Source organism: Nostocoides sp. F2B08 (genome assembly GCF_009184895.1).
Lineage (GTDB): Bacteria > Actinomycetota > Actinomycetes > Actinomycetales > Dermatophilaceae > F2B08.
Map to the genome: position 1 here is coordinate 57672 of NZ_WESE01000007.1, position 113513 is coordinate 171184.

Sequence of the window (113513 nt, forward strand, 5' to 3'; positions counted from 1 at the left end):
CCGAGACCGAGGTGCCGAGCTCCCGGCAGATCCGGTCGGCGAGGGTCCGGTGGGCCGAGCCGGAGAACACGACGATGTCTCGCACGTCGTCCACTCTAGACGCGGGCACCCAGGTGGCGGCTCATCTCGGCGACGATCTCGGCGCGGTGTTGTCGACCGATGAGGGTGGCCCCCGGAACCGAGGCGAACCCGTGGGGGACGCCGAGGTAGTTCGTCAGGCGCACCTCGACGCCGGCTGCACGCAGAGCCTCCGCATAGCGGATCCCGTCGTCGCGGATCGGATCGAGATCGGCCGTCTGGACCAACGTCGATGGCAGGCCCTCGAGGTCGCCGAACAACGGGGAGACAAGAGGGTCGCACCGCTTGGTCACGTCCGGGACGTAGTGGTCCGCGAAGCAGTCCATCGAGCGCTTCGTGAGGATGGGCGCATCGGCGTGTTCGACGATCGAGGGCGAGGACATCGTCAGGTCCGTGACCGGGTAGATCAGCGCCTGGTGCCGGATGGCGTCGAGACCGTCGTCCCGGAAACACTGGGCCGCGACGGCGGCGAGGTTTCCGCCGGCGCTGTCACCGCATACAGCCAGACGAGTCGGGTCCGCGCCGATCTGCGCGCCGTTCCCGACGACCCAGCGTGCGGCGTCGATGCAGTCGTGAGCCGCAACCGGCGCCGGATGCTCCGGCGCCATTCGGTAGTCGACCGACAGCACGAGCGCGTCGAGCTCGTCGCAGAGGTAGGTGCACAGGGAGTCGTAGTTGACGACGTTGCCGAACACCCAGCCGCCACCGTGGAAGTACATGACGACCGGAAGAGGTCCCCGGCCGCGCGCACCGTGCGGGCGATAGGTTCGGATCGGGATCTCGTAGCCGTCCCGCGCCGGCGCCGTGGCGTAGCCGATCCCGACGTCCGTTCGGATCTCACCGAGAATGCCGGTCAGCAGCCGTGTCCTGGGATAGACCGCCGTGCGGGCTTCGCGGATGTCGTCCTCGGTCATCGACCAGACGGGCTTGCGGGCGAACTTGTCCACGAGGGTGGCGATGACAGCGGTGCGCAGGGACATCCCGCGGAGTGTGAGTGCCATGCGCATAGGCTGCCATCATGACGACGCGACGGGTCATGGGGATCGTTTTTTCCCGCTCCCCGTGCGGGAGGTGCGGGAGATGACTGTCAGGCGGGTCATGGGGATCGTTCTCTCCCGCTCCCCGTGCGGGAGGTGCGGGAGATGACTGTCAGGCGGGTCATGGGGATCGAGACCGAGTACGGGATCTCCGTGCCGGGAGATCCCGGCGCCAACCCGATGGTGCTCTCGGGGCACGTGGTTCACGCCTACGCGTCACACCAGGGCCTTCCGGCGGCCAGGGCGGGCTGGGACTACGCGGACGAGGCACCCTTGCGCGATGCCCGGGGCTGGGAGATGGGGCGCGGGACGGCACACCCCAGCCAGCTGACCGATGTCGAGGATCCGACGATGGCCAACGTCGTGCTGAGCAACGGGGCCCGCCTATACGTCGACCATGCCCATCCCGAGTACAGCTCCCCGGAGGTCACCAGCCCGCGAGCCGCGGTCACCTGGGACCGCGCCGGCGAGCTGGTCATGCGGGAGGCCGCCGAACGTCTGCGGAACCTGCCGGCCGCCATGGGCGTGCCGGTCAACCTGTACAAGAACAACACCGACGGCAAGGGCGCCTCCTACGGCACCCACGAGAACTACCTCATGCGCAGGGAGACGCCGTTCCAGCGCATCATCGCCCAGCTGACGCCGTTCTTCGTCGTGCGTCAGGTGATGTGCGGCAGCGGCCGGGTCGGGATCGGCATGGAGTCGCGCACGCCCGGATACCAGATCGCTCAGCGGAGTGACTTCTTCGAGGCCGAGGTCGGCCTCGAGACCACGTTGAAGCGACCGATCATCAACACTCGCGACGAGCCCCACGCCGTCGCAGACCTGTACCGACGGCTCCACGTGATCATCGGCGACGCGAACCACTGCGACGTCGCGCAGCTCCTCAAGATGGGCACGACGTCGCTCGTGCTCGGCATGATCGAGGAGGGAGCCATCACGCGTGACCTCGCGATCCGGGGACCCGTCCCGACCCTGCATGCCGTCTCACGCGATGTCGACCTGCGGTCCACAGTCGAACTCATGTCCGGCGAGCGCATCCGTCCCGTCGAGGTTCTCTGGGCCTACTTCGAGATGGTGCGCGACTACCTCGACGAGCGAGGCGGGACGCCGGACGAGGACACCGACGAGGTGATGACCTGGTGGGAGCGGGTCCTGAACCTGCTCGAGACGGATCGTGACGCAGCGGCTCCGTACGTCGACTGGGTCGGCAAGCTCGCGGTCCTCGAGCGCTACCGGGACCGGGACGCGCTGACGTGGGAGTCGCCTCAGCTGAGGGCGATCGACATCCAATGGTCGGACGTGCGGCTGGAGAAGGGCATCTTCCACCGGATGGCGGCAGCCGGGCGCTTCCACGAGCTCGTGCCGCAGGAACAGGTCCGCGCCGCGGTGACCATGCCCCCCGAGGACACCCGCGCATACTTCCGTGGTCGGTGCGTCTCGCTGTTCCCGGACAGTGTCGTCGCGGCCTCCTGGGACTCGGTCATCTTCGACGTCCCCGACAGCCGGGCCCTCCAGCGGGTGCCGATGCTGGAGCCGCTGCGCGGCACCCGAGAGGCGGTCGGTGCACTGCTGGACGACAGCCCCGACGCGGGCACGATGCTGCGTCGGCTCGGCGCGGCGTCCGTCGGGGGTGGCACGGGATAGGTTGGTGCCATGGCTGGACAAGAGCAGACCCGTCCGCAACGCAAGGACGACGGGCCGGACGACCTTCCCGAGCCGGTGCCGACCGCTCCGACGGCCGAGAAGGCCGCACTCGACTCCGACATCGACTCGGTGCTGGACGAGATCGACACCGTCCTCGAGTCCAACGCCGAGGAGTTCGTCCGCGGATTCGTGCAGAAGGGCGGCCAGTGACCGGTCGGTTGGACCGGGCCTTCCACACCTCGGGGGGCTCGTCCTTCACCGAGTTCCTTGCCTCCTATGACCCGACGCTGATCCCCAGCGGGCGCACCCTGCCGCCGGCTTCCGTCGAGGCACCCCACGCGACGACGATCGTCGCGCTCGTCTCCGCGGACGGCGTCGTGATGGCCGGAGACCGCCGGGCGACGATGGGCAACCTCATCGCGAACCGGGACATGGAGAAGGTGTTCGTCACCGACGAGTACTCCGTGGCCGGTATCGCGGGCACCGCCGGGCTGGCCATCGAGCTGGTCCGGCTGTTCCAGGTCGAGCTCGAGCACTACGAGAAGATCGAGGGCACCCTGATGTCCCTCGAGGGCAAGGCGAACCGGCTGGCGTCGATGATCCGCGGCAACCTCGCGATGGCGATGCGCGGCCTCGCGGTCATCCCCATGTTCGCCGGTTTCGACACCGAGGTCGGTCTGGGGAGGATCTTCTCCTACGACGTGACCGGCGGCTGCTACGAGGAGCGCGACCACCACTGCGTCGGCTCCGGGTCACTCTTCGCCCGTGGCGCGTTGAAGAAGCTCTGGCGTCCGGGCCTTGATCGGGACGGAGCGATCCGCATCGCGGTCGAGGCGCTCTACGACGCGGCGGACGATGACTCCGCGACCGGTGGCCCGGACGTCTCGCGCCGGATCTGGCCGACGATCGCCACCGTCGACGTCGACGGCGCACACTTCGTTCCCGGCGACCGGGTCGGCGACATCGTGCGGGCGGTCGTCGAGGCACGCTCCGGCAACCCAGGAGGTGCCCGATGACCCAGATGCCGTTCTACGTCTCGCCCGAGCAGCTGATGAAGGACCGGGCGGACTTCGCTCGCAAGGGCATCGCACGGGGACGTTCCGTCATCGTCCTCAGCTATGACACCGGCATCCTGTTCGTCGCGGAGAACCACTCGCGGGCGCTGCACAAGATCTCCGAGATCTACGACCGCATCGGTTTCGCGGCCGTCGGCAAGTACAACGAGTTCGAGAACCTTCGTGTCGCGGGCATCCGGTACGCCGACCTGCGCGGCTACTCCTACGACCGCAGCGACGTCAGCGCGCGAGGACTGGCCAACGCCTATGCCCAGACCCTCGGGACGGTCTTCACCCAGGAGTCCAAGCCCTACGAGGTCGAGATCGTGGTGGCCGAGGTGGGGGAGTCGCCGCGGAGCGACCAGATCTACCGGCTGACATACGACGGATCCGTCGCCGACGAGCACGGTTTCGTGGCGATGGGCGGTGCCACCGAGCCCATCGAGGCCGCCCTCACCGAGCGGTACACCCCCGACCTCACGCTCGCCCAGGCACTGACCCTGGCCGTGAGCGTGCTCGGGGGCGACGCCGTGACGGGGGAGACGCGCCAGTTGGACGGGGACCAGCTGGAGGTCGCGGTCCTGGACAGAGGACGCCCGAGGCGAACGTTCCGCAGGATCGTCGGCACGCCCCTGGAGCACCTGCTCGCCGGATCCGACGAGCGTCTGGACGAGGTCCGACCCGGGCCCCATGATCGTGACACGGGCTCGAGCGGAGAATCGGCCCGTCATGAGTCCACGAACCCGCAGACACAACGCGAGCGCGCGGAGCCACACGAGTCCGGGGACCCGCCCGAGGGGGATACCGACCGCTGACGTCGGGCTGACCGCCGCGGCGATGATCGCTGCCGTGATCTACTCGGCTGCGTCAGGGCCGTCCGCGCGGTCGTCATCGGACTGCTCGCCGTTCCCCTCACCGCGACCTTCTCCCGAGGGCTCGTCGAGACTGGGCTCTCCGGGCACATCCATCTGCGCAGGGGTCTCGGCGTGGGTCTCGGCGTCGTCGGCGGCGGTGGCCTCCTCGCCGGCGTCATCGGCTGGCTGCTGCCCACCGTCGTCCATCGCCGCGGCCATGAGCGAGCCTCCGAGAACGGAGCCGCCGCCGACGGTCGCCAGCATGGTGCGCACGTTGCCGAGCTGGGCGGTGATGGCGTCGCGCTGGGCCGTGACGGCGGCGAGCTCACGCTCCGAGTCGCGACGGATCCGATCAGCCTGGTCACGGGCAGCCGCCAGAAGCTCCTCGGCCTCCGATCGGGCGTGGGCGAGGAGCCCTTCGGACTCCTCGCGGGCCCGCCGCCGATCCGCTTCCGCGTCGGCGACCAGGCTCGCCGAGCGGGCCTGTGCCTCGTCGAGTGTGCGCTGCTGCTCCTCCATGAGGGTCGCGAACTCAGCGCTCGCCTTCTCTCGGCGCTCACCGAGCGTCGCCTCGAAGTCGGCCGCCGCGGCGGAGGCCCGGGCACGTTGGTTCTCGAATAAGGCCTCGGCCTCCTCCCGTCGGGCCGCGGCTTCACGGGCTGCGTCATCGAGGATCGAGTCGGCCTGCTGACGGGCCTTCTCGACGATGCGCACCGCCTCGGTGTCGGCGGCCGACCGAGTCTCCGCGGCATACTCCTCGGCCGCGACGCGAACCTCCTCGGCCTCGCGCTTGGCGCCGTCCCGGAGCAGGAGCGCGTCGCTGTCCGCTGACTCACGCAACGCCGTGGCCTCCTCATCGGCCAGCGACAGCATTGCGCCGATCCGCTCACCGAGGGCCTCGAAGGTCGGGGAGCCCACCTTCTTCGTCTCATCCTCGAGCGCAGCGATCCGGGCCTTGTGGGCCCGGATCTCGTCGCCGAGCCGCTCGTGGGAGGCCTGCAGCTGAGAGACCTCCACGGTCCGGTCGGCTGCCTCGCTCCGGGCCTCCTCCAGAGCCTGGCGCCACTCCTGGATGCGGCGGTCCACCTCGGTGGGGTCGTATCCGCGCAGGACCGTGCGGAAGCCGTTCTCCTGGGTCATCATCGTCCTTCTCGTCCGGGGTCGGTGCTGGTGGTCTGGGTGGGCTGGTGCGGCGTGCCCGCGGGGTCCGGTCCGGCGCCGGCGCCGGCGTTCGGCTGGTCGGCCCCGGACCCCGGGACCGCCAAGGCATCGATGACGCCCGAGAGCGCTCCGAGCTGGGTCGTGATGTCCGACCTCCGGCGCGCGAGGGCGTCGACCTCCGTTCGGGCCCGCTCGAGCATCTCGGCGGCCTCCTGTCGGACGCGGTCCGCGTCGGCGCGCGCTTCGTCCGTGAGCGCGACCAGCTCTGCCCGCTGGTGCCGGTGACGTTCGAGACTCTCCCGATGGAGCCGCTCCAACTCGGCGGTCGTGCTCTCTCGGAGCAGCTCGGCGCCCTCGCGAGCCTCAGCCAGTCGCCGCTCGGCCCGCTCCACGATCTCCGCCGCCTCCTCCCGTGCTGCGGTCAGGGTCCGGCCGGCCTCCTCCTCGGCCCGGCTCACGGTGCGGGCCGCTGCCTGCTCGGCGGATGCGAGGACGGCAGTGGCCAGACCCCGCACGCGATCGCTCTCAGCGGTCGCGTCGCGTACCTGGGTCGTCACCTTGTGCCGCGCGCGGCCGAGGATGTCGGCCAGGGCTCGCCGGCGCGCGCGGACGTGCCTTGTGAGGGCCTGGTGCGCCTGTCTGCGCTCGGACTCCGACTGATGCCGCGCCTGAGCGAGCATCGACTCGGCGGTGGCGTGGCTCCAGTCGAGATGCTCGCGAGCCTCCTGCAGGAGTTTGGCCACGTCCTCGTCCGCCGTGGCCCGCTGAGCCTCGATGTCCTGACGGGCGACCTCCCGGATCCCTGTTGCGTGCTCGCGGGCCTGTTCGACGACCCGCTCGGCCTGGGCCCGCAGCTCGGCGGACTCCTCCTCCGCAGCAGCCCTCATGTGGGCGGCCTCCGCATCAGCGGCCGCGAGCCTGTTCTGGAGACGATCCTCGTGTTCGGCCTCGGACCTGGCCAGTCGGTCGGCCGCATCGCGCACCCACGCCTCGTTGGCGGCGTCTCGCTCGGCTGTCTCAGCGGCCAGACGAGCTCTGCCTTCGGCCAGCTCCGTCTCTGCCTGAGCGCGAATCCGGGCGGCATCCTCGGCGGCCGATGCGGCCCGTGCCCGGGCCTGCTCGAGTGCCTCGGCGAGGGCGATGTCGGCCTGCTCGGTCGCGCGCGTCGTGATCGCCGCAGCCTGGGCAGCCGCCGCCGACAACAGCTCCCGGGCGTCGGACTCGGCGCGTTCGACGACCTCGGTCGCCCGCCGGTGTCTCGGCTCGATCTCGGCACGCATCCGGTCGGCGTCGTCGTGGAGTGCCTGTGCCTCGGACCGGAGTCGTTGCGCAGCCGTCCGGGCCTCGGCCAGGACGCGCTCCGCCTCTGCCCGCGTGGCGTCGGCGTAGGCCTGCGCTCGTTCGAGGATCGAGGCCGTGTGCCGAGCGGTGCCGTCGCTCTGCGGGGTCACGGTCTCGGACATGGCCCCATCGTCGCATGTCCCAGCAGTGGGTCGCACGGCCCGCCGCCCGCCTCGGGACGGCCGGCACGGTGCCGTAGGGTCGACCTCATGGACCGCCGGATCTTCGGGATCGAGACCGAGTACGGCATCACCTGCGTCGCCGACGGGCAGCGGACGTTGACCCCCGACGAGGTCGCCCGCTACCTGTTCCGCAAGGTCGTCTCCTGGGGACGCTCGAGCAACGTCTTCCTGCAGAACGGCTCCCGTCTCTATCTCGACGTCGGCTCGCACCCCGAGTACGCCACGCCGGAGTGCGACGACGTCGCCGAGCTCGTCGTGCACGACAAGGCCGGTGAGCGAATCGTCGGAGACCTGGTTCGTGACGCCCAGGAGCGCCTGGCCCAGGAGGGCCTCTCCGGCACCATCTACGTGTTCAAGAACAACACGGACTCTGCCGGCAACTCCTACGGGTGTCACGAGAACTATCTGCTCGAGCGGACCGGGAGCTTCCAGGACGTCTCCGACACGCTCCTTCCCTTCCTTGTCTCCCGACAGCTGATCTGCGGCGCCGGGAAGGTGGTGGCGACCAGCCGCGGGGCGCGGTATGCGGTGAGCCAGCGGGCGGAGCACATCTGGGAGGGCGTGTCGTCCGCTACGACGAGAAGCCGTCCGATCATCAATACGAGGGACGAGCCGCACGCGGACGCCGAACGGTACCGCCGGCTGCATGTCATCGTCGGCGACTCCAACATGAGCGAGACGACGACGCTGCTCAAGGTCGGCTCCGCCGACCTCGTGCTCCGGATGATCGAGGCCGGAGTGGTGATCCGCGACCTGACGCTCGAGAACCCGATCCGGTCGATCCGCGAGATGAGCTACGACATCACCGGCCGACGCACCGTCCGCCTGGCCAACGGCCGAGAGCTCTCGGCTCTCGACCTGCAGCGCACCTACGTCGACGCCGCGCACTCGTTCGCCGAGCGTGAGGGCCTGCTCGGACATCCCGTGCACGGTCGCGTCCTCGACCTGTGGCGCCGGACCGTCGCGGCCGTAGAGAGCGGTGACTTCACCGCGGTCGAGACCGAGATCGACTGGGTCATCAAGCGGCGACTCCTGCTCCGTTATGCGGAGAAGCACGGCCTGGGCCTGGACGACCCCCGGATCGCCCAGCTCGATTTGGCGTACCACGACATCGACCCGGCACGGGGGCTGTTCTACGCCGCCCAGCGCAGCGGTCTGGCGGCGCGCAGCACAGACGATCCCGCCGTGGCGACCGCCATGACAACGCCACCGCAGACGACCCGGGCCAGGCTGCGGGGAGAGTTCGTGCGTGCGGCGCAGGAGCACCGACGGGACTTCACCGTCGACTGGGTCCACCTCAAGCTCAACGACCAGGCGCAGCGAACCGTCCTGTGCAAGAACCCGTTCACGGCCGTGGACGCGAGAGTCGAGCGTCTCATCGACGGGATGCGAACCGCACCGGGGAACGCACCCTCCGGGACGCCCGTTTAGACTGGAGTCTTTGTCTGGCCGCATCGGCCCGAACACCCACGTCCCCGACCGGAAGATCACCCGTGCCCAAGCCCCGCTCACCCCGCCTCGTGGCCACCGTCCTGGCGGCCGCCATCAGCCTGGCCGCCTGCGGCTCGGACGCGCCCGAGACGGACACCTCGTCCGGTGTCCTCGATGACGTGACCGTCTCGGAGGCGGCCGACGACGAGACCACACCCGAGGTGACCTTCGAGCCGGGCTCGGTGGCCGTGGAGGAGACCGAGTCCCGGGTCGTCACCGAGGGCGATGGCTCCGAGCTGACCGGCTCCGAGCTGATCAGCTTCGACTTCGCCATCTTCTCCGGCGAGACGGCCGAGGAGCTGAGCAGCAGCTACCCGCAGACCCCCGTCGGCCTCGACCTCGCCGACGAGAACGTCCTGCCCGGGCTGACGGCGTCGATCACGGGCCAGAACGTCGGTTCCAGGCTCCTGGTCGCACTCCCGCCGGCCGAGGCGTTCGGCGAGCAGGGCAACCCACAGCTCGGCATCGAGGCAGGGGATACGGTGCTGTTCCTCGTGGACATTCTCGCGGCGGTGACGCCACTGGACGAGGCGACGGGCGCTGCGGTCGAGCCCGTCGACGGTCTCCCGACTGTCGAGGTGACGCCGGGGGAGCCGGCCACGATCACGATCCCTGAGGATTTCAAGGACCCCGACGAGACGGTTGTCCAGCCGCTCATCACCGGGGAGGGCCCCGAGGTGACCGCCGGCCAGACGGTGCGGGTCGCATACACCGGCGTGACCGCGCGCGACGGCAACGTGTTCGACTCGTCGGCGAACGCCGCGACCGGCTACGCCGAGTTCCCGATCGGGGTCGGGTCCGTCATCCAGGGCTGGGACACGGGACTGGTCGGACAGACCGTCGGCAGCAGGGTCCTCCTCGTCATCCCGGCAGAGGAGGGCTACGGCGAGCAGGGGAGCCCTCCGGACATCCAGGGCGGCGACACGCTGGTCTTCGTCGTCGACATCCTCGCCGCCTACTGAGCGGACCGGACCGACCCACCCCGCATCCAAGGAGTGACCGTGAGCCCCCAGCACGACAAGCCCGAGATCGACTTTCCCGGCGAGGAGCCGCCGACCGACCTCGTGGTCGAGGACATCGTCGTCGGCGACGGTGAGGTGGCCGTGGCGGGCAGCACTGTCTGCGCGCACTACGTGGGGGTGGCCCACTCGACCGGGGAGGAGTTCGACGCGTCGTGGAACCGCGGCACACCGCTGGACTTCCGGCTGGGCGTCGGTCAGGTGATCAAGGGGTGGGACCAGGGGATCGTGGGAATGCGGGTCGGTGGTCGACGCCGGCTCGTCATCCCACCGCACCTGGCCTACGGTGACCGCGGTGCCGGCTCGGCCATCGCGCCCGGCGAGACGCTCATCTTCGTCGTCGACCTCGTCGACGTTCGCTAGACGGAGGGTCCGGCCGGCCGCGCGTCGACCTCCGCGGTGAGCCTCGCCGCATGCCGGCCGGCCGCAGCGGCGGACAGGAAGGCGGCCGGGTCCTCGTCGTACCCCCGACCCATCGTCGAGAGGCGCACCGGGCTCGACCGCAGCGTGGCCTCGAGCCCGTCCGTCGCGACCCTCACGACGCGGTGAGGAGCACGAGACTCCGCTGCGAGCCGGTGCGCGGCCTCGATGAGGTCGGGTCGGTCGTCGGGGACGGGCAGGTCTGCGGGTCGCAGCGCGACTGTGCCGTATGCGGTGGTGCTGTGGTGCGAGATGCCGCGGTGCCGGGGTCGCGGGTCCGCATCGGAGACGCGGAGCGCGGCCACCGGCCGCCCGGAGAGGACGGCGACTGCGTTGACCGCCTCTCCCGCGGCGACGCCCGAGTAGCCCCATCGGGTGCCGGTTCCGACGTTGCCCGGTCCCTGGATCACGACCGTGACATCGGCGTCGAGGACGTGGCGAGCAGCGAGGAGGCCGGTGTGCACGGTGACGGCCTCGAGGTCTCCGCCGAACGCCTGTCCGACCGTGACCGATCCGACCAGCCATTCGGCGTCACGGAGCGCTGCGACGGTCCGGGAGAAGGCGAGGGGGAGGGCACCCCCGTCGGTCATCACATAGGCGACACGGAGGCGGGGATCCTCCCGACGGACACCGGCGATGACGGCCGGAAGCGCCGAGTGCAGGTCGGCGACCACGACCGGCATGCCGCCGACGTCGTCGGCTGCGGCGAGGACTGCGTGGTGGACGCTGTCCTGCTCGTCGACCGCGAGAAGCATTTGCTGGAGAGGCGTGTAGCGGGCCTTGACGATGTGTCCGGGGGCGGCCGTATCCGGAGGCAGCGTCTCCCGGGTCACGACGAAGGCGAGGCCCCCGGTGCCGAGACCCCGAAGCAGCGCTCCCACGTTGAGGACGACCCGCTCGCCGATCTCGGGCTCTCCGTGCAGTCCCGTGTAGGCGAGGGCGGTCACCGTCTCGGCGGGCGAACCGGGTCCGCGCAGCTCCTCCACCTCGACGGACAGCTCGATCGCACCGGGCCAGTCGCGCCGTCGGGCGGTCACCCGACCCACGCGCCACTGGACACCTCTGAGGTCGATGTGCGTCGTCACGGCCCCAACCGTAGCCGTCGGGTAGCGTGCCAGGGTGGCACCCGCACCGTCGGCCAAGACCGAGCGTCTGATGAACCTCGTCATGACCCTCTTGTCGACGCGCCGCCCGCTGACGCGTCACGAGCTGAGGCGCACTGTCGAGCAGTACCGCCTCGCGCCGAGCGACGACGCGTTCGAGCGCATGTTCGAGCGCGACAAGGACGAGCTCCGGGCGCTGGGGGTCCCGCTGCAGACCGTCGACGCCGACCCGTTCTTCGGCGACGAGGTGGGCTACCGCATCCGCGCCGACGAGTACGTCCTGCCGGAGATCGAGTTCGAGGCCGACGAGCTGGTCGTCCTCGGACTCGCCGCACGCACCTGGTCGCACGGCACGCTCGGGGGGGCGGCGGCCCAGGCGCTGCGCAAGCTCCAGGCGACCCAGTCCGAGCACCGCCAGAGCGCCGAGGCGTGGGTCGAGCCCCGGCTCGGAACCTCCGAACCGACTTTCCCGGACATCCTGAGGGCCGTCCAGGAGCTCCGCGAGATCCGGTTCGCCTACCGCCGACCCGGTTCCGAGGAAGCGTCCGCCCGACGCGTACAGCCCTGGCATCTGACCTTCGTCCGCGGACACTGGTACCTCACCGGACTCGATCTCGACCGGGACGATCGTCGCGTCTTCCGGTTGAGCCGCATCGTCGGCCAGGTCACCCGGCACGGCACCCCCGGCGCCTACGCCGTGCCGGAGGACTCCCGAGGCACCGAGATCGAGGTGGATCCCGGCCCGGCGGACCCCACGCCCGTCATCGAGCTCGACGTCGAGCGGGGGGCGGGAGCAGGACTGCGAAGGTCGGCCACCGTCCTCGCAGAGGGCACCGACTGGGATCGCGTCGTGGTGGCCGGGATGGACCGCGACCATGCGGTTGCGGAGATCGCGGCCCTACTGGAACAAGCACGGGGAGTCACCCCGCGGGCCGTCCGGGACCGGGTCGTGTCGCATCTCGGCGCCGTTCTCGCGGCTCATCGACGAGCGGACCTGGACCAGTTGCGTGAGGCGGTTGACCGGGTGCTCGCAGACGGGCGGGCCGTGGCTCCACGGCGGCACGGGTCTACGGAACCGGCGACCGAGCGACTGGCGCGCCTGTTGTCCATGGTCCCCTGGCTCGTTCACCGCCAGGGCATCGACATGGCGGAGGCCGCACGTGGTCTTGGAGTGGAAGAGGACCAGCTGCGGGCCGACCTCGACCTGCTCTTCCTCTGCGGCACCGGATCGATGCCGGATGAGCTCATCGAGGTCGACGCCGACGGCGGGCGGATCTTCATCCGCAATGCCGAGACCATCTCCCGCCCGCTTCGCCTCGGGTGGGACGAGGCGGTGACCCTCATCGTGGGTCTGCGCGCCCTGGCGGCCGTCCCCGGACTGCACGACGACGACGCCGTGCAGCGTGCTCTCGCGAAGCTGGAGCGAGCCTCCGGGGACCTCGCGGCCTCTGCCGACCGAGTTCGGGCCAGGCTGGCCGAGGATGTCGACCCCCGGTTGCTCTCGACCCTGCGTGGTGCCCTCTCGGACCGCCGTCGGGTGCGCATCGTGTACGAGTCGGCGGGCACCGACAGCGTCTCCGAGCGGGATGTCGACATCATGCGGGTGGCCAGCGCGGACGGGCGGTGGTACATCGAGGGGTGGTGCCACCGAGCAGTGGCGACGAGGCTCTTCCGGCTGGACCGGATCCGGTCGGCGACGGTCCTCGAGGTCGACGGCACACCGCCCGAGGAGGCCAGCGCACGAGACCTGAACGCGGGAACCTACCTGCCCGCGCCGGACGCCCTCGTCGCGACGGTGCTGCTCAGTCCCTCAGCACGCTGGGTCTCCGACTACTACCCCGTGGAGGAGCAGGCGGTCGTCACCTCCGCGGCGGGGGAGACGTTCGACGCGGTCACCCTCCGAGTCTCCCGGCCCGAGTGGCTCATCCGCCTCGCCGTCCGCCTTGGCGGGGACTGTCTCGTCCTCGCGCCGGAGGCCTTGCGGATGCGGATGCTCGAGCGCGTGATGGCCTCGCGCGACCAGCACGCCGCCACGGCCTGAAGCGCGTCGACCCGCAGCGACCGGGGACCGCGGAATCCCTCACGTAGACTGGACGACGACCGGTGTCATCACGGGCACGAGTCACCATCGAAAGGGCGGATCCTCATGGGTGGTCTTCGCGGCCAAGAGATCCTCATCATCGTCATCCTGCTCATCCTTGTCTTCGGCTGGAAGCGTCTGCCCGACGCCGCTCGCAGCCTGGGCCGTTCGGCCCGCGTGTTCAAGAGCGAGGTCGAGGAGATGAAGAAGGACGGCAAGTCGGACGCCTCCGATGAGACCGTGACCGGTCAGTCGTCCGAGACCCGGCAGTCCCCGCAGGTGGCCCCACCGCCGCCGAACCCGACCCAGCCGGGCCCGGCCCAGTCAGGCTATGGACAGCCGCACTACGAGCAGCCCGCGCAGCCGCAGTACCAGCAGCCTCAGGCGAGCCCGAGTCAACAGCAGCCTCCGGACGACCCCACGCGCCCGGTCGCCTGACCCCGCGGCTCACCCGACGACCGACAGGTGGCCCTGCGACGCACCCCCCGGGATCCCGAGGGGAGGATGACCCTCGCCGAGCACTTCCGCGAGTTCCGGCGACGTCTCGTCGTCTCCGCCATCGCCGTGGCGGTCGCCTCCATCGCGATCGGAGTCCTCTACTTCGAGGAGGTGTACGCACTCCTCTCGGCTCCCTTCAACGCCTACAAGGACGCCAACCCCGACTCGCTCATCACCTTGAACCTCGGCGAGGCCACCTCTCCGCTGAGTCTGACCATCAGCCTGTCGTTGTTCGCAGGGATCATCGTGTCGAGCCCGGTGTGGCTCTACCAGATCTGGGCCTTCATCGTGCCGGGGCTGACCCGCAAGGAGAAGCGCCTGTCGCTGGCGTTCATCGGGGCCGTCGTTCCGCTGTTCCTGGCCGGGGTCTTCGTCGCCTACTCCGTCCTGCCCACCGCCTTGATGGTGCTGTACGGATTCACCCCCGAGGGAACCTCGAACATCCAGGACAACGCGAAGTATTTCGCCTTCGTCACCCGGTTCCTCCTGGTCTTCGGCATCGCCTTCCTCCTGCCGGTGTTCATGGTGGCGCTCAACCTGCTCGGGCTGCTCGCTTCGGACTTCGTCTTCAAGCACTGGCGCGTCGCGACGCTGCTGATCATGGTCTTCTCAGCCGTGGCTACCCCGACAGGCGATGCCTTCACGATGCTGCTCCTCGGTGGTCCCCTGCTCCTGCTCTACCTCGCGGCCGGCGGCGTCATGCGACTGATCGAGGCCCGACGGGCGAAGAACCGGCCCGAGTGGGCCACCGATCTCGCTGACGACCAGGCCTCGGCGCTCTGACGTGTTCCGGAGCTTCGGCCGCGTCGGACTCGTGGTCAACCCCACCGCCGGGGGACGACGCGCAGCGCAGATCGGCCACGAGGTCGCACGGGGACTTCGGGAGCGCGAGATCCCCTACGTCGACCTGAGCGGGCCGACCGGGTCGGCGGCGGTGGAGCAGGCTCGGGCGGCCGTCCTGGCGGGCGCGGTCGACCGGCTCGTCGTGGTGGGCGGGGACGGAATGGTCAACCTGGCCGTGCACGCTCTCGCGGGGTCGGGGGTCCCGTTGGTCATCGTGCCGGCCGGCACGGGCAACGACACCGCGATGGCACTCGGCGTCCCGGTCGGTGACCCGGGAGCCGCTCTCGACCTGATGTTGACGGGGGCGACGCATACCGTCGATGCCGCTCGGGTGCGCGGCTCACGTGGTGAGGAGCGCTGGTTCGTCGGTGTGCTGGCCGCCGGGTTCGACGCGGTCGTCAACGAGCGCGCGAACATGATGACGTGGCCCCGGGGCAGGGCCAAGTACACCATCGCCGCCCTGCGTGAGCTCCCCGTGTTCCGTCCCATCCCGTTCCAGGTCGTGATCGACGGGGTGCTCCACGACCAGCGGGCCATGCTCGTCGCGGTCGCGAACACGACGTCCTACGGGGGCGGGATGAAGGTTGTGCCGACGGCGGTCCTCGACGACGGCGAACTCGACGTCCTGCTGCTCGGCGAGGTCTCGACGGCCACCTTCCTGAGAGTCTTCCCCCGGGTCTTCTCCGGGCGGCACGTGGACCACCCGGCCGTCCGCATCATCCGAGGCAGCCGGATCGAGCTCCGGGCGACCGGCATCGTCGCCTACGCCGACGGCGAGCGCCTCGGGCCATTGCCGCGGACCGTCGAGGTTGTTCCGGCGGCCATGCGCATCGTGGGAGCACGGATGCGTCCGGGACCTCCTGAGCGGTGATCCGCTCCGGGGCCGCGCCCCGTCCGGTCACGTAGGCTGGCCGTCATGAGCAGCCCGGCGCAGCGGTACGCCGCCTCACGGGCCCGGGCCCGCCACCCGCACCTGGAGGAGTTCCGCGGGGGACTGGAGTTCCCGCTGGACGAGTTCCAGAGCGAGGCCTGCGCCCACGTCGAGGACGGCAAGGGTGTGCTCGTGGCCGCGCCCACCGGCGCCGGCAAGACGGTCGTCGGGGAGTTCGCCGTGCACCTCGCCCTCGCGACGGGTCGCAAGGCGTTCTACACGACGCCGATCAAGGCACTGTCCAACCAGAAGTACCACGATCTCGTGCACCGCCACGGGGCCGACCGCGTCGGGCTGCTGACCGGGGACTCCTCGATCAACGGCGAGGCCCCGGTCGTCGTCATGACGACCGAGGTGCTGCGCAACATGATGTATGCGGCGTCGAGCACGCTGGACGGGCTCGGCTTCGTCGTCATGGACGAGGTGCACTACCTGGCCGACCGGTTCCGCGGCGCGGTGTGGGAAGAGGTCATCATCCACCTGCCGCAGGCCGTCCAGGTCGTCTCGCTCTCGGCGACCGTGAGCAACGCGGAGGAGTTCGGCGCCTGGCTCGCGGAGGTCCGCGGTGAGCACGAGATCGTCGTGTCGGAGCATCGGCCGGTGCCGCTGTGGCAACACCTGATCGTCGGGGAGCGGCTGCTCGACCTCTTCGACGGTGAACGGGTCCACCCGGAGGTCATCACCGCGATCCGCAACGCCGAGCACAAGGGGGCGTGGGTCGAGCAGGCCTCGACGGGCCCCGGCTCGCGCGGTGGACGGGGGCAGGGTCGGGCGCGCCGGGACGGCGGGCCACGCCGCTCGGGGCCGCGGCCGGAGGGTCGCGCGCGCGGCGGCGCGCCGAGCCGGGTCGAGGTGATCCGACGCCTCGAGCGTGACGGGCTCCTGCCGGCCATCACCTTCGTCTTCAGCCGGGTCGGCTGCGACGCGGCCGTGGGCCAGCTCCTCGCCTCCGGCGTGCGCCTCGTGCCCGAGGGGCAGGGGGAGCGGATCAGGAGGCGGGTCGAGGAGAAGATGGCCGCTCTGGCCGACGAGGACCTGTCCGTCCTGGGCTACTGGGACTTCGTCGAGGGACTCACCCGAGGTTTCGCGGCCCACCACGCCGGCATGCTGCCGCTCTTCCGGGAGATCGTCGAAGAGCTGTTCACCTCCGCCGACATCCGCGCGGTGTTCGCCACCGAGACCCTCGCGCTCGGCATCAACATGCCGGCCCGGACGGTCGTCATCGAGAAGCTCACCAAGTTCAACGGGGAGACCCACGCCGAGCTGACCCCTGCCGAGTACACCCAGCTCACCGGGAGGGCCGGGCGTCGCGGCATCGACGTCGAGGGACATGCGGTCGTGCTGTGGCACCGGGGCATGGACCCGCTCGTCGTGGCCGGGCTCGCCTCGACCCGCACCTATCCGCTGCGGTCCAGCTTCCGGCCGACATACAACATGGCGGTCAACCTCGTCGCGACAGTCGGTCGCGAGACGGCGGCGGAGATCCTCGAGACCTCCTTCGCCCAGTTCCAGGCCGACCGCGCGGTGGTCGGGCTGGCGGGCACGGTGCGCCGGAACGCCGAGGCCCTCGATGCCTACGCCGAGGCGATGCAGTGCCACCTCGGCGACTTCGCCGAGTACGCCTCGATCCGGCACCGGATCTCGCAGGCGCAGAAGGAAGGCAGCAAGGCGCGCGCGGCGGCCCTGCGCGCCGCCGCGGAGGTGAGTCTGACCGAGCTGCGCATCGGCGACGTCTTCCGGATCCCCACGGGTCGGCGGGCGGGATGGGCCGTCGTGGTCACCCCGGCCCGCACCTACCGCGGCCAGACCGAGCTGCCGACGGTGCTGACCGAGGAGCGTCAGATCCGACGCCTGACCCTGGTCGACGTGCCCCGCCCGGTCGAGGCGGTCGCCCGGATCAAGGTGCCCTCTCGCTTCAATCCCAAGAACCCCAAGGCACGCCGCGATCTCGCGACGTCGCTGCGCATCGCCGTGCCGCACGAAGCGCCGGTCCGGGAGCGGGCCGCGGATGCCGCCGGAGGAGAGGACCGACGCATCGCCGAGTTGCGGGAGCGTCTGCGTGCGCACCCGTGTCATCAGTGCCCCGACCGGGAGGAGCACGCGCGGTGGGCCGAGCGGTGGTGGCGGCTCAAGCGGGAGACGACTGCGGTACAACGCAAGGTGGACAGCCGGACCACCTCGGTGGCCAAGACGTTCGAGCGGATCTGCGACGTCCTGTCCGACCTGGGCTACCTCGATGCCGGCGGGTCGTCGACCACCGAGCTCGGGGAGCGTCTGCGGCGTCTGTACACCGAGCGTGACCTCCTCGCGGCCGAGTGCCTGCGCCTGGGCATCTGGGCGCGTCTCGACCCGCCGTCTCTCGCGGCCGCGGTGAGCGCTCTGATCCACGAGCCGCGTCATGACGACGCGGACCCGTCGCCGCGCATGCCGTCGGACGAGGTCGCGGACGCGATCCGCGACATGGCGGTCCTGTGGTCGCAGATCACGGATCGCGAGGCGGATGCGGCACTCCCGCAGACCGGGGCGCCGGACGGCGGGATGGCGTGGATGGTCCACCGCTGGGCGAGCGGCCAATCCCTTGACCTCGTGCTCCGCGGTGGTGAGATGGCCGCGGGAGACTTCGTGCGACGCTGCAAGCAGCTCGTCGACCTACTCGGCCAGGTCGCCGACGCGGCGCCGACCCCGCAGCTGCGGGGCGCGGCTCGCCGCGCGGTCGACGCGGTCCTCAGAGGGGTCGTGGCCGCCGACCGGCTCGACTGAGCCCGCACCGGCGCGCGGACGATCAGGCCAGGCGCAGCGCCGTGAGCAGCCGGCGCACCGGCGAGCCGAGCCCGTAGGTGCTCACGAGGTCCTCGAGCAGCGCCGGGTCGGCGATCTCGGTCGGCAGGGCGTACGACTGCGGGGGCAGGGGGATGTCGCGCGCCACGGCCACGACCCGTTCCGCGGCGTCGAGGTATGCGGTGGCCGCCTCGAGATTGGTGCGCCGCGCTCCCTTCAGGCGCGTATCGCCGTCCGCCACCGCTGCCCGGAGCGCCGCGAGCGAGCCGAACTCGGCGATGAGCGCAGCCGCGGTCTTGTCGCCGATGCCCTTGACGCCGGGGAGGCCGTCGCTGGTGTCGCCGCGCAGGATGGACATCTCGAGGTACGCGCGGCCGGTGGGCACCGCATACCGCCCCTGGAGGTAGTCCTGCGTCGCGATGTCCGGGTCGCGCACGCCGCCCTTCCCGGTGTACAGCACCCGGACCGAGCGCTCGTCGTCGACGAGCTGGAGCAGGTCCCGGTCGCCGGTCACCACGTCGACCGCCATGGCACCCCCGTGGCGGTGGGCCAGGGTGCCGATGACGTCGTCCGCCTCGTAGCCGGCCGCCCCGACCCGTGCGATGCCAACCGCGGTGAGCAGGTCGCGGATCACCGGGACCTGGGGGGTGAGCTCGTCCGGCGACTCCTCGACGGTCGCGCTGCCCTCGACGAGCCGGTGGGTCTTGTAGGTCGGGATGAGGTCGACGCGCCACTGCGGGCGCCAGTCGTCGTCCCACGCGGCCACGAGATGGCTCGGGCCGTGGGCGGTGACCAGCGTCGCGATCATGTCGGTGAATCCGCGCACCGCGTTGGTTGGCGTGCCTGACGGGCTTCGGCCCTGCTCCGGCACGCCGAAGAAGGCGCGGAAGTACAGAGAGGCGGAGTCGAGGAGCAGCAGGCGGTCCACGGGGCCAGCCTGCCATGTCCCGGGCGACGACTACGCTGGCGCTGTGGAACCCACGGACCGACGGATCGTCGACCTGCTGCGCCAGGACGGCCGGCTGAGCTTCACCGACCTCGGCAAGCAGCTCGGCCTGTCGACCTCGGCCGCCCATCAGCGGGTCCGACGGCTCGAGGAGCGCGGGGTCATCACCGGCTATTCCGCTCGGATCGACGCCGCCAAGGTGGGGCTCCCCATCACCGCGTTCATCTCGGTGACTCCGGTGGACCCGGCTGCAGCGGACGACATCCCGGACCGGCTGCGGGGGTTGAGCGAGATCGAGGCGTGCTACTCGGTCGCCGGCGACGAGAACTACATCCTCAAGGTGCGGGTGGCCGGACCCGGGGGTCTGGAGGATCTCATCGCCCGGATCCGGGCGGCGGCGGCTGTCTCGACCCGCACCACGGTCGTGCTCTCGACGCCCTGGGAGTGACCGTCAGCGTCCGATGGGCGCGAACCGGGCTCGGGTGACCCGCGCCAGATCGTCGGGTGCCAGTTCGATCTCGAAGCCACGTCGTCCGCCGGAGACGAAGACCGAGGTGTATGCACGAGCCGAGTCGTCGATGACGGTCGGCAGGGCCCGGCGCTGCCCGACCGGCGAGATGCCCCCGACGACGTACCCGGTGCTCCGCTCGGCAGCCGCGGGCTCGGCCATCGTGACCCTTTTGACGCCGAGAGCAGCAGCGACGGCCTTGAGGTCGAGCGATCCGGACACCGGGACGACCCCAACGGCCAGGCCGTGGCCGGTGTCGACGAGGAGGGTCTTGAAGATCCGCTCGGCCGGGACGCCGGTGGCGGCCGCCGCCTCGTCACCGTAGGAGTCGACCGACTGGTCGTGGCGGTAGGTGTGGGTGCGGAAGGCAACACCGGCGCGCGTCAGGGCCGCGGTCGCCGGAGTGCTCACCCCAGCGAGGCTACTCGGCTTGACTCGGCCGAGACGAGGGCGGCGGCGTGGGCCGCGTCGACGTCGGTGTTCTCCCGCCACCACCGCTGTCCCGGCTCGGGGAGGGTGTAGATCGGGTCGTAGTAGACGTACTCACGCGAGAGCGCCTGCTCGTCACCGGCCTCGATCGAGGTTCGGTAGTTCTTCCGCCAGAACGACATGCCCTTCTCGGTGTCGTAGCTCTCGACCTGGTGCACCCACCGCTTGCCGACGAACGGCACGTCGCAGACGATTCGCGGCGTCGCGAAGCCGGGAAGGTAGCCCATGATCGCGTGCTGGAGGTGCTGCGCCTCACGCAGGGAGAGCCGCCAGTGCTCCGAGAACGGGATCATGTCGCACATGTAGAAGTAGTACGGCGTGATCGACGCCTCGTCCTGGAGCGCGAAGCACAGGTCCAGCAGCGCGGCGGGGGAGTCGTTGACTCCCCGCATGAGGACACCCTGGTTACGGACATCCCGGACCCCGGCGTCGAGCATGGCGCGGGCCGCGTCGGCAACGAGCGGCGTGACGGACTGGGCGTTGTTCACGTGGGTGTGGATCGCCAGCGACACCCCGCGGCTGCGGGCTGTGGCGGCGACGCGGCCGACTCCCTCGACGACGTCCGGTTGCAGCCAGTGCTGGGGCAGTCCCATGAGCGCCTTCGTCGCCAGGCGGACGTCGCGGATCGTGTCGATCTCGAGGAGCCGGTCGAGGAAGGCCTCGAGGTTCTTCCACGGCATGTTCGCGACGTCCCCACCGGAGACGACAACGTCACGCACACCCGGGGTGCGCTGCAGGTAGTCGAGCATCGCCGCGTAGCGGTCGACCGGCTTGCCCTGGAGCTTGAGCTTGAGCACCTGCGGGGTCGAGTTGCCGACGAGGTCCATCCGGGTGCAGTGGCCGCAGTACTGCGGGCACGTGGGCAGCATCTCGGCCAGCACCTTGGTCGGGTAGCGGTGGGTCAGTCCCTCGACGGCCCACATGTCGTGCTCGTGGAGACTGTCGCGGGTCGCGAACGGGTGACTCGGCCAGTCGGTCCGGCGGTCCGAGAACACCGGGAGCATGTATGCGCGGACCGGGTCGGCGTAGAACGCGTCGGTGAACGCGGCACCGGCCCGGGGCATCCGACCGTCCGGCCACACCGACTCGGGCACCATCGTGTTCATCATCTGCGGGGTGACGAGCATCGACATGGTGGCCCGCTCCTGCTGGTCCCGCTCGAGATCGGCGTAGAACCGCTCCTCGAGCAGGTCGCCCATCAGAGCGCGAAGCTGAGCGACGTTCTTCACGCACGAGACCCGCTGCCACTGGGCATCGGCCCACTGGCCGGGGGTGATGTCACGCCAGCCCGGAAAACGGGTCCAGTCCGGCTCGACGAGCTGTCGACGCGCATACACATAGGGCTGCTCAAGAGCGCTCATAGATGGCAGGATAGTGGAGAAACTCTGGAAACAGCGTCTTCAGACCACAATCCTTGTGCTTGACTTCGCATCAGACGGGAGAATCTTCGTGCGCAGTGAGTCGCCGGTCGGACTGCACCGGGTCCTGGATCCGCTCGACGACACGGGGTCACCCACCGTGCTGCCGCAGGCGGCGCGGCGACTGGACACCCGATCCGAGCTGTGGCCCGGGGAAGTGCGGATCGACGTCGAGATGCTCAACCTCGACGCGGCGTCGTACCGGCAGCTCCACGACAAGCATGGCGGCGACGGGGCCGCCATCCGGGCCGAGGTGCTCGACATCATCCGGACGCGGGGGAAGATGCAGAACCCCGCAACCGGATCCGGGGGGATGCTCATCGGCACGGTCGCGGAGACGGGCCCCGAGTCCGAGCTCGGGCTCACGGTGGGCCAGCGCGTGGCCACCCTTGTCTCGCTCAGTCTGACCCCGCTCGTCGTCACCGACGAGCTCCGTCGGTGGGACGGACTGGGGGAGCGAGTGCCGGCCGAGGGTCACGCGGTCCTGTTCCGCAGGTCGATCGCCGCCGCCATCCCCGATGACATCCCGTCCCGGCTGGCCCTGATGGTCATGGATGTGTGCGGCGCGCCGGCCCTCGTCGACCGCGTCGTGCGTGAGTACACGGCCCGAGGGATCGCACCGACGGTGTGCGTCCTCGGTGGAGCGGGCAAGTCGGGCTCCCTGTCCCTCGCTGCAGCAGAGACCGCGGGCGCCGGAGGGCGCATCGCGGTCGTGAGAGACGACGCTGAAGCCGACTCCCTCGGTGGTGCCGGGCTCGCCGACCGGGTGGTCGTCGCCGACGCCCGGTCACCGCTCGGGCTCTCGGCCGCGGTGGCGTCAGCGGGCGGTCCCGCCGACATCACCGTCGTCTGCGTCGATGTCCCAGGGTGCGAGCAGCCTGCGGTCCTGGCCACCGCCGAGGGCGGCACCGTCATCTTCTTCTCGATGGCGACGAGCTTCGCGGCCGCCGCGCTGGGCGCGGAGGGCCTCGCCGCCGATGTGCGGATGCTCATCGGGAACGGCTACGTCCCGGGCCATGCCGCATACGCACTCGACCTGGTGCGCGCGAACGAGGAGGTGCGCCGACTCTTCGAGTCCCGGGCGTGACACACGACTAGTTTGGAGGTCGTGACGAGCCTCTACATCAGTGCCACGGACGCAGCGTCCGGCAAGTCCGCCGTCGCTCTCGGCATCCTCCACCAGCTCGCCCGCCGACACGGCCGCATCGGGGTCTATCGGCCCGTTGCGAGTCCTCACGACGAGCTCGTCGAGCTGCTGCTCCGCCAGCTCACGGTTCTCGGCATGGAGGAGGCCGCTCAGGACCCGGAGTCGGCAGTCGGCGTGACCTACGAGGAGGTCCATGCCGGTTCCGACGCGGCGATGAACCGGATCGTCGACCGCTTCCATGCCGTCGCCGACCACTTCGACACCGTCCTGGTCATCGGCTCTGACTTCGCGGATGTCACCGCACCGAGCGAGTTCGCGTTCAACGCTCGCGTCGCGGCCAATCTCGGCGCCCCGATGCTCCTGGTCATCCCTGGAGGGTCCCGCGGGCCGGCCTCGACGGCGACGGCCGCACGGTTGGCCATCGCCGCCGCTGGGGACAACCACGCGACGGTGGTCGGCGTCGTCGCCAACCAGGTGCGACCCGATCGCATCGAACGCACCCGCGAGCAGCTCACCGCCACCGTCCACGGCATGACGCTCTCGGTCGTCGGCGACGTACCCCTCCTGCGTGCTCCGACGATGCAGGACTATCTGGACGCGACCGGCGGGACGCTCGTGCATGGTGACTCCGCCCGGCTCGACCGTGAGTGTCACAGCGTCGTCGTGGCCGCGATGACGATGCCGCACGTCCTCGACCGGCTCGAGGAGGGCTGCGTCGTCGTCGTCCCGGGGGACCGTGAGGAGATCGTGGTCGGAGCCCTTCTGGCACATCGGTCGACGACGTTCCCGGCGCTCAGCGGCATCATCCTCAACGGCGGGTTCCCGCTCTCGCCCCAGGTGTCACGGCTGGTCGACGGGGTGGACGTCACCCTGCCGATCGTCGGCGTCGAGACCGGCACCATGGAGACCGCGACGACGCTGCTGCGGACGGCGGGGCGGATCACCGCGTCCTCGCAGCGGAAGATCGACGCTGCGGTCTCCGCCATCGCCAACACCATCGACGCGAGCGAGCTGCTCACCGTCGTCGAGCGCCCGAGGCCGGTCCGGGTCATCACCCCGCTGATGTTCGAGCACGAGCTCGTCGACGGCGCTCGACGGGCGGAAGCGCACATCGTGCTTCCTGAAGGCACGGAGCCGCGCATCCTCGAGGCGGCGGCGATCTGTCGCGAGCGCGGGATCGCTCGGCTGACGTTGCTGGGCGACCCCGACGCGGTCAACGCGGTCGCCAAGGACCGCGGGATCGACCTCGACGGTATGGCGGTCGTCGACCCGGAAGGCAGCGGGTGGCGCTCGGACTTCGCGGAGGAGTACGCCCGGTTGCGAGCGCACAAGGGCATCACGGTCGACCAGGCGTCCGACATCGTGACCGACCGCTCCTATTTCGGGACGCTCATGGTGCACACCGGGCTCGCCGACGGCATGGTCTCCGGGTCCATCACGACGACGGCCGCAACGGTCCGGCCGGCTCTCGAGATCGTGCGAACCGAGCCCGGCGTGTCCGTCGTCTCGAGCGTCTTCTTCATGTGTCTGCCGGACCGGGTGCTCGTATACGGCGACTGCGCGATCAACCCCGACCCCTCCGCACCGCAGCTGGCCGATATCGCCATCTCGTCGGCTCGCACAGCCGCTCAGTTCGGTATCGAGCCTCGGGTGGCGATGCTGTCGTACTCGACCGGCTCCTCCGGCACCGGTGCCGATGTCGAGAAGGTCCGCGAGGCGACCCATATCGTGCGGGAACGCCAACCCGACCTGCTCGTCGAGGGACCGATCCAGTACGACGCTGCCGTCGATCCCGCTGTCGCCGCCACGAAGCTCGAAGGCAGCCCCGTCGCCGGGGCCGCGACCGTGCTGATCTTCCCGGACCTCAACACCGGCAACAACACCTACAAGGCGGTCCAACGCAGCGCCTCGGCGGTGGCCATCGGACCGGTGCTCCAAGGACTGAACAAGCCGGTCAACGACCTCTCCCGCGGCGCCCTGGTCCGCGACATCGTCAACACGGTTGCGATCACGGCGATCCAGGCCGGTGCATGATGCTCACCATGCAGGGTCGGTACCGGGCGGAAGCGATCACCGCGATCCAAGCGGGTGCATGATGTCCTCGACACTCGTCCTCGTGGTCAACTCGGGGTCCTCCTCGCTGAAGTACCAGCTCATCGACCCCGACTCCGGAGAGGTCCACGCCAAGGGTCTCGTGGAGCGCATCGGAGAAGCGGGCAGCGAGGTGCCCGACCATGCGAGGGCGCTCGAACGGGCGCTGTCGGGGATGGGCGACCGGCTCGATCCCGCTCACCTGCTCGCCGTGGGGCACCGCGTCGTGCACGGCGGCGCCCACTTCTCCGGCCCGACCGTGATCGACGGGTCGGTCCGGTCCGCCATCGCCGAGCTCGCGCCCTTGGCGCCGCTGCACAACCCCGCCAACCTGCAGGGCATCGAAGCCACCATCGAGCTCTTCCCCGACACGCCCCAGGTGGCCGTCTTCGACACCGCGTTCCACCAGACCATCCCGCCCGCCGCCTACACCTACGCCGTGCCGCGCGAGTGGCGAGACGACCTGCGCGTCCGGCGCTACGGGTTCCACGGCACGTCCCACGCCTACGTCTCGAGGCGGGCCGCGGAGCTACTCGGGCTGGCAGTGGAGGACGCCGCGTTTGTCGTGCTGCACCTCGGCAACGGCTGCAGCGCCACCGCGGTTCTGGCCGGGGAGAGCGTGGAGACCTCGATGGGTCTGACCCCCCTCGAAGGGCTCGTGATGGGCACCCGCTCGGGCGACGTGGATCCGTCGCTGGGGGCCTACCTCGCCCGGATGACCGGCATGGACGCCGAGGCAGTGGACCAGGCGCTCAACAAGCGCAGTGGTCTGCTGGGGTTGACCGGCGACAACGACTGCCGGGCGGTCAGTGAGCGGGCGTCGGCCGGCGATGCCGATGCTCGGCTCGCGCTCGATGTCATGGTTCACCGACTCGTGAAGTACACCGGGGCGTATGCGGCCGTGCTCGGGCGCATCGACGCGGTGGTGCTCACCGGAGGCATCGGCGAGCATGCCGAGGACGTGCGCGCGTTGCTGGCCGGTCGGCTGGGCCTTCTCGGCGTCGAGCTCGACGCCGAGGCCAACGAGACCGGTGGAGGAGCACGACGGATCACGACTGCCTCCAGCCGGACCGCCATGCTCGTCGTCCCGACCAACGAGGAGTTGGAGATCGCCCTGCAAGCGGCAGCGCTCGTGCGTGAACGCACCGCCATCTAAGAAGATCCTCCACCTGCACCCTCCGATCGCCGGAAATCCTGTCGTCCGCTGCTAGATTCGGAGCGTGTCTTCTCGTCACGTTCTCGAGCTCGACCGTGCGATGGTGCGGAGGGCGCGATCCCTCGCGCGTCGTGCCGGCCGACCCGTGGTCGACCTGGCGCGCAGCCACACAACCGTCAGTGTCGAGCGCGCCACGCTACGACTGGCCGGGCTCGGCGGCGCCGACCACGAGAACATCCCGTGGGTGAACCATCTCGTCGACGCCGTTCGCGACGGCGTAGGGCTTGAGCACGGGGTCGCTCTCCCGGTGTGGGACGCCCTGGGACGCGACGTTGCGCCCGACCTGACGACGCTGGCGCAGAAGGCCGCCGCGGGGGGAGTGGACTTCCGGGTCCCGGAGGGTGCGGCCAGGACGCGAGCGGGGAGGAGCAGTCGCTCTGCCGTCGCGCGAGGGATCCGGGCGATCGACTCGCAGCGGCGGCGGCGGGACCGGCTCATCACGCGCCACGGTGACCCGGCCGCGACGCCGTGGATCTACCTCATCGTCGCGACGGGTGACATCTACGAGGACATCCCACAGGCGCAGGCCGCAGCGCGCGAGGGCGCCGACGTGATCGCGGTGATCCGTTCGACCGGCCAGTCGCTCCTCGACTTCGTGCCGGAGGGAGCCACCCGGGAGGGCTACGCCGGCACCTACGCCACGCAGGAGAACTTCCGTCTCATGCGGGCCGCTCTCGACGAGACGAGCAAGGAGCTGGGCCGGTACATCCGACTGACCAACTACGCGAGCGGACTGTGCATGCCCGAGATCGCCACCCTTGCCGGGCTGGAACGACTCGACATGATGCTCAACGACAGCATGTACGGCATCCTCTTCCGGGACATCAACCCGATCCGGACCTTCGTCGACCAGCGGTTCTCCCGCCAGATCCATGCGAGAGCGGGAATCATCATCAACACGGGAGAGGACAACTACCTGACGACGGCGGACGCAGTGGAGGCTGCGCATACGGTCACGGTCAGCCAGCTCCTGAACGAGTACTTCGCGAAGGAGGCCGGGCTCGAGGACTGGCAGCTCGGTCTGGGGCACGCGTTCGAGATCGACCCGAGCATCCCGGACAGCTTCCGCCTCGAGCTGGCCCACGCCCTGCTCGCTCGGGAGCTGTTCCCCGAGGCCCCCCTGAAATGGATGCCCCCGACGAAGCACATGACCGGGGACATCTTCCGGGGGTACCTGCTCGACGGGTTCTTCAACCTCGTGGGCGCGATGACCGGCCAGGGGATCCTCCTCGTGGGGATGATGACCGAGGCCGTGGTCACCCCGTGGCTCTCGGACCGTGATCTGGCGCTGCAGAACGTCCGGTACGTCCTCAATGCCGCCGGAGGCCTGGCCGAGGACTTCCACCCGCCCCGTGACGGGATGATCCAGACCCGGGCCCGCCACGTGCTCGCCGAGGCGGTCGACCTGCTCGAGACGATCCTGGCCGACACCGACGGTGCCGGTGACCCGCCCCTGCTGGCCGCGATCGCCGACGGCACCTTCGGCGCGATGCGCCGCCCCCCAACCAAGGGCAAGGGTCTGGACGGGGTCGTCCGGCGAGCCGCCGGCTACGTCAACCCGGCGATCGACCTGCTCGAGAGCGGAGCCACCCGATGAGCGCCGTCCGCGCGCACGAGGCCCGCCGGCGCCGGGAGAACCCCGAGCCGGGGGAGCTCAGCCTTGCCGAGAGCTCCACACCCGAGCCCGGCCCGCTGATCCGACCGTACGGCGATACGACGGGTGACGGCATGGTGCAGGTCTCGTTCACGCTGCCGCTGCCGCACGACAAGCGCGCCGAGGGTGCCGCGGTGCGGATGGCTCAGGCCATGGGCATGGATCCGGCCCTGCTCGTGCACGCCAAGGCGATGGGACCGCACTTCACCTTCTTCGTGGTCTACGGCCCGGTCCGGCACCTCGTCGACATCCGCGAGATCGAGATCGTCGAGCGGGAGTTCGAGCTGCTGTCCTCCAAGGAGGTCAACCAGGCCATCAGGAAGCACCTGCGCCGCAAGCTCGTGGTCGTCGGGGCCTGCATCGGCACCGACGCACACACCGTGGGGATCGACGCCATCCTCAACATCAAGGGCTTCGCCGGCGAGAAGGGCCTGGAGTACTACCGCGAGATGACCGTGCACAATCTCGGCGCCCAGGTGCTCATCCCGGATCTCGTGGAGAGCGCGCGAGAGGTGCGCGCCGACGCCGTGCTCGTATCCCAGGTGGTCACCCAGCGCGAGGCCCATCTGCACAACACGCGGGCGATGTCGGCGGCCTTCCGGGAGGCCTTCCCGGCCGGCCGCGTGCCACACCTCATCGTCGGGGGTCCTCGGTTCGAGGAGGGGTCGGCCGCAGACCTCGGTGTAGACCGCATCTTCGGTCGGGGTACGACCCCCGGTGAGGTGGCGTCCTACCTCGTGCACGCCCTGGTCCGACCGACGGACACCCATCCGCACACCCGCTCACGGTCCTCCCGATCCGCGTGAGCCCGCCCGAGAAGGAGATCTCGTGAGCAACGACCACCTCGTCGGTCTCAGCGTGGTCCATCGCCGGTACGTTCCCTACAGCCACGCTCACTACGCAGGCAACCTCGTCGACGGCGCCTACAGCCTGGCGGCGTTCGGGGACGTGGCCACCGAGCTCTGCATCCGTAGCGATGGTGACGAGGGGCTGTTCGCGAGCTACTCGGACGTCCAGTTCCGCGCGCCGGTGCGGGCGGGTGACTGCCTCGAGATCGAGGCGCGGATCGTTCGGGCCGGCTCCCGGAGCCGGGAGATGGAGTTCGAGGCGCGGGTCGTCACACGGGGCAACCCCGGTCGTGGCGCGTCGGCCGCGGACGTCCTGGACCCGCCGATCGTCGCGACGACGGCTCGCGGGGTCGTCGTCGTCCCCTGAGCGCGGTCGTGTCGCGACCGGCCGCGCCGATGCGGCGGCGGGGCGGCCAGGAATGTGACATAGGCTGACGCGGTGCCGCCGCTGATCCGCCTGCTGCTCGCCGCGGCCTCCGGCGGAGTGCTGTATACGGCGTTCCCGACGCTCGATCTGTGGTTTCTGGCCCCGGTCGGCGTGGCCCTCCTCACGGGGGCGGTCGATGGCGCGCGGCCTCCGTTCGGTGCTCTCCTGGGTTTCGTCGCGGGGCTCGCATTCTTCATCCCCACCCTCGAGTGGTCCGGCATCTACGTCGGGGTGCTGCCGTGGATGGCGCTCGCTGTCCTGCAGTCGCTCTACATCGCCGTGATCGGGCTGCTGCTCACCCTGAGCAGGTACGTCGTCCTCATGACCCCACTCGCATGGGTGGTGTCCGAGCTTCTGCGCAGCACGACCCCGTTCGGCGGATTCCCGTGGGTGCGCCTGGCCTTCAGCCAGGCCGACGGTCCACTCGCGACATGGGCCTCGGTCGCCGGCGCGCCGGGGGTCACCTTCGCGGTGGCGACCGTCGGCGCCGCCCTGTATGCGGTCGCTCGGGCCGCGTTCCGTCGAACCGACGTCTCGGCGCGCGCGACGGCGATCGCCGTCGGTGTCGCGACCGCGCTGGTCATCGGTGGTGTGGTCGTGCCCCGTCCGACGGACGGTGTGCCCGTCCCGGTCGCCATGGTCCAGGGCAACGTCCCTCGCCCGGGGCTGGACTTCAACGCCGAGCGGCGGGCGGTGCTGGACAACCACGCGGCCGGGACCGCAGCCGTGGCTCGGGCGGTCGGACAGCGACGCCCCGAGGACCTCTCGCTCGTGATCTGGCCGGAGAACTCCTCCGACATCGACCCGTTCCGCAACGACGACGCCATGGACGTCATCCAGCAGGCGGTGGACGACGTGCGGGCCCCGATCCTCGTCGGGGCGGTCGTCGAGCGGAGCGAGAGCACGGTGGCCAACGTCTCGCCCCTGTTCCGGCCCGGCGGCCCGACGACGGAGGACGAGGTCGAGCAGTACGTCAAGCAGCACCCCGTTCCCTTCGCCGAGTACATCCCGTACCGCGACTTCTTCCGGATCTTCAGCGACCAGGTGGACCTCGTGAGGAGGGACTTCGTCGCGGGCGACGCACCCGTCGTCTTCGAGATCGACGCGGGAGGGGGGCAGACATACACGGCGGTCCCCACGATCTGCTTCGAGGTCGCCTACGACGAGCTCATGCGTGACGTGCTCGCCGAGGCGGGCGGCTCGCCCTCGCTCCTCATCGTCCAGACGAACAACGCCACCTTCGGCTACTCGGCCGAGGCGGCGCAGCAGTTCGCGATCTCCCGGATCAGGGCGATCGAGCATGGTCGGTCGGTGGCACACGTGTCCACTGTGGGTGTCAGCGGCTTCATCGCACCGGATGGCTCGACCGGGGAGGTGAGCGAGCTCTTCACCGCCCGGCAGCTGGTCGACAGTCCGGTGGTCCGCGACGGAGTGACACTCAGCGACCGGCTCGGACGGACACCCGAGGTGCTCGTGACCCTCGCCGTCCTGGGACTGCTCGTCGCCGGACGGGTGCGGCGGGGGAGGAGGGGTATCGTGCTCGCACCACGTTCCGATGTCCGCGACCGAAAGGGTGCCCGTGTCACGTGACGTGACCAGCCGCGAGGCGCGTCCCACCAACGAACGCGTGGTCGTGCTCATTCCGACCTACAACGAGCGCGAGGCGCTGCCGGGTACTCTCGACCGGTTGCGTGCCGAGGTGCCGACCGTGGACATCGTCGTCCTGGACGACAACAGTCCGGACGGAACGGGGGCGGTGGCCGACGCATACGCGGCCAGGGACCCGCAGATCCACGTCCTGCATCGTGAGGGCAAGGAGGGACTCGGGCGCGCATACCTCCATGGGTTCGCGTGGGCGCTCGCCCAGGGCTACGACGTTCTCGTCGAGATGGACGCTGACGGCTCCCACCAACCCACGCACCTGCCCGACATCCTGGCAGCACTGTCAGATGCGGACGTCGTCATCGGAAGTCGCTGGGTGCGCGGGGGAGCGGTCCGCAACTGGCCACTCCACCGCAAGGCCCTCTCGGTGGGGGGAAACCTGTACACCAGGGTCATGCTCGGGATGCCGGTCCACGATGCCACAGCCGGCTACCGCGCGTACCGCGCCGACGCGCTCGTGGCGATCGGGCTGGACGACGTGGCATCGGAAGGGTACTGCTTCCAGGTCGACCTCACTCGCCGTGCCGTCCGGGCCGGACTGACGGTGCGGGAGGTCCCGATCACGTTCGTCGAGCGCGAGCTCGGTTCATCCAAGATGAGTCCCGACGTCGCCCGCGAGTCTTTGCGGAGGATCACCAGGTGGGGTCTCGGCTACCGGGGTGGCCAGGTGCGCGACCTCGTGGGTCGTCGCGGGCGCTGGCACGACCTCGCGGACTGAGGCGTTGCACGACACATGAGTCCGACCGTCCCGCCCCGCCCCCGATCGTCCCGGCGACTGCTCATGCTGATCGCCGTACTGCTCTTCGTCATGCCACTGATCGAGATCACGGCCGTGATCGCCGTGGGTCAGCTGATCGGCGTGTGGCCGACGATCACCCTCCTCGTCCTCGAGTCGGCGCTGGGAGCCTGGATCGTCCGCCGTGAGGGCGGCAGGGCGTGGGAAGCGCTGGTCACCGCCCTCCAGACCGGGCGGATGCCCAGCCGGGAACTCTCGGACGCCGCGCTGATCCTCGTCGGCGGCGTGTTGCTGCTCACACCGGGTTTCGTGACGGACCTCGTCGGCTTCGTCGTGGTGCTGCCGATGACCCGTCCGGTCGCACGTCGCCTTCTCGAGCGCGTCGTCGCGCAGCGCCTACTCGGTGGCATCGTGCCCCAGGCCGACCCCGCCACATGGCGCGGCCCCGGTGAACCTCATGGTTCGACCGGGGCCGGTGACACCATCCGGGGGGATGTGATCGACTGAGCGCCTCTGGGCTGTCGCCTCGAGACTTCCCTTCTGGGCAGTCTCCGCAGGACTTCTGGGCTGCGTCTCTCAGGCGCTGCGCTTCTTGGGCTTCTCGCCGCGAGAGGCGCGCAACAGCTCGAGACGTTCCTCGAGGAGCTCCTCCAGCTCGGGGATGGAGCGGCGCTCGAGCAGCATGTCCCAGTGCGTGCGGGCGGGCTTGACCGGCTTGAGTTCGGGGGCCTCGCCCCCCTGGAGCAGGGCGTTCTCGCCGCAGCGGCACTCCCAGGTGGGAGGGATCTCGGCCTCGACCGAGAAGGGCAGCTCGATCTTGTGACCGTTGCTGCAGATGTACGTCGTGATCTGGCGCTCGCTGGGAACGACGTTCTCTTCGCTCTCCATGCTGAAAGCACCGAGTCTGGTGCCGCGCAAGGCTCGCTCTGCCATGGCTTCATCTCCCTAGGATTCGGGGTCTCGATTCAGGACAACGGCGGCGAGAAGAGTGTTGTTCCATGATGTGGACCACCGTCTCGTGGGGGTGTTCGCCGCTGGGCGCCGTTCGGATGGGTGAGGCGCCCCGGTCCACCTAAAGCCTCTAAGTTACCGGTGCGGCAACTAACTTGTCACATCGGCGCTATCGGCATGTGAGCACCGGCGCAGCTGACGTGTGGGGTCGAGGCGGGGGACCGCGCGGCGCATGACACGATCGTCCGAATCGTCGTGACTCCTGCCACGTCGGGTTTCGAGTCGATAGCGTCTACGACTGTGGCGATGATCTCGGACCCCGCTGACCTGACCGGACCGACCGCGCTCGAGGGCAATGCGGACTCCTCGAAGCGCCGCGTCATCGCGTGGGGCATGTGGGACTGGGGAGCACAGCCGTTCAACACGGTGATCACGACCTTCGTCTTCTCCGTCTACCTCACCAGCAGTGCGTTCGGTGCGACGAACTTCACATCCATGGCGCTGGCCGTCTCGACAGGTGTCGCTGGCCTCTTCGTCGCCCTGCTCGCACCGGTTCTCGGTCAGAACTCCGACCGTTCGGGCAAGACGGTGCGCAACCTCAAGATCCAGACGTGGGTCCTGGCCGTTCTCTCGGCCGCGCTCTTCTTCGTGCAGCCGGAGCCCGCATTCCTCATCCTGGGACTCGTGCTCCTCGGAGCCGGCTCCGTCATCTCCGAGATCGCGGGGGTCAACTACAACGCGACGATCGACCAGGTGGCCACGCCACGGACGGTCGGCCGGGTCTCCGGCTTCGGGTGGGGGATGGGATATCTCGGCGGCATCCTCGTCCTCCTGCTCATCTTCTTCCTTTTCATCCAGCCCGAGGTCGGCCCGTTCGGGGTGACGGACGACGGCGCGCTGGACATCCGGGTGTCGATGCTCGTCTGCGGGCTGTGGATCGCTCTCTTCACCATTCCGGCCTTCCGCGTCCTGCGCGACCGGCCGCGGCCACTCGCTCCGCGGGTCGGCGTCGCGGACTCCTATCGCCTTGTATGGCGCTCCATCCGTGGTCTGTGGTCGACCTCCCGGCACACCGTGTACTTCCTGCTGGCCTCCGCGCTGTTCCGCGACGGCCTCGCGGGTGTCTTCGCCTTCGGAGCCATCCTGGCCGCCGGCACGTTCGGCCTGTCGGCCGGGGAGGTGATCATCTTCGGGGCGGCCGCGAACATCGTCGCCGGGCTGGCCACCATGGCCTTCGGCACGCTCGACGACTGGATCGGTCCGAAGAAGGTCATCCTCATCTGCCTTGCGGCGCTGGTCACCCTCGGCCTCCTGATCTTCATCCTGCACGACGGGGGCAAGACCGTCTTCTGGGTCCTCGGACTGCTGCTCACAGTGTTCGTCGGCCCGGCCCAGGCTGCCTCCCGCAGCTTCCTGGCCCGTCTCATCCCGCAGGGCAAGAGCGGCGAGATCTTCGGCCTCTATGCCACGACCGGGCGCGTCGTGTCGTTCCTCTCACCGCTGGCCTTCGGCGCCTTCATCGCGCTGGGTGCGGCTATCACCGGCCAGGACAACACGCAGTACTGGGGCATCCTCGGCATCGTCCTCATCCTCGCCGCGGGCTTCGCCGTCATGATCCCCGTTCGCGAGCACGGCGAGCACACGATGGGTCAGGTCGGCTCGAGCTGAGCGGTCGGCGCAGCCGTGCAGATGAGCCCGTAGTCCCGGGGGTCACGCCTGCGGCTGCGGACGCGGGCCTGTTCAGCCGGCGTACTCCCAGTGCCAGGGCTCGGGCTTGCGTCCGTCTGCGGCAGCCCAACTCGGGTGGAACCACCCGAAGAGCGGGGCGTTCTGCTTCATCCACAGGTGCTCGATCGTTCCGAAGTTGTTGATGCCACCGCACAGGTCGAGGGCCTTGCCGAGGCCGTGGTTGCTCGTCCCGGGCGGTGCGGCCCAGAATCCGCGCGTCGCCTTGACCGCGACCTGCTGGCTGAACGAACGGTAGGAGTCGGTCACGCAGATGGGCCGTCCGAAGTCCTCGGCGAAGCGCTGGCTGAGGGCGTTGAAGGCGACTGCCGCGCTGGGGATGGCGAACTCGGCCTCGGCCATCCAGAGCGGGCAGAGAGCGCTCGCCGGCAGCTGGCCATTGGGGTAGACGCCCTCGTCGTCGCTGCACGGCTGGTCGATCTCCGGGAGCTCGATGTTGTTCTCGGTGAGCTCCTTGAGCAGCGCCTCGCCGCGTGCCTTGGCCTCGGGCGAGGACATGCCGAGCAGGACCGCGGCGAGAGGTGCGGCCTCGCGCAGGGTCGATGCGTGCTCCTCCTGGGCCTCCGCCACGGCGGTTCGCTGTGCCTCGAGCGCCTCCTCGGCCTCAACGGTGGCACGAGCGGCTTCGGCCGCCGCCTCCTGGGCGGCGGCGCTCTCGTCCTGGGCGCGTTCGGCGGCCTCCGCCTGACGCTCGGTGAGATCACGGATGTCGTCGAAGAGCCGGATGCGTTCGTCGGTCAGGTAGGCCAGGTCGCCGACCGGGTTGCCCGCTTCGGCCGGGTCGTTGATGAGCGCGTCGAACACCGACACCATCTCGGCGGTCGATCCTCCGTCGCTGTAGGCGCTGAAGGCCCAGTCGCGCAGCTGCTGGTGCTTGCGGGCCAACTGCTCGGCCAGCCGCACGGCGGTGGCGCGTGAGCTCGCGGCGCGAGCAAGGCTCAGGCGTGCGGTCTCGTTGGCGGCGGCCTTGGCCTCGAGGGCGTCGTTCGCGTCCTTCGTGACAGCCTGGAGCTTGGCGAGCAGGGCCGCCATCTCGGCGTTGCCGCGGGTGAGCGAGGCGATCAGGGCGTCGGCCTCGGCGAGCTGCGCGGAGACGTCCCGAGGGGTCAGCGGCGTGTCGTCGTGGTGGTCGTACGTGGCATCGTCGGGGGAGGCGGTCCAGGGGCTCGGTGGCGGCGTGTAGACCTCGCTTGGAGCCGGCCGACTCGTCGTCGGCGACGTGGTCCGCGGAACGGTCGGCGTTGTCGACGTCGTCGGCTTCGGCTTCGGCGCCGATGGGCTCGAGGTCGTCGGCGCCGGCGTGGTAGGTGCCGGGGGAGGAGTCGTCGTCGGCGGTGGCGGCGGTGGGGCGGTCGTCGGCGGCGGGTCGCTCGTGGGGGGCGGCGGTGGCGGCTCGGGGACGGGGTCCGACGTGGGCGCCGGTTCTGGCGCCGGCTCGGTCGTCGCCGTGACCGTCGCGGACAGGGTGGCCGTGGCGGTCACGGTCGCGTCCGGCACCGGCTCGGCGTGGGCCAGCGGGGCGGCGACGAGCATGGCGAGGCTCATCCCGATGATCGGGACGACTCGCGAACGCCTCATGTCCCCAGACTCCGAACACGTCGATACAACACGTCGATGGAAGATCCACCCACTACTCGTCCTCACACTAAACCTCAGGGGTGACCTGTGGGGAGTATCTGAGAAGAACAACACCGTACGGACGACCCCCGAGCCGCCCGACCTCCTCGAAACCCATCGCAGCGTGAAAGGCCAGGGACGTGGCGTTCGGTGGCTCGAAGTTCACCTCCGCGACCAGCGGCCGGCTCGGATGGCGCTCCATCAGCACCCGGTAGACCCTCCGGGCCAGCCCGCGCCCCCGGTGAGCGGGGTCGATGACGATCCGGTCGACGTAGTGGAACTCGGGCTCGCGCTCGCTGAACCACCGATAGTTCGGCGAGTCGTACGCGCTCCCCTCGATGAAGGTGATGACGAAGCCGGCGCGCGAGTCGTCGACCTCGATCACGTCGACTGCGTGAGCGTGACGCCGCAGAAAGGCCAGACGCGAGGCGTCCATCGGTGCGAGGAAGTGCACATCCGCCTCGTTCCAGGCCAGGATCGCGCCGTCGTCCTCCGGTGTCGACGCCCTCAGGATCATCGGACCAGTCTGCCTGCTCCGGCCGCGCTCTCCGCAGCCGCCCACAGCGCCTGTTCAGGTCGGGAGTGTCGTCCCCACTCTTCGTCCTGCCCCTGTCGGCGACGTGCGGGGCCAGGGGAGGGTCGCCCCATGAGATCCGACGATGAAGACCCTCAGCAGCAGCGCACTCGACAGAGACGGGGCGCCGACGCCGCGCACTCCCCGTCCGATATCGGCGACGGTGAGAACACGGTCGTCCTGGTCGGACGGGTGAGCGCCGCACCCGAGGTGCGTGAGCTGCCGAGCGGGGACGCACTCGTGACGTTCCGGCTCGTCGTGCCACGCCCGGGGCGCCGTCGCGACGCCGGTGCCACGAAGCGCTCCGCGACCGAGCGAACCACCGTGGACGTGATCGACGTGGCGTGCTGGACAGCGCGGACCCGGCGCAGTGCGCTCCGGCTCGAGGCGGGGGATCGGGCCCGGGTGGAGGGCTCTTTGCGCCGGCGCTTCTTCCGCGCCGGCGGCGCGACCGCGAGCCGGTACGAGGTCGAGGCCACCTCGGTGCGGGCCAGTCGGCCCACGGGGCGAAGCACGGGGTCGGGGTCGGAGCTCAGCTCGGGGGTGACATGAGCAACCAGTACTCGGTGGGGCCTCGGGCGCCGACGAAACCAGTCCAGGCCGTTCCGTCGGCGTTCCCGGACATCTGACGTCGGATCCGCTCGTTCGTCGGTTCAGCGATGAGAACGGTTCCCATCGGCTCGGTGCCGGTGATCTCGACCGAGTGCGCCGGTGTGTTGACCGGGAAGTCGCCGAAGGAGTAGCGCGCGTCGGCGACCGATGACGGCTCATGCCGTGACGTGCCCTCGTAGACGATGACCGAGACCGAGTCGTCCTGGACCGGGGTGCATGCTGCGGCCTCCACGTCGCTCCAGGACGACTGTGCGTCGAGGGGTGTCGCACAGGACCGCAGCTCGTAGGTGACCGTGTCGAACGCCATGAACCGCTGGTAGGTCAGGACGATCAGCACGGCGATCGCCGCCACGATGAGGACGATGACCCACGGACGGCTGCGTTGCCGTCCGTTGACGATCCACTCGGATGTGTCCCTGGTCTTCGTGCGCATGAGAGGAATTATCGCTGCTCAGGCCGTCGGGAACACCCTGATTACCGAATGCCGATAATCGACATTATGTCACTTTACTCGGCGACCTCGAACTCCACTCTCCCCCTCGTGCCGCTGCGGCATGCTGGGACGATGACCGACCCCATCCGCGCCGCACAGTCGTCCGCCGGCACGCCGGGGGTCGTGTGGGTCGTGGCCGGTGCGCCGGGTGCGGGCAAGTCCACCGTCGCCGACGAGCTTCGTCGCCGGGTCCATCCCGCCCCGGCCCTGCTCGACAAAGACACGCTCTTCGCCGGGTTCGTCGACGAGGTCCGGCGGGCCCACGGCCGCTCCGAGGGTGAGCGTGAGGGTTCGTGGTACGACGCCCACGTCAAGGTCCACGAGTACGCCGGGATGACGGCGTCGGCTGCCCAGATCCGCGCCGGGGGCTGTCCGGTGCTCCTCGTCGCGCCGTTCACCACCCAGATTCGCGACCTGCGATCGTGGACGAACTGGGTGGCCGCGCTGGGTGGAGACCCGGTCCGGCTGGTCTGGGTGTCGCTGGGCCCCGAGGCGCTCCGGAGCAGGCTGACGCAGCGCGGTTCCGGGCTCGATACCGGAAAGCTCGGGCAGTGGGAGGCCTTCGTGCGGCGGACGCGCCCCGACACCCCTCCCCCGGTGCCGCACTCGGTGGTGGACAACGAGGGGTCACTGGAGGCGACCCGACGTCAGGTGGATGCACTCGTCGCCTCGTTCGACACGGATCAGGAGCCACCGACCCGGACCAGGCCACTCTCGTAGGCCAGCACGGCGACCTGAACCCGATCCCGCAGCTGCAGCTTCGCGAGGATCCGGGAGACATACGTCTTGACCGTTGCCTCGGAGAGGAAGAGCTGCCCGCCGACCTCGGCGTTGGACAGCCCTCGGGCGACGAGTCTGGCCACCTCGAGCTCCCGCTCCGTCAGCCCCGACCACACCGGGGGCAGGGCCCCCGGTGCCGGGGAGCGACTGAACCGCTCGAGGAGCCGGGCGATGACGGCCGGGGCCACCATCGCCTCCCCTCGGGCGACCACCCGCACCGCGTGGATGAGATCGTCGGGTGCCACGTCCTTGAGCAGGAATCCCGAGGCCCCGGCGACGACCGCCTGGTAGACGTACTCGTCGAGGTCGAACGTCGTAAGCACCAGAACCCTCGTGCGGCCACTCCCCGAGCTCGCGATCCGACGCGTGGCCTCCACGCCGTCCATCCGCGGCATCCGGATGTCCATGAGGACGACGTCCGGGGCGAGATCCCGCACCACCTCAACGGCCTGGAGGCCATCTGCCGCCTCCCCCACCACCGTCATCCCGGCCCGCTCGAGAATGAGGCGGAACCCGGCGCGGACGAGCTCCTGGTCGTCCACCAGGACCACGCTCAGCGGTCGGTGCGCAGACCCATCGGACGTCCCACTCACGACTCCTCCAGGGGCATGACCGCGCGGACGCCGAAGCCCGCCCCGCGTGGCCCGGCCTCCAGACGCCCGCCGTACAGGGCAGCCCGCTCCCGCATTCCGATGAGGCCGTGTCCGGTCCCCTCACCACCCTGGAGCCGCCGTGCCGGGCCGGGATCGTCCACCTCGATCCTCACCTCATCCGCGGCGAGGGCGAGCCGGACGCGCGCCCGGGTCGCACTCGAGTGCCGGCGGATGTTGGTCAGCGCCTCCTGGATGATCCGGTACGCCGCGAGGTCGAGCCCTGCGGGAAGTGGCCGGTCGCCGCCCTCGACCTTCAGGTCGACCTCGAGCCCTGTTCCGCGTGCTCGGTCCACGAGCTCCGAGAGCGACTGCAGCCCTGGTTGGGGCGCGAGCTCGATGTCGGACTCCGGTTCCCGGAGAACGCTCACGAGCCGACGCATCTCCACCAGGGCCGAGGAGCCGGTGGAGCGGATCGTTCCCAAGGCGGTCCGCGCATACTCCGGGTCCTCCTCCACGACCTGCTCGGCGGCACCGGCCTGCACGACCATGACTCCGACGGCGTGAGCGACCATGTCGTGCAGCTCCCGGGCTATGCGCGCGCGCTCCTCGGCGACCGCCGCCAGCGCCCTCTCGCGCGCCTGTATCTCGGCGACATGCGCTCGCACGGCCTGCTCACGCGCTCGCGCCTCGAAGACCCGCAGGGCGTTGCCGAGCACGAACGACAGCGTGATCGACGCCCAGTGGAAGATGAGCTCACTCGGGTCGCGCAACAGAGGGATGAACAGGTCGGCCAGTGTCACGAAGGCGATGCCGCAGATGGCGGCGCTCCACCGAACCGGTCGGTCACCGTGCCGGGCGAGGGAGTACACGAGCACCATGACCGGCACGAGCTGTCCGAAGAACAGCACCTGCATCCGGCCGTCCTGTGCCAGCCCCAGGATCGGCCAGACGAGCAACCCGGCGAGAGCGATCCAGGGCCGGGCCCGACGCTGGGTCAGGTGCAGAGCGAACCACAGCACCCCGATCGAGCTGACGACCGGCGAGCCGTCACCCATGACGGACTCCATGGGCAGCCAGATCTCGATCAGGCCCAGGACCGCGAGGAGCCCCGCCAGCGCCAGGTCGAGCGTCCACCGAGAGCGCATCACCGAGGCCACAACACAAATCTAGACGGGATGGACGCCGGTGCCGTCCATCTGAAGTCGACCCTCGATCATCCGACGTCGCAGCCGGACCGGCACAACGCGCGACGTGCGATGTGTCGGTGTCACGCCCGCGGCCGATCCGCACCGACGGGGTCGATCCCTAGCGTCGATGTACGCCGGACCGAAGAGTCCGGCCCCGACCCAGGAGGAACCATGGATCTCGCCCGACTCACCCGGACGACGGTGGCCGGCTCGCTGCTCGCAGCCGCCGTCCTCACCATCGCCAGCATCTCGACCATGCCCGACTTCGCGGGAGACCACGTCTCCAGACTCGAGGCCATCGCCGGCTCGTCGCTGGCCACCTTCTCCGCTCTCGCCTGGGTCGTGTCGCAGGTCTTCATCCTCATCGGGGTCGTCGGCGTAGCACACCTCACCCGGCACCGGGCGCCGGTGCTGTCGACCGTGGCAGCCGTCCTCGTGGGCCTGAGCTGTTTCGGCCACTGCGTCTACGGTGGCGTCAACCTCACGATGCTCTCCATGGCGGACGACCGCGCGGGGATCGCGACGCACGCCGCGGTTCTCGACCGCCTCGAGGCGGGCATCGGCATCCCGTTCATGGCGGCCGGCATGCTCGGGCTCGTCCTGGGCTTCGCCGCCCTCGCCGTCGCGCTGTGGCGCTCAGGAGTCGGACCCCGCTGGGCCGGACCCGCCCTGGTGGCCTGGCTGGTCCTCGAGTTCGTCGGCTCCTCCCTGTCCGAGTGGGCCTTCTACGGATCGGGGCTGCTGTACCTCGTCATTTTCGGCGCCCTCGCGGTTGCCGTCCGGTCCTCCTCGACGTCGCACTGGCGAACGGAGGCCGAGGCCGCAGCGAGGACGACCGACCCGGCAACTGCGCTGGTCTGAGAGCTCTTCGTCCCGAGGGCGTCGTGGCAGGTGGGCACCCGCCGCGACGCCCTAGAGCGTCGCATCGCGCTACGGTGGCCGGACAGCACCCGACGGCGTCTGGGGCGCCACCGGGTCCGCGACACCGAGGAGGACGCCATGGACGACCCCGGCTGGATCTCGATCCTTCCCCCGATCGTGGCCATCACCCTGGTCATCCTGACCCGCAAGGTCGTGCTGAGCCTCGGCGCCGGAGTCCTGTCGGCAGCGGCGATCGTCGCGGGCTTCAACCCGATCGAGACGCTCCGGTTGACCTGGGAGGCCTTCCTCCAGATCTTCTGGGACGAGGGGGCCCTCAACACGTACTACATCTACATACTCGTCTTCACCCTGACCCTCGGGATGATCACGGCCCTGATCCTCATGTCCGGCGGCAGCCAGGCCTTCTCGGACTGGGCCATGACGAAGATCAAGACCCGCCGCGGGGCACAGGGCCTCGGCGCCGGACTCGGCATGGCGATCTTCATCGACGACTACTTCAACGCCCTGGCCGTCGGTCAGGTCACCCGGCCGGTGACCGACCGGCACCGGGTTGCCCGCGCCAAGCTGGCCTATCTCATCGACTCCACGTCGGCCCCGGTGGCGGTGCTGGCACCCTTCTCGAGCTGGGGTGCCTCGATCATCGGCATCATGTCGCCGGTCATCGCGGCCTCGGCCCTGGCGGTCAGCGACGTCGAGGCCTTCCTCGGGGCGGCCGCCACCAACTACTACGCCATGGCCGCGATCCTCACGATCATCCTCGTCGTCGCGCTCCAGGTGGACTTCGGCCCGATGCGGACCGAGGAACGCCGGGCCATCGAAGACGGTCACCCCTACGAGCCCGGCCAGGAGATCCCCGGGGAGCTGACGGAGGACCTGCCGGTGCACGAACCCGGCGCCAAACGCTCACTCATCGTTCCGTTCGTGGCGCTGGTCCTCGGGGTTCTCGGCGGAATCATCTGGACCGGCTACTCCGGAGGTGACCCGCGGAGCTGGGCACCGCTCGACATCCTCGCCAACACCGACGTCACCGAGGCCCTGCTGTACGGCGGCGCACTCGGGTTCGGGACCGCCCTCTACTACTACGCGCGCTACACCAGCGAGAATCCCAAGTTCGGATGGGGAACGCTCGGCAAGGGGCTGCTCGAGGGCCTGAAGTCGATGCTCCCCGCGGTCTACATCCTTCTCCTGGCCTGGGCCCTGGGCTCGCTCATCTCCCAGCTCGGCACCGGCGAGTTCCTCGGCGGACTGGTCGAGGATGCCGGGATATCGCCGCAGTGGCTGGTCCCGGTGATGTTCATCGTCGCCGCTGTGATGGCCTTCTCCACCGGCACGTCGTGGGGCTCGTTCGGCATCCTCATCCCGATTGCCGGAGACATCATGAACTCCCTCGGGGCGACCGAGCAGCTGCTGCCGGCCCTCGGGGCCGTCCTCGCGGGCGCCGTGTTCGGCGACCACTGCTCGCCCATCTCCGACACGACGATCCTGTCCTCGACGGGGGCGGCGTGCAACGTCATCACCCACGTCACCACGCAGTTGCCCTACGCACTCATCGGCGCTCTCGCCGCACTCCTTGCCTACTGCGCGCTGGCGGTCACCGGCAGCGTGCTCGTCGGGTTCCTCACGCTCGTCGTCGTCGTCGCGATCGTGCTCGTCGTCATCCGACGCATGTCCCCCGCGCTCACCGACGAGCGGGTCGCCGCGCGCACTGGCGGCTGACCGCGGCGCTAGGGTCGGCGGATGACCGAATCCACGTCCTCCCGTCTCCTCGCCGCGGACGTCGCCCGCTGTCGACTCACGCACCGACCGGATCCACGGGTCGTCCACGGAACGCCGACCACGGCCAACCGCGTCCTCGGGATGGTGGGCGATGTCGAGGTGGGCGTCTGGGAGATCACCGAAGGAGCGGTCCGCGACACCGAGGTCGATGAGATCTTCGTCGTTCTCTCCGGGACCGGTCGCGTCGAGTTCGAGAACGGCGAGGCAGTAGACCTGGCCCCCGGGGTCGTCGTCCGCCTCCACGCCGGCGAGCAGACGACGTGGACCATCACGAACACCCTTCGCAAGATCTGGGTGGCCTGACCTGTCACGTCGCGCGGGCTCACTCCGCTTCGCGCAGCCCCTGGTTCCACAGCTCACGGGTCTGGATCACCCAGAACGCCGCGAAGAGCGCGATGAGCAGGATTTCGACGACGAGCAGCGCATTGGTCCAGCCGCCCAGGTGGCCGACGACGGCCAGGACGAGGGTGGCGAGCATGGCGACGGCGATACTCCGGTAGGCCATGCTGTATCGGCCTCGGACGGCGCGCAGCGCAGGATGCGTCTCGATGGTCTCCTGCACGTCGCGGGCGTTGACCCAGACGGCCGCCACGATGGCGAGGAACATGGGGACGGCCGCGACGTTGTGGGCGTGGGCCACGAACCCGTCCCGGTCGAGGTAGAACCAGAGCGCTCCCCCGGCCGTGGCCGCGAAACCGAGGAACAGGCCGACCCGGTCCCAGGTGCTGAGGCGACGAGTGCGCCCCCGCTCCCCTCGGGCGATGACGAGCGCGACGACGACGGCGACCGCACCGAGGACGAACAGCGCCTGCATATTGTTGGAGATCGACGCCGTGTCCTGCCCGGTGCCGGCCGGCGATGACGAACAGGCCGAGTATGCGGTGGTCGGGACGAACGCAACTCCCGGAGCGAGGATGCCCGCCAGGTTGAGCAGCACGTCCTCGGCTTCGTCGTTGCCCTTCAGGGCGATCAGGCAGATCCCCATCGTGACGAGGACCCCGACGAGGACGGCGCGCCCGGGCGTGTGCCAGTACGCGGAGATCGTGGGCTGCACGCACTCCCGGTCGACCGCGAGCCACTCGATCGCCAACGCGGCGAAGAGCAGCACGACGAGACCGACGAGGGCCAGTCGGAGGTACCGGTAGGTCTTGATCGCGGCCAGAGCCGGAGTCTCCCTCATGCGTCCTCGTCTCGAAGTCCTCGGACCATGCGGACCTCGACGAGTCCGTCGAAGTCCGCGTCCACGCGCTCGTCACCGTCGGGCTCGAAGCCGTTCCGGGTGTAGAAGACGCGGGCCCGGAGGTTGTCCCGAGCCACCCAGAGCTCGGCCGTTCGTGCGTCGAGGACCGTGTCGAGGAGGGCCTGCCCCACTCCCCTGCCGTGCCAGGCGGCGAGGACGTACAGGATGAAGAGCTGTTCGGGCGCCCGTCGCGAGAACCCGGGCGGCGGACGAGTGGGCCCCGTCAGGGCGAGCCCGACGATGCCGTCAGGAGTGCGGGCGACCGCTGCGGGGTAGTCAGGACCGGCCGACGTGAGCACTCGGGTCCAGAACTGTGTGCGCCACTGCAGCGCGGTGGCTCCGTAGAAGCGGTCGGCAAGGATGTCCCCGTACGTCTCGCGCCAGGTGCGCACATGGACCCGCGCGACCTCCGGCGCCTCGGCGGGTGCCGGGGTGTCGATCCAGAAGGCCTGCCCCACGCGGGCCACGATACTGAGGCGGACGGACACCCGTCTCCGCGAGCGGCCCGGCATGTCGGCCTCACTACTCTTGGACGGTGACCGTCCCCTCCCCCGAGCTGCTCGACTGTGAGTACTGGCGGGCTGGCCGTTGCCGGTCGTGCACGTTCATCGAGACGCCGTACGAGCGTCAGCTTCGGCAGAAGGCCCGAGATGTCCGCGGGGCGCTCAGGGAGGTCGTCCCGGCCGGGGTCTGGGTTCCGCCACGAGCGAGCCGGCCGGCGCACTTCCGGAACAAGGCCAAGCTCGTCGCCGGTGGTCGCCCCGGGGCGGTGCGTCTCGGCATCCTGGACGGGAACCGGCGCGGTGTGGACCTGCGGGACTGCCCACTCCACGAGCCGGGTCTGCGCGACACCATCCACGCGGTGGCCGGAGTCGTCGACGACCTACGCCTCCTGCCCTACGACGTGCCGCAACGGCGCGGAGAGCTGAAGTACGTCCTGCTCACCCACTCCCCGGACGGCGAGACGATGCTGCGCCTGGTGCTGCGGACCCGGCACCACCTCGAGAAGATCACCGACCGGCTCGACATCATCCTCCGGCGGGTGCCGTCCGCGCGGGTGGTCTCGGTCAACCTCCATCCCGAGCACAAGGCGGTCCTCGAGGGCGCGGAGGAGATCGTCCTCACGGAGCAGTCCACACTGCCCATGCGGGTCAACGACGTCACCCTGCACCTGGGGGTCCGCAGCTTCTTCCAGACCAACACCGACGTGGCCGCCTCCCTCTACCGGACGGCACGCCGATGGGTCGCCGACCTCGACGAGGACGCCGGGCCGGTCGGCTCGGTCGCCGACCTCTACTGCGGCGTCGGCGGGTTCGCCCACCACCTCACCGCCCCGGGTCGACCCGTCACCGGGGTAGAGATCTCCGAGGAGGCCGTCGCGGCCGCCCGCCTCACCGGCACCACTCCCCCGCCGCACTTCCGCGCGGGCGACGCCACCGCATACCTGCGGGACACCCCGGCGCCGGACCTCGTCGTGGTCAACCCGCCGCGGCGCGGCATCACCGGACTCGCGGGTGACCTCGAGCGCAGCGACGTCCGGCACGTCCTGTACTCCAGCTGCAACCCCGACAGCCTGGCCGCCGACCTGGCGGCGATGCCGTCATTGCGGCCCGTGCGCGGCAGGGTCTTCGACATGTTCCCCCAGACCGGGCACAGTGAGGTCCTCGTTCTCCTCTCGCGGCCCTGAGACATCCGCTTGGATGATCGGTATGCGTTGGGTCTCCGCGGCGGTCGTCACCGCTGTCGTGTTCGGTCTCCTCGACGCGATCTGGCTGGGACGGATCGGGCGGCCGATCTACACCGACCGGCTCGGCGAGCTCCTCGCCCCGAGGGTCGACATGACGGCGGCGCTGCTCTTCTACGCGATCTACGTGCTCGGGATCACCTACCTCGTCACGGTGCCGGCGCTGGAGCGCGACTCCCCGCTCTCGGCAGCCGTCGGTGGCGCCGTCCTCGGACTCGTCGCCTACGCCACGTGGAACCTGACCAACCTCGCCGTGCTCCGTGGCTTCCCCGCCTCGATCGTACCCATCGACATGGCCTGGGGAGCCGTCGCCACCGCAGTCACCGCCCTTGTCACCGTCCTCGTCGTCCGCGCCCTGCCCTGGGTGTCGTCATGACCCATGTCGACCTGTCCGGTCTCCTCATCGGCGCGGCGACTGCCGCGGTGCAGATCGAGGGCGGTGACACCGGCAACCAGTGGCACGAGTTCGCGCAGGTGCCCGGGCGCATCGTCGACGGCAGCACGCCGACGCCGGCGACCGACCACTGGACCCGGTGGCGGGAGGACACCGACCTGCTCGCCGAGCTGAACCTGGGGATCTACCGCCTGGGCCTGGAGTGGTCGCGCATCGAGCCCGAGCCGGGCCGCGTCGACCAGTCGGCCGTGGATCGCTATCGCGAGGAGCTCACCGAGCTCGGCCGTCGCGGCATCCGTCCGCTCGTGACGATCCACCACTTCAGTCACCCGACCTGGTTCGAGGACCGCGGGGGGTGGACCGCTCCCGACGCCGTCGAGACCTTCCTGGCCCACGTCGAGCGTGTCGTCACCCGCTTCGGCGACCTGGTCTCCGAGTGGGTGACGATCAACGAGCCCAACGTGTATGCGTCGAGCGGGTTCCTTTTCGGAGAGTTCCCTCCAGGGCACACGGGTGGGTGGACCGAGATCCGCCGCGTCCTCAACGCGATGGCACGAGGGCACTGCCGCGCCTACCACCTCATCCACGACCTGCAGCCGGATGCCAAGGTCGGCATCGCCCACCACCTGCGCGTCTTCGCCCCGCTGAACGGGCGCAACCCGGTCCACCGCCTGCTGGCCCGCACGAACGCCTACCTGTTCCAGGAGGCCATCACCGATGCGATGCTCGGCGGTCGGTTCCCTCGCGTGCTCGGCGCCCAGCCCGCCGACGTGACCCCCGGGACCCACTACGACTACCTCGGCATCAACTACTACTCGCGCAGCGCCGTCAGCCGACTCGCGGACGGCCGCTTCGACGGGGTCTCCGTCAACGACCTGGGCTGGGAGATCCATCCGCAGGGCCTGGTCGAGGTGGCGCGGTGGCTGCACGGACGCTTTCCCGGCCCGATCTGGGTGACCGAGAACGGCACCGCCGACCGGGACGACGCCTTCCGCGCCCGGTTCATCGCCGACCACCTGACCGCGATGGTCTCGAGCGGACTCCCGTTCGAGCGCTACTACCACTGGTGCCTCGTCGACAACTGGGAGTGGGCCCAGGGATACACCGCGCGGTTCGGGCTCGTCGAGCTCGACGTCGACACGATGGAGCGCCGGGTGCGGCCCTCGGGGCGGTTCCTCGCCCGCGCCGTAGCCGCCGGGGGCATCGGCGACGCCTTATACGAGGAGTTCGTCGCGGGGCACGACTACCCGACGACACCCTGACCGTCGGGGCGGTCGACGATCCACCAGGCCGAGAGCGGAGGGAGCCACACCAGACCGTCCTCGCCCGGGGCGATCCCGTGGTCCCCGAGTGCGTTCCACGGTGAGCCGATCCCCATGCCGGCGACCACCGCATACGCGAAGGGCCGCCAGCTCTCGGTGACGTTGTAGACCGTGACCATCGGCCCGCTCGGGTGCTCCCGGATCGCCGCGAGGATCCCGTTGTCGGTGTCGCGGACGACGCGCGAGGGCGCTTGGGCGTGCAGCTGCGGCAGCGACGTGCGCACGTGCGCCAGATGGCTCAGTGCCGCGAACGCCCGGCCCTCGACCGTGCGCCGGTCATGGCGGCGTTCCGCCGCGGTCCAGTCCAGCCGGGGTCGGTGCGCCCAGCGGTTGTCGTCCTCGTGGCCGGGCTCGTCGGCCCAGTTCGGGTCGTTCGGCGTCGCGAGCTCGTCGCCCGACCAGATGACCGGTAGTCCGCCCCAGCCGTAGATCATGGCGTGCGCCAGGACGTACCGGGAGAGCGCTGTGTCCAGCCGCTCCCCCGTGGCCCCTCCCATGCCGAGCAGCGACGCTGTCGTCCCACTCGTACGCATGTCGCCGGTCTGCTCGTTGACCTGGAACAGCATCCCGTCGGCCCAGGAGCCGGGGAAGCTGCCGTCGTACCAGCGCGCCAGAAAGCGCCGGTGCTCGAAGCCGGAGACCCCGACCTCGCCCGCGTCCCGGTCGTCGATGGCCCAGCCGATGTCGTCGTGGCAGCGGACATAGGTGATCCACGTGCCGAGCGGCGGTGTGGCCGGCAGCGAGGTGAGGGCGTGCCGGGCGAGGAAGGTCTCCTGGCTCGCGAGCATCGACCAGATCTGGACCATCAGTGAGTTGTGGTACGCGAGGTCGCTGACCCGGCCCACGTGCCGCCCCACCCCGAGGTACGGCACGAGGTCGCGCGGCCCGACGATCGCCTCGGCCTTGAACACGACAGCAGAGGCCGCGATCCGCGCCACGGTCCGTAGGACCTGGGTCAGGTCGTGGACCTCGGGCTCGTTCTGGCAGGTGGTGCCCATCCGCTTCCACGTGAAGGCGATCGCGTCGAGACGCAAGACCTCGACGCCGAGGTTGGCGAGGAACAGGATGATGTCGACGTACTCGGTGAGGACGTCCGGGTTGGCCCAGTTGACGTCCCACTGCCACTCGTTGAAGGTCGTCCACACCCACCCCTGCAGGTCCTCGTCCCACGTGAAGTTGCCGGGCGCGAAGTCGGGGAAGACCTCGGGCAGGGTCCGCTCGTAGGCGTCCGGAACGGTGCGGTCCGGGAAGATGTGGAAGTAGTCGCGGTAGCGCTGCTCACCGGACCTGGCCCGCTCGGCCCACTCGTGCTCTCGGGCGACGTGGTTGAGGACGAGGTCCATGACGAGCGAGATCCCGTGACCGCGCAGGGTGGTCGCGAGGTGGCGCAGGTCGTCCGTCGTCCCGAGGTCGGGTCGGATGGTCCGGTAGTCGGCGATCGCGTAGCCGCCGTCGTTGTCCCCGTCGCGAGGTTTGAGCGCAGGCATGAGGTGGAGGTAGGTGACACCGAGCTCGCTCAGGTAGTCGACCTTCTCGGTCAGGCCCATCAGCGTCCCGGCGAAGCGGTCGGCGTAGCAGGCGTACCCCACCTGGCCGGGCTGTTGCAGCCAGTCCGGCGTCAGCGCCCGCTTGTAGTCCAGCAGGTGCAGGTCGTCGGTTCGTTCGAGGTATGCGCGGGTCGCCCGCTCGACGAGGTCCGCCGCGACGGCCCCGGGGTCGCCGTCGGGGTAGAGCCGCTCGAGCGGTTGGAGGAGATCGTCCCAGAACCGGTCGATGCGCACGAGCAGCGCGCGGCCGTGCTCCGCGGTGCACCGGGACTCGCGCAGGTGGGCGGCGGTGGTCCGTCGAACCTGCTCCGGCGCGCGCATCATGGGCAGTATTCAACACCACACGAAAACGCTTTCGCAGCGTCGTGGCCCCACGGGATCGACAACGCACCCGACTCCACCCACCGTGCGGGCGGGCGACCCGCAGCGAGCGGCGGGTGGCTAGGCTCCCTCGACGAACAACGATGCGTCCCCGGCTCCCTGCCGGGCGATGACGGGCGTCCCGTCGGAGAAGTCCACGACGGTGGTGGGTTCGAGTCCGCACTCCCCCTCGATGATGGCGTCGACGAGGTGGCCGATCTCGTCCCCGACGACCCACCCCTCGGTCAGCGGCTCGTCGTGATCCGGCAGGATCAGCGTCGACGACAGCAGCGGCTCCCCCACCTCGGCGAGGAGGGCCGAGACGAGGCGGTGGTGCGGAAGGCGCACACCGACCGTCTTCTTCTTGGGATGCATGAGGCGGCGGGGCACCTCCTTGGTGGCCGGGAGGATGAAGGTGTACGGCCCAGGCGTCGCCGCCTTGATCGCCCGGAACACCGAGTTGTCGATGAGAACGAACTGGCCGAGCTGGGCGAAGGATGAGCAGACCAGCGTGTAGTGGTGCCGTTCGTCCAGCCGCCGAATCCGGGCGATACGCTCCTTGCCCTCCTGGTTGCCGAGCGCGCACCCCAGGGCGTAGCCACTGTCGGTCGGGTAGGCGATGAGACCCCCGTCAGCGAGGATGGCGGCCGCCTGGGCGATCAGGCGCGGCTGCGGGTCGTGGGGGTGGATGTCGAGATATCGGGCCACGGCTCACTCCACCTTCATCTCGACCGGAGTCCCGAGCTGCACGGTCCTGGACACGGTGCACAACCTGTCGTGCGACATGGCCACCGCACGAGGGAGCATCTCGCGCGCCCGATCGCCGTCGGCCCCGGCGGGGAACCGCACCGTGAAGGTGACCTCGAGGTCGGTCATGTGGTTACCGTTCTCCGGGTCCGTCGCCTTGACCCCCGTCGACGTCGCCGCGAACGCGGTGGGCTCGGCCCGACGGCTGGTCACGATGTCGACGTCGACAGCCGAGCAGCCCGCTATGGCGGCCAGGAGCAGCTCGACCGGCGTGAAGTCCGCGGTTCTGCCGTTGCCGAGCCTGATGCTCCCGCCCCGCTCGTTGGTGACCTCGTACACACCCTGGGCCACCCTGCTGAGAGCGACACTCCGACGGCCCAGTCCGGTTCCGCCGGTCGGTTCGGTGCTTTCGCCCATCGTCGATTCCCTCACTCTCGCCGAGACTCCCACAGGCACACTAGAACAGAATGAGCCGCATGCACCCCCAAGCCGCGCGTCCAGCCCGCCATGACCGGGGCCGCCTGGTCCTCGTCCGCCACGGGAAAACCGAGTGGTCCGAGAACGGCCGGCACACCGGCACGACCGACCTGCCGCTCCTCCCCCAGGGCGAAGCCGATGCCCGGGGACTGGCCGAGCGGCTGGCTGCGTTCGACGTCGGACTGGCACTGTGCTCACCGCTGCGCCGGGCTCGCCGAACAGCGGAGCTGGCCGGCTTCCCCGACGCGGTCGTCGACGACGACCTCCGCGAGTGGGACTACGGCGGATATGAGGGACGCACGACCCCGGACATCCGCGAGGAGCTCGGCTACGCGTGGACCGTCTTCGATGACGGCGTCGTGCCCGGGGACAGCCCGGGCGAGACCGTCGAGGAGGTCGCGGCGCGCGCCTCCCGGGTCCTCGACCGCGTCAGTCCGGTCCTCGCCGAACGCGACGTCGTCCTGTTCGGGCACGGTCACGCGTTGCGGGTCCTCGCGGCGACCTATCTGCGTCAGCAGCCGCGGTTCGGTGCCCACCTGCTGCTCGACGCCGGATCCCTGTGTGTGCTCGAGGTCGAGCGCGGGCAGCCGGCGGTCAAGCGCTGGAACGCGTAGAAGAGGGAACCTGCCACGTGTGCACCGCCTCGTTGGTGTGCATGTTCTCGACGTAGCGCTCGAGCATGCCGCGCAGGGCGCTCGCGCGATCCTGGCCCTGGTCCTCGAGCGCCCGGACCGTGTCGGTCTGCCACGTCGCTCCGTTGGCGCCGGTGGTGGCCCGACCCTCGATCACCGTGAGGTACCGGTCCGTGACCGAGCTCGCCACGCCCCAGTCCGCCAGCCCTTCATGGGCCATCGGCAGCAAATGGCGCAGGACGAGCTCGTCGACGCCGACCTCCCCGAAGCCCGGCCAGTACACCCGCGACTCGATCCCGCGTCGGGCGCATTCCTTGAAGTTCTGCTCGGCGGCGGCGAAGCTCATCTGGGTCCAGACCGGACGGTCCTCCTGGGAGAGGGTCCGGACGAGCCCGTAGTAGAACGCCGCGTTCGCCATGACGTCGCAGATCGTCGGCCCGGCCGGTAGCACGCGGTTCTCGACGCGCAGGTGCGGCTTGCCGTCGACGGTGTCGTAGATCGGGCGGTTCCACCGGTAGACCGTCCCGTTGTGGAGTCGGAGCTCGGCCAGCTGGGGCGCGCGGCCGCTCGCGAGGACGGCCACCGGATCCTCGTCGCTGCACTCGGGAAGGAGGGCAGGGAAGTAGCGCACGTTCTCCTCGAAGAGGTCGAAGATCGAGGTCACCCACCGCTCACCGAACCAGACCCGGGGACGCACGCCCTGGTTGCGCAGCTCGATCGGTCGGGTGTCGGTCGCCTGCGCGAAGAGCTCGATGCGGGTCTCCGCGTGCAGGCGGCGGCCGAAGAAGAACGGCGAGTTGGCGGCGAGGGCGAGCTGCGGTCCGGCGATCGACTGCGCGGCGTTCCAGTAGTTGGCGAACTCGGTGGGGGCGACCTGGATGTGCAGCTGGACGGAGGTGCAGGCCGATTCCGGTGCGATGGAGTCCGAGTAGGTCGCCAGCCGCTCCCCCGTCGGCCCGTCGATGTCGAGGTAGATGTCCTCACCCCTGGCCACGAAGATCGAGTCGTTCAGAGCGGTGTAGCGGTTGTTGTCGCTGATCCACTCGCCCGCGAAGTGCTCGGGCATGATCGTCGGGAGGATGCCGATCGGCACGATCCTGGCCCCGACCTCCTGGGCCCGTCGCTCTGCCTCGTTGAGCGAGTCCCGCAGCTCCTGCTCCAGGCCGAGGGCCTCCTCCCCCGGCAGGGGCCGAGGATCGACGTTGAGCTCGATGTTGTACTGGGCGAGCTCGGTCTGGTAGTCCGGGTTCGCGATGTGTTCGAGGACCTCGGCGTTGCCGAAGCGTGGTTGGTAGGCGTCATCGACGAGGTTGAGCTCGATCTCGAGGCCGGTGAGCGGTTTGTCGAACTCGAACTGGCTCGTGGCGAGCATCTGCTCGAACACGTCGAGGTTCTGACGGACCTTCTCGCGGTACCGCTGCCGCTCCTCGCGGGAGAAGCTTTGTGCACTGACTTCGGCTCCCATGACCCGATCCAACCAGAGTGTGGGCGCGCGCGGCAGGCTATCGGGATCCCTCGTGGCCCATCGCCCTGCGCAACACGCGGACGAACCGCGGGGCCGACCCTCCCGGGCGCTGTCGGTGCGCTCTCCTAGCCTGCTGGTATGCGGTTCCTCCACACCTCGGACTGGCACCTGGGCCGGGCCTTCCACCAGGTCGGTCTGCTCGATGCGCAGCGGGGCTATGTCGAGCACCTCATCGAGGTCGTCCGGACCGAGCACGTCGACGCGGTGCTCATCGCCGGAGACGTCTACGACCGGGCCATGCCCTCCCCGGACACGGTGGAGCTGTTCAGCGAGACCCTCGTGCGGCTCGTCGACGCCGGTGCCCAGGTCATCGTCTCGAGCGGCAACCACGACTCGGCCGTCCGCCTGGGGTTCGCCTCGGGTCTGCTCGAGCGGGCGGGCGTCCACGTGCGCACCGGGCTGGGGGACGTGGCTCGACCGGTCGTCGTGCGGGACACAGCCGTCTATCCCATTCCCTACCTCGAGCCCCGCCTCGTCGCACCGATACTGCACTGCTCGCCCACGCATACCGACGTTCTCACGACCGTCCTCGCCATGCTCCCCCCCGCCGGACTCGTGCGCGGCGCCACGACGTCGGTCGTCATGGCCCATACGTTCGTGACCGGGTGCGCGACCACCGACTCCGAACGGGACATCCTGTCCGGGGGGTTGGGCGCCGTCCATCCGGACGTCTTCGCCGGCTACTCCTACGTCGCCCTCGGGCACCTCCACGGTCGCCAGCAGGTTGCGGAGACCACCCGGTACAGCGGATCTCCGGTCGCGATGTCCTTCAGCGAGGTCGGCCACACCAAGGGCAGCCTGCTCGTCGACCTCGACCCGTCGGGTGCTCGTGTCCAGACCGTCGAGGCTCCCGTGCACCGCCGGATCGCCACCTTGCGAGGCGAGCTCGACGAGCTCCTGACCTCGCGCGCTCACGCCCACGCCGAGACCGCCTGGTGTCAGATCACGCTCACCGACGCGCATCGTCCGCTGGGCGCGATGGACCGCCTGCGCTCCCGGTTCCCACACACCCTCGAGCTCCGCTTCGAGCCCAGTGGCGGGTCTTCGCAGCACTCGACCTACACCGCCCGGGTCGCCGCCCGCACGTCGTTGGACGTGTGTTGTGACTTCCTGTCGCACGTCCGTGGCGGAACACCGACCACGAGCGACGAGACCGGCCTCTTCGAAGAGGCCCTCGGACGCTCACGGGAGACCCGGGCGGCGACGCGCGACGAGGGGCAGGTCGGCGCCGCATGAGGCTCCACGCCCTGCGTGTCGCCGGGTTCGGCCCCTTCCCTGACCCGGTCGAGGTCGACTTCGACGCGGTGTGTGCGGCCGGCCTCTTCCTCATCCACGGTGCAACCGGGGCGGGCAAGACGAGCCTGCTCGACGCCGTCTGCTTCGCGATCTTCGCGGATGTCCCCGGCTCCCGGACTCGACGCGGCCTCGTGAGCGACCACGCGCCCGAGGGCACCCGTCCTGTCGTCACCCTCGAGTTCACCTCGGGCGGCCGGAGGTTCCGGATCGAACGGAGTCCCGACTACTCTCGCCCGAAACGCCGCGGCTCGGGCACGACCCGGGTCCCGGCCTCGGTGGTTCTCGCGGAGCGGACCGGGATGGGTTGGCGGCCGCTCTCCACACGGCACGACGAGGTGGCCGACCTGCTAGACCAGGTGCTGGGGATGGGGTTGGCGCAGTTCGCCAAGGTGGTCGTGCTCCCGCAGGGCGACGTCTCGGCGTTCCTCCGCGCCTCGCCCGAAGACCGCCGGGCGCTGCTCGAGCGGCTGTTCGACATCTCCACCTACATCGACGTCGAGGAGTGGCTCGTCCAGGAGCGTCGGCGCACCGCTGCCGTCGTCGAAGAGCTCGCGGCGGCCCTGAGCCGCGAGATCGACCGCCTCGACGACCACGCCCCGGATGCCGGGGAGCAGCCCTGGGGCGAAACGCCCTCGGATCGTCTGCCCGAGCTGCTCGCGACCCTTATCGGTGATCTCGAACGCGAGGTCGGTGATCTGCTCGCCGCCGCCGATGCGGCGACCGGGACTCTCTCCGCAACCGCTCGGGCCGCCGAGGTGGGCAGGACCCTCGCCGCTCACCGCGAGCGCGGTGAGCGTGCCCAGGCGCGGCGCACCGCGGAGCTGGCCCGCTGCGCCCGGATCGAGGAGCTGCGCGTCCAGGTCGCCCGCGCGCTCGCCGCGGACGGTCTCGCAGGCCACCTCGACGGCCTGGAGCACGCCGTGCGTGACGAGGACTCCCACCTCGCCGAGCTCGGCGGGGCAGCCGCGGGGCTCGGTCTGACACCGGAGACGGTTGACGACGGGCTGGTGGCGGAGCTTGTCGACGGCGTGCGCGATGGTGACGCCGTGGTGTCGGAGCTGGCCCACCTCGCCGACGAGCTCGCCCGGGCCGAGGCGCTCCTCGACCGCGCGAGGACGACGGCGACGTCCGCGCTCGCCGTCCTTGACTCCGCGGTGGACCGCGCCGAGCACGCGCAGGCCGAGGTCGTCGGCGTCGGGCAGCGGCTCACCGACCTCGGCGGTATCTCGACGCGGTTGACCTCGGCCACCCAGGAGCGGGCAGCCGTGGGTGAGCGGCTCGGACTGCTCGAGGAGCTGACGTCGCTACGGCGGGCTCGGTCCGAGACGACGTCCACCCTCACTGATGCGCGTGAGCGACTCCTCGGGGCGCAGCAGACCGTCATCGACCTGCGACAGAGGCGACTCGAAGGGATGGCGGGCGAGCTCGCGATGGGCCTGGAGCCCGGTCAGCCGTGCGCCGTCTGCGGAAGCACGGCGCACCCCGATCCGGCATCCGGCGCGTCGGTCGTCGACGCCGAGGAGGTCCTCGCCTGGGAGGCCCGACTGGAGGGCTTCCGCACCGAGGTCGCAGAGCTGGACCGTCGTGCCGCCGCACAACTGGCGCGCGAGGAGTCGCTGCGGGACCGCCTCGGCCCGGAGTCCGAGGCCGATCCGGCGGACCTGCGCCGGCGCAGGGACGAGCTCGCGGCGACGATCGAGGAGGCCGGCCGGGGCATGGACGAGATCGCCACGCTCGAGGAGCGTCTCGACGCCGCCCGCACCGCCGCCGCGGCTGCATCGGCGCGAGTGGCGGAGTCCTCCACCGCCGCGGCCGCCGCCTCCTCCTCGCTGCGCTCGGCGACGACGGCGCGCGACGACCTCGTCGACCGAATCTCGTCGCGAGCAACCGCTCACGACGACTGCCCCTGCGGCGGAGGCGCCGCGGACCACGACGACGTCAAGGCCGTCGTCACCCGGCACCGCTTGTTCGCCGCTGCGGTCGACCGCCTTCGCGTCTGCCACGGCGCCCTCGCGGATGCCCAGGCCCGACGGGCCGATCGGGAGGCGGCCGCCCGCCACGCCGCCGCCGAGCGAGGATTCGACGGCCTGGACGCGGCGCGGACCGCCCGATGGCCCCCCGCGACCCTCGACGGTCACCGGGCCGTGATCGCCGAACACGAGCAGACCCTGGCGGTCACCGAGGCCACACTGACCGACCCGCCCGTCAGCGTCGCTCTCACGGTCGACCCACCCGATCTGGACGCCCTCGAGCGGGCCGAAACACGGGCCCGGCGACTCGTGCGCGAAGCCCAGGCCGCGCATACGGCGGCCGAGACCCGGCTCGGCGTCCTGCGCTCGATTCTGGGTCCTCTCGCGGTGCTCACCGACCGGCTGAACTCGGCCCGCACCCGGGCCGCCGAGGTCAAGGACCTGGCGGATGCCGTATCGGGTGTCGGCGGCGGAAACACCTTGCGGATGCGGCTCTCGTCGTACGTCCTGGCGGCTCGGCTCGAGAAGGTCGTCGCGCTGGCCAACGAGCGCCTGATCCGCATGGATGCCGGGCGCTATCTCCTCGAGCACAGTGACGACCGGGTCGCGGGCTCCGGCCGGAGCGGTCTGGATCTTCGGGTGCTCGACCAGTGGACCGGACGGGCCCGTGCCACGTCGTCGTTGTCGGGGGGCGAGTCCTTCATGGTCTCGCTCGCGCTCGCGCTGGGACTGGCCGATGCCGTGCGCGAGGAGAGCGGTGGTGTCGACCTCGGCACGCTCTTCGTCGACGAGGGGTTCGGCAGCCTCGACGACGAGTCGCTCGAGCAGGTCCTCGGCGTGCTCGACGGACTACGCGAGGGAGGCCGCGCCGTCGGCGTGGTCTCACACGTGGGCGACCTTCGCTCCCGCATCACCCATCAGGTGGTGGTGACCAAAACCGCCACGGGCTCCGCGGTCGAGGTGCGCGCCGGGGCGTGATTCGTCTGCCGTGCGGTCGATCGCGGTCGACGTGGCGGGTGTCAGTCCTCGAAGGCTTCCGGGGACGGGCAGGAGCAGACCAGGTGCCGGTCGCCGTAGGCGCCGTCGATGCGTCCGACGGGCGGCCAGTACTTGTCCGTGCTGGAGACCCCGGCCGGGAAGGCCGCCGACCCTCGGTCGTAGGGATGCTCCCACTCGCCGGCGAGGCTCGCGCTCGTGTGCGGCGCATGGCGCAGCACGCTGTCGGCGACCGCGACCTCACCGCGCTCCACCGCCGCGATCTCTGCGCGGATCGCGATCATGGCGTCGCAGAAGCGATCCAGCTCACCGAGGTCCTCGCTCTCGGTCGGCTCCACCATCAGCGTGCCCGCGACCGGGAAGGACATGGTGGGGGCGTGGAACCCGTAGTCGATGAGCCGCTTGGCGATGTCGTCGACGGTCACGCCGCTCGCCTTCGTGAGAGGCCGGACATCGAGGATGCACTCGTGGGCGACGAGCCCGTGGGCCCCGGTGTACAGGATCGGGTAGGCGTCGGCCAGTCGCGTCGCGATGTAGTTGGCGCCGAGAACAGCGACCTGGCTCGCCTTGCGCAGACCGTCGGCACCCATGAGGCGGATGTAGGTCCACGAGATGGGCAGGATGCTCGCCGAACCGAACGGAGCCGCGGCGACCGGACCCACTCCGGATGATGGGCCGTCGCCGGTGAGCGGATGGTTGGGAAGGAACGGGGCGAGGTGCTCACGCACGCCGACCGGCCCGACGCCGGGTCCTCCGCCTCCGTGAGGGATGCAGAACGTCTTGTGCAGATTCAGGTGCGAGACGTCCGCGCCGAACCGACCGGGACGCGCCAGCCCGACCAGCGCGTTGAGGTTGGCACCGTCCACGTAGACCTGGCCGCCGGCGGAGTGCACCTTCTCGCAGAGCTCGGTGATGGTGTCCTCGAAGACGCCATGGGTCGACGGATACGTCACCATGATCGCGGCAAGCCGATCCCCGTGGGTCTCGATCTTCGCTTCCAGATCGGCGAGGTCGATGTCACCGCCGGGTCCGGTCGCGACGACGACGACGCGGAGGCCGGCCATGACGGCACTGGCCGCGTTCGTCCCGTGTGCACTGGCGGGGATGAGGCAGACGTCGCGCCCGTCGTCACCGTTGGCTCGGTGATATGCACGGATGGCCATCAGTCCGGCAAGCTCGCCCTGGCTGCCCGCGTTGGGCTGCAGACTGACGGCGTCGTAGCCGGTGATCTCGCAGAGCCACGCCTCGAGCTCGGCGATGAGGCGTCGGATGCCGGCGCTGTGCTCGCGTGGGGCGAACGGGTGGAGGTGGGCGAACTCCGGCCACGTGATCGGGATCATCTCGGTGGTCGCGTTGAGCTTCATCGTGCACGAGCCGAGCGGGATCATGCCGCGGTCGAGGGCGAAGTCGCGGTCGCAGAGGCGCCGCAGGTACCGCAGCATCGCGGTCTCGCTCCGGTACGAGTGGAAGGTGGGGTGGGTGAGATAGTCACCCACCCGGGCCAGGGGTCCCCCCATGGCGACAGGAGCAGCCTCGGGCTCGGCGTCCACCCCGAAGGCCTGAGCCACCGACCTCAGGTGCTCGTCGGTCGTTGTCTCGTCCACGCTGAGCCGGATCTCGTCGGCATCTGCGCGCCAGACGGTGATCCCCCGCTCGAGGGCGGCGGCCACGATGTCGTCCGCCCGTCCGGGGACGCTGACCGTGAGGGTGTCGAAGAACGACCCCTCCCTCACGGCCTGTCCGCCCCTCCGCAGCGAGTCGGCCAGCGCCTCCGCCTTGCCGTGAACCGTCTCGGCGATGTGCCGCAGCCCGTCGGGTCCGTGATACACCGCATACATGGCGGCGATCACGGCGAGGAGGACCTGTGCGGTGCAGATGTTCGACGTGGCCCGCTCCCGCCTGATGTGCTGCTCACGGGTCTGCAGGGCGAGTCGATAGGCGGGCGCGCCGGCGCTGTCCACCGAGACGCCGACCAGGCGCCCCGGCATCGTGCGCTCCAGACCGGCGCGGACGCTCATGTACCCCGCGTGTGGACCACCGAAGCCCATGGGCACACCGAACCGTTGGGTACTGCCCACGGCGACGTCCGCCCCCCACTCCCCCGGCGGCGTCAGGAGCGTCAGGGCGAGCAGGTCGCATGCGGCCGTGACGAGGGCGCCTGCCGCGTGTGCCGCACCCGCCAGCGCGGACCAGTCATGGATCAGCCCGTCGGCCGAGGGGTACTGCACGATCAGACCGAAGACGTCGTGCCCGTCGGCTGCCGACCGCAGCGCGGCCTCGTCGCCCACCGTCGAGAGGTCGGCCACCAGGACAGTCAACCCGAGCGCCCTGGCGCGGGTCTCGATGACGGCTCGCGTCTGCGGGAACAGCTCGGCGTCGAGCAGGAGGACCGCCTCGTCGGCCAGCTTGCTCCCGCGGCGCATGAGCGTCATCGCCTCCGCCGCCGCCGTGCCCTCATCGAGGAGGGATGCTCCGGCGGTCGGCAGTCCCGTGAGATCCGAGACGACGGTCTGGAAGTTCAGGAGCGCTTCGAGACGGCCTTGGGAGATCTCAGGCTGGTATGGGGTGTAGGCGGTGTACCAGCCCGGGCTCTCGAGGACGTTGCGTTGGATGACCGGCGGCAGGATCGTCCCGTAGTACCCCATCCCGATCATCGAGGTCGTGATCCGGGTCTCCCGCGCGAACGAGCGCAGCTCGTCGAGCACCGCATGCTCCGACCGTGCCGCCTCGATCGTCAGATGCGGTTCATCGGCGATCCGGGCAGGAACTGCGGCGTCGGTCAGGGCGTCGAGGGTCGGGAAGCCGACGCGCTCGAGCATGACCGCGAGGTCGGCGTCCCGAGGTCCGATATGCCGGTCGGCGAATGCGGGCACGGGACGGTCGGTCGCTGCGGAGGTGGTCACAGAGGCACTCCTGCTGTCGCAAGGCGCTCGGCGAGCGCGCGGGGGTATGCCTCCCCATCTGTCACCCGTCGGTGGACTCCAGAGGTGCCTGACCCGTGCGGTCCCTTGCGCCTGAGAGGTTCCGGGGAGGTTTGCCCCTTCGGCGCCCCGGTCATGACCGAGGTCTCTCCCACACGGTGTGAGCAGCGGGCATCAGGGTACCGCACGTCCTGTCCCGCCGTCGGTCGGTCGTGGGCACGTCGTCCGGTGCACGGCGCGCCGTGGCATGACAAGACCGGTCTCAGGCGAGCCTGGCCGCCCGCCGCGCGCTGAGCTCGTCCCCCGGGTGCGCTGGAGGCGCATCGTCCTCGGGGCGCTCGCTGGGGAGCTCGGCGAGCTCCCCCTCGACCTCGCGCCACACCTTGCCGAGAGCGATCCCGAAGACTCCCTGTCCCCCTGCAAGAAGGTCGACGATCTCGTCCGCGGAGGTGCATTCGTAGACCGTCGCGCCGTCACTCATGAGGGTGATGCCCGACAGTTCCTCGACTCCCGCCTGACGGAGTGAGGTGATGGCCAGCCGGATCTGTTGGAGCGACACCCCGGTGTCGAGGAGCCGCTTGACGACCTTGAGGACCAGGATGTCGCGGAAGCCGTACAACCGCTGGCTTCCCGACCCCTTCGCCGACCGGACACTCGGCTCGACCAGCCCGGTGCGGGCCCAGTAGTCGAGCTGTCGGTAGGTGATCCCCGCGGCCTTGCAGGCCGCCGGGCCCCGGTAGCCGGTCTCCTCGCTGAGCTCGGTGCCGCCGGCATCGAAGAGGACGCCCTGGGAGCCCACCGGAACCGTGGTAGGACGTGTCGGCTGCTCTGCCGTGCTCATCGGGGCTCCTCATCGGTCACACATGTCACACCTGTCACAGTGCTGTCTGTCCCAGACGGTACGGCCAGCCTCGCCATGGCGTCAATCATCCACGCGGAGCGTCGTCGGACTCACTGCCGGGCTGGTCCTCGTCCCCCGCATGCTCGACGAAGTCCTCAGGAGTCACCGACTCGAGGAAGTCCTTGAACGCCTCGACGTCGTCCTCCTGCTCCTCGGGCATGTGAACCCCGGCGTCGTCGAGGACGGACTGGCTGCCGAGGACCGGCGCACCGACGCGTAGTGCGATCGCAATCGCATCCGATGGGCGCGCGGAGATCTCGACCCCTCCGTCGATGACCAACGTCGCGAAGAAGACCCCGTCGACGAGGTCGTCGATGCGCACCGCCGACACCTCGTGTCCGAGCTCGGCGAGGACGTTGACGATCAGGTCGTGCGTCAACGGTCGGGGCGGTTCCACACCCTGCTGGACGTACGCGATCGCCGTGGCCTCCGCCGCGCCGATCCAGATGGGCAGGTACCTGTCGCCGTCACGCTCGCGCAGCAGGACGATCGGTTGGTTCGTCGGCATCTCCACGCGGACGCCCATGACCTCCAACGGCTTCATCCCTCCACGGTACTCCCCTCCTGCCCCGTGGAGAGCACGCCGCCGAGGCCCTTGCTCACGAGAGCGGCATGGATGGTCTGTAGGTGGCGGGCGATCTGTCCGGCCCGCGCCTGGCGGCCCCCTCGGCCGCTCGGCGCGAGCATCTGCTCGATGAGACCGACCTCCCGGTCCGCGGTCGCTTTGAACGGCCGTAGGTGCCGCGGCTCGAGCCCGAACTGCTGCAGCCACACGACCGCCTCGAGGATCTGGAGGTCCTCAGCCGTGAATCGTCCGCTCACGTCGCCCCCGAGGACACCCATATCCACGAGCGACGCCACAAGGGAGGCATCGGCATCGGCGGCGTCGGCCAGATCGTCGGCGGTCAGACGCAGCGGCCGGGGCGGCGGCACCGGGGTCGCGGTCGACTCACCACGGTCCAGCGTCTCAAGGGCCTCCCGAATCACCCGCAGGGGCCAGAAATGGTCGCGCTGCGCTGCGAGGATGTAGCGGAGCCGTTCGACGTCGCGGTCCGAGTAGGTCCGGTAGCCGGAGCCCGTCCGGGTGGGTGTGAGGAGTCCCTCCGCCTCGAGGAAGCGGACCTTGGACACCGAGAGGTCCGGGAACTCCGGACTCAGGCGGGCGATGACCTTCCCGATGGTCAGTCGCGTCGTCGACGCGGCCCGAGCGGGTCTAGGAGTCGGCCCGGCCGGCATAGAAGACCAGGCGGAACTTGCCGATCTGGACCTCGTCGCCGGTGTGCAGGACGGCCTCGTCGATGCGCTCGCGGTTGACGTAGGTGCCGTTGAGGGAGCCGACGTCCCGAACGGAGAACGAGTCCCCCTCCCGGGTGAAGACCGCGTGCTTGCGCGAGACCGTCACGTCGTCGAGGAAGATGTCGGAGTCCGGGTGGCGTCCGGAGGACACCGAGGCGTCGTCGAGAAGGAACCGCGCGCCGGTGTTCGGGCCCCGCAACACGACGAGCAGCGCGGTGCCCGGTCGCAACGCGTCGACGGTGGCCTGGTCGGCCCGGGTCAGGACGTGGTCCGACTCCGTCGCCTCGATGTCTGCTCCCCCCACACTCGGGAACCGCATCGTCGTCGACTCGCGCGACTCGGTCATCGGGCTGTCCTCAGCCCCGGGCTTATCACTCATCTCGTCCTCCACTGAAGCATCGTAGACGTTGACCTGGACATTCGGCTCGTTAGTCGAGAATCGCCGAGTAACCCTCGGCGTCGAGCATCGCCGCTGGGGCGGCTCCGTCCGAGAGTCGCAGGTCGTACATCCATCCCTCACCGTACGGGTCCGTGTTCACCGACTCCGGGGTCGAGTCGAGTGTCTCGTTGACGGCGACGATCTCGCCGTCTGCCGGGGCGTAGAGGTCGCTCACGGACTTCGTCGACTCGACCTCCCCACACGCCTCGCCGGCGCTGACCCTCGCACCGACGGCCGGGAGGCTGACGAAGACGACGTCGCCGAGCGCCTCGGCGGCGTAGGCGGTGATTCCCACGCGCACGACACCGTCGCCCTGCTCCTTGACCCATTCGTGCTCAGCCGTGTATCGCAGGTCGGCGGGGATCTCACTCATCACTGCTCCTTGCTGTCGAGGGTGCCATGCGCATGCGGGCGGGGATGACTCACGAGCGCGCCCGCGAGGTGGCGGTCGGCTGCATGGTCACGACGTGGGGCTCGGGACGGGCCGAGCGTACTGAGGGGTGGTGGGGCTGTGCAACGAGGTGATGTCGAGGCTATCGCGCTGGTCGATGGTGGCGTCGGCGTTCAGTCGTCGAACCGACTCGCGAACACCGCCCGGGATGTCCATCGCCGCTGCCATGGTGGGCGGGTCTCCGATCGCGCGGATGACGTATGGGGGGCGGATCGGCTGTCCGGAGACAGTGACTCCGTCGTCGAGATCGGTGAAGTACGTCGATGCGACGACCCGGACACCGTTGATCTCGACGGCCTCGGCGCCGGCATCGCGAAGCTCCTGCAGGGTGTCGAGCAGGAGTGCGGCGCTGACCTGGCGCTCGGGATCGGTGACGGTGAGGACGATCCCGGGACCCGTGGCGGCGACCGTTCCGGAGAGCACTTGAATGGAGTCCAGACGCGCCTGTGCCGCAGCGCGAGCCTCCTCGGATGTGGCACCGGCCGCGAGCTGACTGCGGGTCTGCTCAAGCTCACGGATCTCCCCGGACAGGCGGGAGTTCTCCTGCGTCACGTTGTCGAGGATGCGGACCAGCTCCTCCTCGCGGAGGTTGGCCAGGCCTTCGAGGTCGGTCTGCCGGACCTGTGCCGCGATCGCGAAGCCGAGGGCGAGGGCCAGGAGACCGACGATCACATTCGCCCGCGTCGCACGCGGACGGCCCATCAGCCCGAGGCGCCGCCAGGCCGCCCACCCGGTCACCGACCCACGCACCGGGGTCTCACCGTCACCCGGCTCAGAAGAAGGGGGGGACACGGCGCCGTCGGGGTCGGCGTCGGTTCTGTCCCTGCGGGTGTCGCTGTCGCCGCCGGGCCCTTCTGCGTCGGGCAGCTCGTCAGGCATGGGGTCGTCGGGCATGGGGTCGTCAGGCATGGAGTCGTCAGGCATGGAACAGATGACGTCGGATCGACGCGACGTTGGAGAAGATCCGGATTCCGAGCACGACAACGACCCCGGTCGACAGCTGCGAGCCGACGCCGAGCTGGTCACCGATGAAGACGATCAAGGCGGCCACCACGACATTGGAGAGGAAGCTGATGACGAAGACCTTGTCGTCGAAGATGCCGTCGAGGACGGCGCGAATGGCTCCGAAGACGGCGTCGAGGGCTGCGATCACGGCGATGGGCAGGTACGGCTGCATCCACACCGGCACGCTCGGGTCGAGGACCAGCCCGATGATCAGCCCGACGATCAGGGCGATGGCAGGGATCACTGCTCGGCTCCCGCAGGCCGGGGTGCGGCGTTCTCCACCCGCAGCGCGGACGCGCTGTCCATCGTGATCTCCTCCTCGGTGAGCACATTCGCCCTGATGCCGAAATTGTCGCTCAGCGCCTTCAGGTACGCGCCACCGTCGCCGGCGGTGAACTGTGATTCCAGCCGGTCGGGGTCGCCGATGGCCCTGATGACATACGGCCGGGGCAGTGGCCGGTAGTTGACGAGGATGGCCTCGCCGGCGAACCGGATGGCCGAACGGCTCGTCAGCCGTTGGCCATTGACATCGATCGCTTCTGCGCCCGCCGCCCAGAGGGCGTTGACGACGATCTGGAGGTCGCGGGAGAGCACGCGCCCCTCATTGCGAGCAGCCGGGTCGGTCGACTCGTCGAACGGTGCGTCGTCGACCGTGATGACCAGGCCCGGGCCCTGGACCGGAACAGCGCCGACGGTCGAGAGCAGATCTGAGGTGATGCCCGCGGCGGCCGGCCCGGCCGTGTCGCGCAGGATCTGTTCCTGGGCGAGAGCGACCTCCGACTGCAGTTCGCTGACGCGGGCGGCGTTCGCGTCAGCACGGTCCTGTCGCGCCTCGATCTGCTCGATCAGATCGGCTCGCGCCGCACTGCGCTCGGTCTCACGTGCACCGAGCGTGCGCGCCGAGACGCCGAAGACGAGTCCGATCACGAGCAGGGTGACGACGACGAGACCGCTCGACGGACGAGGTGCGGTGGAGGCGCCCTCCCGAGCACGCCGTTGAGCGGCGGCCGCGTACCCCGGGTCGATCGGGCGCTCGAGGAGCTCGTTGATGAGCGACATCGACGCGTCGCGTGGTCTTTTCCCGGTGCCGACGCTCATGCCGCATGCCCCGCTGCCGCCGCCCGCGCTCGGTACTCTCGCAGGTCGCGGAGCTGGAGCACGTAGATGTATGCGGCGAGCCAGTACAGCGCGGTCCCCCACCAGACGAACGCCCACCCGAGCGGCTCGGCCCAGGCCTGGAGCGGCTCGCTCACCTGCGCCAGCAACAGCACGGGGAAGGCATAGAGCAGGTTGAAGGTCGCTGCCTTCCCGACGAAGTGGACCGGAAGCCCGATCTGCCCCAACGACCGCACGCGGAGCACGACCACCGCCATGAAGACCTCGCGCGCGACGAGGATGGCCACCAACCACCACGGGATGATGTCGCGCCACGCGAGCCCGAGAATGGTCGTGAGGATGTAGAGCCGGTCTGCGATCGGGTCGAGGAGCTGGCCGAGCCGGGACTCCAGGCCCATGGACCTCGCGATCTTGCCGTCGAGGTAGTCGGTCGCCCCCGAGAGGGCCAGCACGACCAGGGCCAGCACATCGCGTTCGCTGAGGATGGCCCAGAGGAAGACGGGGACCCCGATCAGGCGCACCACGCTGAGCACATTGGGCACGGTCAGGACGCGGTCGGAGACCAGCCCCGCCGCACCGTGCTCCCCGGTCTCGCGTGCCACCACGCCATCACTGTATGCGAGAGGCACCCGGGGCAGCGGCTCGCACGCCGCGGACGCCCGATACCCTCCTCCGATATGCGGATCCTCGGCGCCGACCTCGCGACCAACCGCCTCCGCACCAGCGTGAAGTGGCGGGCCTTCCCACGCGATGTCCTCCCCCTGTGGGTGGCCGAGATGGATGCGGTGCTCGCTCCCCCGGTCGTCGCGGAGGTCACTGCACTGATCGCGCGCGGCGACACCGGGTACGCCTGGCCCGAGCCCTATGTCGAGTCGTTCGCGGCCTTCGCCGACCACAGGTGGCAGTGGTCGGTCGACTCCGCAGACGTCCGTGTCGTCGCCGACGTCATGGTGGGCATGGAAGAGCTGACCCGCATCCTGCTGCCCGACGGCGGTCGCGTCATCGTCGACGACCCGGTCTACGACGCGTTCGCCCTCCACGCCGCGGCGATCCTCCGCGATCTGGGGCAGGTTCCGCTCACCGCCGCGAACCGGCTCGACCTCGACGCCCTCGAGGCGGCCTTCGCCACGAGCGCGCGCGACGGCGTCCCCTCGGTGTACTGGCTGTGCAACCCCCAGAACCCGACCGGAACCGTTCCGACCCGCGCCGAGCTCGAGGAGCTGCGCGACGTCGCGGCGCGCCACGATGTGCGCGTTCTGAGCGACGAGATCCATGCTCCCCTGTGCATCGACGATGATGCGTTCACCCCGTATCTGAGCGTCGACCCGCGAGGACTCACGGCGACCTCGCCGTCCAAGGCGTTCAACCTCGCCGGGCTCAAAGCCGGACTCGTCACCGCCGGACCGGAGGCCCGAGACGTCCTGGGTCGGCTGCACCCCGTGGTCTCCTATGCCGCCAGTCACGTGGCCGTCCGCGCTCACACCGCCGCCTACCGCGACGGCGGACCCTGGCTCGACGAGGTCCGCGGCGAGCTCTCAGAGAACCGCGCGCTGGTGCGCCGGCTCCTCGACACACGGCTGCCCCAGGTGCGGTGGGCGGCGCCCCAGGCAACCTACCTGGCCTGGCTCGACGTCGGCGGGCTCGGTCTGGGGAGCCGACCCGCGCATACTCTCGTGTCCACCGCGCGGGTCGCCCTCGGCGAGGGGACCAACTACGGACCCTCGGGGGTGGGGCATGTGCGGCTCAACCTCGCCACCTCGCCTGGGATCCTCACCGAGGCCGTCGACCGGATCACCGGTGCGCTGGAGGCGCGCACCGGCTGAGTCTCGCTCAGACGTTCCGGCGGTACTGGCCACCGATCTCGAAGAACGCCTCGCTGATCTGTCCGAGCGAGCAGTAGCGGACGGCGTCCATGAGCGCCTCGAAGACGTTTCCGCCGGAGGTCGCCGTCACGCGCAGACGCTCGAGTGCCGCGGGAGCCTCCTCGCGGTTGCGCTCGTGGAACGCCTCGAGCCGGGCCAGCTGGGACTGCTTCTCGTCCTCGGTGCCGCGCGCCAGCTCGACCTCGGTTGGGGCACCCCCGGCATCGTCGGCCAAGAACGTGTTGACGCCCACGATGGGCAGCGACCCGTCGTGCTTGCGCTGCTCGTAGAGCATCGACTCGTCCTGGATCCGGCCCCGCTGGTAGCCGGTCTCCATCGCCCCAAGGACACCGCCCCGCTCGGCGATGCGGTCGAACTCCTGCAGGACCGCCTCCTCGACGAGATCGGTCAGCTGTTCGACGATGAACGACCCCTGCAAGGGGTTCTCGTTCATCGAGAGGCCCCATTCGGCGTCGATGATCATCTGGATCGCCAGGGCCCGGCGCACCGAGTGCGCACTCGGAGTCGTGATGGCCTCGTCGTACGCGTTGGTGTGGAGCGAGTTCGCGTTGTCGTACAGCGCGCACAGGGCCTGCAACGTCGTGCGAATGTCGTTGAAGTCCATCTCCTGGGCGTGCAGCGAGCGACCCGACGTCTGGACGTGGTACTTCAGCTTCTGCGAGCGGTCGTTCGCGCCGTACCGCTCCCGCATGGCGACGGCCCAGATCCGGCGAGCCACCCGGCCGATCACGGTGTACTCGGCATCCATGCCGTTGGAGAAGAAGAACGACAGGTTGGGGGCGAAGTCGTCGATGTCCATCCCTCGTGCGAGGTAGGCCTCGACATAGGTGAAGCCGTTGGCGAGAGTGAAGGCGAGCTGACTGATGGGGTTCGCCCCAGCCTCGGCGATGTGGTACCCGCTGATGGAGACAGAGTAGAAGTTGCGCACCTGGTGCTCGATGAACCACTCCTGGATGTCCGCCATCGCCCGCAGGGCGAACTCGGTGGAGAAGATGCACGTGTTCTGTCCCTGGTCTTCCTTGAGGATGTCGGCCTGAACGGTGCCGCGGACCGAGGACAGGGTGCGCGCTCGGATCTCGTCCCGCTCCGCCTCGTCGGGGTCGCGCCCCTCCTCGGCCCGGAACGCGTCCAGCTGCTGGTCGATCGCGGTGTTGAGGAACATCGCGAGGATCGTCGGGGCCGGACCGTTGATGGTCATCGAGACACTCGTCGTCGGAGCGACGAGGTCGAAGCCCGCGTAGAGGTCCTTCATGTCGTCGAGCGTCGCGACGGACACTCCCGAGGTCCCGACCTTGCCGTAGACGTCCGGACGGGGCGAGGGATTCCGGCCGTAGAGGGTCACCGAGTCGAACGCGGTCGAGAGCCGAGTCGCCGGCTGACCCTGGGAGAGCAGGTGGAATCGCCGGTTGGTGCGGTGCGGGTCACCCTCACCCGCGAACATGCGCGCCGGGGCCTCGCCGCTCCTCTTGAAGGGAAAGACACCCGCCGTGAACGGGAAGAAGCCCGGCAGGTTCTCCGAGCGGAGGAACCGCAGCAGCTCGCCCTGGTCCGCGTCCCGCGGAAGGGCGACCCTCGGCACGTGGTTGCCGCTCAACGTCTCCCTCGTGAGAGGGGTGTGGATCTCTCGACCTCGCACGACATACACCTGTTCATCCCCGGTGTAGCGCTCCCGGATCTGTGGCCACGACGCGAGCAGTGCGCCGGCCGGGCCCAACGTCTGCTCGCGCTCGGCCCGCATCCGGTCCAGGGCCTCGGGAGCCGCGGCACCGAGCAGGTCCGCCGTCGTCGCCAGGTGCTGCGCCTCGCGCGCCACTCCCACGAGGCGACTCGTCTCGGCGTGGTAGCCCCGGACGGTCTCGGAGATCTCGGCGAGGTACCGCTCGCGCCCGCGCGGCAGAACGCTGGTCAGGCCGGTCGAGACCCGGGTGTCAACGGTGGGCAGATGTCCGTCGAAGTCGCGCAGACCATGGCGCCCGAGCTCCGATCGCAGCGCGTGGTAGAGGGCGGTGACTCCGTCGTCGTCGAAGCGGGCCGCGCTCGTGCCGAACACCGGCATGTCCTGCCACGAGGAGCCGAAGGCCTCGCGGTTGCGCACCATCTGTCGGGCCACGTCCCGACGGGCATCCTCGGCACCGCGGCGCTCGTACTTGTTGATCGCGACCACGTCGGCGAAGTCGAGCATGTCGATCTTCTCGAGCTGACTGGCCGCGCCGTACTCGGGTGTCATGACATAGAGGCTGACGTCGACGTGCTCGGTGATCGCGGCGTCCCCCTGTCCGATGCCGGGCGTCTCGACGATGATCAGGTCGTAGCCGGCCGCGCGGCAGGCCGCGGTGACGTCGTCGAGGGCCGGGGGTAGCACCCCGCCCGTCGAGCGGGTGGCCAGGCTACGGAAGTAGACGGTCCCCTCGCTGATGGAGTTCATCCGAATGCGGTCGCCGAGGAGTGCACCTCCTCCGCGCCGCCGTGTGGGGTCCACGGCGACGACGGCCACGCGGAGCTTGTCCTCGCTGTCCCGCCGGAGCCGACGAACGAGCTCGTCCGTGAGGGACGACTTGCCCGAGCCGCCCGTTCCGGTGATCCCGAGCACGGGCGCGTGATGTCGCTGCGCCGCCGACCGCAGCCTGCTCAGGTCGTCCTCGGCGAGAGAGCCGGCCTCGAGTGCGGTGATCACCCGCGCCAGAGCACGCTCCTCGCCGGCCAGGAGCGCCTCCACAGGCGCCGGCTCGGCGGCGAGGTCGACGTCGCAGTCGGCGATGAGCCGGTTGATCATGCCGGGCAGGCCGAGGCGCTGCCCGTCCTGCGGACTGAAGATGTGGACCCCTCGTTCGCGCAGCAGGTCGATCTCGGAGGGGACGATGACGCCCCCTCCACCGCCGTAGACACGGACGTGTCCGGCGCCGCGTTCGCGGAGCCGGTCGACGAGATAGCTGAAGTACTCGACGTGCCCGCCCTGGTAGGACGAGACGGCCACGCCCTGGACGTCCTCCTGGATCGCCGCGGTGACGATCTCGTCGACGCTCCGGTCGTGACCCAGATGGACGACCTCGGCCCCTTGAGTCTGCAGCAGCCTCCGCATGATGTTGATCGCGGCGTCGTGACCGTCGAAGAGACTCGCCGCCGTGACGAAGCGCACGGGGTGACGGGGGACGTGGAGGTCAGCGTTGGCCATGCTGCCAGAGTAGCCGCGAAGATCATAGGACGTCCAACTATCGGATGATCGATCTCTGCCGCATAGACTGACGATCATGACGCGGCGCGAGCTCCCCCTCGACCCGATCCGGGAGGCGGAACGGCTGTGGACCGAGCACGGGTGGCCGGATTCTGCCCCGGGCATGGCAGCCGTGACCTCACTGATGCGCGCCCACCAGCTGGTCCTCTCCCGCGTCGAGGCGGTCCTCAGGCCGCTCGACGTGACGTTCGCACGCTACGAGGTGCTCATGCTTCTCGTGTTCTCCCGTCGCGGAACGCTGCCGATGAGCCGCATCGGCACCCGACTTCAGGTCCACCAGACGAGCGTCACGAACGCCGTGGACCGGTTGGAGCGCGCGGGACTGGTGCGACGGGTGCCTCATCCGTCGGACCGGCGGACCACACTCATCGAGATCACGCGGGCCGGGCGTGAGGTGGCCGACACCGCTACGCAGCGGCTCAACGAGACCGTGTTCGCGAACCCCGGACTCACGCGACGCGATACCACGACGCTCGTCGACATCCTGGCGCGGCTGCGGCGGCAGGCCGGGGACTTCGGCTGACCGTTGACCTCCGGCCGGTGCTCGGCCCATCCGCGCACGCTGTCCCCAGTGGAGGACGCGAAGCGCCTAGCTGCGGGCCTGGTGCGCCGCCTCGAGCAGCGCCATGAGGTACCGCTCGGTGATCCGGTCTTGGATCCTGGAGTTGAGGGGCCCTCCGGCCAGGGCCAGCAGGGACGCTCGCCGTGTGAAAGACCGGACGGTGAAGGTGACGACGTCACTGTCGTCGATGTCGACGAGGAACGCCTGCTCGCCCCGCTCCGGGTGACCCTGGAGCGTCCCGTAGGCGAAGCCGCGCCGGTCCGGCTCGTCGACGACGGCGACGACCCGGTTGGCTCCGTCGACGTGCAGCGGACCGACCGTCAACCGGACCACGGCGACCTCATCGGGCTCGGCCCTCTCCTCGGAGGCGAGGACGGTCAGACCGGCCCCTCGGTGGATCTGCCAGGACATCACCGCGTCCGCGGCGCGGTCGAACGCCTCGCGGCCCTTTCCGACCCTCACCCGGCGCTCGCTGTGCCGATAACCCTGGGGCATCTCCGCGTCCAGCGTGGCGCCGACCTCCGGATAGCTCAGCCGGGCGTCCAGAGCACGGCGGACCTCGACTGGCAGGTGGGTGGTCACCTCCACATGCTACGCACACGTGGTCGGGGTGCGGTGTGGGGTGGGTGGGCCTCGGATGCCCTCGTCAGGAGAGCGCCTTCTCCTTCAGGCGCTGGAACTCCTCGGTCGTGATGGCCCCGGCGTCCAACATCGACTTGGCCTGGGCGATCTGGTCCGCGGGCGTTGCCGAACCGGCGACCTGCTTGATGTAGGCGTCCTGCTGCTCACGCATCCGTTCGACGCTGCGAGCCTGTCGCTCGGCCATGCCGCCACCTTTGACGATGAGGTAGACGAGCGCCGTCAGGAACGGAAGGAAGATCAGTGCGGCGATCCACAGCGCCTTCTGGATCCCCGAGGACTCCGGGTCCCGGAACAGGTCGGCGATGATGCTGAACATGACCATGAGATAGGCCACGAAGGCGAAGCTGATCAGAATGAACCACACGATGTCCCAGAACGACACTGTCGAACTCCTCTGCTCGATTCCCGGTCGGTGTCAGTGTGCGGTCTTCGACGGCGGACCGCCTCACCTGAAACGGGTGTCCACGCTCGAAGAGACGGGCGATCGGCCGTCACTGCTCAGGGCGCCGGTGGTGGATCGGCGAGCAGGCTTCTGAGCGGACGAAGCCCCACAAGCAGGCCGTACCGGTCGTAGTAGGCGAACATCGCCGACAGCCAGGTCCGCTCGCGGTCGTCCAGGCCGTCCATCGTCCCGCCGTCCGGCACACGCTCGGCCGTCACGCCGGCCTCAGCTGCGAGGTCGGCGACCGATGCCTGTCGGGTGGCCAGCTCGTAGGTCGCTCCCGCGTGTCCCGGCTCCACCAGAACCGTGGCCGCAGCGCGGCCCAGGTCGACCAGGTCGAGGAACCCGAAGCGCCGGTCGACCCGGTAGGGCACCCGGACCGGTCGGGACAGGTCCAGGTTCTGCAGGTACGCGCCGGGCTGGAGGATCGTCCATCGCAGGCCGCTACGGCGGACGAGGTCCTCGCCGACCGCCTTGCCGAGATGGTGCGGCATGTCCGGCGCGTACGGTGATGCGACCGAGTGATAGACCACCCGGCCGACGCCCGCCTCTCGAAAGGCATCCAGAGCCGCTCGCACGTAGGCGGGCTCGTCGGGATGGAGGTTGGGTGCGATCAGGTATGCGACGGTGCAGTCCTGCAGGGCCGTCACCAGGTGTGGCCAGTCGGCCCTGCCGAGGCTCGTCGACGGCGCGCCGCGCTCCGCGAGGCCTGCCGAGACGGCTTGCCCGGTCTTGCCGTGGCCGCCGATGATCGCGATACGCATCGGTGCATTGTCGCACCGGCCCGGGTGGCTCAGTCCGGCTCGGTGTTTCCGGGTCGGGCGTCCTCGGGTGCGGTCTCCTCGGGTCGGGTGTCCTCCTCCGCCCGGACGAGTACCGCGACGGTCTCGCCACTCCCGCCCAACAGCTCGAGGCGGTCAGCGCCGATCCGGAAGGCCGCGGTCGCGGAGAGGGCGGCGAAGAAGCGGCTCTCCTCGGACATCGCGGTGGCCGGACCGGCCATTCGCGTCGCGGCCACCCCACCGAAGGTCAGCGAGACCTCCCCGTCCGTCTCGTACGTGCCGCGGAACCGGTTGACTCCTCCGGTCCCGAAGATCGCGCCACCGGCGAAGGTCAGCACTGGTACCGCACGTGCATCGGCAGACACCTGGGCGTCGGACGGCATGGTGACGGACTCGAGGATCCAGCGGCCGTCGAGGTGCGACGGAGAATCTTCCGACGCCATGCCGCTGTCCGTCACGTCGCCGGCCACCTCAGGCCTCCTCACGGGGAGCCGCCCAGGTGCGCGGGACGTCGGCCCCGCCCTCCTCCGAGACTCGGGCGCCCATCTTGACGTAGGTGGCACGCGGCATCACCTTGCCGGCGACCAGTGCCTGTCCCTGGCGGAACGAGGTCGCCCCCGCCATCAGTCCTTCGGGCACGAAGGAGAACACGCGACTGAGGTCGGCGACGTCGGCGCGGGAGTTCATCCTCATGAGCAGCAGGTTGTCACACTGGGACACGACATTCTCGTGAACCTTGTGCGGTCGTTGGGTGGAGGTCAGTAGATAGAGGCCGTACTTCCGGCCCTCGGCGGCGATCTGGACGGCCTTCTCGGCGGCCAGCAGGGTGACCGGGTCGAGAGCCTCCGCGGGGCAGATGTTGTGCGCCTCGTCGATGACCACGAGGCACGGCTCGCGCGACAGCCGCGACTCCCACAGGGTGGAGAGGACCGCCTGCGCCACCAGCCGTTGTTCCTGCGGGGTGTCCAAGGAACCGAGGTCGACGACGGTGCACCGAGCTGACGGCCGGCGGATCTCGTCGATGAGGGACGGGAGGTCGGGCGACCAGACACTCCAGTCGAAGACTCCCAGGTTCATGGCCCGGAGCCCGAGGTCTCGGGCTCCCGGCGCGTCCGACTCGAGCAGCTCCGACGGCCCGCTGACCAAGGCTTTGCCCTCCTCCCGGTGCGCGAGCAGCTCGGCGAGGCGCGCATACTCGTCGCGGTCGCGGATCGGGTCGAGCCCGAGCACGGCCGCTTGAGCGGCTCGGTCGAGGTCGGCGAACCGCAGCCGCAGCGGATGGGTCGCCTCGGGATCGTTGCGCCAGACGTCGACCTGCGTCGGCACGCTGGCATAGCGTTCCGCGAGCGCGCCGTCGACCCCCTCCCTGATATCGCCCAGACCCACGTAGTCCGAGTTCGGGTCGAGGATGATGACGCGAAGGGTCGTCTCCGCCAGGACCCTCTCGAGGAGCAGCCCCAGGGAGTACGTCTTCCCCGATCCTGACTGTCCGCACATGAAGGTGTGCCGATCCAGTCCGCCGCTGTCGAGGGTGGCCGGCACCCCGGGTGCGAGGAGCAACTCGCCGACGTCGAGGCCCGCGTACCGTGTGGGGTTGCGGGCGCACCATGCGGCGACCTCCTCGGACGTGGCCGGACGGACCGCCTCGGCGTGGAAGGGACGACCCTCGCCCTCGAGGAGGAGGCCCGATCCCTGCGCGAGCTGGACATGAACGCTGGCGCCCGGGGCGAGTGCACCCTCGCTCGCATCGATTGATCCCACCCGCAGGTCGGTGACCTGACCGAGCCGTGCCTCGTCAGTGGCTCCGATCACGACGTAGCCACCCCGCGTGAGATCGAGGTGGTACAGCGATGACTGAAGGTCGAAGGTGACCCCGTCGACGGAGGTCGCGAGCGGGAGGATGCTGCGTTCGATGCCCTCCCTGATCGACCGGTACTCGGACAGGACCTCGCCGAGGTCGGACCCCGACAGGGGGCGCGGTTCAGCCGGCGTGGTGGGCCCGGATGTCATTGTGGCTCCTCGGTGGGTCGGATCACGGCAGCGTGGGACTGAACGGTCGCAGGTTCTCACTGGCCCCGTCAACGGTCAGGCAGGAGCTCTCGGGGACCTCGTTCCAGGCCCCCTGGAGATCGCCGAGCGGTTCGGAGACCACCAGTCGGGCGTCGTCCGAGAGATCGTGCAGGGCGGGATGGTCGGGGTACTGGTGCCGGAGGGTGGAGACGTCGGTGCTGTGGAACAGCGACCGCGATCGCCGCTCGGTCGAGTAGCGGAAAGCCCACGTGGTCACGCCGTCGGTCGTCGCCACCGTCATCTGCACCGGCTCGGCGATGCCGTGGCGCCGCCCGGTCGCCTCGACCAGACCCACGGCGCGGCTCACCGCGGCGGGAGGGTCCTCCGAGAGGCCGTAGGTGAGTGCGAGGAAAAACAGCATCTCCGAGTCGGTCGAACCCTCGATCAGATGGAAGAGGGCGGGGTCGACCTGCATGGCCAGGTCCCGCTTCATCAGGGGGAACCCGCTGAGCACGCCGTTGTGCATCCACAGCCACCGATCGTGGCGGAACGGGTGGCAGTTCGTCTGCTGCACGGCCGATCCCGTCGACGCGCGGATGTGTGCGAAGACCCGTCGTGACCGTGCGAGGGCCGAGAGCTCGCGAAGGTTGCGGTCGTTCCAGGCCGGCTCGGTGCTTCGGAACAGTCCGGGAATCTCACCCTCGCCGTACCAGCCGACCCCGAAGCCGTCTCCGTTCGTCGTCGTCGCGCCGAGCTTGGAGTCCTGGCTCTGGACGACCAGGGAGTTCTTGGGCTTGAAGAGCAGGTCCTCCAGGAGCACCGGGGAACCCGAGTAGGCGAGCCAGCGACACATGCGACGACCTTTCGTGAGGCGGCGAACTCTCCACAGTCTCTCGCCGTACCTCTGTCTGTCGCCTCACCTGTCATGGGTGAGGTACCAGCGAGAGCGGGAAGGCCGGACTGCGCCGAAGTCGGATGTCGCCGAAGTCGGCTGTCTGGGGGCCGTAGAAGATCATCCTCGGCGGGTGATCCAGGGTTCGAGAGCCGTCATCAGCATGAAGAGTGAAAGAGCCGCCAGCAGCATGAGAAGTGAGTGCGGGATCAGGAGGTCCAGGCATGGAACGGCGGACGTCCGACAAACCTACGAAGGGTCGGCACGTGGCTGCGGTGTCGGTACGACGCTTGGGTGGATCGCTCTGCGCCGTCCTGCTTATCGCTCCGCTGCTGTCTGCCTGCGGTGATACGTCCAACCGCGACCTCTGTACCCAGTACGAAGGACTGGTGGCGGCGGCGGACGAACTGCGCACTGTGGACCCGGTGACTGCCGACGTCGAGGAGCTCCGGGCGGCCGCGGACGAGGTCAGCGTCGCGCTCGACCAGTTCCAGGCCGTGTCCGAGGGTCGCTTCGACGACGCGATCACTCGGATGCGCGACCGGGTGAACGACATGCGACAGACCGCAGTGGCGGGTGCGGAGGCCGTCGAGGCGGCTCGCCCGCTCATCGAGGCGGACCTTGCCGAGGTCCGCTCGGCATGGTCGGCGATTCAGGACCGGATCGAGACGCAATGCCCCGCCGAGTAGGACGACCTACGCGAGATCAAGGAGACATCTGATGGACATCACCTTCGTGCTCGAGGCCCTGGTGGTGCTGGGCGCCATCGTCATGGGCACCAGAGCCGGCGGCGTCGGCGTCGGTCTCTGGGGCGGCTTGGGCGTCTTCGTCCTCGTCTTCATCTTCGGTGAGGCTCCGGGCGCGCCGCCGGCCGCGGCGATGGCCATCATCCTGGCCGTCGTCACAGCGGCAGCGCTGATGCAAGCGGCGGGCGGAATCGACTGGATGGTCTACGTTGCCGCCAAGGTCATCGAGAGCCGGCCCAAGCAGATCACCCTCATCGCGCCGCTCACGGCGTTCCTCTTCTCGATCGGGGCGGGGACGAGCAACATCATCTATCCACTGCTGCCGGTCATATACGACGTCTCGTACAAGAACGGCATCCGTCCGTCTCGTCCGCTCACGGTCACGGTCGTGCAGTCCGGGATGGCTCTGGCCGCGTCGCCGGTCTCGGCGGCGATGGCCGCCATGCTCACGTTGACCGATGTCGCTCCGTACAACCTCGGACTGACCCAGATCCTTGCCATCACAATCCCAGCGTGCGTGATCGGCATCGTGGCTACCGCTCTCCTGGTGAACCGGATGGGCAAGGAGCTCGAGGAGGATCCCGTCGTCCAGGCCAAGATCGCCTCGGGTGAGCTTGCGCACTGGCAGGCCGTCGCCCAGCCTGCCGCCGCCCGTATCGGGGGCGGCGGCACGGATGGCGCGGATGCTCCCGTCGACCAGGCGCCCGCTCCCGAGTCCGGTGCCGCAGCCTCCTCGGGGCTCACGTACACGGCCCAGGGGCGCAACTCGGCTCTGACCTTCTTCTTCGGCGTGATCGCGATCGTCCTCTTCGGACTCTTCCCAGACCTGCGCCCGGCCTTCGCCGGTGAGGACGGCCAACCGGTTCCCATCGACATGACGACGACGATCGTCATGGTGATGTTCGTCATCGGCGTGCTCATCCTGTTCATCGGGCGGCCCGACGTGAAGACGGTCCCCGACATGTCGGTGTTCAAGGCCGGCATGATCTCGGCAATCGCACTCTTCGGAATCGCGTGGCTGACCGCGACGTTCATCGCCGCCCACGAGGCCTTCATCGTCGAGACCATCGGCGCCTGGGTGACCGACTGGAAGTTCCTGTTCGCCCTCGCCGTGTTCCTCGTCGCGGCTCTGACCACAAGCCAGTCGACGGCGACCCGCACGATTGTCCCGATCGGCCTCGCCGCGGGTCTCGCACCCGGAGTCGTGACGGGCATGTGGGCCGGCGCGCTCGGCGGCGTCTACACGCTTCCGGCGAACGGCACCCAGATCGCAGCCGCCAACTTCGACCTCTCGGGCACGACGAAGCTCGGATCCAAGCTCTTCGATCACAGCTTCTTCGTCCCGATGCTCATCATGTCGGTCATCACGATCGCCGTCGGCGCACTCATCGGCGGCGTCTTCTTCTGAGCCTTCGCCCGTCGACCCACAATCGGAAAGGAATACCTGAATGAGTTCCACCGAAGCCGCCCAGAAGGTCGCCGACCTGATGCCCGGTCTCATCGCCGACCTCGAGAGGCTGGTGGCGATTCCCTCGATCGCCTTCCCCGGCTATCCGTCGGAGCCGGTCAACCAGATGGCGGAGGAGGCGTTGCGGATGTTCCGCGAGGTCGGGTTCGACACTGCCCGGCTCATGGACGTCCCGACGGGTTACCCGCCGATCTATGGCGAGCTCGCAGGGCCGGAGGGAAGCCCGACGGTCGTGCTCTATGCCCACTACGACGTGCAGCCTGCGCCTCCCGAGCAGGGATGGACGAGCGATCCGTGGAGCCCAACCACGAAGCAGGACGGTCGGATCTACGGCCGTGGCGCCGCCGACGACAAGAGTGGTCTGGTGGCCCATCTCGGGACGCTGCGGTTCTTCGACGGGAAGCCGCCGTGCACCCTGAGGCTGATCCTCGAAGGCATGGAGGAGACCGAGAGCAACCTCGAGGCCTTCGTCGAGGCTCATCCGGATCTCTTCGAGTGCGACCTCTTCGTCATCTGCGACATGGGCAACCTCCGGGTCGGGGAACCCGTGCTCACCACCGCTCTGCGGGGCGACGTCGCCTGTGTGGTGACGGTGCGCACCCTCAAGCACCCTCTCCACTCGGGTGTCTTCGGAGGACCCGTTCCTGACGCCATGATGGCCCTCGCGCGGCTCCTGGCCACCCTCCACGATGACGAGGGCAACGTTGCTGTCGCGGGCGCTTCCAGCCGGTCGTGGAGCGGTGGGGACATGAGCGCGGAGGACTTCCGTGCCAGCGCAGACGTCCTGGACGGCGTCGCGCTGACCGGAACGGGGACCATCGGCGACCGGCTGTGGTCACGGCCTTCGATCAACGCCATCGGGATCGACATGACGAGCATCGCGGGCTCCTCCAACGTGCTGATTCCTGAGGCCAGGGCGAAGATCTCCATGCGCATCGTGCCCGGCTCGGACCCGGCTCGCGAGCTGGACGCCCTCGTCGAGCACCTCGAGGCGAACGTCCCCTGGGGCGCCCAGATCGAGATCCAGCGGACGAAGGAGGCACCACCCTTCGAGTGCGACACTGGCGGACCGGGGTATGCGGCGGCTCGCTGGGCGCTGGCCGAGGCCTTCGGCAAGACGGCCGGTGAAGCCGGATCCGGTGGGTCGATCCCCCTCCTGCGGACACTGCAACAAGCCGCGCCCAAGGCGGAGTTCGTGCTCTGGGGCCCGGAGGACGTGGCCCTCTCACGCATCCACTCCTCCGACGAGAGCGTGGACCCGGCCGAGATCGAACGAATGGTGCTGGCACAGGTTCTCCTGCTCCAGCGCCTCGCCGAGCGGACGCCATAGTCCGCGGACTCGATCTCGCCCGAAGGAGATGCCCATGACCCCGTCGTCGACGTTCGAGCAGGACGAGAACGGCGGGGTCGTGTGGATCCCTGAGGGCACGACGTTCGGCTTCGATGACCTCGTCTTCTACCGCGGCAAGGGGCAGGTGCCCTTCTCGGACGTCGCGGGGCGGATCGATCTCGTGCTGACCGGTCCGCACGCGACAGCAGCGATCCCACGCGAGCTCCAGCCGTTCCTCGAACCGACGCTCATCGAGCGCGAACAGCACGACTTCTCGGACATGACGACGAGCGACCTGTGCAAGCGGTGGGCCGAGGTCGACGAGAGGGTGGTGTACGTCGAGTTCCCCCATCACCGCATGCTCTTCGACCCCAACCGCGACTGGCCGCAAGATCCGGAGGCCGGACTACGGGGGTTCTTCGACCGTCAGGACGCGCAGGCCCGAGGTGAGAAGGTCGGCTTCAATGGGGTGGATGCCATCCGGCCGACCTCCTTCAGCGGTGTCCCTTTCCTTCGGCGTCCGAGCGACGACGCCCACTGGCGTGCCCTCATGGGCACCATCGACGACCTCGGGTCACGAGGCGCGAGGGTCTACGCGACGATCCGGGACCAGGTCGTCACCACCGTGTTCGACGCCAAGTGCGCGCGCCTGCATGCGCTCGACATGGACGCCGTATCGGTGGCCGATTTCAACAGCGCTCGCATGCTGCACGTCCAGTGCGTGCACGACACCATGAACGCGACAGTAGGTGAGGGCGGAGCAGTCGACCGGGACAAGCCCCGCAGCGAGTGGCTTCCGCGGATCGTGTCCCTCGGGAACCGGGGTGACGCACGCGGTGAGCCGCGCCCGCCGGCCGGGGGTGGCAGGCTGCCGTGGATCGACGTACCCATCATCGACGGGCCGCAGTTCAGAAGCCTCCAGCGGGCCCTGGCGATCGCGTTCGAGGTGCCGCCGCCTGACGTGGAGGCTGAGTTGGCCCTGAACACCCCGTACCTCGGTGCCTTCGAGTGTCAGGCGATGGGGCGCATGCTGCGCTCACTCGAAGCGCAGGGAGTCGTCCGCCACACCAGCGATGAGAACGTCCTGCGGATCCGGACGGGCGCCTACCAGGCAGAGTTCCGGCGCGAGACACTCCTCGGCGAGCGGAACACCGCATACCTCCGTCGTCCGGGCTCGGACTGGCCGGCGACGGACGAGGTGAACCACACCGACCTCACCGCACGCCTCAGGCACGCCTACGACATCCTGCGCCGCTGGGACTTCGACGTGCCCCCGAGCAGCGCCTACGTCGCCCCTATGTTCCGCTGACCGGCCGCTGCGTCCCGCCGCTCCCCGGTCGCTCGTCCCCGCTCGGTTCGGGTCCTTGCGGCGCTCTGGGCTGCCAGTCGTAGATCACCGAGGTCCGCAGCACCATGTCCTGGACAGAGCGGTTCTCCCGGCTGACCGCGACCCAGAGCAGTCCGATGGGGAACACGGTGCAGAAGAGCGAGCGCACCAGAGCACCGGAGAGGCGTTGTCGGCGTCCACGGAAACTGACCACCCGCAGCCCCATGACGCGTCCGCCGTAGGTCCGCCCGACCAGCCACCAGGCCAGGGTCTGGTAGACCACAAGCACAGCGAACGCCGACGTCAGACTGAAGAGCAGACCGACGTCGGGGAAGCTGAACTGCCGGGGATCGATGAGGAAGAGGGTGATGCTGAAGGCGGCATACCCGGCCAGGAGGAGAGTCGTGACCACCGCTCCGTCGATGGCCGCTGCCACCATGCGCGTCACCACGCCGGCCCGCTTGCCCTGGTACGGTCGCGCCTCGCGCGGAACCGGAGATAGCGAGCCGTCGGACATCATTCCCCCTGCCCTCCCCGGCGGGTATGGACCGGCGTCCCTCCCTCTGCGTCGCCGGGCTGGCTCGGAGCCTGCGTGACCCGGTGCCTGCGCCGCAGAAGCAGTCGATCCACCGCCCGACTGACGGCCTCGTCCGCGGCGATGCCCTGCATCCGGGCACCCTGCACGGTGTCGGACGCCATGGAGCCGGTCGACTCGCGGATGATCTCTGGCAGGTCGACGCCCTCGATCACCTCGCCCGCCAAGCCGACGAGATCGATGTGGTCGAGGATCGCCGCGACCACCGCGTCCAGGTCCACCCGCTCCAGGACGATCCTGGTCAGATCGATCCGGTCCAGGACGACGTCCATGTCGATCCGCTCGATGACGCCCTCCATGTCGATTCTGTCGAGCACGCTCTCCATGTCGATCCGGTCGAGCACGCTCTCCATGTCGATCCGGTCGAGCACTGCGTCGAGGTCGACCCGGCTGACCACAGGGTCGACATCGACCTGGTCCACGATCGCGGCGACGTCGAGTCGGCCTGCCGCGGCGTCGAGGTCCACGCCCGCGACGACGCGGTCCAGATCGACGTACCGGAGCACGAGCTCGGTAACCGCTGCCCGACGCAGGATCTCGGCGAGCACGACCGGCACAAGGGCATCGAGCCCTCTGGCCAGCTCGACACGGAGGGCGTTGCGATGCCGCTGCCCATCGCGGGCCAGCGATTCGAGCACCCGTCGGGGGTTCAGCCGAGGAGGGAGCCACGAGGGGTCGAGGAGTGCCCGACCCACCGGCTCCAAGGCCGACGCCGCCCGGCGCGTCGTCCCCGCGGCGGCACCGAGGAAGAGACCGGACACCGCGAGAGCGACCGCCACCGGGTCGATGTCCTCCCGATCCTCGCTCACGGCACACCTTCGGTTCGTTCGTGGCACGTCGGACCCCGATGGGCGTCCTCGCCGGATCGTCCGCGTACACCGCGGGCGACATATTCATCGCACACCCTGGCCTCGTCCCCCGAATCACCCGCGCGGGGTGACTCATGCCGACCCAGATCACCGTTCGCCGGACACGGAGTCGGCCTCTCGCCTGAGAACGCTCGGGCGTCGCGGCATCCGCACCGCCCTCGACGGGTTCACCCCTGCCGGGTGATGACTTCGGTGTGCTCTCGACGCAGCGTGGAGTCGTGGTCACGCACTCGGTCCAGATCAGTCCAGGCAACGACGGCCAGCCGAACGCCAGTCCAACAGCCGCCACCTCGACGGACGACGCCCGGGAGCTGGCCCGGTTGCGGGCCCGGGTGGCAGAGCTGGAGGCGGCTCAGACCGCGGCTTCTCCCCAGGCTCCCACCGGCCGTCACGACAGCACACGGTCCTTCGTCTCGGCCGTTCTCATCATCATCGCGTGCCTGTTGGCTCCGGTCTCGGTTCTGTCCGTGTGGGCAAGCACGGTCGTCTCCCAGACAGACCGCTATGTCGAGACGGTCGCCCCGATCGCCGACGACCCGGGCGTTCAGGCGGCCATCGCGGATGAGGTGACCGCCGCGGTCATGGAGAACCTCGATGTCGCCGACGTGACGACTCAGGCCCTGCAGGTTCTGTCGGAGCAGGAGAACATGCCGCCGCGCGTCGCTGCCGCCCTGCCCGCTCTGGCGGGTCCGCTCACACGCGGGATCGAGGACTTCACGCGCACGCAGACCGGCAACTTCGTCGCCAGCGACCAGTTCCAGATCGTGTGGGCGGAGGTCAACCGCATCGCGCACGCTCAGCTGGTGGACCTTCTCGAAGGTGACACCAGTGGCGCGATCACGGCGCAGAACAACCAGATCACCCTCAACCTCGGCCCGGTGATCGAGGAGGTCAGCGCACGCCTGGTCGACCAGGGGTTCGAGCTGGCAGCCAACGTCCCGGCCGTGGACCGGACCTTCGTCCTGGCCGAGTCCGAGGGCATCGGCCAGGCACAACGCTTCTACGGTGTCCTCAACACGCTCGGGGTCTGGCTCCCCATCGTCGCCGTCGCGCTCCTCGCCGCGGGGGTGCTTCTCGCCGCAGACCGACGTCGGGCGCTTCTTCGAGGATCCTTGGGGGTGGCGGTCGCCATGATCGCTCTCGGCGCCGGACTGACACTGGTGCGCACGTATTACGTGGAGACCACACCGGCCGACATCCTGACGGCGGACACGGCCGGCAACGTCTTCGACATGCTCGTCCGGTTCCTGCGCACCAGCCTGCGGGCGACCGGCGTCCTCGCCCTGCTCGTCGCGCTGGCCGCCTTCGTCACCGGGCCCGCACCGTTCGCGGTCCGGATACGGTCCGTCGTCGACCGGGGCATCGGCCACGCCAGAGGCAGCGCCGATGACGCCGGCTGGCATCTCGACACCGTGGGGCGGTGGGTCTACCGGTACAAGAGCACACTCTGGATGATCACATTCGTCGTCGCCGGACTCGCACTGATGTTCTGGGACAGCCCCACGGTCGGAGACGTCGTCCTGGTCGCCCTGATCGTCATCGTCGTCCTGGCCGTGATCGCCTTCCTGGGACGCCCGCCCCTGGTCCGAAACGTCGGTGAGGAACCGACCGAACGACTGCCGATGGGGTCGTCCGAGTCGGCCCAACCCGACGACTTCGAGAAAAGGTCATCTCTCGCGGGTGAGGCGGCCACCCCCTCCGAAGCCGTAGAAACGAAGCCGTAGAACACAGAACAGTCAACAGCGGCCCCAGCGGCGCTGAGGAGGAGGCACCATGTCAACCACACGCACGAGCTCCACGGCACAGCGGGAGTACAGCGCGGGAGCGGTCGGGCTCATCGTGTTCGCTGCAACGGTCATGATCATCGGCGGAGTCATGCAGGCCCTGCAAGGGCTCGTCGCTCTGTTCAACGACACGTTCTACGTCGTCGGCGAGGAGTACCTGTTCCAGTTCGACGTCACCGCCTGGGGATGGATCCACCTGCTCCTCGGCATCGTCGTCGCCGTTGCCGGCTTCTCGCTCCTCCAGGGCGCCACGTGGGCCCGGGTCGTCGCCATCGTCGTGGCCTCGGTCAGCATCCTCGTGAACTTCGTCTGGATGCCGTTCTACCCGCTGTGGAGCATGATCATCATCGCCCTCGGCATCGCCGTCATCTGGGCTTTGTCGATGCACGGCCGAGACGTTCTCGGCGAGTAGTCTCGACCAACCACCACACCACTGACAGGAGCAACCCAGTGAGCACGACACCTGAAGTGCACGGCCCCATCGACTATGTCCTCATCGAGTTCCCGGCGGATCGCCTCGACGGCTCAGCCGGATCGGCGCTCGTCGACCTGGTCGAGTCTGGCGTCATCCGCCTGCTGGATCTCCTCGTGGTGAGCAAGTCGGCGGACGGGACCGTCGAGGCCCTCGAGGTCACCGACCCGACAGGCCCTGGGGCCGGCTTCGCATACTTCGCGGGCGCCCGCTCGGGGTTGCTCGGGGAGGACGACATGCACGAGGCCGCCGGCGCCATGGGCGCCGGAACGGTCGCCGCCCTCATCGTCTACGAGAACAGCTGGGCGATCCCGTTCGTTGGTGCCGTCCAACAGAACGGTGGCGAGCTCATCGCCAGCGCCCGCATCCCGGCGCCGCAGGTGATGGCAGCGCTGGAGGCGCTCGAGGCCGAGGACTGAGGAGGAACGATGCCGGGCTTGATCCGAGGTGTGGCCCGCACGGCCGTGGTCGCCGGCACTGCAAGTGCCGTGCACGGTCGGGTTCAGAGGCGGCAGGCCGAGAAGTTCGCCGACCGGGACGCAGCGGCCGCTGCGCAACGGAATGCGGCCTACGAGCAGGAGGTTGTCTACCAGGCCCCACCGCCGCCCCCTCCCCCGCCCTCCCAAGCCTCTGGCGCGGCGGCGACTGACGTCGTCAGCCAGCTCAAGGCCCTAGCGGAGCTGAGGGACCAGGGCATCCTCACCGAGCAGGAGTTCGCTGCTCAGAAGTCGAAGATCCTCGGCGGGTGACCGGCCAGGATCCGCAGGACCGGGCTCGGGCCGGTCTCGAGGCACGTCGACGGGTCCCGCCCGAGGCGCATGCCGCACTCCCCACAGCGGATCGTCCCGGCCCGGTCCACATCCTGAGCGAGCAGAACACGACCAGGGTCCCGGAGTTGATCGAGATCCGTCACACTCGGATGTCGGCGTCGCCGTTCACGTTCTACCGCGGCGCGGCCGCCGTCATGGCCGACGACCTCGCCCGCACGCCGGTCTCCGGGATCGACGTCAGGCTCTGTGGTGACGCGCATCTGGCCAACTTCGGGATGTTCGCGTCCCCGGAGCGCGCCCTTCTCTTCGATATCAACGACTTCGATGAGAGTTACCCGGGTCCGTGGGAGTGGGACCTGAAGCGGCTCGTCGCGAGCCTGGTCGTCGCGGGACGGGACAACGAGTTCTCGACGAAGCAGACCCGCGCTGTGGTCGTCGCGGCGGTGCGCAGGTATCGCGATGCAATGGACTCGTTCGCGGGGATCGGCAATCTGGCTCTCTGGTATGCGCGAGTCGACCTCGAGGGGGTCGACGGACTTTTCGGCGATCGGCTCGACCCGAGGATGCGCAAACGAATGGTCAAAACGACTGAGAAGGCCCGCCGCCGGGATCATCACCGCGCCCTCGACAAGCTCACCGAGGTCGTCGATGGTCATCGACGGATAGTCAGCGACGCACCCCTGATCGTCCCGGTGTCCGAGCTCGCCCAGGGACTGGACCGGCGCGAGATCGAGGACTCGGTCGCCGACATCCTCGACGGCTATGCCGGCTCTCTCCGGGAGGACCATCGCCGACTGATCGGTTCCTACACCTTCGTCGACATGGCGCGCAAGGTCGTCGGCGTGGGGAGCGTCGGCACACGGTGCTGGATCGTCCTCCTCCGTGGGCGCGACGACGACGATCCTCTGTTCCTCCAGGTGAAGGAGGCACAGGAGTCGGTCCTCGCGAAGCACCTCGACGCCGGCCGGAAGCCGTATGACAACGAGGGTCAACGTGTCGTCACAGGGCAACAGATCATGCAGGCGGCCAGTGACATCTTCCTCGGATGGCACCGAGTCCTCGGGCTTGACGGTCGCGCGCGAGACTTCTACGTTCGTCAACTCCACGACTGGAAGGGCTCTGCGAACGTCGACACACTTGCTCCGGACGGGATGAGGATGTACGGCGAGCTGTGCGCGTGGACCCTGGCCCGCGCGCATGCACGCTCTGGCGACCGTCTTGCGATCTCCGGATACCTCGGTGAGGATGACGCCTTCCCCCAGGCTCTGGCGGAGTTCGCCCACTCCTATGCGGACCTCAACGAGCAGGACTACACGCGATTCTCGGACGCTGTGGCGAGTGGCTCATTGGCGGGGGAGCTCGGCGGCGAGGCCTGAGCCCCCGGAGAGAGGCCGCCCTCCGAGCCTCTCACTCGGCGTCAGTCGAGTGCGGCGTTGACGTGCGATGGAGTGCGGCGCGTCGCTCACTCATGCGGTCTCGAACCAGGTTGACGACGCCCGCGATGAACACGAGGTTGAAGATCATGTGCGCCGTGACCAAGACTCGAGAAAGCTGGCCCGTCGGGTGGACGTCGCCGTAGCCGACCGTCGCAGCAGTGGCGGTGGCGAAGTACAACGCGTCCACTCGGGTGCTGAGCCCGCCGAACTGTCCCGCGTCGTTCGTGGCGATGACGTAGTACGCGAAGGCGAACACCACAAGGGAGATCTCCAGCGCGATGATGAAGTGTCGCCCCACCAACCGCCGTGCACCGCGCGCCTCGGCAACGACCACCGCAACGACGCCGACGAGTGCCGCCGCACTCAGAGTGACACCCAGCAGCACTCCGATCGGAGCCCTTTCCGCATCGACGGGGACGACGAAGTAGAGCACGAGGATCGCAACCGGCATCACAACTGCCCGTGCCGCCGGCCGCGTCACGATCGAGCGGGCGGTCATGGCCTCTCCTCCTCGCTCACCGTCGGTCGTCATCGGTCCTGGTTCGCGGCGGTGCGCTGCCCGCATCGTTCGAGCATGCCGACGAGGACATTATGCAAGTCGTCGGCTCCCTCGATCCGCGAGGGGACCGCGCTCATCAGATCGGCTGGTGCGAGGAGCATGCCCTGGTCCTGCCAGCCGCCCAGCCCACCGTGTGAGCCGACGAGACCCTCGAAGGCGTTGACGTCGTTGGTCACGGGGTCGAGCGCACTGTTCACATAGAGGTCCGGCGCCTCGACCAACAAGACCGCGCGGCGCAGGGTGTGGGCCGCGTGGGGTCCGAACTGCTCCAGGGGATCTGTCCCGGTGACCTGTTCGCTCGTAAGGTTACGGCGGCCGGCGGCTCCGATCGCCCAGGGTGTGCCCGAATCGTCGACGCCCGCGACGAAGCCGATCCCAGGATGGTCGAGCAGGCCGGGGACGAGACGGGGCCAACGACGGTCGAGATCAGCGAGAGTCAACCGTCGAGGCTCTCGCACGTAGAGCAGTCCGAGGTTGCCAGAGCCGAGCACGACGACCGGATCCGCCGTCCCATCGTCCTGCTCGGGCCCAGACGCTTTCGCGGCCCGACTCAGACTCTCGTCGGCGCGCGCCGCGAGCTTCCCCGTCAGGCCCTCAGTGCCGAGGTCACCGACGATCGAGTCCGCTCGCCCGAGGCCCTCCACGGAGACGTCGACGCTTTCTACGTCTTCCTCGATCAGGGCCGAGACAAGGTCACCGAGAGTGCGGCCGTACCGGTCGGCGAACGTCGCGCCCTGCGACTGGCCGTGGTCGGACAGCATGACGATCCGGTACCGCCGGGGCGCTCCCTCGGCCAGCCTGGCGATGACGGCGACGGCGCGATCCAGGCCGTCCAGAGCGGCGAGGGACTCCGGCCGGAACATGCCGGCATGGTGGGCGATCTCGTCATAGTCGACGTAGTCGACGTAGATGCTTCGGGTGCCTCGGCGCATCTCCTCGGCGACGAGCGCCGTGTTGAGGTCGCGAAGAAGTGCGTTCGTCACCGCTCGCAGGACCGCGAATGTCCAACCGCGGTGCACCCGGGGGTCGAGACGCCGCTTGACCTGCCGTCGCGCCTGCCAGCGTTCCTTGACGATCTCCGCCACGGTTCTCGTGAAGCTGCGCATGAAGCCGCTCGGCGATGCGAGGAACCACGCGAAGGCCCGCCGCGTCTGGGTCGATCCGCGATGGACCTCGATACGGCTCATCGTCATCAGGGAGCGTGGAGCGTCGCCGGTGAAGAGGTTCGAGATCGAGACCCCATCGTCGCGGAGCAACCCGTTCCCGGTGCTCGCGCGTTCCTCGATCACGTGGGCGTCAGCCGGCCGGTTGGCGACCAGGACCCGTCCTAGCTCTCGGTCGTACCACCGGAAGGCCGGAATGCCCGCGATCGTCCCGTGAAGGATGCCGAGCTGGCTGGCCGGCGTGGTGCAGGGGATCTGGACCGTCCATGGCTGCAGGACATAGTCCCCTGAGGTCAGCCAGGCGCGGATGTTGGGAACGGCACCGGACTGGACGGCCCAGCGGATGACCGGGAACGGAACGCCGTCCATCTGGACGAAGACCATCCCGTCGATCTCGGGGTCCGGCACACTGTGTGGGCGACGCGCACGGCGCGTCAGGGAGGTGACGAGTCCGTCATCGGTGCCGGCTGTCGTGGCCCACGAGATGAGGGTCCCCACCCCTGCACTGACCCAGGTGGCCACCAGGGCGGTCAAGGGCGTCGACTCGATGCCGGGGACGTAGAGGATGGCCAGGTACATGATCAGGGCCTGGCCGCCCAGAGCGACCAGGATCACGGCCAGCCAGCCGAGCCGGGCCGACACCTCGACGAGCGCCGGTCTGAGAACCAGTCCCACGACGCCCGCGACGGCGGCAACCGCCATGTACGGCCACCAACCCGTCGCCGACAGTCCCGGGAGGATCGCCCCCGTGACGACGAGTGCGACCGTCGCCGAGACCCAGGCGGCCAGCAGCCGGAGGATGTCGGTCAGTCCCATCCGGCGAGGCGGTGGCGAACTCCTCGACGACAACTCGAGGGCCGCGGTTGCGCCTACGTCCTGGTCACCGTCGCGAGGTGTCACCTCACGACCCATCGACACGTGCCACCGTGACTACTCGTCCGCCGTCAGGGACCACGTGAACTCGAGTTCGACCTCGACCTCGTCGCCGCTGACGTCCACCTCGAACTCGGCCTCCACGTGCTCAGGGATGCGAAGAGTGACGACACCTCCGCCGCCCACGGGCAGCTTCACCTCGTCACCGTCGGCGAAGCCTTTGGCCAGCGCCTTCAGCCACACCGCCGCCTCCTGGCGACTGAGCGACCGTTTCCGCTCGAAGCTGATGTCCGGCATCGGTCTTCCTCTCACCTGGTGGACGCGTCCGGAGGCGATCAGCCGGCCGGCGCCTTCCCTGCGACTCTGCCGATTGTCGGCCGACGAGACATCACCTCCGGGGGGTGATCTGCCTGGACACGGCCGTTTGTAGCCTCGAGTCATGGTCGACATCGTGCTCGGGCTCTTCGCCATCGTGGCCGGCATGCTGCTGTGCTTCGGCGGTGCTTTCGCGCTCCGGATCGTCTTTCCGATCTGGGGGGCCTTCGCGGGCTTCGCCTTCGGGGCGGGGCTGGTGGCCGGCTTCGCCGACCAGAGCTTCCTGGGGACCGTTCTCGGGTGGGTGCTGGGACTGGTGTTCGCCGTGCTCTTCGCCATCTTCGCCTACTTCTCCTATGCGGTGGCGGTCGTGCTGGTGATGGCCTCGATCGGCTTCGCCGTGGGGTCCGGTCTCGTGGTGGCGCTCGGTATCGACTGGAACTGGGTCGCCGTCCTCGCCGGACTCGTCCTCGGTGCTGTCCTCGGTGTCGCCGCAGTGGCGACGGACATGCCCATGATCGTGCTCGCACTGCTGAGCGCGCTGGGTGGCGCCGTCGCCGTTGTCGGCGGCCTGATGCTGCTGGTCGGCGCCATGGACACCTCGACCTTCACCCGCGGAGCCTTCAGCGCCCAGATCGCGGACGACTGGTGGTGGTACGCCCTGGTCGTCATCCTCACGGTCGCCGGTGCCCTTTTCCAGGCAGCCAAGGTGGCCGGCATGCGAGCCAGCATCCGCGCGAGCTGGGAGAGCTCCGGCATCGCCTGAGGGGACCCGGGCCGGCGGTGCCTCAGTGCAACAAGGACTTGGCGAACAGGACGACGACTCCGAGCATCCCTGCTCCGCTCGCCTCGAGCATGGCGGCTCGTCGAGGGTCTCCCGCATGTCGTGCGCCGAGGTAGCCGGCGATCGTGAGGATTCCGATCGCACAGACGAGTGCTGAGAAGGCCGCCACGGTCGGGTTGCGGGTCACCGCATAGACACCGACGTAGACCGCGATGCTGGGAAGTCCACCCATGAGGACACCCGACTTGCGGGTCGCCGACGAGCCGAGTCTGCGCAGCAGACCCCGGCTGTCACCCTCGAAGCGCATCGCCAGAGCATGGACGTACAGATCCGCCATCCAGTAGATGACCAGCACCGCACCGGTGGCTATCGCCACACGTACGGCCTCCGAGGTGCTGAGACTGACCGCTGCCAGAGCGGTGGCGGAGACGATGGCGCCGTACAGAAGACCGGCCGGGTCGCCGCCGCGCAGCAGTCGACGCCCCGGATTCCGGCCGGCCGCGACCCCTGCTCCGTGCAATGTCACACCGACACTGTAGGACGGAAGAACCGTGGTCGCCGTGGTGGGGGCGAGCCGTCTATGGTCCGTGAGCTCTGGTCGGGCTGACAGGATTTGAACCTGCGACCCCTTGACCCCCAGTCAAGTGCGCTACCAAACTGCGCCACAGCCCGTGGCTGCCCTCCGGGGAGAGCGAGAAGCACCATATCGCACGCCGGTTGGCTTCTCCGAATCGCCTCACCGTTCAGCGGCGACGCTTCTCGCGAACCCGCACCGAGACCTCGATCGGGGTGCCCTCGAAGCCGAACTCCTCGCGGAGGCGACGTTCGACGAATCGCCGGTACCCGGCTTCGATGAACCCCGAGGCGAACAGCACGAACCTCGGCGGGCGCGTGGAGACCTGGGTCGCGAAGAGGATCCGCGGTTGCTTGCCTCCGCGCACCGGATGGGGGTGTGCGGCGACGACCTCCCCGAGGAAGGCGTTGAGCCGCCCCGTCTGCACTCGCGTGTCCCAGGACTCGAGCGCCCGCTCGAGCGCCGGCACGAGCTTCTCGAGATGCCGTCCCGTCCGTGCCGAGAGGTTCACCCGTGGCGCCCACGGAATCTGCACGAGCTCACGATCGATCTCGCGCTCGAGATAATGGCGCCGCTCCTCGTCCGTCGTGTCCCACTTGTTGTAGCCGATGACGAGAGCTCGTCCGGCGTCGATCACCTGCTGGACGACGCGGATGTCCTGCTCCGCGATCGGCTCGCCGGCGTCGATGAGCACGACCGCCACCTCGGCCTTCTCCAAGGCGGTCTGGGTGCGGAGGGACGCGTAGAAGTCGGCTCCCCGGGTCTGGTGCACCCGGCGTCGGATGCCGGCCGTGTCGACGAAGCGCCACGTCCGACCTCCCAGTTCGATGAGCTCGTCGACCGGGTCCCGGGTGGTGCCGGCGACCTCGTCGACGACGACCCGATTCTCACCGGCGAGCTTGTTGAGAAGGGAGGACTTGCCGACATTGGGCCGTCCGATGAGCGCGACCCGCCGCGGTCCCCCCTCGAGATCCACACCGCCGTGTGCCGCCACCTCCGGGAGCACCTCGAGCACCGCGTCGAGCATGTCACCGCTCCCCCGCCCGTGGAGGGCCGACACCGGCCACGGTTGGCCGAGACCGAGGTTCCACAGCGCAGCTGCATCCGCCTCGAACCGCTGGTCGTCCACCTTGTTGGCGACGAGGACGACCGGCTTGCCGGAGCGTCGCAGCAGGCGCACGACGGCTTCGTCGTCGCCGGTGGCTCCCACGACGGCGTCGACGACGAACATCACGACGTCGGCCATCTCGATCGCCACCTCGGCCTGCTCGGCCACACGCAGGTGGATCCCGCTGGCATCGACGGCCCAGCCGCCGGTGTCGAGGAGCGTGAACCGTCGTCCCGCCCAGTCCGCTGCGTAGGCGACCCGGTCCCGGGTCACTCCCGGGACATCCTCGACCACGGCCTCCCGCCTGCCCAGGATCCGGTTCACCAGCGTGGACTTGCCGACGTTGGGGCGACCGACGACCGCGACCACGGGCAGCGGTCCGGCGTCCGATTCCGCATCCGGCACGTACTCGCCGGCCAGCAGGGCGCGGTCCTCGTCGGTGAGGTCGAAGTCCTCCAGACCTGCGCGCAGCGCACGCTCGACCTCGATGCCCTCGGCGGGCATCTCGCTCTCGTGCCCGGACGCGATCCCCTCGGATGCCGCTGCGCGGGCGGCCTGCGTCGTGGTCTCCTCCGAAGAACTCATCCGGCCATTCTCCCCTACCCGGGAGGAACCGTCCGCCACGCGGTGGTCAGGGTAGGTCGGGGAGGAGATCGGGAGGGATGTCGGTCGGCAGCGGGATGCCGTGTCGCTCGGACGCCCCCGTCACGTGGGTCGCGAGACGAGTGCGGATCTCCTCACTCGCCCGTTCGAGTCGCACCCGACCCGGCACCCCCGCCAGCGGCTCGACGGTCAGCGGCTCACCGAGGTCGAGGACGAGCCGGGAGCGGGGTCGTGGCCACGAGTTGGCGAGGTCCCCCGTGCGTCTCGTGCCGAGGCAGGCCACCGGCATCACTGTCGCCCGGGACTGCAGGGCGAGCCAAGCCGCGCCCTTGCCGGCCTCCGCGAGGTCGCCGCGCCCACGTCCGCCCTCTGGAAACACGCCGAGCACCCCTCCTCGACGCAGCACCTCGAGCGCCTGGCCCAGGGCACGACGGTCGCCGTGACGCTGGTCGAGCGGGATCTGCCCCGACCACCTGAGCAACCGACCCGTTCCGCCGACGAACGTGCGGTCGAGCACGAGGAAGTGCGCCGGTCGCGGCAGGAACCCGAAGGCGAACGGTCCGTCGAGGAACCCCGTGTGGTTGAGGACCGCGACGACCGGACCGCCCGCGGGCATCCGCTCACGATGGTGGACCTGGGTGTCGTACAGAGCGGCGAGGATCGGTCGCGCCCCGCGTCTGAACCACGTGGACCGCCACTCGGGCGGTGGAGGGTGGTCGGGGGTCATGTCGGTTCGGCCCTGGCGACCACCTCGAGGACGGCGGCGACGCTCTGGTCGAAGTCGAGGTCGGACGTGTCGACGAGTACGACGCCGTCCGCGGCGACATGGAACGTGGACACTGTGGCGTCATCGCGGTCCCTGCGCAGCACCTGGTCGCGGGTGGCCTCCATCGTGGTGTCCGAGGCCTCGCCGTGCAGCTCGGCGGACCGTCGCCGCAGTCGGGCCTCCTCCGAGGCGGTCAGCAGGATGCGGACGTCGGCGTCGGGGGCCACGACGGTCGTGATGTCGCGTCCCTCGGCCACCACTCCCCCGGACTCGCGGGCGATGTCGGCCATGAGCACGCGCTGCCGTTTGCGCATCTCTGCGCGCACCTCGAGGTTGGTCGCGACCACCGACACGACCGACGAGATGTCGGTCGTGCGGATCTCCACACCGACATCCTTACCGTCGACGGCAACGGTGGGGGCCGCGGGATCGGTGCCCATGAGCAGGGGTACCCGACGTGCTGCATCCGCCACGGCAGCGGTGTCGGCGAGCTCGATGCCCTGGTCCAGACACCACCAGGTCAGAGCGCGGTACATCGCACCGGTGTCGAGATAACCCAGACCGAGCGAGCGTGCCACGGCCCGGGACACGCTCGACTTGCCCGAACCGGACGGTCCGTCGATCGCGATCTTGACGGGACGACGCGTCGTCATCCGTGCAACCTCCATCCGCGCTCGGTGAGCGCCTCGGTGAGGTGCCCGACGGCACCGGGGACGACGAAGATCTCGGCCAGGCCGAAGGGTTGTCCCTGCGCGTGGTCCAGGCGCAGGTCCTCGAGGTTGACGCCGGCCGCGCCGACATCGTTGAACAGCCGGCCGAGCTGTCCCGGCTCGTCTGGGACGAAGACGGTCACCGAGCCGTATGCGGTGGGCGCCGAGCCGTGCTTGCCCGGGATCCGCGCATGGCCGGCGTTGCCCGCCGCGAGGCGGCCGGCGATCACGGCGCGCGAGCCGGGGGCTCCGAGGTCGTGCGATCCGTCGCGCGCGATCGCACCGAGCGCCTCCTGAAGGTCCTGCAGGTCGGCGATGACCTCCATGAGCACCCGGCGCACCGCCGGGGCGTTCCCGACGAGGATCTGGGTCCACAGCCCTGGGTCGCTGGCAGCGATCCGGGTGACGTCCCGGACGCCCTGACCGGCCAGAGCAGCGGAGGTGTCCGACAGGTGCTCGAGGCGTGCGGCAACGACCGAGGCCGCGATCTGAGGGACGTGACTGACCGAGGCCACCGCCTCGTCGTGCTCGTCCGCTCCGAGGACGACGACGGCGGCACCGGCGGACTCGGCCAGCCTCCGGATCGCTGTCAGGGCCGTCGAGGTCGTCTCGCTGGTCGGGGTGAGCACCCAGGCCCGTCCCTCGAAGAGGTCCCCCCTGGCGGAGATGGCGCCGCTCCGCTCCCGCCCCGCCATCGGGTGACCGCCGACGAAACGCGCGAGGTCACCACCTCGGACGCCGACCTCGTCCACGATGATCCCCTTGACCGAGGCGACATCCGTGACAATGGCCGCCGGGAAACGCCGTTGGGCCGCGACGACGACGTCGGAGGTGACGTCGGGCGGGGTGGCGACGACGACGATGTCGACGGACCCGGCTGCCTCGGCGGCCGGAGCGGGCAGGGAGCCGGCACCGAGATCGCGGGCCAGGGCAGCGGTCGTCGGTGAGAGGTCCTCCAGGGTCACCCGGACCCCCTGTGCCTGCAGCGCCATCCCGATGCTGGCGCCGATGAGACCGGCTCCGATCACGTGGACCGAGCCGGTCATCCGCGGACGACTCGGCATGTCGCGGGATCCTGGCATGTCACATCCCCGCGGCCGAGTACAGCGCGCTGACCTCCGCCGACGACAGAGCCCGCCACTTGCCGGGCTTGGTGTCGCCGAGCCGGATCGGCCCGACCTGGGTGCGAACGAGGCTGATGACCGGGTGTCCGACCTCCGCCAGCATCCGACGGACGATGTGCTTGCGCCCCTCGTGGAGCGCGACCTCGACAAGGGCCTTGCCGGGCTGGGAGTCCACCACCTTGAAGGAGTCCACGGCGACCGGTCCGTCCTCGAGCTCGATGCCGGCCCGCAGCCGCTTACCGAGGTCACGGGGCAGGGGACCCGGCACCTGGGCGAGATACGTCTTGAGCACGCCGTACCGGGGATGCTGCAGCCGATGGGCCAGGTCACCGTCGTTGGTGAGCAGGAGGAGTCCCTCGGTGTCGGCATCCAGTCGGCCGACGTGGAACAGCCGTTCGCTGCGGCCGCTGAGGTAGTCGCCGATGTCGACGCGACCGAGCTCGTCGTTCATCGACGTGACGACTCCGAGAGGTTTGTTGAAGGCCAGGTAGACCCGGGACTCGTCGAGCTGGATCCGGTCCCCGTCGACGTGGACCACCTGGCGCAACGGGTCGATCCGCACCCCGAGTTCGGTGACCGTGACGCCGTCGACCTGGACCCGCCCCTCGCTGATCAACGTCTCGCACTGACGTCTCGAGCCGACGCCGGCGGCGGCGAGCAGCTTCTGCAGCCGCACACCGTCCGGGTCGTGGACGTCCACTTCGGGCCCTGCGTCCGGGCCGACCGTGCGCGTCGGCTGGGACCTCTTGGTCGATCCCGAGGCGGACTTGCTGCTGCGCGACTGGGAGCCGCCACGGCGGGGGCGCTGCCGAGGGGGTGTCATCCTCGACCCGCCTCTGCGATCTCGTCGAGCACGTCGACCTCCGGAAGATAGGGAGCCAGGGCGGGTAGGTCGTCGAGCGAGCGTAGACCGAGCCGTTCGAGGAAGTAGGTCGTCGTGCCGTAGAGGACGGCACCGGACTCGTGCTCGGAGCCGACCTCCTCGATGAGCCCGCGACTGAGCAGGGTGCGTACGACACCGTCGACGTTGACGCCGCGGACCGCGCTCACCCGCGACCTCGAGATGGGCTGCCGGTAGGCGATGACGGCCAGTGTCTCCAGCGACGCCTGCGTGAGGCGAGCCTGCTGTCCGTCGAGCACGAACTTCTCGACCACGGGGGCGTAGTCGGCGCGACTGTACATCCGCCAACCTCCACCGACCTGGCGCAGCGTGAAGCCGCGCCCGGCCCCGGCATACTCGTCCTCGAGGGCGACCAAGGCCGACGAGACATCCTCGAGCGGCACCTCGAGGGCGGCGGCGAGCGTCAGCTCCGGAACCGGCTCGTCGACGACCATGAGCACCGCCTCCAGAGCCCCGCGAAGACCGCCGGGAAAGGCCGCTACGTCGAGCCCCATCTGTGCCGGGATCCCCTCGGGGGGCCCAGCCTGGTTCTCGGCCGCAGTCGGCTCGGTTCGGGATCCGTCGTCGGTGTGGGTCATGTGTCGTCCTGTGATCGGTCGGTGTCCGTCCGCTGGTCGGCGCCCGCGGGGGTCAGGTCCTCGTCGAACTCGTCACCCACGTCGATCTCGCCCTCGTCGGCGCCGGTCCAGCGGACGGTCAGGTCCCCGAGGGCCTCGACCTGGTCGAAGGCGATCTGGGCATCCCGGAAGAGCTCCAGGAGGGCGAGGAACCGCGCCACGATGACGGGGGTGCTGTCGGCATCGGCGACGAGGCTGCGGAACGAGCACACCCGGTCCCGGCGGAGCCGCGCGCCGATGAGGCCGGCCTGCTCACGAACACTGACCGCCGGAGCGTGGAGATGGTCGAGACCCACGGTCGGAACCGGCTGAGGAGTCAGTGCGCGCGCCGCGATCATCGCCAGCTGCTCAGGGGTCACGGTCATGACGAGCTCGGGCAGGAGCGCCGCCAGCCGCGGCTCGAGGCCGGCCTGGCGTGGGGACATCCGGCCCGCCGAGCCCAACCGCTCGCCGAAGGTGCGGGCGATGTCCTTGAACGCGCGGTACTGCAGGAGGCGGGCGAACAGCAGGTCACGTGCCTCGATGAGGGCCAGGTCCTCGTCGTCCTCGGGTCCGCGCTGGGGCAGCAGCCGTGAGGCTTTGAGGTCGAGAAGCGTGGAGGCCACGAGGAGGAACTCGGTCGTCTGGTCGAGGTCCCACCCGTTGTCCGAGGCCTGTTGAGCCCGGATGTGGGCGATGAACTCGTCGGTCACCGTCGCAAGGGCGACCTCGGTGATGTCGAGGCGGTGCTTGGCGATCAGGCCGAGGAGCAGGTCGAACGGACCGGAGAAGACGTCGAGGTGGACCTCGAAGACCTGCTCCGGTGATCGACGGGTGATCACCCCTCCCGGGGTGACCGGATCAGGCTGCTCCGCCACGGGCAATGAGCTCGCGGGCGAGCTGCCGGTAGGCGTCCGCTCCGCTGTGGGTCGAGGCGTAGGTCGTGATCGGCTCCGCGGCCAGGGTGGCATCGGGGAACTTCACCGTCCGGCTGATGACCGTGTGGAACACCTGGTCGCCGAAGTGGTCGACGACCGAGCGGACGACCTCCTTGGAGTGGAGGGTGCGGCCGTCGTACATCGTCGCGAGGATGCCGTCGATCTGCAGGCGCGGGTTGAGCCGGTCGGTGATCTTCTCGATCGTTTCCACGAGGAGGGCGACCCCGCGCATGGCGAAGAACTCGCACTCCAGCGGAATGATCACACCGTGGGCGGCCGTCAAGGCATTGACGGTGAGGAGTCCGAGCGAGGGCTGGCAGTCGATGAGGACGACGTCGTAGTCGTCGAGGACGGGCCGCAGCACTCTCGCGAGGATCTGCTCCCGGGCAACCTCGCCGACGAGCTGGACCTCGGCGGCCGACAGGTCGATGTTGGCGGGAATGAGGTCGACGCCGGGTGTGCCCGTGGCCTGGATGACGTCGGTGACGTCGTGGCCGCGCTCGATGAGCAGGTTGTAGATGGTGACGTCGAGCTCATGGGTGCGGATGCCGAGGCCGACCGAGAGCGCGCCCTGCGGGTCGAAGTCGACGAGCAGGACGCGGCGGTCGTACTCGGCGAGCGCGGCGCCGAGGTTGATCGTCGACGTCGTCTTGCCGACGCCGCCCTTCTGGTTGCACATCGCGATGATCCGGGCCGGACCGTGCGCAGCGAGTGGCGGCGGGACGGGGAAGTCGGGAAGCGGTCGACCGGTCGGTCCGATGGTGCCGTGGCCGGCGTCGTCCGTGCCTGGAAGTATGTCGTGTGTGCCCGGGGGTGCGCCGGGCGCCTGCTCAGCGGTCTCCTCGAAAGCCACGTAGTCCTCTCCCACCATCGCCGGTCAGCGTCGCGCTGATCGCCCCGACCTTATCAGCGCGCCCGAGGGTGCGCCTGCGCGTAGACCTCCCTCAGGCGCTGCGCCGTCACGAGCGTGTAGATCTGGGTCGTCGTCACCGATGCGTGCCCCAGGAGCTCCTGGACGACGCGCACGTCGGCGCCCCCGTCCAGCAGATGCGTGGCGAAGGAGTGCCGGAGGGTATGCGGTGAGACCTTTTCCAGTCCGGCCCGCTCCGCGGCGGTCCGGATCACCGCCCACGCCGACTGCCGCGAGAGCCGGCGGCCGCGGCGCCCGAGGAAGACCGCCGGCGTGCCCGGACCCTGGGCGGCCAACCCGGGCCGCGCACGCACGAGGTACTCGCCCAGGGCGCGCACCGCATACGAACCCAGGGGGACGACCCGCTGCTTGGAGCCCTTGCCGAAGAGCCGCACGACGCCCTCGTCGAGGTCGATGTCGTCGAGGTCGAGGCCCACGGCCTCGGAGATCCGCGCTCCGGCGCCGTACAGCACCTCCAGCAGGGCCCGGTCACGCAGCGACATCGGCGGGTCGCCGAGCGAAGCCGCGTCCAGCAGCCGCTCGACCTCGTCGAGGGGGATCGCCTTGGGGAGCCGGCTGGGGGGCGTGGGCGGCGCGACGGCGCGTGCCGGATCCTGATCCGTCAACCCCTCCGCCGCGAGATAGCGGTGGAAGCCGCGGACGGCGACCATCGTGCGGGCCGCGGACGAGGCGGCGAGCGGCCGGCGATCCGGACCGCCGGTGCGCAGCGCGCGCAGGAAGTCCGAGACGGTGGCCTCGGTGATCTCCTCGGGTCGTCCCAGACCGAGCGCACGCGTGTGCTCGAGGTAGCGGTCGAGGTCGCGACGGTACGCCGTGAGGGTGTGCGCGGCCAGGCCGCGTTCCACGTCGAGATGGGTCAGCCAGCCGGCGACAGCCCGCTCCAGCGGGGTGGCGCCGCTCAGGTGAGCACCTGCTCCAGCGGGATCGAGTCCAGCCCGAACGCCTCCGCCACGGGCGCGCACGTGATGTGACCGCCGTGGGTGTTCAGCCCCTGGGCCAGCGCGGGGTCCGCGCGCATCGCCTCCAGCCACCCCACGTCGGCGAGGCGCACGGCGTAGGCGACGGTGGCGTTGGTCAGACCCCAAGTCGAGGTGTGAGGCACGGCGCCGGGCATGTTCGCGACGCAGTAGTAGATCGAGTTGTGGACCGGGAAGGTGGGGTCGGCGTGGGTCGTGGGGCGCGAACCCTCGAAGCAGCCGCCCTGGTCGATCGCGACGTCGACGAGGACCGAGCCTGGTTTCATCTGGGCCACCATGTCGTCGGTGACGAGCTTGGGGGCCTTGGCGCCGGGAACGAGGACCGTGCCGATGACCATGTCCGCCTCCAGCACCTCCTTGCGGACCGAGAGCTCCGAGGACGCGATCTGGCGCACGCGGTTGTCGTAGCGCCAGAAGCTCATCCGCAGCTTGTCGAGGTCGGTGTCGAGGAGCGTCACCTCCGCGCCCATGCCGAGCGCGATGTTCGCGGCGTTCTGGCCCGCCACCCCCGCCCCGAGCACCACGACCTTGGCGTTGGCCACTCCCCCGATGCCCCCCATGAGGACGCCCCGGCCACCCTGCGGCCTCATCATGGAGTGCGCGCCGACCTGAGGCGCGAGGCAGCCGGCCACCTCCGACATCGGGTAGAGCAGCGGCAGCATCCCGCTCTGCAGGCGCACCGTCTCGTAGGCGATCGCCGTGGTGCCGGACTCGATGAGTCGGTGGGTGAGGGCCTCGTCGGCGGCGAGGTGGAGGTAGGTGAACAGCACGAGCCCCTCTCGCAGCCGGTGGTACTCCTCGGCCACGGGCTCCTTGACCTTCATGACCATGTCCGCCTCACCCCACACATCGTCGGCCACCCCGATGATCCGGGCGCCGACGGCGGTGAAGTCCTCGTCGCTGATGCCGGAGCCGACGCCGGCGTCCTTCTCGATCAGCACCTCGTGACCGTGCCGGACCAGCTCGTGGACGCCGACCGGGGTGATGCCCACCCGGAACTCGTTGTTCTTGACCTCGCGGGGTACTCCGACCTTCATGGGCCCGACCTGCTCCTTCGTGGCGGTCCGAACCGACCGGCGAAGCCGATCGCTGCGTGCGGCGGTGCGCGCAGGTGCGAGTCTAGTCAGCGTGGTGACTCTGTATGCGGACCTTCCGCAACGTCGTTCCCGGCAGCTTCTCGCCGACCTGCTCATGCTCTTGTGGGTGGTGACGTGGATCCTCGTCGCGCGGTGGGTCCACGCCACGACCATGGAGCTCGCCGAGCCCGGACGACGCCTCGAGGAGGCGGGTGGTGCCTTCAGCGACCGGATGCTCGGCGCCGGCGACCGCGTCGACGGTCTCCCGCTCGTCGAGGACCGGTTGGCAGAGCCGCTGCGCGACGTCGCAGGAGTCGGGACCGAGATCGCGACGGCCGGCTCAGACCTCGTCACCGCGGTCGAGCGGGTGGCGCTCGTCTCGGCGGTGGTCACTGCGGCGGTGCCGATCGTCCTCGTCGGGGCGCTGTGGCTCACCCTCCGCCTTCGGTGGATCCGTGAGGCCACGGCGGCCGCGAGGTTCATCGACTCCACGGCCGACCTCGACCTCTTCGCCCTCCGGGCTCTGTCCCGTCAGCCGATGACGGTGCTGGCCCGGATCAGCGACGACCCAGCCGGGGCGTGGCGGCGCGGTGAGGTCGACGTGATCGACGCGCTCGCCTACCTCGAGCTGGCGGACACCGGCCTCAGTCCCGGTCGCCGTCTCCGTCGCTGAGACGTCACCCGCCGACGACGGTCGGGTGCAGGTCGGCCGCCGGACACTCCCACGTCGCCGGGTCGGCCGGGACCTGCTCACCGGAGCGGATGTCCTTGACCTCGTCGCCTGGCCCGTCCGCGCCCGGGAACCAGACGTACGGGATGCCCCGGCGGTCCGCATACCGGATCTGCTTGCCGAACCGGTCGGCCCGGGGAGCGACCTCGCACGCGATGCCCCGGGCGCGCAGCGCGGTAGCGACTGCGGTCGAGGCCGGTCGGGAGTCCTCGTGGGTGACGGCCACGAGGACGGCCGACGGCGTGCTGCGGTTCGCTGTCAGGCCGCGCTTGGTCACCATGAGGTGCACGAGCCGAGAGACCCCGATCGAGATCCCGACACCCGGGTAGGTGGTCCGCCCGTCGCTCGCGAGGGCGTCGTAGCGGCCACCGGAGCACACCGATCCCCACTCCTCGTCGCCGACCAGCTGGGTCTCGTAGACGGTGCCGGTGTAGTAGTCCAGTCCCCGGGCGATCCGCAGGTCGGCGACGACGACGCCCGGGGCGACCGCGGCGGCCGTGTCGATGACCGCGGCGAGCGCCCGCAGGCCGTCCTCGAGGACGTCGTTGGTCACCCCGAGGGCACGGACTCGGTCGACGAAGCCGGCGTCCTCGGTGCGGATCGCGGCCAGCGCGAGGCACTGCTCTGCCTGCTCCGCGGTCGCGCCCGCCTCCAGGAGCAGCCGGGTGACGCCCGCGGGCCCGATCTTGTCGAGCTTGTCGACGATCCGGAGCGTGCCGGCGACGTCGGTCAGACCGATGCCCTGGTAGAAGCCCTCCGGGATCCTGCGGTTGTTGACCTGGATGCGGAACTCGCCGATCGGCAGTCTGGCGAAGGCCTCGGCGATGACGAGCGGCATCTCCGCCTCGAAGTGCGGAGCGAGCGTGTCCACGTCGACGACGTCGATGTCGGCCTGGGTGAACTCGCGGAAGCGTCCCTCCTGCGGGCGCTCTCCCCGCCAGACCTTCTGGATCTGGTAGCGGCGGAAGGGGAACGACAGCCGGCCGGCGTGCTCGAGCACGTACCGGGCGAACGGGACGGTGAGGTCGAAGTGCAGACCCAGATCGGACTCGCCGGACTCCTCCCCGCGGGCAGCGAGTCGGCCGACGGCGTAGATCTCCTTGTCCGTGTCACCGCCCTTGCCGACCAGTCGCTCGACGGGCTCGACGGCACGGGTCTCGATGGGCGCGAACCCGTGCAGCTCGAACACCTCGCGGATCGTGTCGAGGAAGGCCAGCTCGAGCAGTCGCTCGGCGGGCAGGAGCTCCGGGAAGCCCGAGAGCGGGGTCACCTTGGTCGCCATGGGGTATGCGTGGGTCCTCGTCGTAGGGAAGCAGCGGTCGAGATCGTGGTCGGGTCACGTCCGATGCCGGACGGTCTGGGACGGTCAGAGATTCTGGGACGGTCGGAGATTCTGGAGGAAGGGGTTGGTCCCCCGTTCGCGGCCGATGGTCGTCGCCGGCCCGTGCCCGGTGAGCACGAGAGTGGGATCCGGCAGGGGCAGCACGACGTCCCGCAGCGAGCGCTCCATGGCCGAATGATCGCCGCCGGGAAGGTCCGTGCGGCCGATCGAGCCGGCGAAGAGGACGTCGCCGGAGAGCAGGGTGGACGTCAGGTCGTGGTCCGACCCGAGCCCGTCCGGAACGGTGGGGAGTCTGAACATCACCGATCCCTCGGTGTGGCCGGGGGCGTGGAGGATCTCCAGGTCGAGACCGGCCAGGCCCAGGCGCTCCCCGTCGGAGACCTCGACGACGTTCGACGGCTCGCTCCAGGCGGCGGCGCGCCCGAACTGCTGTTCGAGCATGGCGACGAGGCCGGGTTCCAGCGTCCTGACCGGGTCCACGAGGCGGTAGCGGTCGGCGTGATGGATGTAGGCCGCCGTTTCGCCGCCGCATACCGGCGTCACCGAGTAGACGTGGTCGAGGTGACCGTGGGTCAGGAGGACCGCCGCCGGCCGCAGGCGATGCTGGCGGAGGATCTCGGCGATCCGGTCCTCGACGCCGATCCCCGGGTCGACGATGACGCATTCCTCGCCGGCCGAGGTTGCGAGCACGTAGCAGTTCGTCGCGAACGCGGCGGCGGGGAAGGCGACGGTGAGCACCCGGTCAGCCTAGTCGTCCTAGGATGTGCGCTTGTGTCGACCAGGAACCGCAGGCCGGCGAGAGCGCACAAGGCCACCCAGCAACAACAACGCGACCGTGCGCGTCGCCGCGCCGCGCGTCGGGAGAAGGCCGCTGCGACCCGTCGAACGCGGAGGCGACGCACCCTCTATGCCGTCCTGGCCGCCCTCGCCGTGCTCGCACTGGTGCTGGTCGTCGTGGTCCTCGTCGATGCGCTCGGATCGGACCCGCCCGACGAGACCACACCCGCGGCCGTGGTGACGACCACCCCGACGGTTTCAGTACCCGACAACTGCACGCCGGCGCCCCCGGCCCCCGGGACGGAAGCGAGGCTGGAGCTGCCGCCGCCCGAGGACGCGGCGGGCCGGACCTTCGAGGCCGTCGTGACGACCAACTGCGGGGACATCGTGATCGAGCTCGACGGCACCGGGGCCCCGCAGACGGTGGCGTCGTTCCTGCAGCTGTCCCGACTGGACTTCTACCGCGACTCCCCGTGCCACCGGCTGCTCGACGCCGACAACATCGTTCTGCAGTGCGGCGACCCGACCGGGACCGGTCAGGGCGGTCCCGGATACGGCTTCGGCGTAGAGTCCGTGCCGGACGACGGGCGCTATCCCCGCGGAACCGTCGCCATGGCTCGCACCTCGGACGTCGAGCGGGGCACAGGCAGCCAGTTCTTCATCGTGGCCGCGGACTCGTCCTGGCCTCCCGAGGACGGCGGATACACGATCTTCGGTAACGTCACATCCGGTATGGAGATCATCGACCAGGTCGTCGCCGCCGGAGTCGACGGCGGCGGAGTCGACGGTGCCCCTGCCCTGCCCCTCAGCATCCTGCGGATCGCTGTCACCGAGAAGAAGGTCTGACGTGAGCACCGACACCCCGAACGAGCCGACCCCCGCGATCCCGGACGAGGTGGTCGAGGAGCAGTCGGCGCCCGATCAGGCGACGAACACAGCAGCGACGACCACACCGGCGGCGGCCGACGAGACAACTCCCGACGTGACTGTGGAGGCGGCCGCGCAGGACTCGCCCGCCCCGGAGTCGGCTGCGGAAAGACCGACAACAGAGACGGCCGCTCCGGACTCGACCGCAGACGAAGAAGCCGGTGCCGAGCAGGCCGGTGACGAGCCCACACACGTCGAGCCGGCGGCCGCGGACCAGCAGCTCTCCGGTGGATCGGCTCCAGCACTCGAGGAGGCGGTCATCCCGGCCCGGCCCGCTCCCCCGCGGCCTCCCGTTCCCAGCCCCGCTGCCCTGGCAGCGCGGATCGGGACAGCGCGTCCCGCCCCACCGGCTACCACCGCGGACCACTCCGAGTCCGCCCGCTTCGGCCGGGTGGCCGAGGACGGGACGGTGTTCGTGCGCAGGGGCACCGACGAGATCGCCGTCGGGTCCTACCCCGGCGCCGGGCCGGACGAGGCGCTGCAGTACTTCGCCCGCAAGTACGACGAGCTGTACGGCATGACCGAACTCCTCGAGCAGCGGCTCACCGGCTCGAGCGAGCTCACCGCCAAGGACGCGGCCGAGCAGTTGACGCATCTGTCCGAGCAGGCCGCAGAGCCGACCTTCGTCGGCGACCTGGAGGCGCTGCACGCCCGGCTGGAGAGCATCGGCATCCTCATCGACCGCCGGCGCGAGGAGGAGTCGGCCCAGCGCGCGGCGGCCAAGGCCACCGCGCTCGCCGAACGTGAGGCCCTCGTCGTCCGAGCCGAGAACATCGCCGCCCAGGACCCGCAACGAACCCAGTGGAAGCGCAGCGGCGAGGAACTGCGAACCCTGTTCGAGGAGTGGAAGGCGCACCAGCGTTCGGGTGCCCGCCTCGACAAGCCGGTCGAGGCAGAGCTGTGGCACCGCTTCAGCGCCGCGCGCGGCGCCTTCGACAAGGCCCGCCGAGCCCACTTCTCCGAGCTGGAAGCCAGCCAGTCGGAGGCCAAGGCCGCCAAGGAGAGCCTGGTCCGCGAGGCCGAGCAGCTGTCCGGAAGTCGGGACTGGGGTCCGACGGCGCGTGAGTTCAAGCGGCTCATGGACCGCTGGCGGGCGGCAGGACGGGCGGGACGTGCGGACGATGACGCATTGTGGGCGCGGTTCAAGGCCGCCCAGGACGCGTTCTTCGCCGCCAAGGACGAGGTCGCGGCCGCCGAGGACCAGGAGTTCCGCGCCAACCTGGCCGTCAAGGAACAGCTGCTGGCCGAGGCCGAAGGTCTGCTCCCGATTCGCGACCTCGAGGCGACCAAGTCGGCCCTCCGATCCATCCAGGACAGGTGGGACAGGGCCGGCAAGGTGCCCCGCGCCGACATCGACCGGACCGAGAAGGGGATCCGTCGGGTGGAGCAGGCGGTCCGCGACGCAGAGCAACGCCAGTGGTCCTCGTCGAACCCCGAGGCTCGCGCCCGGGCGCAGAGCCTCGTCGAGCAGCTCGAGCGCGCAGTCGCAGACCTCGAACGTGATCTGGCCAACGCCGAGGCCAAGGGCAACGACAAGAAGGCGGCCGAGGCCCGGTCAGCGATCCAGGGCCGTCAGGCACTGCTGGACCAGGCTCGCTCGGCATTGACCGAGTTCAGCTGAGCTCCGGCGAGGTCACGCTAGGACGCGTCGGCGGCTGCCGCGATCGGTTTGTCGGTGCGGCCCTTCCCGGTGATCCGGTACGCGTCGTAGACCCCGTCGACCTTGCGCACCGCCTTCAGGACGTGTGACAGGTGGGATGCGTCGCCCATCTCGAAGGTGAACTTCGAGATGGCGAGTCGGTCGCGGTTGGTGGTGACGCTCGCCGAGAGGATGTTCACGCCGTTCTCGGACAGCGCTCGCGTCATGTCGGACAGCAGGCCGTTGCGGTCGAGGGCTTCCACCTGCATCTGGACGAGGAACACCGTGCCCGCCGTCGGCGCCCAGGAGACCTCGATGAGTCGCTCGGGCTGGGAACGCAGCGTGGACGCGTTCGTGCAGTCCTCGCGGTGCACGGAGACGCCGTCGCCCCGGGTGATGAAGCCGAGGATGTCGTCGCCCGGCACCGGCGTGCAGCAGCGGGCCAGCTTGACCCAGACGTCCGTCGTCCCCTTGACCACGACGCCCGGGTCCCCCACACGGCGACGACGGCTCGGGACGTGCTGCGGGTGGGTGGCCTCGGCGAGGTCCTCCTCCGCGCCGTCCTCACCTCCGAGTGACGCAAGCAGACGGGTCACGACCGCCTGGGCGGAGATGTGTCCCTCCCCCACCGCGGCGAACAGGGACTCGATGTCCGTGTAGCGGAGGTCCGCAGCGACTCCCGTCAGGCTGTCGACGGTCATCAGCCGCTGGAGCGGGAGGTTCTGCTTGCGCAGCACTCTGGCGATCGACTCGCGACCGCTCTCGATCATCTCCTCGCGGCGTTCCTTGGTGAACCACTGCCGGATCTTGTTGCGGGCCCGCGGTGACTTGACGAAGCCGAGCCAGTCCCGGGAGGGGCCGGCGCCCTGCGCCTTGGACGTGAGTATCTCGACGGTGTCACCGTGGTTGAGACGCGACTCCAGCGGCACCAGCCGGCCGTTGACCTTGCCACCGACGCACCGATGACCCACCTCGGTGTGCACGGCATACGCGAAGTCGACAGGCGTGGACCCGGCCGGGAGCGCAATGACCCGGCCCTTGGGGGTGAAGACGTAGACCTCCTGGGTCTTGATCTCGAAGCGCAGCGAGTCGAGGAACTCGTCCGGATCCTCGGTCTCCCGCTGCCAGTCGAGCAGCTGACGGATCCAGCCCATGTCACCCAACGGCCCGGAGTCCTCTGCAGCCCGGCTCGGGGCACGTCCCCGCGATCCCCCGGTCCTGCCGTCCTCCTTGTACTTCCAGTGCGCGGCGATGCCGTACTCCGCGCGTCGGTGCATGGCATGGGTCCGGATCTGGACCTCGACCGCCTTGCCGCCCGGGCCTATGACGGTCGTGTGCAAGGACTCGTACATGTTGAACTTGGGCATCGCGATGTAGTCCTTGAACCGGCCCGGCACGGGATGCCATCGCGCGTGCAGCGCACCGAGGGCGGCATAGCAGTCCCGGACCGAGTCGACGAGGACGCGCACCGCGACGAGGTCGTAGATGTCCTTGAACTCACGCTCCCCGACGATCATCTTCTGGTACACGGAGTAGTAGTGCTTCGGGCGACCGGTCACCGTGGCCTTGATCTTGGCCCGGCCCAGCTCGTCGAGGACCTGCGCGCGCACCACACCCAGGTACTCGTCGCGCGCCGGAGCGGCGTCTGCGACAAGGCGGACGATCTCGTCGTAGACCTTGGGGTACAGCGTCTGGAAGGACAGGTCCTCGAGCTCCCATTTGATCGTGTTCATGCCGAGCCGGTGGGCCAGCGGCGCGTAGATCTCGAGGGTCTCGCGGGCCTTGCGCTGGGCGGAGGCCGGCGAAACGTACTTCCACGTGCGGGCGTTGTGCAGTCGGTCCGCGAGCTTGATGAACAGGACCCGGATGTCCCGAGCCATCGCCACGACCATCTTGCGCACGGTCTCGGCCTGGGCCGCCTCGCCGTACTGGACCTTGTCCAGCTTCGTCACGCCGTCGACGAGCATGGCGATCTCCTCGCCGAAGTCCGCCCTGAGCTGGTCCATGCCGTATGCGGTGTCCTCCACCGTGTCGTGGAGGAGTGCCGCCGCGATGGTCGCGGGCTGCATACCAAGCTCGGCCAGGATGCTCGCGACGGCGAGCGGATGCGTGATGTAGGGGTCGCCGCTCTTGCGCGTCTGCCCGTCGTGGGCGCGCTCGGCGACCGCGAAGGCACGCTCGATGACCGACAGGTCAGCCTTGCTGTGGGTCGCCTTGACCGTTGACAGCAGCGGCTGGAGGACGGGGTTGGCGGGCAGCCGAGGGCCGACGAAACGCGCCAGGCCGGACCGGGCCCAGGCGCTCGCGCCAGTCGTCGTGAGATCCTCCGCCATAGCGAGATGGTAGTCCAGCGACCTGGACGGGCCGTTCGCCGTGTCCGGCGTGGTGTCCCGGGGCGTCTTAAGTGGGGTCGGGTCGGGAGACGGAGGTCAGACGGTGTGCAGTGCCCAGACCGACCGTCCGGGCAGAGCGGCTCGGCCGTCGAGGAAACCGAGCTCGACGATCACCGCGATGTCGGCGACCACACCCCCGGCCGTCTCGACGAGGTCGGCCGCGGCTGCGGCAGTGCCGCCCGTGGCGAGGACGTCGTCGACGAGGAGGACCCGGTCGGCGTGGGTGAAGGCATCCTGGTGCACCTCGACGGTCGCGCTGCCGTACTCGAGCTCGTAGGAGATGCTGTGGCGGTCCCGCGGGAGCTTGCCCGCCTTGCGGATGAGGACGAGCCCCACGCCCAGCTCGTACGCCAGCGCCGCACCGAAGACGAAGCCACGGGACTCGATCCCGGCGACTGCGTCGACCCGGCCACGGTAGCGCTCGGCCATGGCGCGCACGACGGTCCGGAAGGCGGGGCCGTCCTGGAGAAGTGGCGTGATGTCCTTGAACACCACGCCCGGAGTCGGGAAGTCGGGGACGTCGACGAGGTGCTCGGCGACCACCGTCCCGGCGTCGGCTCGGTCCGTCCCCGGCGACGCCGTCTCCTCCTGTGTCATCCGTCCCACCTTCGCCAGTCCCGATCCACCGCTGTGTCCGTGCTCAGCGCTTCGACTTGGGCGCCCTCTTCGGCTGGTTCCGTGGCCCGGTCTGAGCGTACTTGTGCACGGCGCGGCCGGTGAGCGTCGCAGCCGCCGCGGGCTCGTCGTCCATGGACCGTTGACCGCCGGTCGGCTCCGAACCCACCAGCGCCCCATCGTCGAGCTCGTCGTGGTGGCCCGGCTCGTGCGATCGCGCCGCGGCAGCCTCCTTGGCGCGGGCGTTCTGGTGGCGCAGTGCCTTCTTCTCCAACGCCTTGACGTCGTCGTCCTTCGAGCGGAGCCAGACCAGGAGCGGGGTCGCGACGATGATCGAGGAGTAGGCGCCGACGGCGATACCGATGAACAGCGCCAGTGCAAGGTCGAGCAGGGTCCCCGGGCCGATGAAGAAGAACCCGACGATGAGAAGGGCGCTGATCGGCAGCAGGGTCGTCACGGTGGTGTTGAGGGACCGGATCAGGGTCTGGTTGACCGCTCGGTTCGCCGCCTGCGAGAAGGTCACCCGGCCGGTCTCGAAGGCCATCGTCGTGTTCTCACGGACCTTGTCGAAGACGACGACGTTGTCGTACAGCGAGTACCCGAGGATCGTGAGGAAGCCGATGACTGACGCCGGTGAGACCTCGAACCCGCTCAAGGCGTAGATCCCCACGGTGATGAACACGTCGTGCGCCAGGGCGACCAGCGCGGCCAGGGACATCTTCCAGTTGCGGAAGTAGACCGCCATGAGGATCGCGACGAGGACGACGAACCAGGCCAGTGCCTGCAGGGCGTTGCTCGAGACGCTCTGGCCCCATGAGGGGCCGACGAAGGACGCCGAGACGGCTTCGTCGGAGACGTCGAACTCCTGGGCGAGCGCTGACCGGACCTCACTACTCTGGGTATCCTCAAGCCGCTCGGTCTGCACCCGCACCGTCCCGCCGCCGACGAGGGTCACGTTGACGGCCTGGTTCGGCACGACGCTGCGAACGGCCTCGCGCGCGCGGCTCTCGAAGCCGTCGGTCGCGCTGGCGCTGACGCGGAACTCGGAGCCGCCGCGGAACTCCAGGCCGAGGTTGAGTCCGCGGACGAAGAATCCGATGGCCGCGAGCAGCAGCAGGATCAGGGAGATGACGAGGAACTTCTTGCTGTTCTCGACGAACCGGATGGTCCGCTTGCCGGTGTAGAGGTCGTTGCCGAGCTGAGCGAGCTGTCCCATCAGCGGGCCCCCTCCAGGATCGGGCCGCGGACGCGTCCTCGGCCGGCGTACTTGGGATTGCGGGCCTCGAGCAGCTGGGGATTGAGTCCCGACCACGGGTGCCCCTCGCCGAAGAAGGGCTTGCGGACGAGCCACTGCATCATCGGCTTGGTGAAGAAGAAGACGATGATGAGGTCGATGATCGTCGTCAGGCCGAGCGTGAACGCGAATCCGCGGACATTGGAGCTGGCGAGCGCGTAGAGCGTGCCCGCGGCGAGGAGGGTGACGGCATCTCCCGCGAGAATCGTGCGGGATGCTCGCTCCCAGCCGGCATCGACCGCACTACGCACCGTCCGACCGTCACGCACCTCGTCGCGGATCCGCTCGAAGAAGACGATGAAGGAGTCGGCGGTGATACCGACGGCGACGATCAGACCGGTGATGCCGGCCAGATCGAGCCGGTAGTTGTACCGCCACCCGAGGATCGTCACGACGAGGTAGACGATGATCCCGGCCAGGATGAGCGACGCGATCGTCACGAAACCGAGGACGCGGTACTGGAAGAGCGAGTAGACGAAGACGAGGAGCATCCCGATCATTCCGGCCACCAGACCCAACCTCAGCTGCTCGCCTCCGAGCAGAGGGCTGATCTGGTCGCGGGTCTCGAGCTCGAACGAGATCGGCAAGGCGCCGAACTTCAGCTGCTGGGCCAGCGTCTGCGCCTCCTCGAGCGTGAAGGCGCCGGTGATCGAGGCGCGCCCGTCGAGAATGGCGGACTGGAAGAACGGGGCCACGATGACCTGCTGGTCCAGGACCGCCGCCAGCTGGTTGCGGGGGGCCGGCAGCTGGACCATCTCCGTGCTGATCTGACCGTAGGCCTCACGGGCGTCGCCGGTGAGCTCCAGGGCGATCTCGACGGTGTTGGTCGGCTGACCGGTCGGGCCGGCCTGGTACCCGGCACTCGCGTCAGCGATCCCGCTTCCGTCGACGACGACGGGGCCGAGGATGTACTTCTCCGTCCCTGTGTCACGGCAGGCGACGACCGCGGTGTCGGGGTCCTGCTCCGTGGTCGTGTCGTCGCCGCCGGTGCAGGTCAGGGACTCGAACTCAGCGATGAGCTCGTCCGTGATCCACGCCGGGTCCGTGGCGCTGGTCGGCTCACCGGTCGGCGCCGGGGCGACCGGCTCCGTCGCGGTCGGCTCGGGCGTAGGCTCCGCGGTTTCGGTCGCCTCGGCCGCGAATCCCTCGGGTACGGGTCCGCTGTTCGTCGTCGGGCTCGCGGCCGGAGTGGCGGCCTCGGTCGGACTCGCGGTGGACCCGTCGGTGGGCGTGGCGCCCCCGGTCGGAGTACCTGTCGGGGTCTCCGTGGGTGCCGGTGTCAGACCGCCGACCGGCTGAACGACCAGGACCGGCCTGAACTGCAGCTGCGAGGAACGCCGGATGGCGTCTTCGACCTCCTGCGGCGGCACGCCCGGCATGCTGACGACGATGTTGCGCCCACCCTGCGTGGTGACCTCGGCGCCGGTGATGCCTCCGGCATCGGCCCGCTGGGAGATGATGTCGCGGGCCTGGTCGAGCTGCTCCTCCTGGATCTCGGTCTCCTGCCCCGACAGAACCGGGGTGAGGACGAGCTGCGTGCCACCCTCGAGGTCGAGTCCGAGCTTCGGGGTGAGCTGGGCGCTGCCCCACTGACTGCCCGCGAAGAGGAGCACGACGAGGGCGACGATGAAGGCCGCGAATCCGGCGAGAACCCGACCGGGGCGGGCATGAGTGGTCTGCGAAGGCATGCTGTCTCTAGTGGTCTGTCTGTGGTCGGGAACTCTGGTGGTCGGCGATGAGGATCACGTGTTCGTCGGTCCGTCTGTCGCACCGGCCCGCATGCCGACGGCGCGGCGGTCGAACCGCATGACCACGCCCGGGGCGACCTCGAGCTGCACGACGCGCTCATCGGTGGAGACGATGCGGCCGTAGAGGCCGGAGGTCATGAGCACCTCGTCCCCCACCGACACCGATGCCTGGAACTCCTGCATGGCACGGGCCCGTCGCCGCTGGCTGAGCACGAGAGCGGCGAGGAGAAGCAGCGGGAGCAGCAGGATGAGCAACGATGCGGCATTGCCGGAGTTCATGCGGGTCTCTCTGACGAGGTGGGGTGGCCAAGGTGGGAGTCTAGGCCACCCGGGCCTAGGATCCGAGTCGGCCGACCGACGACGAGGGTGTCTCCTCGTCGAACGGCAGGGTCGAGGCAGTGGTTCCGGCTGCTGCGAGCGGCGGACTCAGGCCGAGATGGGCGAAGGCGGTCGCGGTCGCGAGACGACCTCGTGGGCTGCGCACCATGAAGCCCTCGCGGACCAGGAACGGCTCGGCGACAGTCTCCACGGTCTCGGTCTCCTCGCCGACGGCGATGGCCAAGGTGGAGAGCCCCACGGGCCCGCCCCCGAAGCGGGTGCACAGGGCCGACAGGACCGCGCGGTCGAGACGATCCAGGCCGGCCTGGTCGACGTCGAAGAGGGCGAGTGCGGCCCGCGCGTCCTCCCGAGTCACCCGGTGACCCGGACTGCCATGCACCTCGGCGTAGTCGCGGACACGCCGGAGCAGACGGTTCGCGATGCGAGGCGTCCCCCGAGAGCGACCGGCGATCTCGACGATGGCCTCGTCGTGCGTCCGGACGTCGAGCAGACCGGCCGAGCGCCGGAGGATCGTCGCCAGGTCGGCGACGTCGTAGTAGTCGAGATGCCCAGTGAAACCGAAACGGTCACGAAGCGGCGCCGGCAGCAGGCCCGCCCTCGTCGTCGCACCGACGACGGTGAATGCGGGGAGCTCGAGTGGGATGGCCGTCGCTCCGGGACCCTTGCCGACGATGACATCGACGCGGAAGTCCTCCATGGCGAGGTAGAGCATCTCCTCGGCAGCGCGGCTCATCCGGTGGATCTCGTCGAGGAAGAGCACCTCTCCCTCGTCCAGCGAGGACAGGATCGACGCCAGGTCGCCCGCGTGCTGGATCGCCGGGCCGCTCGTCACCCGGATCGGACGCTCCAGCTCGGCGGCGACGATCATCGCGAGCGTGGTCTTGCCGAGGCCGGGTGGTCCCGAGAGAAGGACGTGGTCGGGCGCGGCGCCTCGCTGTTTCGCCGCGGCCAGGACGAGCCCGAGCTGGTCGCGCACTCGAGGCTGCCCGGGGAACTCGCTGAGCCTGCGGGGCCGCAGGGCGGCCTCGACCGTTCGCTCGTCCTCCCCGCCCGGCACCGGGTTGGCGTCGACGACTCGGGGGGTGCCAGCCGTGTCGAGACTTTCCGCCCGGCTCAGGTCACCGTCCGGCACGTCCGCCTTCCGCGCCGGGTCTTCGTGGGCCGAACCCTCGTGAATGTCGTTCGTGTAGCCGGTCATGTTCGCAGCCCTCGAAGCGCC

Annotated in this window: 111 protein-coding genes, 1 tRNA gene and 1 riboswitch (2 of these 113 cut by a window edge); of the genes, 49 read left to right on the forward strand and 63 right to left on the reverse strand. The window is 69.7% G+C overall.

What is annotated here, in order from left to right; genetic code table 11:
- Together GA707_RS15035 and GA707_RS15040 are read right to left on the reverse strand one after the other, a co-directional pair.
- Positions 1-85, reverse strand: partial view of a ribose-phosphate pyrophosphokinase gene (locus GA707_RS15035; protein WP_152179264.1) — the start only. It extends 905 nt beyond the left edge of the window; only the first 85 of its 990 coding nucleotides appear in the window; the start codon lies at positions 83-85; its stop codon lies off the left edge, out of view.
- Positions 86-95: 10 nt separating this feature from the next.
- A complete protein-coding gene (locus GA707_RS15040) occupies positions 96-1079 on the reverse strand; it encodes an alpha/beta hydrolase (protein ID WP_226963833.1) in 984 nt (327 codons plus the stop codon).
- Positions 1080-1220: 141 nt separating this feature from the next.
- Here GA707_RS15040 and dop point away from each other — a divergent pair, with 141 nt between their 5' ends.
- Genes dop through prcA form a run of 4 tightly spaced genes read left to right on the forward strand, consistent with a single transcriptional unit; the run spans position 1221 to position 4632 of the window.
- Positions 1221-2762: a depupylase/deamidase Dop gene (gene dop, locus GA707_RS15045; protein ID WP_152179265.1), complete on the forward strand. Its 1542-nt coding sequence runs from the start codon at positions 1221-1223 to the stop codon at positions 2760-2762.
- Positions 2763-2771: 9 nt separating this feature from the next.
- Positions 2772-2972: a ubiquitin-like protein Pup gene (locus GA707_RS15050; RefSeq protein WP_152179266.1), complete on the forward strand. Its 201-nt coding sequence runs from the start codon at positions 2772-2774 to the stop codon at positions 2970-2972.
- Complete coding sequence (gene prcB, locus GA707_RS15055) at positions 2969-3778, forward strand: proteasome subunit beta (protein ID WP_226963834.1); 810 nt, start codon at positions 2969-2971, stop codon at positions 3776-3778. The genes GA707_RS15050 and prcB overlap by 4 nt, the downstream gene beginning before the upstream one ends.
- Positions 3775-4632: a proteasome subunit alpha gene (gene prcA / locus GA707_RS15060; protein WP_152179267.1), complete on the forward strand. Its 858-nt coding sequence runs from the start codon at positions 3775-3777 to the stop codon at positions 4630-4632. Before prcB ends, prcA begins: the two co-directional genes overlap by 4 nt.
- A gap of 39 nt (positions 4633-4671) precedes the next feature.
- Here prcA and GA707_RS15065 read toward each other — a convergent pair whose 3' ends face one another.
- The gene (locus tag GA707_RS15065; RefSeq protein ID WP_152179268.1) at positions 4672-5814 is read right to left on the reverse strand and encodes a hypothetical protein; all 1143 of its coding nucleotides are present in this window, start codon (positions 5812-5814) and stop codon (positions 4672-4674) included.
- Positions 5811-7295 (reverse strand): hypothetical protein, encoded by a 1485-nt coding sequence (locus tag GA707_RS15070; protein WP_152179269.1) that lies wholly within the window; start codon positions 7293-7295, stop codon positions 5811-5813. Before GA707_RS15070 ends, GA707_RS15065 begins: the two co-directional genes overlap by 4 nt.
- A gap of 87 nt (positions 7296-7382) precedes the next feature.
- Here GA707_RS15070 and pafA point away from each other — a divergent pair, with 87 nt between their 5' ends.
- From pafA to GA707_RS15085, 3 genes are all read left to right on the forward strand, one after another.
- Entirely contained in the window at positions 7383-8786 is a 1404-nt protein-coding gene (gene pafA / locus GA707_RS15075; protein ID WP_152179270.1) for a Pup--protein ligase, read from the forward strand.
- Positions 8787-8848: 62 nt separating this feature from the next.
- Positions 8849-9808, forward strand: a complete 960-nt coding sequence (locus tag GA707_RS15080; protein WP_152179271.1) for an FKBP-type peptidyl-prolyl cis-trans isomerase — start codon at positions 8849-8851, stop codon at positions 9806-9808.
- Between the two features lie 39 nt (positions 9809-9847).
- Positions 9848-10228 carry an FKBP-type peptidyl-prolyl cis-trans isomerase gene (locus GA707_RS15085; protein ID WP_152179272.1) on the forward strand — a complete coding sequence of 127 codons (381 nt, stop codon included), beginning with the start codon at positions 9848-9850 and terminating at the stop codon, positions 10226-10228.
- Here GA707_RS15085 and GA707_RS15090 read toward each other — a convergent pair.
- Positions 10225-11370 (reverse strand): DUF3866 family protein, encoded by a 1146-nt coding sequence (locus GA707_RS15090; RefSeq protein ID WP_370460049.1) that lies wholly within the window; start codon positions 11368-11370, stop codon positions 10225-10227. The two genes, GA707_RS15085 and GA707_RS15090, sit on opposite strands and share 4 nt — an antisense overlap.
- Positions 11371-11404: 34 nt before the next feature.
- On the opposite strand from GA707_RS15090, the gene GA707_RS15095 reads away from it, so the two are divergent.
- The 5 genes from GA707_RS15095 (at position 11405) to GA707_RS15115 (ending at position 18500) form a co-directional block, all read left to right on the forward strand.
- Entirely contained in the window at positions 11405-13429 is a 2025-nt protein-coding gene (locus tag GA707_RS15095; protein WP_152179274.1) for a YafY family protein, read from the forward strand.
- 105 nt (positions 13430-13534) lie between these two features.
- On the forward strand, positions 13535-13906 hold the full coding sequence (gene tatA, locus GA707_RS15100) for a Sec-independent protein translocase subunit TatA (protein ID WP_152179275.1): 372 nt from the start codon (positions 13535-13537) through the stop codon (positions 13904-13906).
- Between the two features lie 27 nt (positions 13907-13933).
- The gene (gene tatC, locus GA707_RS15105) at positions 13934-14749 is read left to right on the forward strand and encodes a twin-arginine translocase subunit TatC (RefSeq protein ID WP_226963835.1); all 816 of its coding nucleotides are present in this window, start codon (positions 13934-13936) and stop codon (positions 14747-14749) included.
- Between the two features lies 1 nt (position 14750).
- Entirely contained in the window at positions 14751-15680 is a 930-nt protein-coding gene (locus GA707_RS15110; RefSeq protein WP_152179276.1) for a YegS/Rv2252/BmrU family lipid kinase, read from the forward strand.
- Between the two features lie 45 nt (positions 15681-15725).
- Positions 15726-18500: an RNA helicase gene (locus GA707_RS15115; protein ID WP_152179277.1), complete on the forward strand. Its 2775-nt coding sequence runs from the start codon at positions 15726-15728 to the stop codon at positions 18498-18500.
- A gap of 22 nt (positions 18501-18522) precedes the next feature.
- On the opposite strand, the gene GA707_RS15120 is transcribed toward GA707_RS15115, so the two are convergent.
- A complete protein-coding gene (locus GA707_RS15120; RefSeq protein WP_226963836.1) occupies positions 18523-19446 on the reverse strand; it encodes a 5'-3' exonuclease in 924 nt (307 codons plus the stop codon).
- A gap of 43 nt (positions 19447-19489) precedes the next feature.
- On the opposite strand from GA707_RS15120, the gene GA707_RS15125 reads away from it, so the two are divergent.
- Positions 19490-19912 carry an Lrp/AsnC family transcriptional regulator gene (locus GA707_RS15125; protein WP_152179278.1) on the forward strand — a complete coding sequence of 141 codons (423 nt, stop codon included), beginning with the start codon at positions 19490-19492 and terminating at the stop codon, positions 19910-19912.
- 3 nt (positions 19913-19915) lie between these two features.
- On the opposite strand, the gene ybaK is transcribed toward GA707_RS15125, so the two are convergent.
- Together ybaK and GA707_RS15135 are read right to left on the reverse strand one after the other, a co-directional pair.
- Positions 19916-20383 (reverse strand): Cys-tRNA(Pro) deacylase, encoded by a 468-nt coding sequence (gene ybaK / locus GA707_RS15130; RefSeq protein WP_152179279.1) that lies wholly within the window; start codon positions 20381-20383, stop codon positions 19916-19918.
- Complete coding sequence (locus GA707_RS15135; RefSeq protein WP_152179280.1) at positions 20380-21822, reverse strand: KamA family radical SAM protein; 1443 nt, start codon at positions 21820-21822, stop codon at positions 20380-20382. Before GA707_RS15135 ends, ybaK begins: the two co-directional genes overlap by 4 nt.
- Positions 21823-21910: 88 nt before the next feature.
- Here GA707_RS15135 and GA707_RS15140 point away from each other — a divergent pair, with 88 nt between their 5' ends.
- From GA707_RS15140 to GA707_RS15180, 9 genes are all read left to right on the forward strand, one after another.
- On the forward strand, positions 21911-22966 hold the full coding sequence (locus GA707_RS15140) for an L-erythro-3,5-diaminohexanoate dehydrogenase (protein ID WP_226963837.1): 1056 nt from the start codon (positions 21911-21913) through the stop codon (positions 22964-22966).
- A 21-nt stretch (positions 22967-22987) separates the two neighbouring features.
- Positions 22988-25060: a phosphate acetyltransferase gene (pta, locus tag GA707_RS15145; RefSeq protein ID WP_226963838.1), complete on the forward strand. Its 2073-nt coding sequence runs from the start codon at positions 22988-22990 to the stop codon at positions 25058-25060.
- A gap of 61 nt (positions 25061-25121) precedes the next feature.
- Positions 25122-26273: an acetate/propionate family kinase gene (locus GA707_RS15150; RefSeq protein ID WP_152179282.1), complete on the forward strand. Its 1152-nt coding sequence runs from the start codon at positions 25122-25124 to the stop codon at positions 26271-26273.
- Between the two features lie 64 nt (positions 26274-26337).
- Positions 26338-27930: a lysine 5,6-aminomutase subunit alpha gene (locus GA707_RS15155; RefSeq protein WP_152179283.1), complete on the forward strand. Its 1593-nt coding sequence runs from the start codon at positions 26338-26340 to the stop codon at positions 27928-27930.
- The gene (locus tag GA707_RS15160) at positions 27927-28793 is read left to right on the forward strand and encodes an OAM dimerization domain-containing protein (RefSeq protein WP_152179284.1); all 867 of its coding nucleotides are present in this window, start codon (positions 27927-27929) and stop codon (positions 28791-28793) included. Before GA707_RS15155 ends, GA707_RS15160 begins: the two co-directional genes overlap by 4 nt.
- A gap of 22 nt (positions 28794-28815) precedes the next feature.
- On the forward strand, positions 28816-29202 hold the full coding sequence (locus tag GA707_RS15165; protein WP_152179285.1) for a hotdog fold domain-containing protein: 387 nt from the start codon (positions 28816-28818) through the stop codon (positions 29200-29202).
- 72 nt (positions 29203-29274) lie between these two features.
- Entirely contained in the window at positions 29275-30852 is a 1578-nt protein-coding gene (lnt, locus tag GA707_RS15170) for an apolipoprotein N-acyltransferase (protein ID WP_152179286.1), read from the forward strand.
- The gene (locus tag GA707_RS15175) at positions 30842-31642 is read left to right on the forward strand and encodes a polyprenol monophosphomannose synthase (protein WP_226963839.1); all 801 of its coding nucleotides are present in this window, start codon (positions 30842-30844) and stop codon (positions 31640-31642) included. The genes lnt and GA707_RS15175 overlap by 11 nt, the downstream gene beginning before the upstream one ends.
- A 15-nt stretch (positions 31643-31657) precedes the next feature.
- Positions 31658-32167 (forward strand): FxsA family protein, encoded by a 510-nt coding sequence (locus GA707_RS15180; RefSeq protein WP_152179288.1) that lies wholly within the window; start codon positions 31658-31660, stop codon positions 32165-32167.
- Between the two features lie 69 nt (positions 32168-32236).
- On the opposite strand, the gene GA707_RS15185 is transcribed toward GA707_RS15180, so the two are convergent.
- Positions 32237-32593 (reverse strand): RNA polymerase-binding protein RbpA, encoded by a 357-nt coding sequence (locus GA707_RS15185; protein WP_152179289.1) that lies wholly within the window; start codon positions 32591-32593, stop codon positions 32237-32239.
- 324 nt (positions 32594-32917) lie between these two features.
- On the opposite strand from GA707_RS15185, the gene GA707_RS15190 reads away from it, so the two are divergent.
- Positions 32918-34279, forward strand: coding sequence for an MFS transporter (locus tag GA707_RS15190; RefSeq protein ID WP_152179290.1), 1362 nt, complete (start codon positions 32918-32920; stop codon positions 34277-34279).
- Between the two features lie 72 nt (positions 34280-34351).
- Here GA707_RS15190 and GA707_RS15195 read toward each other — a convergent pair whose 3' ends face one another.
- Both GA707_RS15195 and GA707_RS15200 read right to left on the reverse strand, forming a co-directional pair.
- Complete coding sequence (locus GA707_RS15195; protein WP_152179291.1) at positions 34352-35935, reverse strand: M15 family metallopeptidase; 1584 nt, start codon at positions 35933-35935, stop codon at positions 34352-34354.
- Positions 35936-36002: 67 nt separating this feature from the next.
- Positions 36003-36491 carry a GNAT family N-acetyltransferase gene (locus GA707_RS15200; RefSeq protein ID WP_152179292.1) on the reverse strand — a complete coding sequence of 163 codons (489 nt, stop codon included), beginning with the start codon at positions 36489-36491 and terminating at the stop codon, positions 36003-36005.
- Between the two features lie 129 nt (positions 36492-36620).
- Here GA707_RS15200 and GA707_RS15205 point away from each other — a divergent pair, with 129 nt between their 5' ends.
- Positions 36621-37100: a single-stranded DNA-binding protein gene (locus GA707_RS15205; protein WP_152179293.1), complete on the forward strand. Its 480-nt coding sequence runs from the start codon at positions 36621-36623 to the stop codon at positions 37098-37100.
- Here the strand turns inward: GA707_RS15205 and GA707_RS15210 are convergent.
- Positions 37081-37593, reverse strand: a complete 513-nt coding sequence (locus GA707_RS15210) for a hypothetical protein (RefSeq protein WP_152179294.1) — start codon at positions 37591-37593, stop codon at positions 37081-37083. The genes GA707_RS15205 and GA707_RS15210 overlap by 20 nt on opposite strands.
- A gap of 66 nt (positions 37594-37659) precedes the next feature.
- On the opposite strand from GA707_RS15210, the gene GA707_RS15215 reads away from it, so the two are divergent.
- Entirely contained in the window at positions 37660-38373 is a 714-nt protein-coding gene (locus tag GA707_RS15215) for an AAA family ATPase (protein WP_226963840.1), read from the forward strand.
- Here GA707_RS15215 and GA707_RS15220 read toward each other — a convergent pair.
- Together GA707_RS15220 and GA707_RS15225 are read right to left on the reverse strand one after the other, a co-directional pair.
- Positions 38337-38978, reverse strand: coding sequence for a response regulator (locus GA707_RS15220; protein ID WP_370460052.1), 642 nt, complete (start codon positions 38976-38978; stop codon positions 38337-38339). The genes GA707_RS15215 and GA707_RS15220 overlap by 37 nt on opposite strands.
- A gap of 44 nt (positions 38979-39022) precedes the next feature.
- Positions 39023-40183: a sensor histidine kinase gene (locus GA707_RS15225; RefSeq protein WP_152179296.1), complete on the reverse strand. Its 1161-nt coding sequence runs from the start codon at positions 40181-40183 to the stop codon at positions 39023-39025.
- Positions 40184-40384: 201 nt separating this feature from the next.
- On the opposite strand from GA707_RS15225, the gene GA707_RS15230 reads away from it, so the two are divergent.
- The 3 genes from GA707_RS15230 (at position 40385) to GA707_RS15240 (ending at position 43174) form a co-directional block, all read left to right on the forward strand.
- Positions 40385-41074 (forward strand): hypothetical protein, encoded by a 690-nt coding sequence (locus GA707_RS15230; RefSeq protein ID WP_152179297.1) that lies wholly within the window; start codon positions 40385-40387, stop codon positions 41072-41074.
- Positions 41075-41212: 138 nt separating this feature from the next.
- Complete coding sequence (locus GA707_RS15235; protein WP_152179298.1) at positions 41213-42811, forward strand: Na+/H+ antiporter NhaC family protein; 1599 nt, start codon at positions 41213-41215, stop codon at positions 42809-42811.
- 21 nt (positions 42812-42832) lie between these two features.
- Positions 42833-43174: a cupin domain-containing protein gene (locus GA707_RS15240; RefSeq protein ID WP_152179299.1), complete on the forward strand. Its 342-nt coding sequence runs from the start codon at positions 42833-42835 to the stop codon at positions 43172-43174.
- A gap of 19 nt (positions 43175-43193) precedes the next feature.
- Here GA707_RS15240 and GA707_RS15245 read toward each other — a convergent pair whose 3' ends face one another.
- Complete coding sequence (locus GA707_RS15245) at positions 43194-44051, reverse strand: hypothetical protein (protein ID WP_152179300.1); 858 nt, start codon at positions 44049-44051, stop codon at positions 43194-43196.
- A complete protein-coding gene (locus GA707_RS15250; protein WP_226963842.1) occupies positions 44048-44569 on the reverse strand; it encodes a GNAT family N-acetyltransferase in 522 nt (173 codons plus the stop codon). The genes GA707_RS15245 and GA707_RS15250 overlap by 4 nt, the downstream gene beginning before the upstream one ends.
- 77 nt (positions 44570-44646) lie before the next feature.
- Between GA707_RS15250 and GA707_RS15255 the strand changes: the two genes are divergently transcribed.
- The 3 genes from GA707_RS15255 to GA707_RS15265 are packed head-to-tail and all read left to right on the forward strand — an operon-like array spanning position 44647 to position 47511.
- A complete protein-coding gene (locus GA707_RS15255) occupies positions 44647-45798 on the forward strand; it encodes a methyltransferase domain-containing protein (protein ID WP_226963843.1) in 1152 nt (383 codons plus the stop codon).
- A 22-nt stretch (positions 45799-45820) separates the two neighbouring features.
- On the forward strand, positions 45821-46231 hold the full coding sequence (locus GA707_RS15260; RefSeq protein ID WP_152179302.1) for a DUF2177 family protein: 411 nt from the start codon (positions 45821-45823) through the stop codon (positions 46229-46231).
- A complete protein-coding gene (locus tag GA707_RS15265; protein WP_152179303.1) occupies positions 46228-47511 on the forward strand; it encodes a glycoside hydrolase family 1 protein in 1284 nt (427 codons plus the stop codon). Before GA707_RS15260 ends, GA707_RS15265 begins: the two co-directional genes overlap by 4 nt.
- Here GA707_RS15265 and GA707_RS15270 read toward each other — a convergent pair.
- From GA707_RS15270 to GA707_RS15280, 3 genes are all read right to left on the reverse strand, one after another.
- Positions 47493-49442 (reverse strand): alpha-amylase family protein, encoded by a 1950-nt coding sequence (locus tag GA707_RS15270; protein ID WP_226963844.1) that lies wholly within the window; start codon positions 49440-49442, stop codon positions 47493-47495. The genes GA707_RS15265 and GA707_RS15270 overlap by 19 nt on opposite strands.
- A 117-nt stretch (positions 49443-49559) precedes the next feature.
- Positions 49560-50186, reverse strand: coding sequence for an L-threonylcarbamoyladenylate synthase (locus GA707_RS15275; protein WP_152179304.1), 627 nt, complete (start codon positions 50184-50186; stop codon positions 49560-49562).
- A 3-nt stretch (positions 50187-50189) separates the two neighbouring features.
- Positions 50190-50642, reverse strand: coding sequence for an OsmC family protein (locus tag GA707_RS15280; protein WP_152179305.1), 453 nt, complete (start codon positions 50640-50642; stop codon positions 50190-50192).
- Between the two features lie 59 nt (positions 50643-50701).
- On the opposite strand from GA707_RS15280, the gene GA707_RS15285 reads away from it, so the two are divergent.
- Positions 50702-51316 carry a histidine phosphatase family protein gene (locus tag GA707_RS15285; protein WP_152179306.1) on the forward strand — a complete coding sequence of 205 codons (615 nt, stop codon included), beginning with the start codon at positions 50702-50704 and terminating at the stop codon, positions 51314-51316.
- Here the strand turns inward: GA707_RS15285 and GA707_RS15290 are convergent.
- Positions 51297-52799 carry a glutamate--cysteine ligase gene (locus tag GA707_RS15290; protein ID WP_152179307.1) on the reverse strand — a complete coding sequence of 501 codons (1503 nt, stop codon included), beginning with the start codon at positions 52797-52799 and terminating at the stop codon, positions 51297-51299. The two genes, GA707_RS15285 and GA707_RS15290, sit on opposite strands and share 20 nt — an antisense overlap.
- A gap of 138 nt (positions 52800-52937) precedes the next feature.
- Here GA707_RS15290 and GA707_RS15295 point away from each other — a divergent pair, with 138 nt between their 5' ends.
- Together GA707_RS15295 and GA707_RS15300 are read left to right on the forward strand one after the other, a co-directional pair.
- Complete coding sequence (locus GA707_RS15295; RefSeq protein ID WP_152179308.1) at positions 52938-54095, forward strand: exonuclease SbcCD subunit D; 1158 nt, start codon at positions 52938-52940, stop codon at positions 54093-54095.
- Positions 54092-57103 (forward strand): AAA family ATPase, encoded by a 3012-nt coding sequence (locus tag GA707_RS15300; RefSeq protein ID WP_152179309.1) that lies wholly within the window; start codon positions 54092-54094, stop codon positions 57101-57103. The genes GA707_RS15295 and GA707_RS15300 overlap by 4 nt, the downstream gene beginning before the upstream one ends.
- Before the next feature lie 41 nt (positions 57104-57144).
- On the opposite strand, the gene gcvP is transcribed toward GA707_RS15300, so the two are convergent.
- From gcvP to GA707_RS15350, 10 genes are all read right to left on the reverse strand, one after another.
- On the reverse strand, positions 57145-60024 hold the full coding sequence (gene gcvP, locus GA707_RS15305) for an aminomethyl-transferring glycine dehydrogenase (RefSeq protein WP_152179310.1): 2880 nt from the start codon (positions 60022-60024) through the stop codon (positions 57145-57147).
- Positions 60025-60112: 88 nt separating this feature from the next.
- A riboswitch (glycine riboswitch) is annotated at positions 60113-60206 on the reverse strand.
- 98 nt (positions 60207-60304) lie between these two features.
- Positions 60305-60883, reverse strand: coding sequence for a MerR family transcriptional regulator (locus GA707_RS15310; RefSeq protein ID WP_152179311.1), 579 nt, complete (start codon positions 60881-60883; stop codon positions 60305-60307).
- An 85-nt stretch (positions 60884-60968) separates the two neighbouring features.
- The gene (locus GA707_RS15315; protein ID WP_152179312.1) at positions 60969-61487 is read right to left on the reverse strand and encodes a bifunctional nuclease family protein; all 519 of its coding nucleotides are present in this window, start codon (positions 61485-61487) and stop codon (positions 60969-60971) included.
- Complete coding sequence (locus tag GA707_RS15320; RefSeq protein ID WP_152179313.1) at positions 61484-62179, reverse strand: MerR family transcriptional regulator; 696 nt, start codon at positions 62177-62179, stop codon at positions 61484-61486. The genes GA707_RS15315 and GA707_RS15320 overlap by 4 nt, the downstream gene beginning before the upstream one ends.
- Complete coding sequence (locus GA707_RS15325) at positions 62157-62618, reverse strand: FHA domain-containing protein (RefSeq protein WP_152179314.1); 462 nt, start codon at positions 62616-62618, stop codon at positions 62157-62159. Before GA707_RS15325 ends, GA707_RS15320 begins: the two co-directional genes overlap by 23 nt.
- 49 nt (positions 62619-62667) lie before the next feature.
- Positions 62668-63051: a glycine cleavage system protein GcvH gene (gene gcvH / locus GA707_RS15330; protein ID WP_152179315.1), complete on the reverse strand. Its 384-nt coding sequence runs from the start codon at positions 63049-63051 to the stop codon at positions 62668-62670.
- Positions 63052-63138: 87 nt separating this feature from the next.
- Positions 63139-64053, reverse strand: coding sequence for a DUF881 domain-containing protein (locus GA707_RS15335; RefSeq protein WP_226963845.1), 915 nt, complete (start codon positions 64051-64053; stop codon positions 63139-63141).
- On the reverse strand, positions 64046-64378 hold the full coding sequence (locus tag GA707_RS15340) for a small basic family protein (RefSeq protein WP_152179316.1): 333 nt from the start codon (positions 64376-64378) through the stop codon (positions 64046-64048). Before GA707_RS15340 ends, GA707_RS15335 begins: the two co-directional genes overlap by 8 nt.
- Positions 64375-65232 (reverse strand): DUF881 domain-containing protein, encoded by an 858-nt coding sequence (locus tag GA707_RS15345; protein ID WP_152179317.1) that lies wholly within the window; start codon positions 65230-65232, stop codon positions 64375-64377. Before GA707_RS15345 ends, GA707_RS15340 begins: the two co-directional genes overlap by 4 nt.
- The gene (locus tag GA707_RS15350) at positions 65229-65855 is read right to left on the reverse strand and encodes a CDP-alcohol phosphatidyltransferase family protein (protein ID WP_370460050.1); all 627 of its coding nucleotides are present in this window, start codon (positions 65853-65855) and stop codon (positions 65229-65231) included. Before GA707_RS15350 ends, GA707_RS15345 begins: the two co-directional genes overlap by 4 nt.
- Before the next feature lie 72 nt (positions 65856-65927).
- On the opposite strand from GA707_RS15350, the gene GA707_RS15355 reads away from it, so the two are divergent.
- The gene (locus tag GA707_RS15355; RefSeq protein ID WP_152179318.1) at positions 65928-67073 is read left to right on the forward strand and encodes a MalY/PatB family protein; all 1146 of its coding nucleotides are present in this window, start codon (positions 65928-65930) and stop codon (positions 67071-67073) included.
- 7 nt (positions 67074-67080) lie between these two features.
- On the opposite strand, the gene icmF is transcribed toward GA707_RS15355, so the two are convergent.
- On the reverse strand, positions 67081-70305 hold the full coding sequence (gene icmF, locus GA707_RS15360) for a fused isobutyryl-CoA mutase/GTPase IcmF (protein ID WP_152179319.1): 3225 nt from the start codon (positions 70303-70305) through the stop codon (positions 67081-67083).
- Between the two features lie 76 nt (positions 70306-70381).
- Here icmF and GA707_RS15365 point away from each other — a divergent pair, with 76 nt between their 5' ends.
- Positions 70382-70888 (forward strand): MarR family winged helix-turn-helix transcriptional regulator, encoded by a 507-nt coding sequence (locus GA707_RS15365; RefSeq protein ID WP_152179320.1) that lies wholly within the window; start codon positions 70382-70384, stop codon positions 70886-70888.
- A 66-nt stretch (positions 70889-70954) separates the two neighbouring features.
- Here the strand turns inward: GA707_RS15365 and GA707_RS15370 are convergent, their stop codons facing one another.
- The 6 genes from GA707_RS15370 to GA707_RS15395 form a co-directional block, all read right to left on the reverse strand.
- Positions 70955-71509 carry a DUF1990 family protein gene (locus tag GA707_RS15370; protein ID WP_226963846.1) on the reverse strand — a complete coding sequence of 185 codons (555 nt, stop codon included), beginning with the start codon at positions 71507-71509 and terminating at the stop codon, positions 70955-70957.
- Positions 71510-71573: 64 nt separating this feature from the next.
- Complete coding sequence (locus tag GA707_RS15375; protein WP_193315360.1) at positions 71574-71951, reverse strand: SHOCT domain-containing protein; 378 nt, start codon at positions 71949-71951, stop codon at positions 71574-71576.
- Positions 71952-72067: 116 nt separating this feature from the next.
- Positions 72068-72775 carry an SDR family oxidoreductase gene (locus GA707_RS15380; RefSeq protein ID WP_152179321.1) on the reverse strand — a complete coding sequence of 236 codons (708 nt, stop codon included), beginning with the start codon at positions 72773-72775 and terminating at the stop codon, positions 72068-72070.
- A 29-nt stretch (positions 72776-72804) separates the two neighbouring features.
- Complete coding sequence (locus GA707_RS15385; RefSeq protein ID WP_152179322.1) at positions 72805-73263, reverse strand: META domain-containing protein; 459 nt, start codon at positions 73261-73263, stop codon at positions 72805-72807.
- A 1-nt stretch (position 73264) separates the two neighbouring features.
- Positions 73265-74803: an ATP-binding protein gene (locus GA707_RS15390; RefSeq protein WP_152179323.1), complete on the reverse strand. Its 1539-nt coding sequence runs from the start codon at positions 74801-74803 to the stop codon at positions 73265-73267.
- A gap of 22 nt (positions 74804-74825) precedes the next feature.
- Entirely contained in the window at positions 74826-75656 is an 831-nt protein-coding gene (locus tag GA707_RS15395; protein ID WP_152179324.1) for a class II glutamine amidotransferase, read from the reverse strand.
- A 464-nt stretch (positions 75657-76120) separates the two neighbouring features.
- Between GA707_RS15395 and GA707_RS15400 the strand changes: the two genes are divergently transcribed.
- Genes GA707_RS15400 through GA707_RS15415 form a run of 4 tightly spaced genes read left to right on the forward strand, consistent with a single transcriptional unit; the run spans position 76121 to position 80548 of the window.
- Entirely contained in the window at positions 76121-76384 is a 264-nt protein-coding gene (locus tag GA707_RS15400; protein ID WP_152179325.1) for a hypothetical protein, read from the forward strand.
- A gap of 31 nt (positions 76385-76415) precedes the next feature.
- The gene (locus GA707_RS15405) at positions 76416-77849 is read left to right on the forward strand and encodes an anaerobic C4-dicarboxylate transporter family protein (RefSeq protein WP_152179326.1); all 1434 of its coding nucleotides are present in this window, start codon (positions 76416-76418) and stop codon (positions 77847-77849) included.
- A gap of 40 nt (positions 77850-77889) precedes the next feature.
- Positions 77890-79239 carry a M20/M25/M40 family metallo-hydrolase gene (locus tag GA707_RS15410; RefSeq protein ID WP_152179327.1) on the forward strand — a complete coding sequence of 450 codons (1350 nt, stop codon included), beginning with the start codon at positions 77890-77892 and terminating at the stop codon, positions 79237-79239.
- A 34-nt stretch (positions 79240-79273) separates the two neighbouring features.
- Positions 79274-80548: an N-formylglutamate amidohydrolase gene (locus GA707_RS15415; RefSeq protein ID WP_193315361.1), complete on the forward strand. Its 1275-nt coding sequence runs from the start codon at positions 79274-79276 to the stop codon at positions 80546-80548.
- On the opposite strand, the gene GA707_RS15420 is transcribed toward GA707_RS15415, so the two are convergent.
- Together GA707_RS15420 and GA707_RS15425 are read right to left on the reverse strand one after the other, a co-directional pair.
- Complete coding sequence (locus GA707_RS15420; RefSeq protein WP_152179329.1) at positions 80535-81086, reverse strand: RDD family protein; 552 nt, start codon at positions 81084-81086, stop codon at positions 80535-80537. The two genes, GA707_RS15415 and GA707_RS15420, sit on opposite strands and share 14 nt — an antisense overlap.
- Entirely contained in the window at positions 81083-81970 is an 888-nt protein-coding gene (locus GA707_RS15425) for a hypothetical protein (protein WP_152179330.1), read from the reverse strand. The genes GA707_RS15420 and GA707_RS15425 overlap by 4 nt, the downstream gene beginning before the upstream one ends.
- A gap of 278 nt (positions 81971-82248) precedes the next feature.
- Here GA707_RS15425 and GA707_RS15430 point away from each other — a divergent pair, with 278 nt between their 5' ends.
- From GA707_RS15430 to GA707_RS15450, 5 genes are read left to right on the forward strand one after another with little or no spacing between them, the layout of a single operon-like run.
- Positions 82249-83754 (forward strand): hypothetical protein, encoded by a 1506-nt coding sequence (locus tag GA707_RS15430; protein ID WP_152179331.1) that lies wholly within the window; start codon positions 82249-82251, stop codon positions 83752-83754.
- A gap of 49 nt (positions 83755-83803) precedes the next feature.
- Complete coding sequence (locus GA707_RS15435) at positions 83804-84226, forward strand: hypothetical protein (RefSeq protein ID WP_193315363.1); 423 nt, start codon at positions 83804-83806, stop codon at positions 84224-84226.
- A gap of 38 nt (positions 84227-84264) precedes the next feature.
- A complete protein-coding gene (locus tag GA707_RS15440; RefSeq protein WP_152179332.1) occupies positions 84265-84705 on the forward strand; it encodes a DUF6325 family protein in 441 nt (146 codons plus the stop codon).
- 9 nt (positions 84706-84714) lie between these two features.
- A complete protein-coding gene (locus GA707_RS15445) occupies positions 84715-85035 on the forward strand; it encodes an SHOCT domain-containing protein (protein WP_152179333.1) in 321 nt (106 codons plus the stop codon).
- A complete protein-coding gene (locus GA707_RS15450) occupies positions 85032-86432 on the forward strand; it encodes a DUF2252 domain-containing protein (RefSeq protein WP_152179334.1) in 1401 nt (466 codons plus the stop codon). The genes GA707_RS15445 and GA707_RS15450 overlap by 4 nt, the downstream gene beginning before the upstream one ends.
- Positions 86433-86463: 31 nt before the next feature.
- On the opposite strand, the gene GA707_RS15455 is transcribed toward GA707_RS15450, so the two are convergent.
- The 3 genes from GA707_RS15455 to GA707_RS20925 form a co-directional block, all read right to left on the reverse strand.
- The gene (locus GA707_RS15455; protein WP_152179335.1) at positions 86464-86991 is read right to left on the reverse strand and encodes a potassium channel family protein; all 528 of its coding nucleotides are present in this window, start codon (positions 86989-86991) and stop codon (positions 86464-86466) included.
- A 29-nt stretch (positions 86992-87020) separates the two neighbouring features.
- Positions 87021-89030: a phage holin family protein gene (locus GA707_RS15460; protein WP_193315364.1), complete on the reverse strand. Its 2010-nt coding sequence runs from the start codon at positions 89028-89030 to the stop codon at positions 87021-87023.
- 114 nt (positions 89031-89144) lie between these two features.
- Positions 89145-89384: an amphi-Trp domain-containing protein gene (locus tag GA707_RS20925; RefSeq protein WP_193315365.1), complete on the reverse strand. Its 240-nt coding sequence runs from the start codon at positions 89382-89384 to the stop codon at positions 89145-89147.
- Between the two features lie 142 nt (positions 89385-89526).
- Between GA707_RS20925 and GA707_RS15470 the strand changes: the two genes are divergently transcribed.
- Entirely contained in the window at positions 89527-90168 is a 642-nt protein-coding gene (locus tag GA707_RS15470) for a DUF4203 domain-containing protein (RefSeq protein ID WP_152179338.1), read from the forward strand.
- Positions 90169-90190: 22 nt separating this feature from the next.
- On the opposite strand, the gene GA707_RS15475 is transcribed toward GA707_RS15470, so the two are convergent.
- From GA707_RS15475 to ald, 12 genes are all read right to left on the reverse strand, one after another.
- Complete coding sequence (locus tag GA707_RS15475) at positions 90191-90712, reverse strand: hypothetical protein (RefSeq protein WP_152179339.1); 522 nt, start codon at positions 90710-90712, stop codon at positions 90191-90193.
- A gap of 69 nt (positions 90713-90781) precedes the next feature.
- Positions 90782-90858: transfer RNA gene (locus tag GA707_RS15480), tRNA-Pro, on the reverse strand.
- Between the two features lie 71 nt (positions 90859-90929).
- Positions 90930-92372 carry a ribosome biogenesis GTPase Der gene (gene der / locus GA707_RS15485; RefSeq protein WP_226963859.1) on the reverse strand — a complete coding sequence of 481 codons (1443 nt, stop codon included), beginning with the start codon at positions 92370-92372 and terminating at the stop codon, positions 90930-90932.
- A 127-nt stretch (positions 92373-92499) separates the two neighbouring features.
- Positions 92500-93198 carry a 1-acyl-sn-glycerol-3-phosphate acyltransferase gene (locus tag GA707_RS15490; protein WP_152179341.1) on the reverse strand — a complete coding sequence of 233 codons (699 nt, stop codon included), beginning with the start codon at positions 93196-93198 and terminating at the stop codon, positions 92500-92502.
- Positions 93195-93890: a (d)CMP kinase gene (gene cmk / locus GA707_RS15495; protein WP_152179342.1), complete on the reverse strand. Its 696-nt coding sequence runs from the start codon at positions 93888-93890 to the stop codon at positions 93195-93197. Before cmk ends, GA707_RS15490 begins: the two co-directional genes overlap by 4 nt.
- On the reverse strand, positions 93887-95011 hold the full coding sequence (locus GA707_RS15500) for a prephenate dehydrogenase (RefSeq protein ID WP_226963847.1): 1125 nt from the start codon (positions 95009-95011) through the stop codon (positions 93887-93889). The genes cmk and GA707_RS15500 overlap by 4 nt, the downstream gene beginning before the upstream one ends.
- 19 nt (positions 95012-95030) lie before the next feature.
- Positions 95031-95894 (reverse strand): pseudouridine synthase, encoded by an 864-nt coding sequence (locus GA707_RS15505; RefSeq protein WP_152179343.1) that lies wholly within the window; start codon positions 95892-95894, stop codon positions 95031-95033.
- The gene (scpB, locus tag GA707_RS15510) at positions 95891-96550 is read right to left on the reverse strand and encodes an SMC-Scp complex subunit ScpB (RefSeq protein WP_152179344.1); all 660 of its coding nucleotides are present in this window, start codon (positions 96548-96550) and stop codon (positions 95891-95893) included. Before scpB ends, GA707_RS15505 begins: the two co-directional genes overlap by 4 nt.
- On the reverse strand, positions 96547-97410 hold the full coding sequence (locus tag GA707_RS15515) for a ScpA family protein (RefSeq protein ID WP_370460051.1): 864 nt from the start codon (positions 97408-97410) through the stop codon (positions 96547-96549). The genes scpB and GA707_RS15515 overlap by 4 nt, the downstream gene beginning before the upstream one ends.
- Positions 97411-97429: 19 nt before the next feature.
- Positions 97430-98377, reverse strand: a complete 948-nt coding sequence (locus GA707_RS15520) for a ParA family protein (RefSeq protein ID WP_152179346.1) — start codon at positions 98375-98377, stop codon at positions 97430-97432.
- A 35-nt stretch (positions 98378-98412) separates the two neighbouring features.
- On the reverse strand, positions 98413-99339 hold the full coding sequence (gene xerD, locus GA707_RS15525; RefSeq protein WP_152179423.1) for a site-specific tyrosine recombinase XerD: 927 nt from the start codon (positions 99337-99339) through the stop codon (positions 98413-98415).
- Entirely contained in the window at positions 99336-100451 is a 1116-nt protein-coding gene (gene ald, locus GA707_RS21365) for an alanine dehydrogenase (RefSeq protein ID WP_152179347.1), read from the reverse strand. Before ald ends, xerD begins: the two co-directional genes overlap by 4 nt.
- Before the next feature lie 91 nt (positions 100452-100542).
- On the opposite strand from ald, the gene GA707_RS15535 reads away from it, so the two are divergent.
- Entirely contained in the window at positions 100543-101163 is a 621-nt protein-coding gene (locus tag GA707_RS15535; RefSeq protein ID WP_226963849.1) for a hypothetical protein, read from the forward strand.
- Positions 101164-101167: 4 nt separating this feature from the next.
- On the opposite strand, the gene hisS is transcribed toward GA707_RS15535, so the two are convergent.
- Complete coding sequence (hisS, locus tag GA707_RS15540; RefSeq protein WP_152179348.1) at positions 101168-102502, reverse strand: histidine--tRNA ligase; 1335 nt, start codon at positions 102500-102502, stop codon at positions 101168-101170.
- A gap of 84 nt (positions 102503-102586) precedes the next feature.
- Complete coding sequence (locus GA707_RS15545) at positions 102587-103300, reverse strand: MBL fold metallo-hydrolase (RefSeq protein ID WP_152179349.1); 714 nt, start codon at positions 103298-103300, stop codon at positions 102587-102589.
- A gap of 33 nt (positions 103301-103333) precedes the next feature.
- On the opposite strand from GA707_RS15545, the gene GA707_RS15550 reads away from it, so the two are divergent.
- Positions 103334-104185 carry a peptidylprolyl isomerase gene (locus GA707_RS15550; protein ID WP_152179350.1) on the forward strand — a complete coding sequence of 284 codons (852 nt, stop codon included), beginning with the start codon at positions 103334-103336 and terminating at the stop codon, positions 104183-104185.
- 1 nt (position 104186) lies between these two features.
- On the forward strand, positions 104187-105887 hold the full coding sequence (locus tag GA707_RS15555) for a DUF349 domain-containing protein (protein WP_226963850.1): 1701 nt from the start codon (positions 104187-104189) through the stop codon (positions 105885-105887).
- Positions 105888-105904: 17 nt separating this feature from the next.
- Here the strand turns inward: GA707_RS15555 and GA707_RS15560 are convergent, their stop codons facing one another.
- The 7 genes from GA707_RS15560 to ruvA all read right to left on the reverse strand — a co-directional run.
- Positions 105905-108238 (reverse strand): bifunctional (p)ppGpp synthetase/guanosine-3',5'-bis(diphosphate) 3'-pyrophosphohydrolase, encoded by a 2334-nt coding sequence (locus GA707_RS15560; protein WP_152179351.1) that lies wholly within the window; start codon positions 108236-108238, stop codon positions 105905-105907.
- A gap of 96 nt (positions 108239-108334) precedes the next feature.
- Positions 108335-108895, reverse strand: coding sequence for an adenine phosphoribosyltransferase (locus GA707_RS15565; RefSeq protein ID WP_152179352.1), 561 nt, complete (start codon positions 108893-108895; stop codon positions 108335-108337).
- A gap of 43 nt (positions 108896-108938) precedes the next feature.
- On the reverse strand, positions 108939-110129 hold the full coding sequence (gene secF / locus GA707_RS15570; RefSeq protein WP_152179353.1) for a protein translocase subunit SecF: 1191 nt from the start codon (positions 110127-110129) through the stop codon (positions 108939-108941).
- Positions 110129-111895, reverse strand: a complete 1767-nt coding sequence (gene secD, locus GA707_RS15575; RefSeq protein WP_152179354.1) for a protein translocase subunit SecD — start codon at positions 111893-111895, stop codon at positions 110129-110131. The genes secF and secD overlap by 1 nt, the downstream gene beginning before the upstream one ends.
- A 54-nt stretch (positions 111896-111949) precedes the next feature.
- On the reverse strand, positions 111950-112234 hold the full coding sequence (yajC, locus tag GA707_RS15580) for a preprotein translocase subunit YajC (protein WP_152179355.1): 285 nt from the start codon (positions 112232-112234) through the stop codon (positions 111950-111952).
- Positions 112235-112289: 55 nt separating this feature from the next.
- Entirely contained in the window at positions 112290-113492 is a 1203-nt protein-coding gene (ruvB, locus tag GA707_RS15585; protein ID WP_152179356.1) for a Holliday junction branch migration DNA helicase RuvB, read from the reverse strand.
- Positions 113489-113513 carry the 3' end of a Holliday junction branch migration protein RuvA gene (gene ruvA / locus GA707_RS15590; protein ID WP_152179357.1) on the reverse strand. Its footprint extends 581 nt past the window's final position, so the window shows 25 of its 606 coding nt (coding positions 582-606); its start codon lies off the right edge, out of view — the gene reads right to left on this strand; its stop codon occupies positions 113489-113491. Before ruvA ends, ruvB begins: the two co-directional genes overlap by 4 nt.

What these genes read in the sequence shown, in the direction of transcription:
- tatA (WP_152179275.1), top strand. Translation starts at nt 13,535, where the DNA reads ATGGGTGGTCTTCGCGGCCAAGAGATCCTCATCATCGTCATCCTGCTC.
- GA707_RS15295 (WP_152179308.1), top strand. Translation starts at nt 52,938, where the DNA reads ATGCGGTTCCTCCACACCTCGGACTGGCACCTGGGCCGGGCCTTCCAC.
- GA707_RS15215 (WP_226963840.1), top strand. Translation starts at nt 37,660, where the DNA reads ATGTCACTTTACTCGGCGACCTCGAACTCCACTCTCCCCCTCGTGCCG.
- GA707_RS15230 (WP_152179297.1), top strand. Translation starts at nt 40,385, where the DNA reads ATGGATCTCGCCCGACTCACCCGGACGACGGTGGCCGGCTCGCTGCTC.
- pafA (WP_152179270.1), top strand. Translation starts at nt 7,383, where the DNA reads ATGGACCGCCGGATCTTCGGGATCGAGACCGAGTACGGCATCACCTGC.
- GA707_RS15390 (WP_152179323.1), bottom strand. Translation starts at nt 74,803, where the DNA reads ATGACATCCGGGCCCACCACGCCGGCTGAACCGCGCCCCCTGTCGGGG.
- GA707_RS15040 (WP_226963833.1), bottom strand. Translation starts at nt 1,079, where the DNA reads ATGGCACTCACACTCCGCGGGATGTCCCTGCGCACCGCTGTCATCGCC.
- GA707_RS15190 (WP_152179290.1), top strand. Translation starts at nt 32,918, where the DNA reads ATGATCTCGGACCCCGCTGACCTGACCGGACCGACCGCGCTCGAGGGC.
- GA707_RS15505 (WP_152179343.1), bottom strand. Translation starts at nt 95,894, where the DNA reads ATGACACCCCCTCGGCAGCGCCCCCGCCGTGGCGGCTCCCAGTCGCGC.
- GA707_RS15565 (WP_152179352.1), bottom strand. Translation starts at nt 108,895, where the DNA reads ATGACACAGGAGGAGACGGCGTCGCCGGGGACGGACCGAGCCGACGCC.
- GA707_RS15300 (WP_152179309.1), top strand. Translation starts at nt 54,092, where the DNA reads ATGAGGCTCCACGCCCTGCGTGTCGCCGGGTTCGGCCCCTTCCCTGAC.
- GA707_RS15310 (WP_152179311.1), bottom strand. Translation starts at nt 60,883, where the DNA reads ATGAGCACGGCAGAGCAGCCGACACGTCCTACCACGGTTCCGGTGGGC.
- GA707_RS20925 (WP_193315365.1), bottom strand. Translation starts at nt 89,384, where the DNA reads ATGCCGGACATCAGCTTCGAGCGGAAACGGTCGCTCAGTCGCCAGGAG.
- GA707_RS15245 (WP_152179300.1), bottom strand. Translation starts at nt 44,051, where the DNA reads ATGAGGGAGACTCCGGCTCTGGCCGCGATCAAGACCTACCGGTACCTC.
- GA707_RS15560 (WP_152179351.1), bottom strand. Translation starts at nt 108,238, where the DNA reads ATGGCGGAGGATCTCACGACGACTGGCGCGAGCGCCTGGGCCCGGTCC.
- GA707_RS15415 (WP_193315361.1), top strand. Translation starts at nt 79,274, where the DNA reads ATGACCCCGTCGTCGACGTTCGAGCAGGACGAGAACGGCGGGGTCGTG.
- GA707_RS15355 (WP_152179318.1), top strand. Translation starts at nt 65,928, where the DNA reads ATGCGGATCCTCGGCGCCGACCTCGCGACCAACCGCCTCCGCACCAGC.
- gcvH (WP_152179315.1), bottom strand. Translation starts at nt 63,051, where the DNA reads ATGAGTGAGATCCCCGCCGACCTGCGATACACGGCTGAGCACGAATGG.
- GA707_RS15285 (WP_152179306.1), top strand. Translation starts at nt 50,702, where the DNA reads ATGCACCCCCAAGCCGCGCGTCCAGCCCGCCATGACCGGGGCCGCCTG.
- secD (WP_152179354.1), bottom strand. Translation starts at nt 111,895, where the DNA reads ATGCCTTCGCAGACCACTCATGCCCGCCCCGGTCGGGTTCTCGCCGGA.
- dop (WP_152179265.1), top strand. Translation starts at nt 1,221, where the DNA reads ATGACTGTCAGGCGGGTCATGGGGATCGAGACCGAGTACGGGATCTCC.
- scpB (WP_152179344.1), bottom strand. Translation starts at nt 96,550, where the DNA reads ATGACCCACACCGACGACGGATCCCGAACCGAGCCGACTGCGGCCGAG.
- GA707_RS15180 (WP_152179288.1), top strand. Translation starts at nt 31,658, where the DNA reads ATGAGTCCGACCGTCCCGCCCCGCCCCCGATCGTCCCGGCGACTGCTC.
- GA707_RS15365 (WP_152179320.1), top strand. Translation starts at nt 70,382, where the DNA reads ATGACGCGGCGCGAGCTCCCCCTCGACCCGATCCGGGAGGCGGAACGG.
- GA707_RS15410 (WP_152179327.1), top strand. Translation starts at nt 77,890, where the DNA reads ATGAGTTCCACCGAAGCCGCCCAGAAGGTCGCCGACCTGATGCCCGGT.
- GA707_RS15500 (WP_226963847.1), bottom strand. Translation starts at nt 95,011, where the DNA reads ATGCCGAGTCGTCCGCGGATGACCGGCTCGGTCCACGTGATCGGAGCC.
- GA707_RS15420 (WP_152179329.1), bottom strand. Translation starts at nt 81,086, where the DNA reads ATGATGTCCGACGGCTCGCTATCTCCGGTTCCGCGCGAGGCGCGACCG.
- GA707_RS15395 (WP_152179324.1), bottom strand. Translation starts at nt 75,656, where the DNA reads ATGTGTCGCTGGCTCGCCTACTCGGGTTCCCCGGTGCTCCTGGAGGAC.
- GA707_RS15290 (WP_152179307.1), bottom strand. Translation starts at nt 52,799, where the DNA reads ATGGGAGCCGAAGTCAGTGCACAAAGCTTCTCCCGCGAGGAGCGGCAG.
- GA707_RS15405 (WP_152179326.1), top strand. Translation starts at nt 76,416, where the DNA reads ATGGACATCACCTTCGTGCTCGAGGCCCTGGTGGTGCTGGGCGCCATC.
- GA707_RS15315 (WP_152179312.1), bottom strand. Translation starts at nt 61,487, where the DNA reads ATGAAGCCGTTGGAGGTCATGGGCGTCCGCGTGGAGATGCCGACGAAC.
- GA707_RS15240 (WP_152179299.1), top strand. Translation starts at nt 42,833, where the DNA reads ATGACCGAATCCACGTCCTCCCGTCTCCTCGCCGCGGACGTCGCCCGC.
- der (WP_226963859.1), bottom strand. Translation starts at nt 92,372, where the DNA reads ATGCCCGCCGAGGGCATCGAGGTCGAGCGTGCGCTGCGCGCAGGTCTG.
- GA707_RS15050 (WP_152179266.1), top strand. Translation starts at nt 2,772, where the DNA reads ATGGCTGGACAAGAGCAGACCCGTCCGCAACGCAAGGACGACGGGCCG.
- GA707_RS15065 (WP_152179268.1), bottom strand. Translation starts at nt 5,814, where the DNA reads ATGATGACCCAGGAGAACGGCTTCCGCACGGTCCTGCGCGGATACGAC.
- GA707_RS15135 (WP_152179280.1), bottom strand. Translation starts at nt 21,822, where the DNA reads ATGAGCGCTCTTGAGCAGCCCTATGTGTATGCGCGTCGACAGCTCGTC.
- GA707_RS15445 (WP_152179333.1), top strand. Translation starts at nt 84,715, where the DNA reads ATGCCGGGCTTGATCCGAGGTGTGGCCCGCACGGCCGTGGTCGCCGGC.
- ruvB (WP_152179356.1), bottom strand. Translation starts at nt 113,492, where the DNA reads ATGACCGGCTACACGAACGACATTCACGAGGGTTCGGCCCACGAAGAC.
- hisS (WP_152179348.1), bottom strand. Translation starts at nt 102,502, where the DNA reads ATGGCGACCAAGGTGACCCCGCTCTCGGGCTTCCCGGAGCTCCTGCCC.
- GA707_RS15200 (WP_152179292.1), bottom strand. Translation starts at nt 36,491, where the DNA reads ATGATCCTGAGGGCGTCGACACCGGAGGACGACGGCGCGATCCTGGCC.
- prcA (WP_152179267.1), top strand. Translation starts at nt 3,775, where the DNA reads ATGACCCAGATGCCGTTCTACGTCTCGCCCGAGCAGCTGATGAAGGAC.
- GA707_RS15150 (WP_152179282.1), top strand. Translation starts at nt 25,122, where the DNA reads ATGTCCTCGACACTCGTCCTCGTGGTCAACTCGGGGTCCTCCTCGCTG.
- GA707_RS15210 (WP_152179294.1), bottom strand. Translation starts at nt 37,593, where the DNA reads ATGCGCACGAAGACCAGGGACACATCCGAGTGGATCGTCAACGGACGG.
- GA707_RS15185 (WP_152179289.1), bottom strand. Translation starts at nt 32,593, where the DNA reads ATGGCAGAGCGAGCCTTGCGCGGCACCAGACTCGGTGCTTTCAGCATG.
- GA707_RS15520 (WP_152179346.1), bottom strand. Translation starts at nt 98,377, where the DNA reads ATGGTGGGAGAGGACTACGTGGCTTTCGAGGAGACCGCTGAGCAGGCG.
- GA707_RS15070 (WP_152179269.1), bottom strand. Translation starts at nt 7,295, where the DNA reads ATGTCCGAGACCGTGACCCCGCAGAGCGACGGCACCGCTCGGCACACG.
- GA707_RS15490 (WP_152179341.1), bottom strand. Translation starts at nt 93,198, where the DNA reads ATGACCCCCGACCACCCTCCACCGCCCGAGTGGCGGTCCACGTGGTTC.
- GA707_RS15265 (WP_152179303.1), top strand. Translation starts at nt 46,228, where the DNA reads ATGACCCATGTCGACCTGTCCGGTCTCCTCATCGGCGCGGCGACTGCC.
- GA707_RS15460 (WP_193315364.1), bottom strand. Translation starts at nt 89,030, where the DNA reads ATGGGACTGACCGACATCCTCCGGCTGCTGGCCGCCTGGGTCTCGGCG.
- secF (WP_152179353.1), bottom strand. Translation starts at nt 110,129, where the DNA reads ATGGGACAGCTCGCTCAGCTCGGCAACGACCTCTACACCGGCAAGCGG.
- cmk (WP_152179342.1), bottom strand. Translation starts at nt 93,890, where the DNA reads ATGACGACGCGTCGTCCCGTCAAGATCGCGATCGACGGACCGTCCGGT.
- GA707_RS15160 (WP_152179284.1), top strand. Translation starts at nt 27,927, where the DNA reads ATGAGCGCCGTCCGCGCGCACGAGGCCCGCCGGCGCCGGGAGAACCCC.
- GA707_RS15320 (WP_152179313.1), bottom strand. Translation starts at nt 62,179, where the DNA reads ATGCCGGCCGGGCCGACTCCTAGACCCGCTCGGGCCGCGTCGACGACG.
- GA707_RS15325 (WP_152179314.1), bottom strand. Translation starts at nt 62,618, where the DNA reads ATGAGTGATAAGCCCGGGGCTGAGGACAGCCCGATGACCGAGTCGCGC.
- GA707_RS15115 (WP_152179277.1), top strand. Translation starts at nt 15,726, where the DNA reads ATGAGCAGCCCGGCGCAGCGGTACGCCGCCTCACGGGCCCGGGCCCGC.
- GA707_RS15455 (WP_152179335.1), bottom strand. Translation starts at nt 86,991, where the DNA reads ATGACCGCCCGCTCGATCGTGACGCGGCCGGCGGCACGGGCAGTTGTG.
- GA707_RS15270 (WP_226963844.1), bottom strand. Translation starts at nt 49,442, where the DNA reads ATGATGCGCGCGCCGGAGCAGGTTCGACGGACCACCGCCGCCCACCTG.
- GA707_RS15195 (WP_152179291.1), bottom strand. Translation starts at nt 35,935, where the DNA reads ATGAGGCGTTCGCGAGTCGTCCCGATCATCGGGATGAGCCTCGCCATG.
- GA707_RS15205 (WP_152179293.1), top strand. Translation starts at nt 36,621, where the DNA reads ATGAGATCCGACGATGAAGACCCTCAGCAGCAGCGCACTCGACAGAGA.
- GA707_RS15335 (WP_226963845.1), bottom strand. Translation starts at nt 64,053, where the DNA reads ATGCCTGACGACTCCATGCCTGACGACCCCATGCCCGACGACCCCATG.
- GA707_RS15235 (WP_152179298.1), top strand. Translation starts at nt 41,213, where the DNA reads ATGGACGACCCCGGCTGGATCTCGATCCTTCCCCCGATCGTGGCCATC.
- GA707_RS15345 (WP_152179317.1), bottom strand. Translation starts at nt 65,232, where the DNA reads ATGAGCGTCGGCACCGGGAAAAGACCACGCGACGCGTCGATGTCGCTC.
- GA707_RS15435 (WP_193315363.1), top strand. Translation starts at nt 83,804, where the DNA reads ATGTCAACCACACGCACGAGCTCCACGGCACAGCGGGAGTACAGCGCG.
- GA707_RS15280 (WP_152179305.1), bottom strand. Translation starts at nt 50,642, where the DNA reads ATGGGCGAAAGCACCGAACCGACCGGCGGAACCGGACTGGGCCGTCGG.
- yajC (WP_152179355.1), bottom strand. Translation starts at nt 112,234, where the DNA reads ATGAACTCCGGCAATGCCGCATCGTTGCTCATCCTGCTGCTCCCGCTG.
- icmF (WP_152179319.1), bottom strand. Translation starts at nt 70,305, where the DNA reads ATGGCCAACGCTGACCTCCACGTCCCCCGTCACCCCGTGCGCTTCGTC.
- GA707_RS15380 (WP_152179321.1), bottom strand. Translation starts at nt 72,775, where the DNA reads ATGCGTATCGCGATCATCGGCGGCCACGGCAAGACCGGGCAAGCCGTC.
- ald (WP_152179347.1), bottom strand. Translation starts at nt 100,451, where the DNA reads ATGAAGGTCGGAGTACCCCGCGAGGTCAAGAACAACGAGTTCCGGGTG.
- GA707_RS15470 (WP_152179338.1), top strand. Translation starts at nt 89,527, where the DNA reads ATGGTCGACATCGTGCTCGGGCTCTTCGCCATCGTGGCCGGCATGCTG.
- GA707_RS15260 (WP_152179302.1), top strand. Translation starts at nt 45,821, where the DNA reads ATGCGTTGGGTCTCCGCGGCGGTCGTCACCGCTGTCGTGTTCGGTCTC.